Here is a 115,343-nt window from a genome sequence, read left to right as displayed (position 1 = left end):
CAAGCCTCCTGAGGTCATCCATTGATTTGGGTGCTCAAATCCCAAATATTGCGCCGCCCACATTTGATGCTGGCCAACTTCAGTGCAGATATAGCGATCTTGGCGATGCTTCGTCAGCGCTTCTAAACGCTTTAATGCATGTTGCGGTTTGATTGTGGATGTATTGGGCTTGAAATCGAGGCAGCGCACTTTTTGCCATTCATTAATTTGCGCCCACCATTTTGAAAGGGCCGCGGCGTTGGTCTTGCGGCCGCGCGATTTCCACAGCTTGAGAATATCCTCTAAGATATGGCCTACATCCCCGATGATCGGGATATCGGTTCTTATCACTTTATTTATTGAGGATGGATCAATATCGATATGCGCTTTGAGCGAGCCGGGGCTGAACGCATCCAAGCGCCCTGTGATCCGATCATCAAATCGCGCCCCTATATTGATCATTAAATCGCAATCATGCATGGCCAGATTGGCTTCATACAGACCATGCATGCCCAACATGCCAAGCCAGTTTTCACCCGAAGCGGGATATGCCCCTAGCCCCATCAAGGTTGACGTGATTGGAAACCCACTTGCTCCCACCAATTCGCGCAGCAAGCTGCTTGCAGCAGGGCCAGAATTAATCACGCCACCGCCCGAATAAATGATCGGCCGCTCGGCCGTTTCCAACGCTTCCACCAATTTGGTGATTTGGTCCATATCGCCTTTGACGCGTGGGTTGTAATGCTTTGAGGCCACTTTTGTTTTGGGCGTGTAGGTGGCTTCGGCAAATTGTACATCTTTGGGAATATCGATCAAAACCGGGCCAGGGCGGCCCGACGTTGCGATGTGAAAAGCCTCGTGGATGGTAGAAGATAAATTCGCCGTGTCCCGCACCAGCCAATTATGCTTGGTGCAGGGGCGGGTGATGCCCACCGTATCTGCCTCTTGGAACGCGTCAGAGCCGATCATAAAGGTTGGAACCTGCCCAGTTAAAACAACCAGCGGGATTGAATCCATCAACGCATCTGTCAGCCCGGTCACCGCATTTGTGGCGCCTGGCCCAGAGGTCACCAGCACAACGCCGGGCTTGCCGGTTGAGCGTGCATAACCTTCTGCGGCGTGTACAGCGCCTTGCTCATGCCGCACCAGAATATGCTTAATATCGTTTTGCAAAAATACTTCATCATATATCGGCAGCACCGCTCCACCGGGATATCCAAAGATAGTATCGACGCCCTGATCTTTTAGGGCTTGTACAACCATTTTTGCTCCACTCATTTGGCGCGTCATATTCATCTCCAGTTTAACCTTATCGCTGCAATGCAGCAGCCTTCCTAATATTCTGAATTCAAAAAAAAACCCCGATTATTCGGGGTGCGACGGACGAATGATCAAAAGGATCTTTACGCCTCGCTCTATCGCACCACCACAGAAATCAAAATTTTCATTGCTCCAGCCTCATTCTCTGAATTTTCCTTAAACTAAGCAGGCGTCTAAGGAAGGTCAATACGCAAACAAATAAAAAGCTGGCCAATTCTTTTCGAAAATTATCAAAGACGAAGTAATTTTTGAAACTTTCGAAAAAGGTGTTCTGTTTTTTGGGGCGTATGATCTTTTTTGCTTTTGACTGAGGGGTTTGCACCCCTCCTCAGCAATTCTAGGCATCTGGTAAAAAAAGGCGCCCCGACATCTATGCGGGGCGCCCTCTTATCGGGTTGCATATCGTTGAGGCGTGTTAGCCGTCTTGATTGCTGTCTTCTTCTGCAGCGGGAGCGGCCGGGGCCGCGCTGTCAAACTCATCGTCTGCGGCGGCACCGCCGATATCGTCAAACAGCTCTGCAATTTCAAATTCGGCAGCAGCTTCTTCTTCTGCGGCCAATTCTTGAATCGATTTGCCCGAGGCTTGCAGTTCGGCTTCTTCGACTGAGCGCGCCACGTTCAAAACGATCGTAGCAGAAACTTCTGGATGAAGACGCACGAGCATCTCATGCAGGCCCAGCTCTTTGATCGGACGGACCAAAGCGATCTGTTTGCGATCGACACTGAAGCCGCCGGCGGTTGCGACATCCATCGCATCGCGCGGCGTCACAGAACCATAGAGAGCCCCCGCGTCAGAGGCAGATCTAAGCACAACGAATTGTTGTCCATCCAGGCGCGCAGCCAGATCTTCCGCTTCTTTCTTGGTTTCCAAATTGCGCGCTTCTAACTGTGCCTTTTGCGCTTCGAAATTTGCGATATTTTCTTTTGACGCGCTGCGGGCTTTGCCTTGCGGCAATAAGAAGTTGCGCGCATAGCCTGGCTTTACGTCAACCACATCGCCCATTTGGCCCAATTTGGCCACGCGTTCCATAAGGATTACTTGCATGATCAGATCTCCCTATTTCACAGCATATGGCAAAAGAGCAAGAAACCGTGCGCGTTTGATTGCGCGGGCAAGCTCTCGTTGCTTTTTGGCTGATACAGCGGTGATCCGTGACGGAACAATCTTGCCACGCTCTGAGATATAGCGTTGCAGTAGTTTTGTGTCTTTGTAATCGATCGCCGGAGCTTTATCGCCAGAAAAAGGGCAGACTTTGCGGCGGCGGAAAAAAGGTTTGGTTGCCATGATCTATCGTCCTTTTCTACAAACTTAATCGCGACGTTCGCGACGTTCACCGCGGTCACCACGATCATCGCGGCGTTGCATCTGTGCAGATGGTCCTTCGGCGTGCTCTTCAACTTTGATCGTTAAAATCCGCATCACGTCTTCATGAAGACGCATCAGTCGTTCCATCTCTTGCACCGCAGGCGCAGGTGAGTCCGATTTTAGCATCGCATAATGGCCTTTGCGATTTTTATTGATCTTATAGGCCATCGTTTTAACACCCCAATATTCGCTTTCAACGACGTTTCCACCGTTATCTGCAAGGATTGTTGTGAAATGTTCAACCAGGCCTTCGGCCTGCGCGCTGGATAAATCCTGACGCGAAATAAAGACATGCTCATATAGGGGCATGCGCTCTCCAGTTCTCTTTTGGGCACGTTTCAAAGGGCGTCTATGAGGTTTTCGCGTCCACCCACGAGGGACTGTGCGATAAAAGTAAGTGCGAAAACAGACCTGCCTTCTACAGGAAAACCAGAGCGGTGCAAGGCTTTGAAGTGTAAAATGGCCAAGAATTTAGACAATTTGCCCTATAAGCCTTTAAGTTTCCGCTATAATGACAAAGTCTTGCCTTAAAGGCCGATTAACTTGTTATTTGAATAGGGGGTGTAATTTATTTTAGCACCAACTTATTTATATGTGGGGTTTTCCCGCCAGAGCTTGAGGTTTCGGTGAGCACATATCTATGCCTCGAGTGATAATCTCACCCCCTATTCTCAACACCTAATCAAAAACGCCGAAAGACCGGCGGATTCCCCAAGGTATGCCATAGCCCATGAGGGCGGCCCAAGCAGCGGCCTGCCAGAGATACCAACTGTCTAGAATGGCAGCCTTGATCCGTCAATTTGCGCTCCACAGGGCTGTGCAGATCGGATGCTCCAAGGCGGCTTTGGGCGTTTGCTTGGCCAAAGCAAGGCATAAGCCAAGTAGATCTTCATGCAGCTTTTCGATATCCTCGATGAGGTTTTCTTTCGCCGCTGCTGCCTGTCTGATTTCGAACCTTTCGGTTGGTTTGGAATAAAAATACCCGGTATCAAGGCCCGTTTGAAGGCAAGTTTGCGCGCGCTTTATCAGGGTATCATCCCGCAAACTTCGCCAATTTTTGATCTGAAGTGCCATAGATCGAATGGTCCCCTGATCATTGGTTTGAAGCGCTGTTTCGCAGATTGTTAGAACCGTCCTGTGCTGGGAATTAGCAAAAGCAGCCTGCATAGGCAGAAAGCAAGACAGCAGCAGCGCGATATAAAAAGGCTTTTTGGGGAAAAAGATCACTTGCGTTCCTTTACATTCAACCGATTAATACACTGATCCGCCCCTTGCTCCAAACGGAAACTATCGGTTCACACATCTTCAACAGGGCGGCCGTTGATTCAAACGATTGATCGGCCTTCACTGTTGTACATGCTTGCAACAGGTCTGAACTTGCTGGCGCCTACGGCGTGCACGCCGCCGGCAGACAGAGCAAGGCTTGTGGAGCGGATGTTTTCTTCTTAAACAGAGCGCGCGACTGTTTTTATTGCAAAGGACCTTTGATGCGCCTGTCCCGCTATTTTATCCCCGTTTTGAAAGAAAACCCTGCCGATGCACAAATCGTGAGCCATCGTTTAATGTTACGGGCCGGCATGATCAAGCAATCGAGCGCCGGCATTTATTCATGGTTGCCGCTCGGGTTCAAAGTGTTGCGCAAATTGGAAGATATTGTGCATGAAGAGCAAGTGCGCGCCGGCCATATTCCAATGCTCATGCCGACGCTGCAATCTGCGGATCTGTGGCGCGAAAGCGGCCGCTTTGATGATTACGGGCAAGAAATGTTGCGCATTCAGGATCGCCATGGGCGTGACATGCTTTATGGGCCAACCAATGAAGAGCTGATTACGGATATTTTTCGCAGCCATGTGGGCAGTTATAAAGACCTGCCGATGACGCTATATCATATTCAATGGAAGTTCCGCGACGAAATCCGGCCCCGGTTTGGTGTGATGCGGGGGCGTGAATTTTTCATGAAAGATGGCTATAATTTTGACATCGATAAGCCCAGCGCCATGCATGCCTATAACCGCCATATGGTCAGTTACCTGCGCACCTATGAGCGGATGGGGCTGAAGGCAATTCCGATGCGCGCCGATAGCGGCCCGATAGGAGGCGATGACACGCATGAATTTTTGGTACTGGCGGATACGGGCGAGTCTGAAGTGTTTTATGACAGCCAGATCCTAGACTTGAATTTGGGCAATCGCGCGGTGAATTATGATGACTGGGAGGAATGTGCCGGAATCGTACAGGAATGGACTACCCCCTATGCGCGCACCGATGAAACCCATGATGCCAGCCTCTTTGACGCTTTGCCCGAAGAGCGCCGACGCAGCAGTCGCGGTATAGAAGTCGGGCAGATTTTTTATTTTGGAACAAAATATTCTGAAGCGATGGGCGCCAATGTGGTGAATGATCAAGGCGCCCGCGTGCCGGTCCATATGGGCAGTCATGGGATCGGCGTGTCGCGTTTGATTGGTGCGATTATCGAGGCCAGCCATGATGAGAATGGAATCATTTGGCCGGAAGCCGTCACGCCTTATCACTGTGGAATTGTGAATTTGAAGCAGGGAGATGCGGCAACAGATGCAGCTTGCGAAGCGCTTTATGCCAGCCTCACCGCTTTGGGGCTTGAACCGCTTTACGATGATCGGCAAGAGCGGGCAGGCGGCAAATTTGCCACCATGGACTTGATTGGCCTGCCTTGGCGGATCACGGTTGGGCCGCGTGGTTTGAAAAATGGAGTGGTAGAGCTGACCGCGCGCAAAACTGGAGAAAGCCAAGAACTTCCACCCGAGCAGGCTGTGGAAGCGATTGCGCAGATTTACGCTGCGCTTTAGCCTGTCACTGAAGGTTTCATAGGATTAGAGTTGATTAGCTTGTAAAATCTCGAGTGAAACGATTTCTAAGGCGCGCGCATGCGTGGCAGAAAGATTAACCTTTGGCGCGCAACCTTCTTCATGGGCCTGCAAAAACCGGCCTGCGCAAAGGCACCAATGGTCGCCGGGTTTTAGGCCTACAAAGCCATATTCCGGCCGCGGCGTGCTAAGATCATTGCCAAAATATTTTGAATAGGCCAAGAACTCGGCCGTCATCACCGCGCAGACGGTGTGGCTACCTTGATCGGCTTCGCAGGTGTTGCAATGCCCGTCGCGAAAAAAACCGGTGACCGGATCCTGTGAACAGGCGGCCAGCGCAGCGCCAAGGACATTAATTTCTGGATCTTTTTGCATGATCATAGGCTCCTATTTCTGGAAAACCTAGCGATCAGCACGCTTAAGACAAGCCCTTAAACGGCCGATTTCCGGCCCATGCGATCCAGCGCCCGTGAAAATCTGCTCGACCCAGTTCAATTACTTGCTCGTCCGGCCATAACGTTAAGCGCAAAGCCGCCCCTAGGCCTTGGTCATCAGCTTCCATTGCAAAATGTGCCAGAGGGGTTGCGCTACTTGCCTGTTGTCCCGCTGTTTCTGGCGCTTGCATGCAGTTTTGTTGCGTTTGGAGAGAAAAATAGTGCCACGCGACTGTGTTGAAGAGCAAATGGAGATGCTTAGGATATCCTGATGCAAGGCGGAGGCGAAGCCAATCAGCTGCATCACCTTGCGCAATGGCAACGCGTTGCCTGGGGCATATACGCGCCAGTTGCTGCAGGCGTTCGGTTTGGTCCGGCCAAGTATAGGCACAAAGCCTCAAAAATCCTTCAGAGCTCCGAGGGTTTATCGGCGACAGATCAACGCCGGAGCGCCCGGCGATTTGAAATCTGCTCGGTGGGGGCGCTGGGCTGCGCCAATCGGGCGTGAGCGTCAGCGTGGCCTTATGGGGCTGATATGTGAACCCATGAGAGGATAGCGCAAACCGGTCAAATAAGAGGTTTAAACCGGCGCTTGCCCCCAGCTCTGACACAATCAGCGGCTGGTTGAAACGGCGTTCTAACATCAACGCGGTGGCAATCAACTCCGCGCTGCGCCCGATTTCATTGGTTCGCGGGATATAGTTTAGCCATTGCAAGATATGCGTTGCGTGATCGCGCAGCGCCGCTTGAACCGCCTTGCGCAGGTTTACCAGCGGCACGGTTTGTGGGGGGGGCTAATAACACGCCTTAAGCGCTGGGTTCTGGCCGCTCAGGAGCAACGCATGCAGCCCTGCAGCCAGTCTGAGCAGTTGTATTTATCAGGTGCAGGATCGCCAGACCAGCTGTTTAGCCGGTTGATAAGTGTAACGCGGTATAAATCGCCATCGGCAAGCAGATGCAACAGTCTGCGCATAAAGCATGAGCCTAAAGCGCTGCAGGCTTCGGCTTGCTGGTGAAAGTGATTGGAAATCGTTATTTGAATTTATCGATCAACCTTTGAAGCGGATTTCTTACGGGATCTTCCTTATCTGGCGATTGTGGTTTTTCAAGGGCGGCTTCGTTCCTGTGCGGCTGGGCCGCTTTTGGTTTTTGGGATTTTTGTGCCTGCGCTTTGAGCGCGACTTTATTCATAAAGCCTGCCGGATCTTTACCGGCTAATTTTACAGCGCCCTCGCCAATACCGCTGAGTAAATCATCTAACCAAGCATGATCGGCTTTGGCAAAATCATGAAGCACATATCCGGCCACGCGGTCTTTATGCCCCGGATGCCCGATGCCCAAGCGTACGCGATGATAGTCAGCCCCGATATGCTGGTGGATTGAGCGCAAGCCATTATGCCCCGCATGGCCGCCTGCTGTTTTCAGGCGGCATTTGCCCGGTGCTAAATCCAATTCATCATGAAACACAATGATCTCATCGGGCGTCAGCTTAAAAAACCGCATCGCCTCTCCGACCGATTGTCCGGATAGGTTCATAAAGGTTTCCGGTTTTAACAAAACCAGTTTTTCTGATCCCAAGCGGCCTTCGCTGATCACGCCGCTAAATTTTTTTTTCCAAGGTGAAAATCCATTTTCAGAGGCAATTTTATCAAGCGCCATAAATCCAATATTATGGCGGTTCTGGGCGTATTTTGAACCAGGATTCCCCAATCCGACGAATAATTGCATGTAAACGCTCCTGCTCAGCGATATGCTGTTAATAGCGCTGCCCGTTCGAAACGCAAAGCGCATAAAAAAAGCAGAGCGGTTGCTCTGCTTTTTAAATTTTTACTGACCGCCTGAGAAAAACGCCGCTGCCTTACTCCGCGGAGTCTTCTGCGGGTGCATCGCCTGTTCCGGCTACGGCTTCTTCTTCCTCTGATGCAGAAATACCACCCGGTGCCGATAAATTGGCGATTACAAAATCGCGATCAATCGTGGGGCGCGCCCCCTCTGGAAGACTGATTGCAGAAATCGTAATCACATCTCCGACGGCAACCTCCGCAAGGTCGACGGTAAGCTTTTCGGGAATATCGCCCGCGGTAACCACCAATTCAACTTCAGGGCGCACGACGTTCAAATAGCCGCCGCGCTTGATCCCCGGACAAACGTCTTCATTTAGAAACTCAACGGTGATGAATAGGTTGATTTTTGAGTTGCGGCGTAAGCGCATCAGATCCAGATGGGTTGGCAGATCTTTCACAACGTCACGCTGTACATCCCGGCAAATCACCCGAACATCCTCATGGCCTTCAACTTTTAAGTTAAACAGCGTTGATAAAAAACGCCCCGCTTTCAGACGCTTAAACAACACGTTGAATGGAATCTGAATGGGTAGCGGATCAACGCCGCCTCCATAGACAACACCCGGCACCATGCCATCGCGCCGCGCCTGACGAGCGGCGCCCTTGCCTGTCCCCGTGCGTGGCAAAACTTCAAGATTTGGAATCTCTCCAGCCATAATTCTCTCCATAATAAATGCAAGGGGCCCCTCCAAGGCTGTGACCCCAATGAAGCCGCGCGTATAAACCAGTTATTTAAGGTTTAAAAGGCCAAAATAAAGAATTATGCAGTCGCCCCAGCGGAGGGTTGGCGCTAAGAGGAAAAGCCGGTTCTATTCCCAATCCCCCGCAAACCCTTTCGGGATCAACAAGGTGTTGCGATTTAGATCCTGAACCCGTTTATGGCCGCATAGCGCCATTGAAATATCGAGCTCTTTGTGAATAAGCTCAAGGCTTTTGCGCACGCCTTCTTGGCCCATTGCCCCAAGCCCATAAATATGCGAGCGCCCGATATAGGTGCCTTTCGCCCCAAGCGCTAAGGCTTTCAGAACATCTTGGCCAGAGCGGATGCCACCATCCATATGCACTTCAATTTTATCGCCCACCGCTTCAACAATGCCCGGAAGCGCCTTGATCGAGCTTAGCGCGCCATCCAATTGCCGCCCGCCATGGTTGGAGACGATAATCGCATCCGCACCAACTTTCAGGGCCATCTTGGCATCTTCTTGATCTAAAATGCCTTTTAAAATGACTTTGCCGCCCCAGACATCCTTTAAACGGGCCACCTTGTTCCAATCAAGCGCCGGATCAAATTGTTCGGCTGTCCAAGAGGAGAGGCTGCTTGGATCGCTGACGCCTCTGGCATGGCCGACAATATTGCCAAAAAACCGCCGCTTTGTGCCCAGCATTTCTACGCCCCAGCCCCATTTTGTGGCCAAATTGGCAATCGATTTGGGTGTCAATTTGGGTGGGGCCGACAGCCCGTTGCGGATGTCTTTGTGACGCTGGCCCAAGATCTGTAAGTCCAGCGTCAGAACCAAGGCAGAGCAGTTTGCCGCGCGTGCCCGCTCGACCAAGCGATCATTAAAATCATTGTCCTTCAGCATGTAAAGTTGCATCCAAAAAGGCGCCTCAGTATGGGCTGCGACATCCTCGATTGAACAGATGGACATTGTGGATAAGGTGTAGGGCACGCCAAAGCTTTCGGCTGCCCGTGCGGCTTTTATTTCGCCATCGGCAGATTGCATTCCGGTCAAACCAACCGGGGCCAAAGCCACCGGCATGGCAACCTGCTGCCCCACCATGGTGCTGGCGGTGCTGCGCCCTGTCATATCAACTGCAACCCGTTGACGAAGTTTAAGCTGTTGAAAATCGGATACATTTTCACTAAACGTTTGCTCTGTCCAGCTGCCAGACTCCGTGTAATCATAAAACATGCGCGGCACGCGGCGCGCATAGATTTTTTTAAGATCGTAGATATTGGTGATTACAGGCATTTAAGCTTTACCTTACTGGGTTGTCGCGATCATATCTACAGGCGATATAACATCGTTAACCTATAAAACACCAGAGCAGGAGCGGGCGATGTATTTTGAAGATTTTGTGGTCGGGTTTCATTTTGAAGCCGAACCAAAACAGATTTCAAAAGCGCAAATTCTTGCCTTCGCGCAGGACTGGGATCCGCAGCCGTTTCATCTCGATGACGCGCAAGCCGAAGCGTCCCCCTATGGTGGGATCATCGCCAGCGGCTGGCAAACGGTTTTGATCGGATTCGAAGCGGTTTTTCGCACCAGGCTGTTTGAAAAATGCTCAATCGGGTCGCCAGGGGTGGATGAGGTGCGCTGGTTTATACCCGTCTATCCAGACGACATTTTAACCTGCGCGATTACAGTAGAAGAGGCGCGCCGCTCACGCAGCAAGCCCGATCGCGGATTTATCAAAACCCGGTTTGTTATCCGAAACCAAAGCCAAAAAATCGTAAGCAGCTTTTTGGCCACGCAAATGCTTCTTCTGGCCGCATAAGTGTCGCCAATAGAGGTTTAACCGCGATGTGCCCCATCTGAGAGGGTTTTGACAAACGCCAACACCTCTGCAACGGGTTTGCCCTTGGCCAATTCACTGACAATCGCCGATCCCACCACGGCGCCATCGGCAATTTCAGCGATGCTTTGCGCCGCTTCAGGGGTGTTGATGCCAAATCCAACGATCACCGGCAGATCCGTATTTGCTTTAATTTGTGCCACTTCAGGCCCCACGTTTTGGGCTTGCGCTTCGCCGGCGCCCGTGATGCCCGTGATCGACACATAATACACAAAGCCTGACGTATTCTGAAGAACCTTTGGCAACCGTTTGGCATCCGTTGTTGGCGTTGCGAGGCGAATAAAATTTAAGCCCGCGGCTTGCGCCGGAACGCAGAGCTCGTCATCCTCTTCGGGGGGCAAATCCACGATGATCAACCCGTCAATTCCAGCGGTTTTTGCATCCTGCAGAAATTGGTCAACACCATGATTGTAGATCGGGTTGTAATAACCCATCAAAACGATAGGTGTTACATTATCTTGCTTGCGAAATTCAGCGGCTAAATTCAGCGTTTTTTGCAAGGTCATGCCGGCTTCAAGCGCGCGCTGCCCCGCCAGCTGAATCGTGCTGCCATCTGCCATTGGATCGGTGAAAGGGAGCCCCAGTTCAATAATATCCACACCCGCTGCGGGAAGGCCTTTCACCAGCTCAAGCGCGGTGTGATAATCTGGATCTCCAGCCATGACATAGGAGACAAATGCCTTTTTCCCATCTGCTTTTAATGCGGCAAATTTATCGTCAATCCGAGTCATATTAGGCACCTTTCGCTTCGTCATGCTCTCCCATGCCCAATCGCATGCGAAAAATCAATGCCAAGCAAACATTTCACGAAAAAGCTTGTGCCGTAAAAGAAACCGTAAGTCGCAGAGCAGCGCTTTTGCATCTTCGCCGCTTGCCTCGGGGCGGATCTGCCACTAGAAGCCCTCAACAGCGCTAAAAGGAGCAGAGCCATGGGGTTTAAAATGGGTATTGTCGGGTTACCAAATGTTGGTAAATCCACCTTGTTTAACGCCTTAACCAAAACCGCGGCTGCGCAGGCGGCAAATTTTCCGTTCTGCACCATTGAACCGAATGTGGGCGATGTGGCCGTGCCCGATGCACGCCTTGATACTTTGGCTAAAATCGCCAGCTCAAAGCAAGTGATCCCAACGCGGATGACATTCGTTGACATTGCCGGGTTGGTCAAAGGGGCATCAAAAGGTGAAGGGCTTGGAAACCAATTTCTGGCAAATATCCGCGAGGTCGATGCCATCGCTCATGTGCTGCGCTGTTTCGAGGATTCTGATGTTACCCATGTTGATGGGCGCGTCGACCCGGTATCTGACGCCGAGACGATCGAAACCGAGCTGATGCTGGCCGATATTGAAAGCATTGAGAAGCGCCTGCAAGGCCTTAGCCGCAAAGTGCGCGGCGGTGATAAAGAGGCGGTGCAACAAGAGCGCTTGCTTAAAGCCGCTTTGGTGGTGCTTGAAGAAGGAAAACCAGCGCGCAGCGTTGAGGTTGAGCAAGAGGATCTGAAAGCTTGGAAAATGCTTCAGCTGTTAACCAGCAAGCCGATCCTGTTTGTGTGCAATGTGGATGAGGAGACCGCGTGCACAGGAAATACGTTTTCGCAACAGGTGCATGATATGGCGGCTGCACAGGGCGCTGGAACCGTTATTATCAGCGCCCAGATTGAAGAAGAGATCAGCCAATTAGAGCCTGAAGAAGCCGCCATGTTTCTGGATGAGATGGGCTTAGAAGAGGCTGGATTAGATCGCTTGATCCGCGCCGGCTATAAGCTCTTGGAATTGGAAACCTATTTCACCGTTGGCCCTAAAGAGGCGCGGGCCTGGACGATAAAAGGCGGCACCTACGCCCCCCAAGCCGCCGGGGTGATCCATGGTGATTTTGAGCGCGGTTTTATCCGGGCCGAGACCATAGCCTATGAGGATTATGTTGCCCTTGAGGGAGAACAGAAATCCAAGGAAGCCGGAAAGATGCGCGTTGAAGGTAAATCTTACATCGTGAAAGACGGTGATGTTTTGCATTTTCTATTCAACGCATAAGGCGCTGCGCGCAGGCCATTTGCTTTTGCTGAGGGGCTTGGCAAAATAAGGCTGCATGCTCGGCCAGATTTTAAGCGCTTCAAAGCCTTTGATTGAACTCGGGCGTTTCAATGTTGGATATAGTCAAACCGCTAAGAGAAGAAGCACTTGTCGGGCTGCGTATTTTGACAAAGACATGTCATTGGCGGTTTGGTAAATCGTCAAATGATGTTTGGATTGCGAAGGATGCAATCTTTCAACGCTGTAAGGCCAAACTATTGGGGGAGGGTTTATGTGCTTTGGAAGCAAAGCGGATGCGCAGCTAGCGCTATGCTGGGTTTTTATTTTTTTTGCCAACGGGCTTTCTCTCGCACAATGCGTTAAACCATTCGATTTATTTTCTCTGGCTGGGGTGGGTTGTTTGGATGAAATTTCTTATAAAATTTAAAGCAAGAGTGCGGGCGCTGCGCGCCAGCTGAGGGCGTAGGGACGGACAAATTTTAAAAAGTGAAGGTTTCTTATATTTTCCGCTTGTTTTGCCAGCAGATAAAATTGTAGACCCATCAGCGGAGACGTGGCCGAGTGGTCGAAGGCGCTCCCCTGCTAAGGGAGTAGGCCCGGAAGGGTCTCGAGGGTTCGAATCCCTTCGTCTCCGCCACAACCCCAGTATATCTCAATAAAGTATACAAATAAGGGGATTTGTGCATTCTGCAAAAGTGATTACCACACACGTTAACCACACACGTTAACCACACACAATATAACCCTCGAGACCCTTCCAGGCCTACCTCATCCTAATTAAACTGCACGACAGAGGCCCGTTTGTGAAATTACATAAAGCTAGTTACTTCTATTTTCACAACTAATAATAATCCCTGATATTCACCCCAAACTTGTACTGAGTATATCTGTTGCAGACCTTCGCTATGTTCGGTTTAGGGCTTCTAAGAAGGTCAGGGTTGCAGGTAATCTTCTTGGTTGTTGGGTTATCTATGTAATCCTGAAGCCAATTATCTCTCTCTAAGGCAGGGTGTTTAAGGTAAAGTTCATAAGCATAATTTACCCTATCCCAGTATTCTAGATTCTCACGGCGCTTGTATGGGCTTTCAGAGGCATTCTGAGTGCATCTATTGAAGTAGACTCTGCATGTGTCGCTACAGAACTTCTTAGTGCTTCTACGGGCTTCATATGGCCTCTCACAGTGAAGACAAACACCCATCAGCTATAATCCATAGCCACAGGTTCAGGTCGCTTACGGAATGGCCCCAGTTCTGTTTCTTGAAGATGGCTTAAGCATAGTGACCAATAAATCTGACCATCGTGATAGACTGGACTTTGACACATCAGGCAGTTGGTTCGCCAAGGAATATGCCAAGGGTGCTTTCTCGTTCTTTTCTTGGGGCTATTACCTATAGCACCACCAACGCCCTTAAGACGTTTGTCATTTTGTTTATTCATTTTTGGGGGTTCCTAGAGTTGCAAATGCTGCATAGCGGCAATTCAGATTTCACTACGTCTAAAGCGAAAAAGGTGACCTATCTAAGAGTTGTTGAAGCAAAGGAGAAAAGAATGCTTAGACAACTATTTAAATCAATGGTCGTGGCCCGTCAGGCTGCCGCTGCAATCGAAACTTTGAAGCACATGTCTGACCGTCAATTAGAAGATATTGGTTTCACCCGTGCAACGTATGTTGACCAAATTAAAGCAAGTGTTTTGGCTGAGTTAGACGCAGCGGATGAACAAAAAGCAGTGGTAGCGCCTGTAAATCCAAACTTGGTTGGTGCTGTTTAATTACTTCTTAAACTTAGTCACGCCGACATACTCCAGCTTACCATTCTTACGTATCCAACCTTTATTGGTAACTGGAGATGTGTCGTCTTTTGAAAGGCCTTTCTTCAGGTCTTCCAGTGCATAATCCATGACGAGTTTGTCCAGCCCCCTATATTCGTCCATTGATTTTTGGTTTCTCTAATAAGGTTTCTGGGACGGGTGGGCGCATGTTCAATGCATGGTGAGGTCTGAACTGGTTGTATTGCCTAAGCCAAACATTGATAGCGACCTGGGCTTGCCGTGTGGTGTGGAACCATTCTGCGTTGAGCACTTCTTTTCGCAAGGTGCCGTTAAAGCGTTCGTTATACCCATTTTCCCAAGGGCTGCCTGGATAGATTTGCATTGGTTTGATGCCGATCCTCTTCAGCCAGTCCTGTAGATGCGTGGCAATGAACTCGGGTCCGTTGTCAGAGCGAATAAACTCTGGCTTACCATGTTTAATCAGCAGCGGGTGCAATGTCTCCAAAACGTCGTTCGCATTCATTTTGGACCGCACTGCCACGCAGAGCGCTTCACGGGTATATTCATCTAGAACCGTGAACATTTTATAGCTGTGCCCATTGCTAAGCTTATCGTGCACAAAGTCGATCGCCCAAATATGGTTGGGATGTGTGGGCCGCAACCTGATGATGGAGCTGTCTTTATGATAAAGCCGTTTGCGCTTCTTGTGCCGGCGCGGCAGCTGTAAACCTTCTTCGTTCCATAAGCGCTCGACCTTCTTGTGGTTAACACGCCAGCCTTCCATGCGCAGCAGGGCGGTGACTTTTCTATAGCCATACCACCCATATTGCTTGGCCAGCCGGATCATCGCCAAGCGTAGTTCGGTATCATCTACTGATTTGGCTTGATAGCGCAGACTTGAGCGGGCTACATCCAGAACAGCGCAAGCACGCCGCTCAGAAATATCCAGCTTTTGACGCGTATGAATAATAGCCTGACGAAGCTGAGCCCGCGTCAGGCCCGCGGCTTTAGATGATCAAGGCTCTCCTTCAGGATCACCTTGTCTAACTGCAAGTCAGCGACGATCTTCTTCAAGCGCTCGTTTTCTTTCTTGAGCGATTTCATCTCAGAAACCTGCGAACGAGAAAGGCCTCCAAACTTCTTACGCCAGTAATAATAACTCTTATCAGAAATCCCAGCTTTGCGACACGCACTCACAACGTCCAAACCATCGTGCAAATGAACATCAATCTCGCGTAACAACTTCAACACATCTTCATCAGAATAACGCTTTCGAGCCATGTTTCCTTACTCCCTTTGCCAATATATACTGGCACAGTTCTAGGGGGCTAAGACACCACGAAGTAAGCATACCCTTCGATTTTCCACACACGACACAATTAGTCATCGCCTTGAACCTTCCTATAAAATCTCACCTTGATTGCAGCACTAATAATTCAGTGGGTCAACTGATTGATGAGGTCAGTGGTGCTTTGAATAATCCACTTTAGACATCGCTTCCTTTAGCCTCTCAAACATCAGACCATCAGAATAGCCCCCATAAGTCATGTCTGAGAGTTCATGGCCCATAAAGCCTAGCGGCTACGTTATGAGGCACTCCAGCGTTCTCTAATTGAGTAGCAAAGCCTTTTCTAAGGGAGTGGAATACATAATCAGGACCGTACCCAAGTCTGGTCTTTAGCCTACCAAATCTCTTACCGATAGCATTAGACCTGTCTCCGTATTTATTGAAGGAAAGCCCAGAGATTAAATATTGACCTGTAGCTGTATCTATTAGTCTAGCGATGACTTGTTTTATGTCGTTGTGAATTGGGATTGTACGCCATCCAGCCTCTGATTTAGCATCTAGGATTTCAAACCTATCGTCAGCTACATTCTGAATTTTAAGGCTACAAAGTTCTTCAATACGACAGCCAGTGTAAGCAGCAAGCCTGATTAAGTCAGCTAGGGTAGGGTCCCTATCACAACTAGCCAGCAGCTTATGGTAATCTTGCACTCTAAAGGCTTTACGCTGCTTCTCTATCTCAGCCTTTGTCTTCTTCTTAGGCTTTGGTGGAAGAACTTTGTGGAATGGGGCAGGGATGTCCAACTGTTTGTATTTCTCAAGGTAATCCCAATACCCTCTACAGTTAGAAATAACTCTTCCTCGTGTTCCAACTGATAACCCCATTTTATTGCCGAGGGTATTATTTACCCAATCTCTGACGGCTACTTTGTTTGCATCACTAGCCATTACAAAGGTTTGTGCGAAATGATTTAAATCTCTTCTTTTGCCGTCCAGAGTTTTGGCCTCAACATCTAAGGATTCAAGGTATTCATCGATATGTTCTGAAAGAAGCGTCTTCCCTTCATGCACTATCTGATAAGCATCAAATATTTTATTATCGTATGTATCGGTGGGGCTGTCTCGAGTTGATAGGGTCACAGCAAGGTCTTCATGTGCCATCTGAATTTCATGGTCAGGTACACCAGCGTTCTTTAATCTCTCAGCGTCTACCCTAAACTGACCAGTCAAAGCCTCAAGGTTACCATCATTGGACTTTGCTGCTTCTATCAACTGTTTCCAATTATGAACTACAGGAAGAACTCTCGTTTCAGCTATGGTCAGTGACTCTGTTTCTAAAGATTGTACAAACCGAGGCTTATTAAATGTGGGTCGCAGGGTTTTAGGAATCTCTAGGATTGCGTACCATTTACGTCTTCGTTTCTGAAGGTACTTTGGCATCTATTCCTCGTTGGGCAATCACACTTACCACACACGATTACCACACACGTTTATTGAGTCAAGAACCATATTTATATGATAATAAGGGAATTAAATACATATGTCATAGTTTCCCTTCGTCTCCGCCACCACATTCTGCTCATTCCTGTTGCTGTTATTTTTGGCACTATTCCTGCGCAAGATCAGGGATTTACAACAGCGCTTTGCGACTGATGCAGCACATCACCTCTCATTTCAGCGATAATTACCGCTAAACCTCAGCTGGTCATTCACCGAGGGTAGGTTTTCCCTGTTTTTCGCTATTAACAGGGAATTTAACAGGGAATTTTTCTTTTTTTGATGTTTTGAAACGCGAAAATGTAAGGAAAAACCCAATGTTTATTGGGGTTTTATAAAACTGACCTCAAAAAATAACAGGGAAATTAATTGGAAATAACAGGGAATTTAGCTCAAAAACAGGGTTTCTTGCTCAGACCACTTACGCGGTAGATCATGCCGGGTGAGCATCTTGATTGTGAGATCCCGATTGGTCTTGCCTTCTACAATGACTTGGAGAAGTTTGGGCGATAAAAAGGCAAGGCGTATGCGCTTCCAGATCATGCCCTCAGGAATATTATGGGCTTGCATAATATCAGACATGGACCGACCTGCCTTGATTTCTTCCACCCAAGCCTGAGCTGTTACAATAGCTCTTATAAGGGCATGATTGGGCTCTCCCTTATAGCCAACCCAGGTGAGCTTGGTCCCATTCGTGCGCTTTCTTAGGATCACGGGTTCCTCAACACGCAAGAACTCCAAATCTAGTTTATTTGGATCGACTTGAATGAGCGCAGCTACTTTCTCAACATCAAGCTGGATACTTGCCTTCGTCTCACAGAGATCAACCCGCGTTATCAGATCCAGCGTGCCTTTGATATCCAACTGCTCTAACCGCTCTTTAGCCCCAACCAACGCATGGGGCTTGATCTGCGGCGCCAACCTGAACTGATTGAGTGCTTCTGTTAACCTCGTTACTACTATCTCACTCAGCAGCCCCTCCAACATATCTGCCCGCAGGCGCCACCCGGTCGGATCAGCGCCGCCTGATATGAGACGGTTTGAGTAATAGTACCTGATAACTCTCCCAGATGATTTCTTGGACCGGGACGGTGTTAATCTGTCTCCTGTCTCATCATAGACTTTTCCAACCAGAAAGGCAGAGGGCCCCCGAGAGGGATGCTTGCCCCGCTTGATGACTGACCTCCTTTGCAGCTGGTCCTGAACCCGATCAAATTGGCCTTGGTCTATAATAGCTGCGTGGAGGCCTTCATAGACATCCCGTTTGTGTCTGATCTTTCCTATATAGATGGGATTGATCAGAATGTTGTGTATGCGCCCACGGCTCCAGTTTCTCTCAGGCCAGAGTGTATCTACAGAACGCTTTACTTTGCTCAGACATCCAAGCTGCTCATAGAGATCATAGACATGCCGGATATCAGAGGATCGCACCTCACATATTTCTAAAGACTGTATTTTAGGATCTGAGTGCACTTTATAGCCCCAGGGCACCATGCCGCCCATCCACATGCCTTTCTTCTTGGAGGCAGCGATCTTATCGCGAATGCGCTCTGCTGTGACCTCTCTCTCAAACTGGGCAAAAGACAAAAGCACATTAAGCGTCAGCCGTCCCATGGATGAGGAGGTATTAAAGGATTGCGTCACAGAGACAAAAGAACAGCCCTTGGCGTCCAAACAATCAATAAGCTTTGCAAAGTCAGACAAAGACCGTGTGAGCCTATCTATCTTATATACGACGATCATATCGATGAGACCGCTTTCTACATCAGCAAGCAAAGCCGATAGAGCAGGGCGCTCTAGCGTCCCGCCAGAAATACCACCATCATCAAAGCGCTTCCTTACCAACTTCCAGCCTTCATGGCGCTGTGAGGCAATATAGGCGCTGCAGGCTTCATGCTGTGCATCCAGAGAGTTGAACTCTTGATCAAGACCTTCATCAGAGCTTTTGCGAGTATAGACCGCTGCGCGCACCACAGGCTTTCCCAGCACTCTCATGGGCGCACCCCAAAGAACTGAAAGCCTGAGACATTATAGCCAGTAATAGCGCGTGCTGTATGAGAGAGGGACTTAAAGCTCTTATCCTTCCAAACAAAGCGCCCGTCATCTCCCACCTCAACCACATGGGTGATTCCATGATACTCGCGCACAAAGCGGCTTCCGGGTTTAAAGGCAGGCCGCACTATATCGCGCCGCGCTGCGCTCTTGAGGCGACTATCCAAACGCTTTGTATATCCGCCAACGGTATCCAGCTGATAGCTATGACTGAGGATCTGTACCATCAGGGGTTTGCTTAAGTGTTTTGGAGGAGGGCGGCCCACAACCGCTCGCCATTCTGACATTAACGCCTCGCGCGAGGCAGCTGCCAAACCATTCAAATCCAGTCTCATCATTTACTCCGTACAATCATCTCGTACCGAGCAGAGCCCGACACTCTTCGGGCACAGCTACACACAGGCTTGCGGATAACAAGAAGTCCAGTGGAAAGATCAAAGATGGCTGGTTGTTAAGACTAGTTAGTCTGAGAGAACCACTCCGGATGCTTAGGACCTTTTGCCTGAAAGCACCTTTATTGGAGAATACAAAAATTGGTGGTGCTGAGAAATGGGGTTAAACATATTCCTGCGCGCCGTTGTCTACAATCACGCAAAGCGGTTCCCAACTGCACCAATGCCGGCCAACCTGCCAAACACCGCGCCAGAGGTTAACCCTGATCCTCCAGGGTAGCCTCCTTGAAACACACCGCCAACCATTTCTCCGCAGGCAAACAAACCAGGTATTGCGTTACCAGATTGATCCAATACTGCGGCTCTTTCAGAGATTTTCACACCTCCGTAAGTGAATGTGATCCCCCCGGTGACTGGATAGGCCCGATAAGGTGGTGAATCGATGGCTTGTGCCCAATTAGATTTATACAACCCTGCAGAAATTGACGACTTACCATCTTTAATCGTTGGATCAAAATCAATTGACCCTTTCGTGTTGCTATTAAATTCTTGTAGCGTCGCTTCTGCTGCGACTGCATCTAATCCATTGCATTTACCTAAAAGCTCCGAGATATTATCAGCTTCTTCATATCTGGCATCGTAAAACTGATATTCTTCATACAGTAGATCAAAGACTTTGCTGTCAAAAATTTGCCACGCTTTTTGACCTGGTTGCTGCAAAACGGCCCGGCCAAATTGCGCATAGGTGTAGTTTCTAAAATCGATCCCCTCATCGACAAATCGCGCCCCATTTTCATTTAGCATCACACCCAGAAAGTAACTAATTTTGCGATAATTCTTCCGTTCGCTATGCGGAATGTTGAGGTTGCCAAAATCTTTCATAAAATAATCCATCGGCGTAGCATGGCATCCGCTAAACCGCCCATAGCGCTGCGCCCCCAGCGCCCATGCCGCCAAAAGCCCATCACCTGTATTATGCGGCGTGCCGCGCACTTTTGCACCGCGCCATTCCGCGCCAAGCAAATTTGCCCGTAAATCTGGGTTACTTTCAAAGCCGCCACAGGCCAAGATTACTGCATTGGCGTCGATTTCTTCGCCTGAGGTTAACGTTACTCCAATAACGGCTCCATCGTCTCGAGTTTTGAGTGATTGAAACGCGCAGTTATAGCGGATGACGCCTCCCAATTTTTCATAGGCGGTTAATTCCATGTCAAAAAGGCCAACCCCTTCATTTTCTGCGGCAAGTGTAAGCCCGCCCCAAAAAATAATTTTCCTCTCTTTTTCAAAGCTTTGCCGAGACCATATTGGATTAAAAGTCACGCCATGACCGGCAAGCCAAAGCAAAGTTTCATAGCTTTTTGAAACAAGAACCCGTTGTTCTTGGCTTAGCGGTGCACCATCATTGAAGCTGGAAAGATCAGCAGCAAATTTTTCTTGCGTATAACTTCCAAAATCTGCGCGCGCTATGCGCGGATCATCTAGCCTTGCCAAAAGGGGATGTAGATCCTCGCTGGTCTCATAAGAAAATCGCATAGCGCCGGCTGTATATTTTGTATTCCCACCGGCCATGTCGCGATCCGCTTTTTCGATCATTAACACATCTGCGCCCAGTTCGCAGGCTGCAATTCCTGCACAAAGGGCTGCATTTCCAGATCCAATGATAACGACATCCCAACGCTTGCCCATAACTCATTCCTTGTATAATTGCATCCAAGCGTATACAATATGCTGATTAACATTCAAGAGTGCCCATGTCGACTCCCACCCCAATCTATCAAAAATTATTGGCAGCCATCGAAAACGGTGAGCTGCGCCCAGGCGACCGGCTTTTGGAAACGGATCTAGCGCAACGCTTTGGCGTTAGCCGGACACCCATCCGAGAGGCGATCCGTCGATTGGAAACCGATGGGCTTGTGGCGCATAAACCGCGGGTCGGAGCGATGATACGTGTCTTAGCCCAGCAAGAAATTGTTGAGCTTTATGAAATGCGGATTGTTTTGGAAGCAACCGCCGCGCAAATGGCAGCCAAGCACGCCTCAAAGGCGGAAATCCATACCCTTAAAACTTTGAATGCGCAGATGATGCAGGTGGCAACGGATCCCTATAAAGTGGCCATGCTTAATCGTAAATTTCATGGCTGTATCCTCAGCGCGGCGCGCAACCGATTTCTATCGCAAAGCCATAATTCGTTATCGCATGCGCTGGTTCTGTTGGGAAAAACAACTTTGGAAAGCTCTGAGCGTGTCAAAGACGTGGTTTCGCAGCATGATGCCATTGTCGAGGCCCTAAAATCGGGTCAGCCGGAAACAGCTGCTAAACTAATGCGCAAACATATGGAGGCATCACTTGAACATCGCTTGAAGGCGTTACAACTCGATGGGTAAACATTTGGCAACCCACGGGATCGGCCTTATTGGCGCATTGATTTTTATATGGTTGGATTTCCCCTTGCCTTGGCTGTTTGGACCCTTGTGCAGCTGTTTGATAGCCGCAGTTTTTGGCGCACAATTAACAACGGTGAAAATTATAAACGATGGGATGCGTACGATCTTGGGCGTGGCTGCCGGTGCAACTGTAACAATAGGCTTTGTGATAAGTCTACCGGGGCTGTGGGATACATTAATCTTTATCCCGATAATCGTTTTTGTCAGCGGCGTGGTTGGGGTCTGGTATTTTAAAAACCTCTGTGGCTATGATTTTCCCACTGCATATTATGGCTCAATGCCCGGCGGCTTGCAGGATATGTTGGTTTTCGGTGAGGAGGCTGGGGGCAACGTCCGGGCTATGTCTTTAATTCATGCCACGCGCGTCTTGGTTATCGTGGTCTTATTGCCTATTCTCTTAACCTCTGTTTGGCAGGTGACGCTTGATCAAGCGCCGGGCAAGCCCGTGCATAGCTTTGCATTGGATCAACTGCTTATCCTTGGGTTTTGCGCCATAGCGGGATGGAAAATCGCCGCCTATTTCAATATGTTTGGAGCCACAATTCTTGGTCCGCTGCTTTTGACCGCTTTTGCCAGTATGACAGAAGTTTTACAGACCCGTCCGCCGGCCGAAGCTATTTGGGCGGCGCAATATTTTATTGCGCTTGGAATTGGCGTTAAATATGTTGGGATTTCTATAGAGGAAATCCGCAAGGATATCCTGGCCGGTTTGGGGTTTTGCGTATTCTTATTGCTGCTCACCCTGGTGATTGTAAGTTTTATTGTACTTTATGACCGTGCTCCAGCGATTGAGGCAGTTCTGTCGCTTATGCCAGGTGGGCAGGCCGAACTTGTCGTCATGGCGTTGATTGTCGGTGCCGATATGGGATTTGTTGTAGCGCATCACCTGTTTCGTATATTCATTGTTATATTAGGGGCCCCGATCCTTGCTAAGATTATGCGCGCCAAATCTGGCCATTGATCATATTGATCGGCGCGCCCGCTTGAAAGGCAATCACCTGATCAAAAATATCTGAAAATTGCAGTTCAAATTCATCTTCGGTGACAAATCCGATATGCGGCGTGCAGATAAGATTTGGATGCGTGGCCAGGGGATCAGCGGGCCAGGTGATCGGTTCTTGATCAAATACATCTATGGCCGCACGCCCTGGTCTTCCGGCATTTAACGCCTCCAAAAGAGCGCCTGGTTCGATAAGCGCCGCACGGGATGTATTTACGAAAAGCGCATCGGGGCGCATTGATGCAAAATCCGTTGTGGTAATCAATCCACGCGTTTCTGGTTTTAGACGCACATGTACAGAAATCACATCGGCGCTTGCAAAAAACTCTGAACGCGTGGGCGCCACTTTTTGGCCGTTCAACTTGGCGCGTTTGCGCCCTGTCTCAGAGCCCCACCAAACCACGTCCATCCCAAAAGCCTCTGCGTAGCCGGCGACTGTTTTACCAATGCGTCCATACCCATAAAGGCCCAAACGACGACCATGCAAAGTTTTCCCAACTCCCATCTGCCAATGACCCGCTTGTAGGCTAGCCATCTGCTGAGGAATTTGCCGCATACTGGCCATGATCAGCGCCCATGTATGTTCTGCTGCAGCAAAAGAGGGCGTACCAGAATGCATATTAGAACACAGCAATACACCGTTTCGCGAACAAGCCTCGACATCCACATGCGGATAAACACTGCGCTGCGAGATTAATTTTAAGTTTGGTAATTGATCCAGCAATTCGGCTGTAATCGCCGTACGCTCTCGAAAAAGAACCAACGCATCAAATGGCCGAAGGCGCATCGCCAATTTTGAGATATCTGTTTCGTGATCGGTAAAGACCGTCACCTCTATCCCATTCAGTTTTGAAAAACAGGTCAAGCCACGCAGTGTGTTGAACCAATCGTCTAAGATTGCCAGTTTCATCGACCCGTATGTCCATCCCAAATCTCAGCTGGCACATAAACCTGTCCGTCTGCAAGTTTTCGACAGGTACGGATCAACCCCGCCGATTTATGTTCAAATGCACCATCCTTCAGACGGTAATCAACCAACACCTCCATGGAGCCCATCGGATGTTCTAAAGTTATTTTAGCAGGTATTTCCATAGGCCTTTCCAGCAACCCATCCGCCACGGTTCCCGGGGTTAACGCACAAGAGGCCAAACATTGACTGCCGGTTACAGCCATTGTGGGGTGCGTTTTCCAAGGCATGAAATAACGCGTTGTTAAACTTCCACCATGCGTAGCTGGTGCTATTAGACCAAATTTCGGCGTCACAGATCTACGCACATCGCCCATGCCCATGGCGGCGCCCGCTTTAATGCGCAGCGCCTCCATACATTGAAAAAACACTGTATTTTTATCGAGTTCATCTCGTGTTTCATACCCGCTCAAGCCAAAATCAGCTGCGCGCGCAATCACCATAGGCATCGCCACATCCATGCAAGTGACCGGGATGCCATCAATTTCATCGGTTAAATTGCCAGTTGGCAAAAAGGCCCCTGTTGAAGAACCCGCAACTTTCATAAAATTCAGCTCAACCGGCGCGGCCGTTCCGGGCACTCCGTCAATTGCCGCCTGGCCGGCATAGCTTATCTGCCCTCTTGGCGTTTGTACTTTAGCGATGATTTCAGCGCCTGTATTCACTGCATGTATAGCGACCGAGGTTTCCCCCTCCGAGGAGGGGTGTAAACCCATTTCAATCGCTGCCGATGCCACGCCTGAGAGAATATTACCGCAGGTTGGTTTAAAATCGACCAAACCATCTTCCACGCTGACCTGTGCGAAAAAATAGTCAATATCTGCCCCGGGTAGATTTGATCTGGAAAGCATTGCCACCTTGGTCGTGACGGCATTGCCCCCGCCGATCCCATCTATGTTCAGGGCATGACCAGAGCCAAGAGCTGAAATGAGTACGTTGGCCAATTGATCCAAATTTTGCGGTAGGTCTGCTCGATTGAAATAAGGGCCGCGTGAAGTACCGCCGCGCATAAAGATAAAAGGGATTGGCGTCTGGCTCATCGCTTTTCTTTCCTAATTAGGTTGGCCAAATGTGCCGCAAATTCCTGCGTGCCTAACCGGCCACCCAAATCACGGGTCCGGCTGGTTGGGTCAGAAAGCACCGATTGTAGGCACTCTGTCAATAAGGCGGCGGGATCTATTGCCCCAAGATGCAGGAGAAGCATTGCGGTTGAACGAATGAGCGAGGTTGGGTTTGCCTGATTTAACCCTGCAATATCCGGAGCTGATCCATGCTGCGCTTGCGCCACTGCGTGCTCCGTCCCGAGGTTTAAAGATCCGGCTAAACCTAAGCCTCCAGACAGCTCTGAGGCAAGATCTGATAAGATATCGCCAAACATATTGGTGGTCACGATAACATCAAAGCGGCCCGGATCTCGTACCAACAGGGCAGCCGCTGCATCAACCAGTATTTCATCATATACCACATCCGGATAATGCGCCGCCATTTTACGCACTTCTTTTAGAAAAAGCCCATCAGTCAAACGCATTACATTGGCTTTATGGACAGCCGTGACATGTCTGGCCGGCCGTTGCATTGCACCCTCAAAAGCTGCGCGTGCAATACGTTTTGAACCTTGCGCCGTAATCTTGCGCATGGCCAAGGCCACGCCCTCTACCGCAATGAATTCTGATCCGCCCGAGGCCATGTTACGATCCGCATAAAAACCTTCCAGATTTTCACGATATATGACCAGATCGATAGGTTTTGAGATTGGGTTTGGTAACGCCTCTAACGACAATGCCGGACGAATATTTGCAAATAGTTCTAATTCGCGCCGCAACACTCCAGAGGGGTTTAGCCCCCCTTTAGAAACAGGTGGATAAACATTATGGGACACCGGACCGAGCAGCACGCCATCAACTTCTTTTGCGGCTGTGATCACTGTATCTGGAATAGTGCTGCCGCTTGCTTTTAGAGCAGAAAGCCCGATCTCCATATCTTCCCAAGCGATCTGCAGCCCGCATGATTGTGTCAAAGCAGTCAAAACTGTCTTTGTGGCTTGCACGATCTCGGGGCCGATACCATCGCCGCTAAGCGATAAAAGCTTTAATGTGCTTGCTGCCATCCCTATGGCGCCACTATCATGTAAAGGGCCATGGTAGGTCAAAATAAGATTGTAATAGACCTGGCGGAAAATCTCTGTTGAGCAACCATGCCATAAATAACATGAAACTAATGCCCAAGATTGAATATACCCAAGTCATTGGCCAACCCAATTGTGCTCGGTACCTCATAAAACTAGCCAAGAAAACAGCCAGCGCGATTATGAAACCGGTCAGCGCGGTCAAGATCAACAAAAAGGCAAACCAAGCTAATGTAGGCCAGAGACGATATTGTGCGGTTTGCTCTTCGCCGCTGTTTTCACGATCCGCGAACAATCCATGCGTTTCAGGTACGAGCATCATTTGTATTAACAATACTAATGCACCTATAAGAGAAATGGAGGCCACAAAAACTGGAAATACACGATCGGTGGCCGCATAATCAGGAATGCTAAGGGCATCCCAAAGCGCGTATGAGATAAACCCGATCACACAGATTAAAAAGACTAAAGGGGCGCGTTTTGTTCCTGACGGAACTTCGCCTTCGGATAAAATATTTTTCGCCTGACGCAATCCGATCACAACTGATAAAAGCGTGATTATAATTAAAACAATAACGATGGGAGACAGAATGTAATTCATGCCGGCCTCCCAACTTTGCCGGAAACGGATACCGGCGATTTGGTTTGCATTATTGGAATAGTTTTCAACCGCATTAGCCAAAACAAAACCGATCAAAAAAGCCGGGCGAGACCAGTCAAATCGGCGCATCATTATCCCCAAGAAGCCGATCGCAAAAAGTGCCACAAGATCCATCAGGTTCTGCCCGCTTTGAAAGGCGGCAAAAGAAATTATCATAAAGATAAAAGGGGCCAGCAATGCAAAGCGGATATTGGTTAATTTTGCGATCCCACCAGACAGCGCAATGCAAAAAATCGTGCCCACCACATTGGCCAAGGCTAAGAGCCAAACGATCGAATACGTGAAACCAAGATTGTTTTCTAGCAAGCTGGGACCAACATCAATGCCATTTCCCAAAAGCGCCAGCGCTCCAATAAAAACTGCCATTGAGCCTGAGCCCGGAATCCCAAAAAGTAAAGTGGGCACGAGCCCGCCTCCCTCTTTGGCATTATTCGAGCTTTCAGGCCCGATCACGCCGCGCACATCGCCTTTGCCAAATTCGGATTTTTCTTTGCTGGTTTGAATCGTATGTCCGTACGCGATCCAATCCACCACCGAGCCGCCAAGCCCGGGGATAACACCAACGATGACGCCAATGATTGAGCATCTTGCCGATAGCCATTTGTTGCGCCACCAATCTTTAATGCCTAAAAGCCATCCTCCGCCAAGTGCTTGTCGGTCAGAAATAGCTTTATCTTGCCTTAACAAAGCGATGATTTCAGGAACGGCAAAAACACCCAAACCCACGATCACCAACTTAAGACCGTCCGTTAGATACGGATAGTCATAACTGGACATGCGCAGTTCACCATTAAATGGGCCCTCGCCAATTGATCCGATCAGTAAGCCGAGACCGGCCGCCACGACCCCCTTAATTGCTATGCGTCCCGCCAGAATTCCAACCATAGACAGACCAAAAATTGAAACCATTAGCAGCTCGGGCGATTTAAACAGAAGCACAACCGGCCGTGCCACAAGAATAAAAATGGTCAAAAAAGCAGCCCCGACCAAGCCTCCAAAAAGGGAAGACGCAAACGCCGCTGAAAGCGCGCGGGCCGCTTGCCCGCGTTTGGCCATTGGAAACCCATCAAGGACAGTGGCCTGTGAGGCTGAAGAGCCAGGAATTCCCATCAGTATAGAGGCAAACGTATCAGATGTCGGCACCACAGCGATCATTCCGATCATCAGTGCAAGACCAAGAGTGGGATCCATCCCAAACATGAAAGGCAGTAACAGCGACAAGCCGGCAATCCCGCCAAGGCCAGGAAACACTCCAATTACCAAGCCCATACAGACACCTAAAACCAGATACCCGATCACAATCGGTTGCAAAATTTGTGCCCAAGCTGACCCAAGAGCGGGCAGCGCATCTATAAAAATGTCCATAAAGGCTCCGTCGCACTGTTTTGAAAAACGCCCCCTCACTGCGAGGGGGCGCATCTAAAACAATCAGCTTATTTCAACTCAACGCCGAATTGATCCTTCAACCAATCAACAACAAAGCCTTTAGCTTCAGCATTCACGGTTATTGCATTGCCCAAGGCCGCTTTGGCGTCAGCGCCTGTGTACATCGGATATTTACCCAAACGTTTTGCTGAGATTTCAGCAAAATCTGGGCGCGCTTTGATTTCTGCAAAGGCATTTGCGAAAGTATCAACAATCTCTTGGTCCGTACCCGCAGGTAGGAATGCGATCTTTTGTGATGGAAATCCGGCAACAAAGAAAGCCTTCCAAGCATCCCATTTGGGGCCAGATGTTTCGCACCCATCGGTTGCATCACAAACTTCTTTGAACGTAGGCAGTTCTGGGAATGTTGGATCGCGCACGATATCGCCATTTGCGCTTAATGATCCCCAAGTCATCATCGGAACTGCTTTGCCCGCGTCGACCAATGCAGCGGATCCCTTTAAATAGCCGGATGATGTTTGATAATCGATAGTTGCCTCGCCTGACTCGAACATTTTGCGCCCATCGCCGCGTCCTTTAATGCCAAGTACATGTTCAACATTCATGCCCAACATTTCCCATGCCAAAGCAGGGATCAGGTCAAGGCGGGTTGCACCTTGGTTGCCATAGATAAACGTGGTGTCTTTAAGATTATTTGCTGTGCCGTCAAATTTTGCTCCGTCTTCAGCGTTCAAATAGGCCACACCGCCGGTGCCTGAAGCCATTACGGGGTTCCAGTCATTATATTCATAGCGAACACGCGGATCCCCAAGCAAATATGGAAATTGAGTTGAGCCCGAAGAGCCAAACATCACAGTGCCGTCGCCATTTGTTTGCTCTTGAAACCAGTTGGCACCTTTCGTAGAGCCCGCGCCGGGCATAAATTTAACCACAACAGAGGGGTTGCCAGGCAGTGCTTCGGACAAAAGTGGGGCAAAGAAATTTGCCCATTTGGCCGAGCCCCCTGTTTCTGAGAACGGGATTGTCCATTCGATGGTTTTTCCAGACATATCCACATCAGCCTGTGCAGGCAGTGCGAAAGCTGCGGCTGCGGCCGTTGCCATAACGGCGCGGCGGGTAAAGTTTGATAGTTTCATAGTTCCTCCCAATAACGCTCATATTGCGTAAAATTTATGAAATCAGGGCAAGCTTTTCGCCCTTGATTCTCGCACCATGCTTGGTCAACCTTGCACGAAACTATCATGGGGCAGATTAATGCGCATTGCCATCGTTGAAGATAATCTTGCTCTTGCTCAGGGGATCGCGCATCACTTGCGCGACCAAGGGCATTCAGTCAATTTGCTGCATGATGGTCAAACAGCTCTTGAGTTTTTGCAACAAGAAAGCGCGGATATCGTTGTAATGGATGTGAATCTGCCACGCCTCGATGGGTTTAGCATTCTGAAAGCGCTACGCAAGTCATCCAATCAACTTCCGGTTTTACTTCTGACAGCGCGAGGTGACTTGCATGATCGTGTTACCGGACTTGATGCGGGGGCCGATGATTATTTGGTGAAACCCTTTGATATGGAAGAGTTAGATGCGCGCCTGCGTGCGCTTATTCGACGCAAACCGTTGGTTGATCAAAAAAGCATTTGTTTCGGAGCGCTGTCTTTTGATCGTGCCGGTCGCAAACTGTTTGCACAGGCTCAAGAACTGCCGCTGCCGCGCCGAGAGTTGGCCGTTTTTGAATGCCTGTTCGAACGGCAAAATCAAATCGTTTCAAAAACTCAAATCGCTGACCATATTTATGGCATCGGAGCAGATATCGAAGAGCGCGTGGTTGAGATCTATGTGTCCCGTTTGCGTAAAAAGTTGGCTGCTTTTCAAGTTCGGATTAAGGTGGCGCGGGGCCTTGGCTATATGATGCAAATTGAAAAATGAGTATCTTATCTACCTCACTTCGGCTGCGTCTATTAATTTTAATTCTGCTGCCGCTTTTAATTGTTGCTTTTGCTGCGATCTATTGGCGCTTTGTCGAAGCGCGAAAAACCGCAGAAGATATTTTCGACCGTCAGCTGGTTATGCTGTGCTTGGCCGTCTCGCGCGATGTCGCTTATTCGGGTGGCGACTCGCTTTCCGTGACGACGCAGAACCTTTTCGAAGATGCTGCAGCCGGGTCGATATATTATCATGTTTACGGGCCAGATGGCAGTTTTGTTACCGGTTATTCTTCCCCGCCGGTACGTGATAGAACAGCAAGTTTAGAGCGTAATATTCCATTCTTGTTCAATGCCCGACATCTGGGTCGAGATGTGCGGGCGGTAAGCCTCGCCGAGCCTGTCGTGATCGGAGGTATCTCGGGTGTTTCAGTGGTTACAGTCTGGCAAGACCTTGAGCCAAGGTTCAAATTTGCCCGTAATCTGGCGCTACAAGCTGCGTTTATCACCGCATTGCTGGTGTTAACGGCTGCCAGTGTGGTCATTTTTGGTGTGCGTTTAGGATTGCGTCCATTGGGCCAGCTAGAGGCCGCCATCCAAAGGCGTAGCCCATCAGATATCCGCCCCATTGAGAGACAAGTTCCTATAGAGGCACGCGGAATTGTGAGCCGGTTGAACGCTCTTTTTTCACAATTAACCGAAGCCCAAGTGGCGCGTGATCGCCTGATCTCGAATGCTGCCCACCAATTGCGCAATCCGGTGGCGGCCATTCATGCGATGGCCCAGGCCACGCTTGCTGCGAAAACTTTTTCCGCTAGCACGGATCGAGCAGCACAATTGGTCGCTGAAACTCGCAGGACGGTGCGATTGACCAATCAAATGTTGTCGCTAGAGCGGTTGCGTGGCGTTCAACCCGCTTTGGGGTTGAACGAGGTCAATGCCGCTGTAACCGAGCTCACAACGCGCCTTGCGCCAAAAGTGTTGGCTCAGGATATAGAATTTACGGTGAATACTGCCACTCCAGCTGCTAAAGCTAGGTTTGATCCAACTTTGTTGAATGAAGCGATCACAAATTTAATTGAAAATGCGCTGCAACATGGTGGAAACACCCTGTCTGAAATAATTGTTACTGTCAGCGCCAATTCCGACGCTGTTACTATACAAGTTGAAAATGACGGCCTTAAGATTGAGGATAGCGAAATTCAATCTTGTTTTGATCGGTTTTCGCAAATCGGAGAGAATTCAGGATCTGGCTTGGGATTAGCGATTGTCTATGAAATTGCTAAAATCCATCAAGGCGAAGTCATGGTCACTACGAAACCTCGGATGCGCTTCACATTTTCAATTCCAACTAAAGTTTCCCAAGACTTTTGATGCTTGTGCCGTTTTGTCTGACGGCACCGCCATACCTATATTTTAATGTATTGATAAATATACATTTTATATTAAATTAAGATGTTCGCCCCCCAATTTGCCCCCCTTTAAATTCCAGATGTCTTTGGAACGTTATGGATTCCAAATATTTCTGCATCGCGTTATTTTCAGGCAAATGATTGAAGTTGAGCGTGTCTCTGGAGCAATTTTAAGGTGAATTCCGCGGCAGTGCCGAATATGCTCTGTTGCACACTCCAAACTAGTCGTTGGTGACAACTGGCCCGGCCCGAAAATCACCGTCCATCACCGAGGCCAAGTTGGACCTACAAGGCGAGGCCTCTTGTATCACGCCGCAATACGCGCGGTCACAGAGGCAACTGGTGCGGTTCCGTCTGCAAGAAGCCATCGTGGCTGGACAAAATGCTCCAACATAAACTGCTGGTCACTGATCTGATAAACGATGTTGCGGCCATAGCTGACGGGCACCCGTAAACCGCGATCAATCTCGGTCATGGGAACGGTGGCATCTCTGCCGGCCTTTATTGCGTGGGCAATATCCCATTCCCGATATCCACTTTCTGTTTGTGTCGCGACCCAGCAATGCATGCCATCTGCAGCTTCCTGAAGACCGGTGTCCATCGACGAAATTATTGTCGGTTGTGGTGCGAAGCAGCTCCTCTACAACGCTATGGTCGCATCGCTTGACGAGACAGATGAAGTCGTTTTCCCAACGCCATGCTGGGTGTCCTACCCGGAAATAGTCAAACTGGCAGGTGGCACCCCTGTACCGGCTAAGACCAGTGCTGAGAATGGGTTTATTTTACAACCCGAAGAACTCCGCGCCGTTCTGACCCACAAAACAAAATGGCTGATGCTGAACTCGCCATCTAACCCTACCGGAGCAGTATATTCGAGGAAAAATCTCGAAGACCTGGCTGAAGTTTTACGAGACTATCCGAACGTCTGGATTCTGTCGGACGATATCTACGAACACCTCGTGTACGGAGACGTGAGTTTCGCAACAATAGCCAAAATCGCTCCGGACCTCGCAGCGCGGACGCTCACCGTCAATGGTGTTTCCAAAGCCTATGCTATGACAGGATGGCGTGTCGGCTATGCCGCTGGTCCGATCGAACTTATCAAGGCGATGAAAACAGTACAGGGCCAATCCACCTCCCACACATGTTCTATCGCACAGCATGCGGCCGTAGAAGCGCTCACCGGCGATCAGACATTCATTCAGGAATTCAAAAAGACGTATAAGGCTCGGCGCGACCTCATTGTCGACATGCTTAACAAGATCCCTGGCTTGTCCTGCGACCTGCCAAACGGCGCGTTTTATGTCTTTATTAAATGCAGTGATCTAATTGGTAGGCAAAGTACGGAAGGCAAGATCATTAAGAATGATATGGATTTTGCGATGTATCTCATGGAAGAGGCGGGTGTCGCAGGTGTTCCTGGTTCTGGTTTTCTTGTGGATGGCTTCATCCGTATTTCTTACGCCTCATCCGAGGATAATTTAAAAGATGCCTGCAGTAGAATTAATCAAGCGGTAATGAAATTATCAGGTCCACCAAACGATTAATCGCCTATCAGCTCTCGAATCAGGCTCAGGACCCGTTGCTTAACATGCTTGGTGTCAAAAACGGTCGTTTATGCCGGTCTCCCCTGCCCCACGCTAGATCAACCGCTTAGGCTGGACAAAAACCTACGGCAAAACCTTTACAGTTTTGGCAGGTTTTTGTCATCGGGCATTTCCCGACCGGCACACCAATTCTGGCCGCCGCGCGCCAGTTGGGTGTTGATTTGGATTCGGTCTGCGGTGGGCGCGGCATTTGTTCAAAGTGCCAGATCACGCCAAGCTACGGCGAGTTCTCCAAACATGGGGTCACCGTTCAGGAGGATGCCCTGTCCGAATGGAATGCCGTCGAGCAGCGCTATCAGGACAAGCGCGGGCTGATTTCTGGGCGGCGGTTGGGCTGTCAGGCCACGGTCCAAGGGGACATCGTCATCGACGTACCGCCGGAAAGCCAGGTCCACAAACAAGTCGTGCGCAAACGCGCAGAGGCCCGCGACATTGTGTTGAATCCTTCAACCAAGCTGTTTTACGTCGCGGTTGCCGAACCTGATATGCATGATCCGTCAGGCGATCTGGAAAGGCTGAGTATTGGCTTTGTCATAATAAACCACCTTGCCTGAGGTTGATGCAGGACTCAGCTACTCAGCTATGAGTAATTCGGTATCCTTTCGCTATTTTAAAACTAGCCCCGAGATCATCCAACTTGCAGTCATGCTGTATGTGAGGTTTCCGCTTTCACTAAGAAATGTAGAAGACCTGCTTCATTAGCGTGGAGTAGATGTAAGCTATGAATCTGTTCGGTATTGGTGGCACTGGTTTGGCTTTAAGTTCGCAACCGAGATCAAAAAGCGAAGAGCAGGGGACATGCAGTCGAGCAACTGGAAGTGGCACCTTGATGAAATTTTTGTAAAGATAAATGGAGAAAGACATGACCTATGGCGCGCAGTCGATCATTAGGGCGAAGTTTTAGAAAGCTACGTCACCAAAAAGAGAGACCAAAAAGCCGCATTAAAGTTCATGAAAAAAGCTATGCGGCGGTATGGATCGCCCAATGAGATCGTCACAGATAGGCTTCGATCTACAGTGCAGCAGCAAAAGAGCTGGGCAGTGCAGATAAGCAAGTTACAGAGTGGTGGGAAAATAACAGAGTTGAGAATTCACATCTGCCGTTTCGACAACGAGAAAGGGCAATGCTGCGGTTCAGGCGTATGCACAGCCTCCAAAAGTTCGCCTCAATCCACGCCTCATTTCACAATCACTTCAATTTACAAGGGTCAATCTCAAAACGTAGCACTTTCAAGCTAAACCGCGACGCTGCTCTTCTGTGGTTGCCGCCCGTAATGCAAGAAGTTTTCTACCTTTCTAGCGCGTGATCGAGTGCGGTCTTCTGTAAGGCCTTGAGATGTGGGCTTTTCAAAAGCCGCAGGCCGGTATGGTGATCTGCGGATCGGGTCCAAATCTTACCGTCGTGCTTGTTGCACTGAGAGCAGCCCTGGTTTTCCCACTCCGGATCTGTTCGATCGTTTTGCCCATTCAGGTCGTCGTCTTCTCACACCCCCTTGGCACCGCCGCTAGCGTCTAGACATACATATCATGCCACAACTGCCAGCGCCGGATCCCTGTAATTCTCGTTCTTCGTCAGCATCGCCCAGATCTGTCGGGCCATCTTGTTGGCCAACGCTATGGCGACCAGCATTTTGGGCTTGCGTGCCAACATCCGCGACAGCCAGCTGCCTGCCGGAATCGTTCGTCGTCCAAGCCAGGTCAATCGCGACATTGCCCCAATGATCAGAAGGCGTCGGATATCTGCCTGGCCTGCCTTGGTCATCCGCCCTAAACGCTCCTTGCCGCCAGAGGAATGCTGCTTGGGGACGAGCCCCAGCCAAGCTGCAAAGTCACGACCGGTTTTGAACTGCGCCATGTCGGGGCCGAACGCTTCCACCGCGACGGCCGTGAGCGGTCCAACACCAGGCATGGTCTGAAGCCGGCGCGCCTTGTCTGACTGCGCGGCTAATGTTTTCAGTTTCGCGGTACGCTCGATGATACGTGCTGTTTTCTCTGCAATCTGCGCCAGTAGGTCCTTGCACTCCTCTCGAATGAGCATTGGCAGGCCAGAGATCTCGTCCTCAATAAGCGCTGTCATGCGATTGAGGTGACGTATCCCAGCAGGAAAAACATGGCCGTGCTCATACAAAAGTGCGCGCAGCGCGTTCACATCAGCGGTCCGCTGATGCACCAGGCGTTCCCGGCCGCGGAACACCGCTGCGCGAGATTGCTGCTCGATGGTCTTGGGTTCAACAAAACGCATCTCGGGCTGGCGTGCCGCGATCACGATCGCCTCGGCGTCGGCCGCATCATTTTTCTGGCGCTTCACAAACGGGCGTACATATTGCGGTGCGATCAGCCTCACCTCGTGGTCAAGCGCTTCCATTTCACGCGCCCAATAGTGAGCGCTCCCACAGGCTTCAAAGATGACCAAGCTTGGCTCTTGCAGCGCCATAAACGCACTGAATTGCTTTCGGCTCAGTTTCTTTCGGTAGAGCACTTCGCCTGTTTGCGAAGCTCCGTGAACCTGGAAAACATTCTTTGCCAGATCGACCCCAATCATCATATTCTGCATCTTGCCGTCCTCCTCTTCGTGTGGCGTTCAACACCACAATATTGGCACATTGCGATGCCGTCTGGGGAGGGCGGCAACCATCCCATCTTACAGAGTGGCACTCTCTTATTGCCTCATAGAATCCACGCTCCCAAGGCTTGTGATGCTTGAGCCGATTTGGCTGACACCACCCAACGATTGCTTTGAAATGCGGGTTGAAGATAGTGGCCTGATGGAGCCTCTTGCGACTTTAATCGAGAGTGTTGAAAACAGATAACCTATCTTTTGTAAGCATTGAATTGAATGCCATTGGCTCTAACTCTAGCCTGTAGCCAACAAACTGGTCACCAGTGGGGTACCGTATAGGCCAGATACGAAGTATGTACCCACGATAGGTAGGCTAACCGAACTGGCCTTTTAGCATATTTAAAAGTTCTTCATGGTTTGGGTTTGTGCTGCCACGGCTTATCGAGACTTCCACTCCATCTTTATGCTTCTTGTCACGACGTAAACGACCCGACTGCTTGGGCTCCAACACGTTGTTCGCTTTTGAATACACGCTCGTAACAGCAAGATTGGTTGCCATAGTGTGAGTGTATAAATTCATATTACCACCTCACTTCTAATTTGCTTTGTTCACGAAAATACGGTGGAAAATAAAATTGTTTAACTAAAGTGTTAATGAAATACGTTCTCGGGCGATAGTTTAAGCGCCCACTTTATATAAATCTACGCCATCAGCATTCACTTAAAACCTAATCACTCAGAAATATAAAAATAAGAAATAAGTTTGACCTTTGGTTAATGTCCCGTAGTTTTAATATGTGGTCAAAAACTAATGCGGTTAATTGAACTATGAACTCTCGATGGGAATATACGAACACAAAGATTTCTCGAGAGTTTAACCCACAAAATTATTCCAGCCACCTTAATGATATGGGGTCTCAAGGCTGGGAGCTAGTAACAGTAGATACCTATGCCGACCAAGGTTTCAATTTACTGTACTGGAAAAGACACTCAGTTTCTAAAAATGTCCCGAAAATAGAGGGGTATTCCGTCGGGAAAGATGAGACGATTGATAACGACCTCAAGGTGAAAGAAGAGACATCTAATGTTGAAAGAGTATACAACTCGTCACCCATCCTAGCGCCCAATGCCCCTAAACCAGTCTTCGCCTCTATAGTAAGATATGTCGTACGAGACGGTTTTATGGACGAAATGATAGAAGAATTGTGTAAAGATCCACCGCCCGAAGCCATCGCTCGATACACTCTTCAAATCTCAGCATCTGAAATAGTCAATGTAACAATGGTACCCGAATTAGATGATATGATTACGAAAGAAGAAACGGGGGTAAATTGGTTAGACACTGTCGAACATATGTTAGTTAAGTTCTCTAATGGCAGTAGGACCGATGCATGTTCAGGATCAATATTGTTTGATTGGTACAATGACCAAAATGAATTGCAGTTGCAAAACAAAACTAAGGTACTGTCGGCTGTAAAGTATCGGGTCAAAGAAGACTGTGTAGATGAGTTTCTAAACGCTGTGATGACCCCATCAGAAATTCCTATGAAAATACGCAAAACAATTATTCAAACTGATGAACAAGAGTTTTACGAATTAGGTATCGCAGGTCTAGAAGAGAAAATTGAAATGGAAGGCGAAGAAGTTAAGTGGCTTGATACCGTAGAGCATTTACTTGAATTTTTCGGCGATAGCCGGACTGACGCTTGCTCTGGAGTGGTCAACATATGGAACAACCCGAAGTTTCTAGAAGGTTGATTATGGTCAATGCCACAAAAGCATGACCCCTCCTAAAGTCGTGACTAAAAATATAATTGCTTTAATGTACTACATATTGTGAAAAAAGATTGGAAAGTCATTATGAAGAAATTAGTCCTGGTTGTTTTATACATTTCGGTTGCAGGTTCTGTATCAGCAGCGGGAGTTGAAAGCATGGTTTTAGAAGCAGAACCGTTAGTTGAGCAAACGAATGTATCTGGTGACCAAGAAAGCATGTTGGTTCAGATTATCCTTATTTTAGCAACATTATTTATACTGCTTTGAGTAATCCACTTTAGCTATCTCTTTCTTTAGCTTTTCAAACATTAGGCCATCAGAATAGCCGGCAAAAGTCATGTCTTGGAGTTGATGGCCCATTAAAGCCTAGCAGCTACATTATGAGGCACTCCAGCGTTCTCTACTTGAGTGGCAAAGCCTTTTCTAAGGGAGTGGAATACATAGGGTTAGGAAGATTTAATTGAGTAATCTGGTCATAACTCTTTCCAGCCCACTACCGAGGCGCCGCTATTTATAAAAAGGTTATCAGTAGGTTATCTACAGGTAGATTGCTTAAGCCTGATGACATCTGGAGCGGGTAGCGGGAATCGAACCCGCACCTTAAGCTTGGAAGGCTCTTATGATACCATTTCACCATACCCGCGCTCCGGTAGGGCGTGATAGAACATGCTCCATGGGGCGTCAAGCGCGAAGATAGGTCTTTCGATGGCGAATATTACAATTCATATGCACGGGTCTGAAAGCGCTGATCGAGAAAGCAGGTTTAACGCCGTATTCATCACGAAAGCTTGCTTGGGCGTTGGGTTGGCCTTTGCGCTGAACCCCGCCCGGGATTGTCAACACGCGGGTTAACCTCTGGTCAATATGATCGCGCTCGGCTAGGACGCTCTTATGTTAAATTGCCTAACCTATCCCTGCGCGCAAAGCGCGGCCTCGTTGCTTATCGTGCATGGGTTATACGGATCTGCGCGCAATTGGGGCGTGATCAGCAAGCGGCTTTCGGATCAATTTAACGTTTATGCCGTTGACCTACGCAACCACGGCGATAGCCCTTGGTATGACAGCCACTCTTATCGTGATATGGCGCAGGACTTGGCCCAGATTATTCAGCATATTGGCCACCCGATGCATGTTATTGGCCATTCAATGGGCGGTAAAGCGGCAATGGTTTTGGGCCTAACGGAGCCTAATCTGGTTGATAGATTGCTGATCGCAGATATCGCCCCTGTCGCCTATGGCCATGACCAAAGCCAGTATATTGAAGCGATGCAGCAGCTGGATCTTTCACAAATAAGCACCCGCGCCGAGGCGCTTCAAGCTTTGGCCGCCGATGTTCCTGATCTCGCTTTGCGAAATTTCTTTTTGAGATCGTTGGATTTGAAAGAAAAGCGCTGGAAACTGAACCTGAAAATTTTGCAGCGAGAAATGCCCCAAATTCTGGGCTTTCCCGAGCTTACCGAAAGTTATAAAAACCCGTGTTTGATGTTGGCGGGCGCGGATAGCACCTATGTTACAAATGAGATGCGCCCGCGCATCAAGGATCTGTTTCCAAATGCAAAATTTGCTAAAATACCCAGAGCTGGCCATTGGCTACACGCGGATCGCCCGCGCGCTTTTGAGGCAGCAGCGCGGTTGTTCTTTGCCTGACAGTCTGCCGTTGCTATCATTGAAAAAGTCAGCGACCGTTTCACACCTTGACCAATCTCTCATTTCAACTCATATCCTCAAATATGGTAGAGATTAACAAAATTCGAAATTTTTCCATTGTGGCGCATATCGACCATGGAAAGTCCACTTTGGCAGACCGGTTGATTCAAGAAACTGGAACCGTCAAAGACCGCGATATGAAAGAGCAGCTGCTTGACGCGATGGATATCGAACGCGAGCGCGGCATCACCATCAAAGCCAATACGGTGCGCATCGATTATCAGGCAAATGATGGCGAAACTTACGTGCTCAATTTGATTGATACCCCCGGCCATGTTGACTTTGCTTATGAGGTCAGCCGGTCTATGCGCGCGGTTGAAGGGTCGTTATTGGTGGTTGACAGCACGCAAGGCGTTGAAGCGCAGACCTTGGCCAATGTGTATCAAGCGCTTGATGCAGATCACGAGATTGTGCCCGTTTTGAACAAAATTGACCTGCCGGCAAGCGATTGTGATCGGGTGGCCGAACAGATTGAGGATGTGATTGGGATTGACGCCTCCGAGGCGATCCAAGTCAGCGCCAAAACGGGGGTAGGAATTAAAGAGACATTAGAGGTGATCGTAAGACATCTACCCGCGCCGACCGGTGAGCAGGAGGCACCTTTAAAAGCGATGCTGGTCGATAGTTGGTATGACAGCTATTTGGGCGTTGTGGTGCTTGTGCGCGTGATGGATGGCACGCTGAAAAAAGGCGAGCGGATTAAAATGTTATCCAACGGGTCAACGCATCATGTTGATCGTATTGGGGTTTTTCGGCCCCAAATGGAGCAGGTCGACGCGTTGGGGCCAGGTGAAATTGGCTTTATCACGGCATCGATCAAACAGGTGCGGGATACCCGCGTGGGTGATACGATCACGCATGAGAAAAAAGGTACAGAAGACGCGTTGCCCGGCTTTAAGCCCAGCCAACCCGTGGTGTTTTGCGGGCTGTTTCCGGTCGATAGCTCAGAATTTGAAGATTTGCGCGATGCCATCGAAAAGCTTGCGCTGAATGATGCCTCTTTTAGCTCAGAAATGGAAACATCTGCGGCTTTGGGCTTCGGGTTTCGCTGCGGGTTTCTAGGCCTGCTGCATCTGGAAGTAATCCGCGATCGCATCGAACGCGAGTATAATATTGAGCTTATCACTACGGCACCTTCGGTGATTTATCACGTATATATGCGCGATGAGACGATGGTTGAACTGCACAATCCGGCCGATATGCCCGATCTGAGCAAGGTTGATCACCTAGAAGAACCCCGTATAAAAGCCACTATTTTGGTGCCGGATGAGTATCTGGGAGATGTGCTGAAACTCTGCCAAGATCGTCGCGGCATTCAAGAAGATCTGACCTATGCTGGAAGCCGCGCAATGGTTGTATATGACCTGCCGCTGAATGAGGTGGTGTTTGATTTTTATGATAGGCTTAAATCTGTATCTAAAGGCTATGCGAGCTTTGATTATAATCTGACGGGCTACCGCGAAGACAGTTTGGTTAAAATGTCAATTTTGGTGAATGACGAGCCCGTCGATGCGCTGTCGATTATGGTGCATCGTGACCGCGCTGAAACCCGTGGGCGGGCCATGTGCGAGAAGCTGAAAGATCTTATCCCGCGCCATATGTTCAAAATACCGATACAAGCTGCAATTGGTGGTAAAGTAATCGCGCGTGAAACGCTTGCGGCACTGCGCAAAGACGTTACGGCCAAATGCTATGGCGGAGATGCCACGCGAAAGCGCAAACTTTTGGATAAACAAAAAGCGGGTAAGAAAAAGATGCGTCAGTTTGGAAGGGTTGATATCCCTCAAGAGGCCTTTATCTCAGCGCTCAAAATGGATGGTTAACCCTGTTTTAGGCCGTCCAAATTTCACATTGAAAGCAACCTGAAATCGGGCAGATGGCTGCGCGGTGCCAAACAGCCGTTTCGCAACCGAGAAAAGGTTGACACAAAATTCCACTTGCGTTGGTCTGATCTGGGCGACACTCTGTAAATTGTATATAGTTTTGCGATAAACAGGTTGGCTTGCATGGTGAAAAAATATCTCCCCGCTCAAATCCTGCTGCATTGGTTGGTTCTGGGCTTTGTGGCGCTGCAATATCTATTGCATGAGCCAATTTCAGAAAGCTTTGAGAAACGCCTCGAAGGCGCTGAGGGGGCCACTTCGGGCCTCGTAGCATTACATATTTTTGGAGGAACCTTGATTTTGGTGTTGATGATGGTGCGTTTGCTGCTGCGCTTATCAAACGAGTTGCCAGCTTATCCGAAAGAAAACGCGCCTCTTCAAAAGTTGCTATCCCAAATCGTCCATTGGTCATTTTACGGGCTTTTATTCTTATTGCCGCTGACCGGGGCCGTTGCTTGGTTTCGGCTGTCTGAGACCGCGGGTGATCTGCACGAGGCGCTGCGGGGGATACTTCTGTTCATGATTGCGCTGCATGTTGGGGCCGCGCTGTTCCATCAATACCTTCAAAAGGCACCGATATTACAACGCATGTGGTGGGGTTAACAGGGCAGGCTTGCAACTTATAGCAGGGTGCCGCCTGAGCGCCTGTGTTTAAAGCAAGGATCTGGATGGTACCGTCTCCCCGGTTTGAACGGGGGACCTCTGGATCCACAATCCAGCGCTCTAACCAACTGAGCTAAGACGGCACGTGCAGGCGATGTAACTTTGCTGATGCGCAAATGCAAGCTTTAATCCGATCTCGAAACGGCAAAAGTCAAAAAATCCAACCGCGATCGGCTTGCATAAAATAAGGAGCGCAGGTAAAAAATGATCCGCAAATAGGGAGAGGCCACATGGGCATCAATAAGCAATCTGATCTCGAAACCAATTTGCAGATCGGGCCCACGGATCGCGGTATGGTTCGCATTTATGTTGTTGGCGACGGCATCGAGATGCCCATGGATTTTGACCCCAGCGATGCAGAAGAAATCGCTGAGGAAATTATGGTGGCGGCAAAGGCCGCGCGCGGGCTTTCTGGTTCATCAAACTGACATCTCAATATTGCGCCGTAGGATCGCGAAGAACTGCCAGGCGGCGCGCCGCGCGGCGCGCAAACCGATGAATGATAGATTTTCTGCGCGCCGGGCTTAAGGTGCTGATAGTCGCGTCACGCATCAGCTCAGCATCATAGCCATCTGCCCAAAATACGCCTGTCTGCTCAGGCAAAATATCCACCGGAAAATCCGTTGGTACCGCCCAAAAATACTGGTCACACCAAGGCAAGTAATTCTGCCATTTCTCGTCAGACATAAAATCTTCTCGGCTCGATTTACACTCAATAATCCAAATTTCGCTTTTGCGGCCCAAAGCCAGAAGATCCACGCGCAAGCCCTTTATTGGGGGGAACTCTTCAAGGCTTACAAAGCCAAGCCCGGCTAAATGCCGCGCCATTCCCCTTGCAAGCAATTGACCCATTTTTAATGTTTTTTGAGGTTGTAAATCCATCTTGTGAAAGTGCGGTATCGGGTTTGACTAAGCAAGGTCTGATCAGTTCTATGGGGTAAAAATTCACCAAATGATCTGAAAGCCTTGCCAATTTAAAGCGCAAGCACTACGTGACAGCTAGGCGGGTTCTGTTCTTCGCGTCTATGGTTGCATTCCGGTGGCCTTAAGCAATTCCGAGGGAACTGGCTCTGTTTGAACCCTGGTTCATTTATCTGGTGCCCACCTGTACATACAGGTCCTCGGGAATGAGAGAACCCCACGGTTGCTACGGGCCCGCCACCTATCTTCCTTGCTGCAGCGCAAATCTGCAACCGCATCGGGTCAAATAAGCACCGCCTTTACTGACCTTTCTACGGCCTCGAACTGAGGCCGAGCGGAAAATTAAGATGTTTGGACGAAAGCTCAAAAATTTCTGTGATACCTGTCTAATTTCGCCCTTTTCGTAACCCGCAGGTTAGGCATAGCATGCGCTCATGCGCTATAAATCCAAGGCTAAAGTAGCGTTGCGCAGATAACTGATGAAAACGCTCCATTAGGCGCTTAACCTTATGGGGTATTCAGAGTTCTGAATGCGCGTTCCCTCTGTTTTTTTGAGCGACTATTACTGGCTTAATAGTTTTCAGAGCCCTAAATTGTGCTTTGGATAGGTTGTTAAATTCTATGAGCGGCGCTGGGCAGATTATGTGCTTTATCTTTTGCGTATATCTCAATTACCTAAAGGAATGCGCGCTTGCGGTTCCGGCACTAAAGAAATGAAAAACGAGCATATTTCTGCTTCACATTCGTGAAAGACTTGTCTATTTCACGTACCAATAAGTGCGGTCGTGGCGGAATTGGTAGACGCGCAGCGTTGAGGTCGCTGTTCTTTAACCGGAGTGGAAGTTCGAGTCTTCTCGACCGCACCAAATCAGAATTTTAAGTCAAAACCTTTATTAAGCGTTTGATAAATTAAATAAATTCTGGGTTCTCGTTCAACTTTTTCAACTTTCAAGAAAGTAGGATTTATAAAGAGAAATAGGCACCACAACCTAGTCTAAAAATCTTGCCTTTCTAAAATGATTTCAATGGCTTGTAAGTCATAAATAATTGAGTTCTAGTTTGTGTTTAAAAATATGGTTTTTAATGCTATTTTTTGCACAAAAGCAATACAAGCGAAGTTCATGTTCTCTCTTTCTAGCCATCCAGAAATTCCTGATACATCAATTGAGAAAGTATTGTTAATGCAGGATATGCTGATCGCCGTGGCACAAAATGAAAGCCTAGATAAAAGTGTATATTCTTTAATTAGAAGAGAATTCATGAACTCAGATGCCAAATCTTTGCTGCCTGAAATAATTAAAACATGCCGAGATCAGGAGAATGTTTGGCGTTACTTAAAAAAAGTATCGTCAGAAAACGGTACATGGGCTTATAGACGCGACCATATATATGACAGCTTTCAACCTTTTTTGGATCATCTAGAGAAGGGGAATCAATCACCATCAGATGAAAACATTTCAGAAGCCATATCTTCATTTGATGCTAACGAAGTTCATAACTTATGGTAAAAAGCCGTACAAAGGCGACAAGACGACCCTGAAGGCGCAATTACATTAGCCCGAACATTATTAGAAGCCGTTTGCAAGAATATCTTAGATAAAAAAGGAGTAGAATATTCGAAAGACGATCTACCCAAATTATATGGGAAAGCCGCTGAGGCGTTAGATTTAGCGCCATCTCAACATACAGAGGAGGCGTTTAAAGCAATTCTTGGTGGCTGCTATACTATTGTACAAAATTTGGGATCATTGAGAAATAAAGTAAGTGACGCCCATGGGCAGGGTAAACATCCTGTTAAGCCGTTACCCAGACATGCGACATTAGCTGTAAATTTAGCGGGTTCCATGTCTGCTTTTTTAATCGAAACATGGAATGCAAAAAACAATTGATACGCCTTGATAATTTTTCGATTTTTTTAATTTGGTCGGGCTAGCAGGACTTGAACCTGCGACCTTCCGTCCCCCAGACGGACGCGCTACCAGACTGCGCCATAGCCCGCCAATAGATTTCTTCTTAGTGATTTTCTTCGGCAGGGCAAGCGAAAAAGAGCAGATTTAAGGTGTGTTGTGCCTTTTACTATAGGCGCCCCATATAGCCGCCATACGCTGCATCAATGGTTCTAAATCTGTTTTCTGTGCTCTGCTTAAAGGGGGCATCTGGCGGATGTGATGTTTGATAGCGCCAAAATTGGGCGCGATATTAAACGGCGTTGCAAATGGTTCAGCTCGCGGTGGATTATCGGCTTCTGTATCAGCCCAAAAGTTTGAGCTTGGTTCATAATCATCAAAAAGCGAAGCCTGTCTGGCATCGCCGCTTTGGGCGGGGGATGTTTTGCGCCCCGCAGATTTCTTTTGGGGTGGGGAGAGCGGCGCAGGAACGGTTTTCGGCAAGGGCTCAGTTTTTGGCAAGTGCAATGGGATCACTTTTGTACTGGTATCGATCAAACGTTCGGCAGAGACGTTCACATCTTCAATCGCTGCGATATTCGGCGCGTCATCGCTTGGAGGGGCAGCCGCCTGATCGCCTCGATCTTTCATAAAATTGGGGGTCTCGGATAATGCGGCAACATATTTCACCCCGCGTTTGTTTAGAATTTTTTTTGCCGCTTTGATGCTTTCGCCATCTTCATGCAGCAGCTTTTTTATACCGCCGATCAGCAGCATATCTTTGGGGCGATAATACCTGCGCCCGCCTGCGCGTTTAACGGGTTTGATTTGGCTGAACTGGCTTTCCCAAAACCGCAACACATGCGTTGGTAGTTCAAGCCAATTGGCAACTTCGCTAATCGTCCTGAACGCTTCGGCGGTTTTTTCCATTGCCTAGAGCCGCCTTAACTTTTATTTCCCAATGCTACTTTTTCTTTCATCAGATGCGACGGACGGAAGGTGAGCACGCGTCTTGGTGTTATCGGAACTTCTTCCCCGGTTTTCGGGTTGCGCCCAACCCGCGCCGTTTTATCGCGCACGCTGAACGTTCCAAAAGATGAGATTTTGACCTGTTCGCCTTTTGTCAAAGCGTCGGAGATATGGTTGAGCAAGCTTTCAACCAGCTCAGCGCTCTCATTTCTGGATAGGCCCACCTCTTTAAAAACAGCTTCGCTCAGATCCATCCTGGTCAATGTTTTGTAGCTCATTTTCACTCCCAGTTTTTTAGCGAGTTTAAGGGCGAGTGAATTTGCGAGTCAATATCACAGCTTCAACAGATCATCGATTTACGCGGTTTTTTAATGTTTTGAGGCTCAGATGCTTAACCCTACCACCTTAAGACGACTGCACCCCAAGCCAGTCCACCTCCGATGGCTTCGGTTACGATCACGTCATTCTTTTTGATTTGACCGCGTTCTTTGGCAACAGAGAGCGCCAAGGGAATCGATGCTGCGGAAGTATTGCCATGGTCTTGAACGGTTGTGACAACGCGCTCGGGGCCAATCCCCATTTTCTTGGCGGTTCCTTGAATAATGCGAATGTTGGCCTGATGTGGAACGACCCAGTCGATTTCATCGGGAACAACATGGGCTTTTTTCATGGCCGCTTCGGCGGTTTGGGCAAGCTTTTCCACAGCGTGCCGGAACACTTCTTTGCCGTGCATTCTCAAATGTCCTGTCGTTTGATGCGAAACACCGCCATCGACGTAAAGAATATCGCGGTAAGAGCCATCAGAGTTCAAATCCACAGCAAGCACGCCGCGATCGCCTTTATCGCCTTTGCCGTCTTCGGCTTCAAGAACCAACGCGCCTGCGCCATCGCCAAATAAGACGCAAGTCCCGCGATCCGTCCAATCCATCAATTTGCTGAAACTTTCGGCGCCAACCACCAAGATGCGGTTTGCCTGTCCGGCGATGATTTGCGCATTGGCATTTGCCAATGCATAAATAAACCCGGCGCATACCGCTTGCACATCATAGGCAAAGCCGGTTTTCATTCCGAGACCGGCTTGCACCATGGTTGCGACGGAAGGAAAGGTGAGGTCTGCGGTTGAGGTTGCCACGATTACCGCGTCGATATCATCGCTATGCAAATCGCTGTCTTTCAGGGCGGCCTTGGCGGCTTCAATCGCCATATCAGATGTGGTTTGTCCTTCTGCCACGAAATGCCGCTGCTTGATCCCAGAGCGCGCCTGTATCCAAGCGTCGCTGGTGTCCAGTTGCGATTCAAATTCTGAGTTCGGTACCACTCTTTCTGGCAGGTAATGGCCAACGCCCCGCACAACGGCTCTTACTGTCATTCTTATTCCGTTTCTTGCTCTGTGGTTGGGGCATCGTGGGGTATCGCGTCAATAGATGCAAGCCGCGCGGCGAGATTTTGAGAAAACTGCGATTGCGCGAGATCTACGGCCAGTTTCACAGCGGCAGATATCCCCAGCGCATCGGCGGATCCATGCGATTTTACAACCGTGCCGTTCAGCCCAAGAAACACGCCGCCATTTACCCGCCTTGGATCAATGCGTTTTCGAAGCCGCTGCAGAGAAGTGATGGCCAATACTTGCGCCAGACGAGACAGGGGTGAAAACTTAAACGCCTCGCGCAGCAACAAACCGATCAGGCTGGCCGTGCCTTCGCCAGTTTTCAAGGCGACATTGCCGGTGAACCCGTCGGTTATAATCACATCCGCTTTGGTGCCAGGAATATCCCCACCTTCGACAAAACCCACGAAGGTAAAATCATGATCTTCGGCATTTTGGCTGATGAGCGCATGCGCTTCGCGCAGCTCTGGGCGGCCTTTATTATCTTCGGTGCCAACGTTTAAAAGGCCAACGCGCGGGCGCGCAAGAGCCAAACCGGTTCGCGCGTAAGAGGCCCCCATAAGCGCGTATTGTAAAAGATCCTGAGCATCGGCCCGGATATCGGCGCCAACATCCAGCATAACATTAAATCCTTGCCGGTTGTTGGAGGGCCATAGGATTGCTATCGCGGGGCGGTTAACGCCTGGCAGCTTGCGCAAGCGGATCACGCTTAGCGCCATTAACGCGCCCGTATTGCCACAGGAAACACAGACCTCTGCTTCACCGTTGCGGACCGAATCGATGGCAGACCACATCGAGGTATTTTTCCCCGATCGTAACACCTGACTAGGTTTATCATCCATTGAAACAACATCGCTGGTGTCGCGTATGTCAACGCGGCCCCACAGCGCCCGGCGCTTGGCCACTTGCAGATCCAGCGCCGATTTTTTGCCATGTAGGATGAAATGCAGATGCTCATTCTGTTTTGCGGCACGGGCAATCCCTGCCACAACCGCGGCCGGGCCACGATCTCCACCCATCGCATCAATGCTGAGTACAATTTTGCCGGACGCCACCTTCGTATTTTCAATCGAAGTGGTCATTTGCGCCCGCCTTCGGCCGTTTAGGCCGCGTCTTCGTCCAGATCGATCTCATCTACCAGAGCAATGACTTCACGCTCTGCGTAATGCCCACATGATGCGCAGACGTGATGTGGCCGCTTGAGTTCGCCGCAATTTGGGCACTCATTTGGATTGGCCGCAGAAAGGGCGTCATGGGCGCGACGGTTGTTCCGGCGCGATTTGGATACTTTATTCTGTTGGACGGCCATGCCTGAACCTCGTTTGCTCGGAACCCAGTCCCGCGTTAGTGTAAAATTATCCGCCGCGCATACATCTAATTGTGGGTGCGTTACAACCTTCTTTTTGCAACTATCGACAAAAAACCCGGCTATTTCCCAGTTTATCCGGCTTGGATATCCATAATTATTGCTCTTTGGCCATTTTAGCACGCAAACCAGCCAGCCCTGCGAAAGGTTTAGGAGGGTCTTCTGGAAAAGCTGTTGTGCCGGCGGGGGAAGATTTCACGCTGCCCAATTCAGCGCCCGCAGCGCGTGGATATTCCGGAATCTCCAAAGCCAAAGCTTCTTGCAATATCTCCATCAGCTCAAAGCTTTCTGGCAGCGGCTCAAGCGAATCGTCTGGATTAGAGATCAGCTCGGCTTCCTCGCTGTCTTCCCAAGGTATAAGTTGATCTTGTGGCACAAAGCGGCGCAAAATTTTTGTATCGATACGGGTGACTACAGGGGCAAGCGTCACGACGCAGTCTTGCTGTACGGTTGCCCCCAGAGCTCCCTGGAGCACCCATTCAAGCGCTCCGGTTGCGCTAAGCGTGCCCGTTAGCCGTAGTTTTCTGAGGCCGTTAACCGATAAGGCCGCGGCCATGAGCGCGCAATCTGTTTCATTCGGGCGTAGATCGAAGGGCTGTGGTTTTTGACCATTCAGATCGCTTCGGCGGATTATCGCATCTTGTGTGGTAAATTCCGGCATGTTTACAAGAACATCCTTTAGAGAAACATTTACTTGCGCTAAGGTTTGGGCATAAAGATCAAATCACAGCGAAGCAAGAGGCGAGATAGCATTCGATGCGTAGGGCAGGGTTTCAGATCATATCCGCATTGGTTTTGGTGACGTTGAGCGCCTGCGCCGGACAAATCCGCAATCACGGTTACATGCCGGCACCTGATCAAGTGGCCGATATTTTGGTTGGCGTCGACACACGGGCCAGCGTGGCAGAGCAATTGGGGCTGCCCACCACGGAGGGTTTGATCGAACAAGACGCATATTTTTACGTGCGCAGTCGATTACAAAATAAAGGCTTGCGGGGCGCTGAAGAAATTGAACGGAATATTTTGGTGGTCAGCTTTGACAAAAATGATGTGGTGAAAAACATCCAACGGTTCAGCCTGTCGGATGGTCAAATCGTGGCGTTGCAACCGCGCGTCACGCTGCCTCCAAGGGAAGAGAAGGGGATGTTCAGCCGTATTCTTTCATCGATAGGATCCCCGGATGCCGCTTCGGTCATCAACCAATAAACTGGTCTCTAAGGACAAGGCCCGCACTGTGGCAGAGAGCGAGCGGTTTTTGCCGTGCCCTGCGGGCGCGGATGATCCACGATCTGTCAGGGATGTGGCCAGGTTATTATGTTAAAAAAAGCTAAATATGCCGCCAGGCTTGCCGAAAATCTTCAAGATGTTCAGTCTGCACAAACGTTGCGGTGTCTGGCGTTCAATATGCGGTCTGAAAATGGCCTTGATCAAGACCGGTTCGATGATATATGCGCGCATATGCTGATCGAAGAGGTCGCAACAGGCGCGCTTGTATGTTGTTTCAGGCTGCTTCATCTAAATGGCGGCAGCGATATCGAAAAAAGCTATTCTGCGCAGTTTTACGAGTTATCAGCTTTGCAAAGCTTTGATGGAAAACTGGTTGAAATGGGGCGCTTTTGCATCCATCCGCAAAATCAAGATCCTGATATTCTGCGGGTGGCTTGGGGCGCGTTAACCCAGTTTGTCGATGCCCAAAAGGTAGATTTTCTGTTTGGATGCACGTCGTTTCGCGGCACTGACACGAAAGCCTATTTGGATGCGTTTGCGATGCTGCGCGACAAGCATCTGGCGCCAAAGCGGTGGTTGCCGCGGGTGAAGGCCCCCAATGTGTTTAAATTTGCGTCGCGCTTGCGGCGACAGCCTGATGTTCGTTTGGCGATGCGTCATATGCCGCCTTTGCTGCGCAGCTATTTGTTAATGGGCGGTTGGGTCAGTGATCATGCGGTTGTAGACAAACATATGAACACGCTGCATGTATTTACCGGGGTTGAGGTTGGCCAAATTCCGCCCGCGCGCAAACGGCTTTTGCGGGCGCTCTCTTGACCTTTTAGAGCAAGCCGAATAGCTGGCGGATTATGGCACGTACTCCGCTTTTGCAGTTAAAAGATATTTCTCTGACCTTTGGGGGCAATCCGATTTTTGACGGAATGGACCTGATCGTTCAACCGGGCGACCGTGTGGCGCTTGTGGGGCGCAATGGCTCTGGAAAATCGACCTTGATGAAAGTGATGAGCGGTCTGGTCGATGCGGATCGAGGCAGCCGTGTTTTGGCGCCGGCAAGCTCAGTGGGATATATGGAGCAGGATCCACAGATGCACGGGTTTGACACGTTGGGCGATTTCGCGATAAGCGGTTTGGAGCCCAGTGATTATTATCGCGTGGAGCGCGCCGCAGAGGGGCTTAAGTTTCAACCAGACCGCCCGGTGACAACGGCGTCAGGGGGCGAGCGTCGGCGCGCAGCTCTGGCCAAGCTGATGGCAGAAGCGCCTGAATTGATGCTGCTCGATGAGCCGACCAACCATTTGGATATTCAGGCGATATCATGGCTTGAAGAAGAATTGCGTAGCACCCGCGCGGCCTTTGTTTTGATCAGCCATGACCGGCGGTTTCTCGAGCGTCTGACGCGGGCAATCCTGTGGATTGACCGTGGCGCGGTGCGCCGCAATGAAGTTGGTTTTTCTGAGTTTGAGGCCTGGCGCGATAAGTTGTGGGAAGAAGAAGATATCCAACGCCATAAATTGGACCGGAAGATTAAATCGGAAGCGCGCTGGGCTGTTGAGGGCATCAGCGCGCGGCGTAAGCGCAACCAGGGCAGAGTGCGCGCCCTGCAAGATTTGCGCAGAGAACGCTCTTCAATGATCAAACGGCAGGATCGCGCGGCGATGGCGCTGGAAGCGGGGCATAAATCGGGCCGCAAAGTGATCGAAGCCGAAGCAATCGGCAAGCGTTTCGGGGATCAAGAGCTGTTCAAGAATTTTTCTATCAAAATTCAACGGGGCGATCGTGTGGCTTTTGTCGGCCCCAATGGGGTGGGGAAAACGACGCTTCTGAAAATTTTATTGGGTGAATTGCCTGCTGATACGGGCAGAGTTGTCTTGGGAACCAATCTGCTGGTCTCTGTGTTCGATCAAAGCCGCGCGCAATTAGACCCTGAAATGAGCCTTTGGGATAGTCTGACCGGCGATCCAGAGATGCGTGTCTCAGGAAAAGCCGACCAAATTCTGGTGCGCGGCCAACCCAAACATGTGGTGGGATATCTCAAGGAATTCTTATTTGATGAAGCGCGCGCGCGCGCGCCCGTGAAATCGCTTTCAGGGGGCGAAAAGGCCCGCTTGCTCTTGGCTAAAATCATGGCGCGGCAAAGCAATCTTTTGGTGCTGGATGAGCCAACCAATGATTTGGATGTGGAAACGTTGGATTTGTTGCAAGAGCTTTTGGCGGATTATGATGGCACCGTCTTGCTCGTCAGTCACGATCGCGACTTTTTGGATCGCACGGTCAATATGACGGTTGCGCTGGAAGGGGATGGCCAGGCCACACTCTATGCAGGGGGCTGGTCGGATTATCAATCACAGCGAAAGCCGCAAATTGACCCTCTCGAGCCCGTTGAAAAGAAAAAGATTAAAGCCACATCACAAAATATTGATAAGAATGACGAAAATACCTTATCTTTTGTAGAACAGCACCGCTTGAAAAAGCTTCCGGACGTGATCGCCCGGCTTGAGGCTGAGATTGCAAAGCTTGAAACTTATCTATCAGAGCCAGATCTTTATTCTACTGCACCGTTGAAATTTGAAAAGGCAACGCAAGCATTGCTCGAGCGACAAAGCGCTCTTTCTGAGGCTGAAGAAGACTGGCTAATGCTCGAAGAGCGTTCAGAGGGGTGAGCATGCGGCCTCCGCATTAACCTGAGAAGGCGCGCGGCGCCCAACGGGTGTGTTTGAGCTTGACCTTTATCGCCTTGCCGCTGCAGAACAAGCCATCCAAGCGCGGATATCACGGATGATACGAAGAATTTGCAAGGAGCCTGCAATGGTGAATATGCCCGCCCCCAAAGGCCAATTGACGGCCAATCGACCATTGGCCGACTTAACTTGGATGCGCGTTGGTGGCCCTGCTGATTTCTTTTTTCTTCCAAAAAATAAAGAAGATTTATTATATTTTATGAATAACTTATGCGATAATATTGATGTATTTCCAATAGGGGTTGGAAGCAATGTGATTGTGCGTGATGGTGGGGTACGCGCTGTTGTCATACGGTTGGGGCGCGCGTTTAATCACATTGAAATTTCGGGCAATCAAATCAGGGTTGGCGCGGCCGTTCTGGATGCGCATCTTGCCAAGCAGGCGGCACAAGCTGGGCTGGATCTGACATTCTTGCGCACCATTCCCGGTGCGATTGGCGGCGCTGTGAAAATGAACGCGGGCTGTTATGGGACCTATGTGGCGGATGTTTTGGAGACGGTTGAGGTGGTGTTGCGCTCTGGTGTCTGTAAAACCTTATCCGCTAAAAATCTAAATTTGCGGTATCGCGCCAGCGATCTTCCTGAGGGTTGCGTTATTACGGCCGCCACGTTTCGCGCCAAGGCGGGCGATCCGAAAGAGCTGGCCGCGCGCATGCAAGAACAGCTGCTGAGGCGGGATCAATCGCAGCCGACAAAGTTGCGCAGCGCGGGCAGCACGTTTCGTAATCCGGCCGGGTTTTCCAGCACGGGGCGGCCAGATGATGATCACAGCTTAAAGGCATGGAAAGTGATTGATGAGGCTGGTTTGCGCGGCGCGCGCATCGGCGGTGCGCAAATCAGCCCGCAGCACGCAAACTTTATGATCAATACCGGAGATGCCAGCGCCAAAGATTTAGAAGATTTGGGCGAAATGGTGCGAAAAAAGGTTTTCCAATCCAGCGGAATACAGCTAGAGTGGGAGATTATGCGGGTTGGGGATCACCAACCGGAATGACGCCTGAAAACAGGCGCGAATAAAACGGCCCATAAGGCCGGGCAAAGGCGAAGCGGGTATGTCGAGCAGGGCAACCCAAAGAGTGGCAATGTTAATGGGGGGGCTTTCCGCTGAGCGCGAAGTCTCTCTTGTCAGCGGGCGCGAATGCGCTGCCGCTTTGCGGGGCGAAGGATTTGAGGTGATTGAGCTGGACGCTGGCGCAGATCTTGCGCAACGGCTAGATGATCTGCGCCCCGAGGTTGCGTTCAATGCGCTGCACGGTCGCTGGGGTGAGGATGGCGCGGTTCAAGGCCTTCTTGAGTGGTTGAAAATCCCCTACACGCATTCGGGTGTTTTGGCCTCTGCCTTGGGGATGGATAAGCAGCGCTCAAAAAAAGCGTTTGTCGAGGCGGGGTTACCCGTGGCCGACAGTAAAATCGTTGCAAAATCAGAGGCCGCCAGCCAGTTTTTGCTGCCCGCTCCTTATGTGATCAAGCCCAATAACGAAGGCTCGTCTGTCGGGATATATTTTGTTGAAGAGGGGGCTAACTCTTTGCCCCATCTAGGCGAAGACTTGCCCGATATGGTTATGATCGAGCGCTTCGTGCCGGGGCGTGAATTAACCACCACCGTGCTGGATGATCAAGCCTTGGCTGTCACGGATATTATCACCGAAAAATGGTATGATTATGCCGCCAAATATCATCCGGGCGGGTCCCGCCATGTGGTGCCAGCGGATGTGCCGGCTGAAATCACTGCAGCCTGTTTGGATTACGCGCTGCGCGCGCATCAAGCGTTAGGGTGCCGCGGTTTAAGCCGAACCGATTTTCGCTGGGATGAAACGAAAGGGCTAGAGGGGTTGATCTTGCTAGAAACAAATACGCAACCGGGCATGACCCCCACCTCGCTGAGCCCCGAACAGGCTGCCAGCGTTGGCATTGGCTTTGGCGCGCTGTGTCGACGTATCGTGGAGGATGCTGGATGCGATCGCTGATTGGCAGGCCGAGGCGGCAAGAGGATCCCGCACCCTCGCGGCTGGCCTATCGTCTGAATAGAATTATGCTGCGACCGGTCTTAAGGTTCACCGTGATTTACGGGCTGCCCATCGGTCTGGTGCTGGCTGCGCTTGGGGTTTATTTTGGCGATCAGCAACGTCGGGATGCGGTGCGTTTGATTTACAATCAGGCGGCAACGCTGTTTGTCGAGCGACCCGAATTCATGATTGATTTAATGTCAATCAGCGGCGCTAGCGATGATGTGGCGCAAGATATTCGCGAGGTTTTGAATATTGATTTCCCGATCAGTTCTTTTGATTTGGATTCTGCGCAGATGCGCGAAACGATCTTGGGGCTAGATCCCGTAAAAGAAGCAAGGGTGAATGTGCACTGGGGCGAGATGGTCCAGATCGAGATTGAAGAGCGGCGTCCGGCGATTATTTGGCGCCGCCGCGATGCACTTGAATTGCTGGATGAAACCGGCACCTATGTGCGCACCGCGTCTTCGCGGCTGGATTACCCGCATTTGAATTTGATCGCGGGCGCTGGAGCGGATCAACATGTGGCGCAAGCCTTGGCACTTTACGCTGCGGCGCGCCCGCTAGCCGAGCGGTTGCGGGGCATGGTTTACGTGGGGCAGAGACGCTGGGATGTTGCCTTGGATCGCGATCAACGCTTGATGTTGCCCGAACGCGATCCTGTGCAAGCCTTAGAGCGCATCATCGGTTTGGATCAGGCGCAGGATCTTTTGGCCCGCGATATTGAAGTGGTGGATATGCGCCTTGAGAGCCGAATAACCTTGCGCCTTGGAGAGGAGGCGCTTTTGGGATCTCGGGATGTGATACAGATGAAAACTGGAGACTAAAGATGGCTGGGCTGTATGAATCTCAACGTGCTATGCGGGCGATGCGCAAAGCAGCATTGCAGCGCGGAGTGATCGCTGTTTTGGATATGGGCACTGCGAAAATCGGATGTTTTATCCTGCGCTTTGAAGGGAGCGGCGCCTCAGAGGGCGTTGATGGGGTCGGCTCTTTGGCGGGGCAATCCGAGTTTCGGGTGGTGGGCGCGGCAACTACCCAATCTCGCGGCGTAGAATTCGGCGAGATTATATCGATGCCGCAAGCCGAGCGCGCCATTCGCACGGTTTTACAATCTGCGCAGAAAATGGCGCGGTTGCATGTGGATCACGTGATTGCCTGTTTTTCAGGCGGCGCCCCGCGGTCTTATGGCGTGACCGGCGAGGTCAACGTGGAAAGTCAAATCGTTCAAGATCAGGATGTGGCGCGCGTTTTAGCAGCGTGTGATATCCCCGAATTTGGAGAGGGGCGCGAGGTTTTGCACGCGCAGCCGGTAAATTTTGTTTTGGATCAACGCAGCGGCCTATCGGATCCGCGCGATCAAATTGGCAACGTGTTGGGGGCGGATATGCATATGCTGACCGTTTCTGAAAAAGCCATTCATGATCTGGCCTATTGCGTGAAGCGCTGCGACCTTGAATTGGCGGGCGTGGCCTCTTCTGCTTATATGTCTGGGGTTTCGTCCCTGGTCGAAGATGAACAAGAGCTTGGCGCGGCCTGTATCGATATTGGCGGCGGCACGTCAAGCGTATCGATTTTTATGAAAAAGCACATGATTTACGCCGATACGGTCAGGCTAGGCGGTGACCATATTACGCGGGATATCTCGATGGGCTTGCAAGTTCCTATGGCGCTGGCAGAGCGGATTAAAACCATGCATGGAGGGTTGATTGCCACCGGTATGGATGACCGGGATATGATCGAAATGGGCGGCGATACCGGCGATTGGGAACGGGATCGACGGATGGTCAGCCGCGCCGAGTTGATCGGTATTATACGGCCAAGAATGGAAGAAATTTTTGAAGATATAAGATCTTGCTTGGATGCTGCCGGGTTTGATCATCTGCCCGCGCAGCAAATCGTGCTGACGGGTGGCGGCAGCCAGATCCCGGGCATAGATGATTTAGCCAGTCGGTTGCTGGGCCAACAAGTGCGCTTGGGCAGACCGTTGCGCATCCACGGATTGCCGCCAGCTTACGCGGGCGCTAATTGCGCCGGTTTGGTCGGTTTAAGCCTTTTTGCCGCCCATCCGCAAGATGAATGGTGGGATTTTGAGATGACACCGGCGCGCTATCCGACTCGTTCTTTGAAGCGTGCAATGCGCTGGTTTAAAGATAATTGGTAGAGCTTAGGGGAAGGCTGGTGTCTAGATCGGGTGTTATGGGCACAAAATCGCCCATATTTAGCGGGTAGATCGTAATTTTGCGTGACCTTTTGAATTTATTTAGCTACCATTCACTTAATAATTAAAAATGTTCCCAAAATGGGACAAATCACAGGCGGATCAACCATGACATTGAAACTTTCAGTGCCCCAATATGACGAATTAAAACCCAGAATTACCGTTTTTGGCGTTGGTGGCGCTGGCGGTAATGCGGTGAATAACATGATCAGCAAAGAGCTGGATGGCGTTGAGTTTGTCGTTGCGAACACCGATGCACAGGCGCTGCAGCAAAGCCAATCAAGCACCCGTATCCAGTTGGGTGTGAAAGTGACCGAGGGTTTGGGCGCGGGCGCACGGGCGTCGGTTGGATCTGCCGCTGCTGAAGAAAGCATCGAACAAATCGTCGATAATTTGGCGGGCGCGCATATGTGTTTTATCACCGCCGGAATGGGGGGCGGAACAGGCACAGGCGCGGCACCGATCATCGCGCAAGCCGCGCGCGAACTTGGGGTGCTTACGGTTGGGGTTGTTACCAAGCCGTTTCAGTTCGAAGGTGCCAAGCGGATGCGTCAGGCTGAAGAGGGCGTCGAGGCACTGCAAAAGATGGTTGATACGCTGATCATCATCCCGAACCAGAATTTATTCCGTCTGGCGAATGAAAAAACCACCTTTACAGATGCGTTCAGCATGGCGGATGACGTCTTGTATCAGGGTGTCAAAGGCGTCACAGATCTGATGGTGCGCCCCGGCTTGATCAATTTGGACTTTGCCGATGTCCGCGCCGTAATGGATGAAATGGGCAAGGCGATGATGGGCACAGGCGAAGCTGAGGGCGAAGACCGCGCTATTCAGGCGGCTGAAAAAGCAATTGCCAATCCATTGCTTGATGAAATCAGTCTTAACGGCGCACGCGGCGTTTTGATCAACATCACCGGTGGCCAAGATTTAACCTTGTTTGAATTGGATGAGGCGGCCAATCGGGTGCGCGAGGAAGTGGATGCGGATGCCAATATCATCGTCGGCTCAACGCTGGACATAGAGATGGCGGGTAAAATGCGGGTTTCAGTCGTTGCCACTGGTATTGACGTGAGCGAAAGCAGCAATGAAATTCCCCAACCACGCCGGCGCATGGCTGAGCCCTTGGTCGCTGCTGAGCAGGCTGCCGAGCTGACTTTGGCGCAGGAGCGCGAGCCAGAACTGACGGTGCCGGCTGCACCTGAGGCAGATTTGTTCGCAGATGCCCAAAGCGCGCATGTTTTGGATGAGGCGCTTGCGCCGCATGACGAGAGATTGGGGGGCCAGGATGACAGCCTGCCGCCTCCTGCCTATCAAGGGCAACCGGCCGCGCCGCTGCAATTGGGCGAAGATACGGCAGTGCGCGTCTCGGCGGCGGGTGTGCCAACTGATGAAGCGATGGCGCGCCTTCGGGCTGCAGTGAAAACCACCCCCGCCTCGGCGCAACCTCAAAGTCAGGTTGAAGAAGAGCCTGCGGCTTCCGAGCGTCCGCGGTTTGGAATTGGATCTCTTATCAACCGCATGTCGGGTGCAGAAAGTAATCGTACGAGCGTGGCCACAGCCCCTGCAGCGCCGCAAGAAACACCCGTTTCGCGCGCTCTTACAGCAGAAGCGGCCGACGAGCCGCCTTTGGAGCAAGAGCGGATCGAAGTGCCCGCCTTTTTGCGCCGTCAGGCGAACTAAATCCACCGATATGTCAAGCATTGCATCCCCTCTTTTGATGGGGATGCGCTCGCGCAATAAATAATTGGGCAAATTCGTGCTGATTTTGAGTAACCATGTTTCAGTGCGTAACAAAGTTTGAATTGTGATTGTTGGCCCAATTAAGGTACATGTTTAGCATCAAAAAGAGAGAGTTGGGGTTAACTTGCAAACCACTGTTTCTAAGGTTCTGGTCTTTCGCGGCATTGGGTTGCATTCTGGTGAGGAGGTCGAGCTTAAACTTTGCCCGGCACCCGCAAATTCCGGCATATGCTTTTTCCGCAGCGATGTAGACATTGGGGATACTGCTATTCCGGCCCGCTGGGACAGGGTTGAACAATCTCCATTATGCACAAAGCTGGTGAATGAAGCGGGTATATCTGTTTCAACCGTCGAGCATCTGCTCTCGGCTCTGGCGGGCTGCGGTGTGCATAACGCACGGATTGAAATTAACGGCCCTGAAGTGCCCATTCTTGATGGCAGTGCGGTTCCGTTTGTGCGCCAGATATTGGCAGACCCGCTGAAGCAATTGGATCAGCCCGTCGAGGCGATCCGGATTTTGAAAGATATTGAATTTAAAACCGATCAGGGTTGGGCGCGTTTGGTTCCAAGTGATACCCCCAAGATGAGCTTTCATATCGATTTTAAAGACGCTGCGATCGGCGTGCAGAGCAAAACGATTAATATGTCAAACGGCTCTTTTGTGCGCGAATTATGCGACAGCCGCACCTTTTGCCGCAGCGTGGATGTTGATAGGATGCGTGCGAACGGGTTGGCGCGGGGCGGCAGTTTGGAAAATGCCGTGGTGGTTGACGGCGCAAAAGTGCTAAGCCCGGGTGGTTTACGGCACGCAGATGAAGCGGTGCGGCATAAAATGCTTGATGCTTTGGGCGATTTAACCCTAAGCGGCGCTCCGATCATCGGACATTATATCGGCCATCGCGCCGGGCACGCGATCACCAATAACCTCTTATGCGTTTTATTCGCCACGCCAGGAAGTTTTGAACGCGTCTCTTGTTGCGATGATGTGTTGCAAATATTGCCCGGTATCGGGGCTTCTTTAGAAGAATATCGCGCAGCGTCTTAAAGATCGCTCTTTTTGATCCCTTTGTTTTTATGTTACAACTGCGCCATGAGGCCGGAGAGAATGCGGCTTTGTGACATGTACAAAAGGAATGTTCGCGAATGAAGGCATATGGGTTTCGCCACGGGGTCGCCGCAGCGCTGTTGAGCGTTTTTTTATTGGCCGGGTGTGAGGATGCTTTTAAAAGCCAAGAGCCTGAAAATCTTGAAAATTTCAGCCCTGAAGAGATTTTTAAGAAAGCTGAAATAGAACTGAACAAGAAACGCTATGATCAAGGTGCGCAATATTTCAGTGAAATAGAGCGGCTCTATCCCTATTCTGAATGGGCAAAACGCGGCTTGATCATGCAAGCATTCGTTTATCATCAAGGCAAGAAATATGATGAAAGCCGCGCCGCAGCTCAGCGATATGTCGATTTTTTCCCAGCAGATGAAGATGCTGCATATGCGCAATATCTTTTGGCGTTAAGCTATTACGATCAAATTTCGGATATTGGCCGCGATCAGGGTCTAACATTGCAGGCGCTTGAAGCGTTTCGCGTTGTGATTGAGCAATATCCCGAAAGCGAGTATGCACAACCCTCAAAATTGAAATTTGATCTGGCGTTCAGCCATTTGGCCGCCAAGGAAATGGAAGTTGGACGCTATTATCTGAAATCTGGGCATTATGGCGCGGCGGTGAATAGGTTTAGAGTGGTTGTTGAAGATTTCCAAACCACATCACAAACCCCAGAGGCGTTGCATCGATTGGTTGAGGCCTATCTCTCGCTTGGTTTGGTTGATGAGGCCCAATCGGCGGCGGCGATTTTAGGGCATAATTATCAGTCAAGCGAATGGTATCGCGCCAGTTTCGCGCTGCTTAAATCGAAGGGGTATTCTCCAAAAGTATCGGGTACGGGATGGCTGAGCAAAGTCTACCGACAGGTTGTAAAAGGCGAATGGCTGTGACGAAGCAGATGGGCTAAGGCGATGCTCAAAGGGTTAGATATTCGCGATATCTTGATTATTGATCATCTTGAGCTCTCGCTGAGGGCCGGCTTGAACGTGATGACGGGAGAAACCGGCGCAGGCAAATCTATTTTGCTTGATAGTTTGGGCTTCGTACTTGGCTGGCGTGGACCATCTGATCTGGTGCGCCAAGGGGCCGAGCAAGGCGAAGTAAGCGCGTGGTTTGATTTGCCCGATGACCACCCTGTTTTGGATTTACTCGAACAGCATGGATTGCCTGTTTCGCAAGAGTTGATATTGCGGCGTGTCAACGGGCGAGATGGTCGTAAAACGGCCTGGATTAATGACCGTAGGGTATCAGGTGAATTGCTGCGCAAACTGTCCGAACATTTGGTCGAGCTGCATGGCCAGCATGATGATCGCGGCTTGTTAAACGCCAAAGGGCATCGCAATTTATTAGACGATTATGGCCAATATGGCGCTTTGAAAGCGGCGGTTGCCAAAGCTTGGAGCGAGAAAGAGCGCGCCCGCAAAGCGGTTGAACTGGAAAACGAAGCAGTGACAGAGTTGCGCCGCGAAGAAGAGTTTTTGCGCCATGCAGTGGCTGAATTAAGCGCGCTGGATCCAAAACCTGGCGAGGCGGATGCGTTGGATGCGAAGCGGCGGCTGATGCAGGCTTCGACGCGGGTGCGCGCAGATGTGTCCAAAGCCCATCACGCATTGGGGCGCGAGGGCGCCGAAGCTTTGCTGTATGATGCCCAACGCTGGCTGCAAGAGGCCGCTGCACAGGTAAACGATGAATTAGATGCGCCGCTCGACAGTTTGGCACGCATGATGAATGAATTGCAAGATACGCTGAATGAGGTGGAAGCGTGTTTAGACGCAATCGGGTTCAACCCGCATGAGCTTGAAACGCTTGAAGAACGGTTGTTTGCGATGCGCGGCTTGGCGCGTAAGCATGATGTCCATGTTGATGCATTGGCTGACTTAGCAGGCGTTTTAGACGCGCGTTTGCTGCGTTTGGACGCTGGTGCAGATAATTTGAAAGCCTTGCGGGCAGCGCAAGCCGAAGCCGAAAATGTCTATGGTGCGCGGGCAGCAGAGTTGCAGCTTGCGCGCCGCGCTGCCGCCGAAAAGCTGGATCAAGCGATGGCCTTAGAATTGGCACCGCTGAAAATGGAGCGGGCAATGTTCGAAACCAGAATGACCGCGGCCGCCGCAGGCCCTGAGGGGATTGATCAGGTCGATTTTTGCGTGGCTACCAATCCAGGCGCGCCGGCGGGGCCTTTGGGAAAAATTGCCTCTGGTGGTGAATTAAGCCGGTTTTTATTGGCGCTAAAAGTGTGCCTCAATGCAGATAATTCGCACGCAACTTTGATTTTCGACGAAATTGACCGCGGGGTCGGGGGAGCTACAGCAGATGCGGTGGGCCGACGTTTGGCAGAGCTGGCCCAATCTGGACAAGTGCTGGTGGTCACCCATTCTGCGCAGGTTGCCGCATTAGGTGATGCACAGTTCCAAGTCAGCAAACATCAAACAGATAGCCATACTGTTTCGCGGATCAAACAACTTGATCGCGAAGAGCGCGTGGATGAGATCGCGCGTATGATTTCGGGAACGCAGGTTACGGATGCGGCGCGCGTTGCGGCTCAGACTCTTCTTGCAGGGCGTTGATCTTCAATCCGAGGCCTTAATTTTGCCGTAATAATTTACCTGGGTTTAAGATGTTCAAGGGATCCATTTGGCGTTTCAAGCCGCGCATAACCTCCCAGGCTAAACCATGCTCTTGCTCCATAAATTTCAGCTTGCCCATGCCAATGCCATGCTCGCCGGTACAGGTGCCGCCTAAGGCCAGTGCGCGCTCGGCCATACGGTCGGAAATCTGCATTGCAGCTCTGTATTCGGATGCATTGTTAGGATCAATAAGCAGAATGGCGTGGAAATTCCCATCCCCCATATGCCCTAAAATAGGCCCGCTGATCGCGCTTCGGGCAATATCTGCGTGGGTTTCTTCTACGGCTTGCGCCAGTGCGGAGATTGGCACACAAATGTCAGTTACGATCGCACGCGCGCCGGGGCGGCTTGCAAGAACCGCGTAATAGCCATTATGGCGCATCGTCCAAAGCTTGTTTCTTTCTTCGGGCAGCGCGGACCATTGGAACCCGGCGCCGCCATATTCTTGACAGATATCACAGAATAATTCGGCATTTTCAGCAACGCTGGCATCGCTGCCATGCAGCTCGAACAACAGATGTGGTTGAATGCGCATGTCAGCGCCCGCATAATCGTTAAAGGCTTGTGCGGTTGCACCATCAACGAATTCTATCCGTGCCATGGGCAAGCCCATTTGAATTGTTGCGATCACTGCGTTTACCGCTTGCTCCATGCTGTCAAAAGCTACGATGCCGGCGCTAATGGCTTCTGGCTGCGGATGCAGCTGCAAGGTAAGTTTAGTGATCAGCCCCAAAGTGCCTTCGGATCCCACCAAAAGCGACGTGAGATCGTAGCCGGCAGAAGATTTACGCGCCCGGTTGCCCGTTTGTATCACTTGGCCATCCGCAAGAACAACTTCTAATGCTTTTACATTTTCCCGCATGCCACCATAGCGCACGGTGGTTGTGCCGCTGGCGCGCGTTGCGGCCATGCCGCCCAATGAAGCATTGGCCCCGGGGTCAACCGGGAAGAACAGCCCGCTTGCGCGCAATTCGATATTCAGCGCTTCACGGGTGAGCCCGGGCTGCACAAGAACATCCATATCTTCAGCATTGAGTTGTAGTATTTTGTTCATCCGCGAGAAATCGACGCTGATCCCACCGCGTGGAGCCGAGGTATGCCCCTCGAGCGATGTGCCGGTGCCCCACCCAATCACCGGGCATTCAAATTGCGAACAGATCTCGAGCAGGTTTTGAACCTCTCGCGTGGTTTCGACATAAGCCACCGCGTCGGGCGGCATAAGATCAAAATAACTTTCTGACTGGCCATGAAGGTCGCGATCCGATTTTGATGTGCTCAGGCGGCCGGGCAAAAGCTGCGAAAGAGCTTTTAGGGTTTTGGCATGGCGCATAGTGCTGCCTCCTTACTGGGTTCGCCTGAGCTTAGCCCAAAGATCCATTCACCGAAAAGACTGCCTGCGATCAAAGTTAACAAAATTTCAAGTCGCAGCGGTCTGGCCTCACAGCTGGTAGTTTTAGAAAAACATATTTACGGTTAGGGAAATCACATCATCATCAGCGATGCCCGAGAAAGCCAAACCGTTTTTTTTGGCGTCATAGAATTGGCTGCGTAATTCCAAACTGGACCAGTCGTTCAGCCGCCGCGATGCTTCAAAGGCAATCAAAGACTGCTCTTGCTTTTGGTCCTGCGATATCAATGCCAAGAAGCTTGTATCTTTGACATCATTCAGAACTAGGCGTAAGCCTGCGCTGTAAAAGCGTTCGGCCGCCGCTTGTGGACGGGTGTCATATTGACCTTCAGCGATAAGCCCAAGATCCCAGACCTGCCCGAAAGCGCCATAAAGCGTATATTCTAAACCGGCAACCGCGGCGTCAAAGCCAGCCCCTGATTGTGTTCCATGCAGGCTTTCCCATTTCAAAAGCGTTGGATCACCGGTAAATTGTGCCTCAAACCCGATTGTTTCCTGCAGCATATAGGTTGCGTTTAGCGCGCTACTGTCTTGGTTTGGTGTAATAAGTGGCTCGCGGGCTGTGCCTTTGAAACCACTAACAGCGAAGTCCCAATCGCCCGAAAAGGTTGAAAGCCGCGCCGCAATATCATCTGCCTCTTTGCCTTCAGAGCGTTCATACAGGCTTGTGGTCACATTTAAGCCACTGCTGGGATGGCCATTGTTGTCGTTGAATGTGCGCTCGCGAAACCGTGAAATATACCATAATTGTAGATCACCGAAATCAAAATAGCCATCAAGCGATAGCGAGGGGGCACCTAATTTTGCCTCGCTCCCCTGATTTGCAGCCGCGTCACTTTGATTGATAACATCAACAACGTTTCTGCTTTCTGCTTTGCCCCAAAAGGTTTGGCGTTGCCCGATATAAAGATCGAAATTGCTGAAGGATCGGCGCAGATAGGCTTGGCGTGCCTCAACCAATCTGCGGCCCTTGTCATCGGCATCTGCGCGCGCGATCAATTCAAGCTCTGCACGATAGGCGTCAAAATCATGATATGCATCGAGCTTTAGTTCAACCGATTTACCATATTCAATGGTTCCCTCAGCATGGCTTGGGAAATAGCTGACCTGGGGGATATGGTCAGGTTGACTTCACCCGAGATGGCGGGCCCACAGGTCAGTAATATGACTGCGGGCCAAGAGAAACGAAGCGGCTTCATTTGATACGTTTAAGCGCGTTTTTTTGAAAATCTTTTTCGGTCAAGCCGGTTTGAAAGGCCCAGTCCGTAAATTGCAATTGGGTTTTCTTGCCCGTCTGATGATTTTCCATGCTCAGGGTATCTGCCCGCCAGTATTTTCCGAGAAATTTATTATAATTTGCATAGGAGAGTGTCTTTAGTAGGCTGTTTTTGCGGTCGTAAAATTCGATTTTTTGCAGCCGGTACTCCTTTTTATCGATCCATACCAATTGGCGGGAATAGCCGCTTTTCCGGTCAACCGGATCATACTCCACCAAAAAGCAATCGAGCCCATTTACCTTTTCATCGCGCAGATAATTATAGGTGTATTTCTCGACTTCTTGGCTCGCAATATCCTCATAGGCAAATTCGCTGCCCATGAAAGGCCCGGCTTTGTTCGATGAGGCGATGCGTTTCACGCGTTTTAACGCAGGCAAAAACAGCCATTGATCATCAGAGCCTGCCTTTTTTGTATGCGATAAAAACGCGGTTCCGCGCACGTCACCGGGCGAGTCAAATATAACCAGCGATAAATCGCCCTCGCTTGAGCCTTCCAAGGTACGGTTTCTGATCGCGCGTTGGGTGGATTGGCCATGTTGGTCAGATAGAACCATAATCATTGTAGAGGTTGAATCTTTGAAACCCGTGTCACGTTTGTCAAGTTCTGTGGCAATCTCCAATCCCTTTTCAGGAGAGGCGGCCGCGGTTGAGGGAAGGCTAAGGCCTGTTAGGCCTGCAATCAAAATCAGGGGTAAAAATTTCATCTCTTTCTCCTTAAGATGTTGGCTGCATTGCCGGTGTTTCTGGGCCATCATGGGCTGCGTGCTCTGCAGCTTCTGAAGGTGTGTCTTTATCTAAAGCAATCAACAGCGCCGGCAGTAAAGTCAAGTCTGCGATCAGCGCCATGATCAACGCGATGGCGGTGAGACTGGCCATATAGCTGTTTAAGCCAAAGCTGGATTGCGCCAGAATAAAAAAGCCCGCCGCTAAAATGATGGTCGTAACCAAAAGCGCGGTTCCAACCCCCGTAAACGCAAAGATAACCGCATCTTTAGGTGAAAGCTTTTCATCGCGCCGCGCAATTTGATATTTGCTTAAAAAATGCACGCTATCATCGACCACAACGCCCAAAGCCATTCCCGCAACCACGGCAACAGCCATGTTGACCTGCCCGACAAGCAAGCCCCAAAGGCCGAAGGCGAGCCCCGCGGGCAAGAGATTTGGCACGAGGCTGATTACGCCGAGGCGCACGTTTTTAAGCGCAATCAAAATCACACCGCTGATCAGCAATACTGCAAAGAAAGTACCCGATAGCATGCTTTTGATATTGCGCTCGGCGATATAGGCAAACATCACCGTGGGACCGACCGCATAGGTGTTGATGCCCAGATCATTGGCGAGGAAATTTTCAGCGCGTTGCAACCAGGCCCTGACTTCATTCGTGGTCATATCTTCAATTGTAATCACAATCTGCGTTGACGATTTATTGATGTCCAATTGGTTGTTCAAATCCAGCCCATAGGGCAGGGACAGTTCATATAGTAGCAAATATTGCGCGGCCAATTCGCGGCTTTCGGGTACTTTGTAAAAAGCCGGATCGCCGCCGTTTAGATCACGGTTCAAACGTTTGAACGTGTCAGAGATCGATTGCACATGGGTGACGGGCTCTTCATTCATTGCCCAATCGGTAAAGGCCGCGATCTTCTTGATGAAATCGGGCGAACTGATACCGTTTGGTTCACCAGAACTGAGATCAAACTGAATTTGGTTGATGCCGGTTAAATTCTGCCCAATCCATTCCGAATCTTCGCGGAACTGGATTGATTCATCAAAATATTTCAAGAAGTCATCATTGATTTCATTCAAGGGGATCAAGGCTAACAATCCAAGCGACGCCGAGATGCTGAGCGTCATCACGGTTTTGTAGCGATCGGCGATGAACACGCCCAATTTACCCATAACACCGTCGAGCTTTTCGATCGTGGCCTTGGGTTTTAATGTTACAAAACTGATCAAAATTGGCAGCAAGGTGACTGCGTAGATCCAAGCCGCAACCACGCCAACCGCCGTGATATTGCCCAAATCGTGAAAGGGGGGCGAATCTGAAAAGTTAAGAGACAGGAACCCTAAAGCAGTGGTTACGCTGGTCAGGAAAATGGGCTTTCCGTTTACTTTCAAACTGTAGATGATGCTGTCACGTTGGCTATGCCCGGCGCGCATTCGATTCATCAATGTGACCAAAAAGTGAATCGAATCTGCCACCGCCAAGGTGGTGATGATGGTCGGCGCGCTTGCTGAGGGCGGCGTTAATCCAACCCCCATCCAGCCACCAATACCCATCGCAACCAGAATACTTGGGACGATGATCACCAAAACCATTGCCGTAGCATAGAGCGAACGAAGCAATATGTAAGACACCGCTAGAATGACCAAATACATCGCCGGGATCAGCGAGGCCATATCATTCATCGAGGCTTCTAGAAACGCATTATTGAAGAAAATAATGCCACCCGTACGAATTTTGACATCATGCTTTGCTTCTATTTCGGCAACTATTTCACGCGCAACAACGGCAACTTCGGCCACTTCATCGGCGTTTTTGCTGGGCAATTGGATCGTAACGTTTACGGATGTGCTGCGATGCTGTGCATCGTGAATTTTACCCGCCAGCGTTGGCTCGGTTGAGCTGATTTGATCAACGAGTTTCTGTTCATCAGCGCTCATATTCGCCGCGTCAAAATACAAATCTCTCACGATCAGATCATCGCCTTCGACTTCGGTGTGCTGATAGTTCGAAAGGCTGTCAACGCGGATGGAATAGGGAATTTGCCATGACATATCCGTCAGCTCTTCAATGGCGGCCAACACTTTGGGAGAGTTCGCTTTCCCCGATTGAGGATCAATCGCGAATTGAACGTTGTCAATTTTTGTATAGGTGCGTTGGAGTTTTTCAAAGGCTTCCAATTGGGGATTGGTTTCACCAAAAAAACTGCGGTAATCATTGTCAAAATACAGGTTTTTTGCGCCAAAAGTGCCGGCTAACGTAAGGATCAACAAGGCAACCAGAACGATGAGCCGATTGTTCAGGAGAAGCTCTCCATAGGATGTTTTTTGGGGTGCCATTTTGAATATTCCTTTGGTATCGTAAGCAAGGTTACTGCACAAAATTATGTTTTTTTTGCAAGACTCGTTAATTCACTTGCAAATTGCAAGCTATATGATCAAAAATAGATGTGCAATGCTTTCAAATCCAATATCATACAATTTCACGAGAATATAAATTTTTGAGCGTGTTTAGGCCATGAAGCGAAAAAACTGCTGTCCAATTGCACAAGCTTTAGGCGTTTTAGGGGATAAATGGTCCTTAATCGTGTTGCGGGATGTAATCTTTGGCAAAAAGCGGCATTTTAATGACCTGCTCGCCTCTCCAGAAAAAATTTCGACCAATATATTGGCAAACCGCTTGAAAACACTGCAAGAAGAAAGCCTGCTTTGTTGTTGCGTTGACCCTGAGAATAGGCGGTCAAAAATTTATACACCTACAGAAAAAGCTCAAGATTTAGTGCCGGTTCTGGTTGAATTGTATAAATGGGGCGAAAAATACAATGATAATGTCGATAGGGTAGACAACCCGAATCAGGCCGGGCTATTTTAAGCATCCACGCTGGCCTTTTGGCTTGGCAAAGACTTATATCGCTGCAAAACTGTTGTGGTAAAATTGCAAAAGTGATGACTTCATGACCTACCAGCCAATCCCGCTGCCAGACCGAAGCCATTTGACGGCGCAAGAGGCCGAAGAGGTCTCAGCTGCATATTTGACTCAAATGCGCCGGCGGCATTCTGTACGGCATTTTGACACCGCCCCTATCTCAGACGTTTTACTGACTAACGCGATTTCTGTTGCCGCATCTGCGCCCTCTGGGGCCAATCAACAACCCTGGCATTTCGTGATCGTCAAAAACCCAGATATGAAAATGAAAATCCGCTTGGCCGCGGAAGAAGAAGAACAAAAATTCTATGCTGGAATGGCAGGAGATGCTTGGATTTCTGCCTTAGAACCGATTGGCACGCATTCTGTGAAGGCGCATTTATCCGACGCCCCTGCGCTGATTATTGTGTTCGCGCAACGCTATGGGCTGACCGAGGATGGCGCGCGTTTCAAGCACTATTATGTGACTGAGAGCGTTGGTATCGCTATTGGATTTTTAATTTCAGCGCTGCATCAAAGCGGGTTGGTCTGTTTGGAACATACCCCAAATCCAATGACATTTTTAAACCAGCTCTGTAATCGCCCGGCGAATGAAAAACCAATGATGATCTTACCGGTTGGCTATCCTGCGAAAAACGCTGAAATTCCCGCCGCGGCCAAGGTTAAAAAGCCCCTTAGCGCGGTGTTATCAGTTTTTTAAAATCGCAAAAAAGCTAAATTTCACGCTCCGGCATTTTTAACGGCGGCCAGCGCGCAGCACATCCCATGCTGATGTTTGATTTTATATCCACGGATCGATGCTATTTAGGTGCAATTCAATAACTCGGTCTTTCTACAGCCAGCGCAGCCTGTGCCGATTGTCTTGAAGGCTTGCGCTCAAAGGCCCCTTTTGTACAGCTCTGCTTGCTTAAACAAATTGCAAAATGCGCCGTACTCATTTGTGACTCGATCAGCGAACCGAAGGGCAGAATGCAGGTTACAAATCCATCTTCCACCTTTCAATGGGCGACCTATCAAGCTGCTATTGCGCGGCCAACGCCGCTTAAAACGGGCCGCATTTCAAAACACAGCCGCGATGCGCAGAAAAAAACACCCGCTCGGATGGGAAATGCGGATTGCCAACGCTCGGGCAAAGATTTTTCGATATCCTTAAATCAAAAACTGTCTAGCGAAACCTTCTAGGTTTTAAAAACTCAGGTTGGTTGGCGTGGCGCTGGAAAATTTGGGCGAAGTGCTCCAGCATCCTTATGCTGGGTTTTGATCCTTAAAAGCGAGCTTTCGTAGGGCAACGCCGGCCCTTTGGTGGCTGGTATTCGGCGTTTTGGTTGTTATTCTGGCGCCGGAGAAAGCACATCGCGCATGAATTCAACCTTCGAAAACAAACTCAGTCAGATCTATTGGAACCGCTTTGAGCAATTTGGATCCACGCCGCAAGGCAGCTTTTGGGCGACAGAGGCGCGGCAAACCCGGCGATTTGAAATCATTCTGTGCGAAATTGACAAGCTGTCGGGGGCAGCTGGGTTTAGCTTGGCGGATATTGGCTGCGGTTACGGTGCCTTGGTTGACTATCTGCTTAAGCGGCCAGCTAGCTCGGTCACATCATATATCGGCTATGATATTTCAGAGCAATTGATTGCGGCCTGTAAGCGCAAGTTTGAACAGCCTTGGGCGCGCTTCATATGCAGCTCCGCGCCGGATCAAGAACAAGACTTCTCTGTCATGTCCGGACCTTTTAATTTGGCCGCCACCCGCGATCTCGTGCTATGGCAAAACTATGTATTTGACACTTTGCAGGGCTGTTGGTCGCACACCAAGGTGGCAATGATTTTCAATCTTCAAGTGGCCTCAAGCGCGCGAATTTCGCCCCAGAGCCATATTTATTATGCAAATTCAGATCAGGTTTTAGAGCATTGCGTGGCGCGGTTTGGCCCGACGAAAAGGCTTGTACACCCCGATTTGCCGCGGGATGCAACTTTCGTGGTTTTGAAACCGGTCTGATCCGAAATCTACCACCAGTGTTTGGGCGCTGCGCGGCGTTGATGTCGGGGAAAGACCTGCCTTTTATGCAGCGCTGCGCAGATATTTACCGGCCGGATGGTTTTTGTTTTTAGGGCTGGCTTGGCTGAACGGGGAAGATAGCAGCCGCAGGGTTTGTCTGATCACTTTTTGCGGTAGATTGCCAAAGACACTGCAGGGGTCGTTACGCTTGACTATGCTGGGCAAGGATTGCCCCCGAATAGGCGCGGCAGACATTTTCCTCATCATATCGCAGGCAGAGATGTTCAATCAATTCAATCATATTATGCGGCCCATTCACGTAATCCATGAATGCATCCAGCGAGGCCCATTGATTTACAATAACCAATTCGTCGTCTCGGGTGTGCACAATGCTATAGACCTCTAAACCGGCCACGCCGTCTTTGCGGCTTTCGGTGATCAGCTCTGCAATTTCATCTATCGCGTCTTCCTTGGGTGTAACCGCGACGATGCTCATCATTTTCATTCAAGTGACCCTTTGGGCTTTGTTCTGATGTCTTAGGCCTAATTTTCCCAGATAAAACAATCAAGCTTTATTTCACCCCGGTGTGATTTTGGGTCCACAATGCGCAATCGGCGGCGCGCGCTTTGCGCAAGCTGCACAGTGTTTGTGCGGTACTAAAAAACCTGGCAGGTTCATTACCTCACCCTCGGCCCTAGTGCTGAGGCCGGTTTTTGGTTGCAATTGCGCGCAAACTAGAGGATGCAACCACACCCATGCAGCATTTTACCGTCTAGATGCTGAAAGCAGCGCTACTGAGTAAGAATATCATGAACAGCAAACACGCCTATTCCGATTCCTTTCTGCGTAAGGTTTTGGTGCGCAACAAGGTCATCGTCTCTGTTGGCGTCAGTCTTAATGCCATTCGTCCCAGTTATTTTGTGGCCCGGTATTTGAGCCGGCGTGGTTACACGATTATCCCGGTCAACCCGGCATATGAGGGCGAGTTGCTGTTTGGGCAGAGGGTGTATGCGCGCATGGATCAAATTGAGCAACCGATCGATATGGTACAGGTTTTCCGAAAATCGGATGCGGTGCCCGCGATTTATGAAGATGCGTTGGCCTGCTGGCCCGCGTTAAAAACCATTTGGATGCAAATTGGCGTCAAGCATGAAGCAACGGCCCGCAAAGCGCAGGCCCGCGGGATTGACGTGGTACAGGATCTTTGCCCCAAAATGGAGCACCAAAGGTTGAGCGGCGAATTGGGCAAATATGGCGTCAATACGGGGCTGGTGCGTGCGCGTTTGGCGGATGTGATTTAAGCCTCAAAAGAACGCCTGATGGGCGTTAAGAAAACGATGGCACGGATAGAGCAGGAAAATCGGGTAGCGTCTATTTTGCTGCAGCATTGGGCGCTCTGATCCGCCTGTGCAGGGCGCCGGCTGAGCGGATGTGAAAAGGCGCAACTTGGGCTTGCTCTGATTTTGGAACAATCGCAATATGGGTTGGAAACAATCGCGGTAGCTGTGATGCCTTTACACGATCCAAATATTCTGCTTCCCGCTGATCCCACCCGTCGCGCCATTGCCCGCGGGCTTTATGAGGGTGTGCGTGATCTGCCGATTATTAGCCCGCATGGCCATGTTGATCCTGCCTGGTTTGCACAGAATGAACATTTCAAAAATCCAACGGATCTTTTTGTAAGCCCGGATCACTATGTGCTGCGGATGCTGGTCTCGCAAGGGGCTACGCTGGCGGAGTTAGGGCTTGTCGATCAGGACGGGCATCAACACGCGGATAAGCGGGCGATTTGGCGTCGGTTTTGCGCCGGCTATCACTTGTTTCGCGCGACGCCAAGCCGCGTATGGTTAGAATATGCATTTGAAAAACTATTCGGCCTAACCGAACGCCCATCGGTTGAAAATGCCGATGCGCTTTACGATGCAATTTCTCAAAAACTGGCTGAGCCGGCGTTTTTGCCGCGGGCGTTGTTTGATCGCTTTAACATTGAGGTTTTGGCCACCACAGAGGATCCGCTGGATGATCTGTCGCATCATCAGAGCATTCGGAGCAGCGGTTGGACGGGCCGCGTTATCACCACCTACCGCCCCGATAATGTGATCGATCCAGAATATACGGGATTTACACAAAATGTAGAGCATCTGGGTATTTTAACCAAATGTGACACCCGGAATTGGCAGGGATATTTGCAAGCCCATCGCCTGCGCCGGGCGTATTTCCGCAGCTTTGGGGCAACGGCAACCGATCATGGGCATCCGACTGCACGCACCGAAAATCTTTCTTGTGAGGACGCTGCGGCTTTGTTTGATAAAGTTGTGCGGGGCCAGGCTTCATCGCAAGAGGCCGAGCGCTTCCGTGGGCAAATGCTGACGGAGATGGCGCGAATGAGCCTGGAAGATGGTATGGTGATGCAATTGCACCCGGGATCATGGCGCAACCATTCTCCGATTATTTTCAGCGCTTACGGGCGTGACAAAGGGTTTGATATTCCCAAATCAGCTGATTTTGTGGGGGGGCTAAAGCCTTTGCTGGATCGCTTTGGCCATGAAAAGAACTTTACGCTTATCCTTTTCACTTTGGATGAAACCACGCTATCGCGCGAACTGGCGCCTTTGGCTGGGGCCTATCCATGCTTAAAATTGGGGCCGGCTTGGTGGTTTTATGACAGCCCGGAAGGAATGCGGCGCTATCGCGAACTGGTCACGGAAACAGCGGGGTTTTACAATACGGTTGGATTTAATGATGATACCCGGGCTTTATGCACGATCCCGGCGCGCCATGATATGGCGCGTCGGATCGATTGCGGTTTCCTTGCCGGCCTGGTTGCCACGCATATGCTAGAGGAAGCCGAAGCGCATCAGGTGGCCTATGAGCTGGCCTATTCTTTGGCCAAGAAAGCCTATCGTTTATGAGTGATTTTGCCGAGTATTTTGATCGCGTTGGCGTTGTTCATCTTGGGCTGGGCGCGTTTTTTCGCGCCTTTGGGCTGCCGCAACTGCAAAGAATGCAGGCGCAACTTGGCGCAGATCACGCGATGGGCTGGGATGTGATTGGTATCAGTTTGCGCAGCGCAGGGGTGCGTGATCGCTTGGCGCAAAACGGGTTTCGATACCACGCGGTTGAGATGGATGCAGAGCGCCGTTCGGTTGAAGAAATCACCATTTTAAAAGCTGTCTATTTTCTTGAAGATGAGCGCCGCGAGGTGCTGAACGCGCTGCTGCTGCCGCATTTGAATATGGTGACGCTGACGATTACGGAAAAAGGCTATTGTTATTCGCCCGCGCTAAGCGGGCTTGACTGGGAGCACCCTCAAATCCGGCAGGATTTGATCACGCCTGAAACGCCGTCTTCTGCCCCTGGTTTGTTGGTTCAGGCATTGCGACATAGGCGCGAATTAGGGCTCAGCGCTTTTACCTGTCTGAGCTGCGATAACCTGTCTGAAAATGGCCGCGTTTTGCAAACAGTTGTGCTGGAATTTGCGCAAAAAATTGACCCGGATCTTGCGCAATGGATCAAAGAAAACGCACGATTTCCCGCCACGATGGTGGATCGCATCGTTCCAGCTGTAACGGCGCAGGATGTTGAAGATATTGCCGCATTGACGCGGTGGCCCGATCCCGCACCGGTTTTGCATGAACCGTTTTGGCAATGGGTGATTGAAGAGGATTTTGCCGACCTGCCGCGCCCGCCTCTTGATCTGGTGGGGGTTGAGTTTACCAGCTCGGTTCGCTCCTTTGAAGAAATGAAGCTGCGTTTGCTAAATGCCACCCATTCTTCCCTTGCGTATCTTGGTGTTTTGACAGGGCATAAAACCGTTTTTGATGCGATGCAAAACACGACATTGGCGGCGTTTATCACGCGCTTATGGGAGCATGAATTGCGGCCCAGTTTCACGCCCCCCCCGGGCCAAGATTTAAAAGCCTATACGCAGGCGCTCGAACAACGGTATCGCAATTCAGCTATCGCGCATGCGACGATACAAATTGCCATGGATGGATCTCAAAAGCTGCCGCAACGGGTGCTGGCGCCGCTGCGCGCTAATCTGGCCGCCAACCGGCCGGTTGACGGGCTTTGCTTGGTTGTTGCGGCTTGGATATTGTTTTTAAATGGGCAAAGCGAGACGGGGGCGCGTTATCCGATAAATGATCCTTTGCAGCCCCGCCTGACCAGCGCCTGCGTGCAGAGGCAGGATCCTGTCGGGGCGGTTCTATCAATTGCAGAAATATTTGGCTCGGATTTGAAGCAAAATCCCCGATTTGAAGCGGCGGTGCGTCAGGCCTATGATCAGCTGCGCGCAATGGGTGTGCTGGCAAGCGTTGAGCTAGCCTGCCAGCACGCGGGCAAAGCCAATTGAGAGGGGCTGAGGAAACACAAAAATATGCCGGCGCGCTCGGTGAAAACGATATTAAACGTACTCAAGAAAGGCAGACGCGCCTTCTGCACTGGGCTTTTATCCCCCTAAAAACGCGCTGTGCGATATGATGGCGCGGCCTTTGAAATATTACTTGCCGGTTTGCGGCTTGGGCCTCACGCAGATTATGGGTTATGGCACGCTGCTTTATTCTTACGCTGTGCTCTTGCCCCTAATGGCAGATGAGCTTGGCCTTGGCCTGTCGGATGTGTTCGGGCTGCTCTCGATAGGCTTTTTTTTTGGTGGCTTGAGCGCGATAGTTGCCGGGTTTGCGGTAGATCGCATCGGCGGACGTTGGGTGATGAGCCTTGGCTCGGTAGCGTCGGCTGGCGGGCTTTGGGGGTTAAGCCAAGTGACAGGGCCGATTGGATTAACTGTTGCGATATTGCTCACCCAAATGGCGGCAATGTTTGTGCTTTACGATGTGGCTTTTGCATCAATCGCAAAACTTCGCCCCGGGCAGGCGGCCCAATCGGCGATTTCGGGGATCACGCTGTTTGGCGGCGTGGCATCAACCATCTACTGGCCGCTGACCTTGGCGCTTTCAAATCTTTATGGGTGGCAAGTGACATGGCAAATCCATGCTGCCAGCGTATTGCTTATTTGCGTGCCCGCGCATTGGTTCAGCCTAAGCGCGGAAAATGGGATCTCCGCACCCCTTGATATAGGTAAAAGAGAGACTGCGACTTGGCCGCCATTACAAGGCCCCACCCGCCGCCATGCCATGATTTGGATGGTGCTGTCTTTTACCTTTTCGGGATATAGTATGGGGGCCTTGATGTCGCTTTGGGTGAGCAATGTGGAAGCATTGGGGCACAGCGCTGCCGTCGCCGTGACCGCGGGCGCGTTGATTGGACCGGCCAAAACGGCGGGGCGGTTTTTTGAATTGATCTTTGGCCGCGCGCTACATCCCTTGATCACAAGTTTTATTTCTTTGGGTTTGATGACACTTGGGTTTTCTATCTTATTGGGCTTTGGCGCGACCTTTGCCGGCTTGATAGTTTTTGCTGTGCTGTACGGGATGGGCGATGGGATTAAAACGATCACCATGGGCACTTTGCCTTTGGCTTTGTTTGGCCCAGAAGGGTTCGGGGCAAGATTGGGCTGGATCGCGTTCATCCGTATGTCCGTGAATTCCTCAAGCCCTTTTCTCTTCGCTTGGATCACTGAGTCCTATGGCGGTTGGACATCATTTTTGGTCATGGCATTGTTTATATTCATGGGGCTTGCTGCGCTGTTCTTTGTAAAGCGGCATGCTCGGTAACTAAGCCTCTGGCAATTAGATTACCTAGGTTTACAATTCTTTAAGATTTGTCGGAATTTCTTTTTTTTAAAAAATATTAAATTAAAGCAAACTCTCGTTTAGGAGTGAGGCCCCAAATCCAGAAGCAAATTGTTTAATTTTCTGATCACCGTTGGGTCGGATCTTCCGCATTACGATTCATATACTAAAGTTTCGTCAGGTGGTTGCTTGATGCGTTGCAACAAATTTGACCTAAATTCCTTATTTTCATTGAACTGGCGCTTATTCTAGTACTCGCTGAAAATTACGGTCGGGACGCTACCGATTAGCGCGGCACCCATTTCAAACACAAGATCACTCGCGACATTGACAAGGAATTGGTAAAATTCATTATCGAATTTTACTGCGATGATTTTTGATCCAGCAACAAATGCGACAGCGACCCAAAGAATCCGTCATAAGATGTGGAGCCCAAGAGCCTCGCGATCTTCGATAAATTCAACCAGATTTGGGTTATCTTTGAAGTAGCGGACTTGATCTTCGGTCAAATCAGCAGCGTCCGTCGTCATCAACAACCAGGCAACAAAGTCTTGGGCCATAGGATATCACCTTTCGTTAATCGTGTTTTCAACCTTCAAGCTGCCAATCACGAATTCTTTTGGGTGCGCCACTTGGGTTAGCAAGCCGATCGTGCTGATTGCCTGTCCTTACGTCGCGCATTTATTCGTGTCAGGGATAAATTGGGCGGTGAGAAATCTACCCCCCGAAGGTCTCCAACTAATTGTGTTACCCCTCTCGAAAAGACGACGGGCTAAGAGTGAGGTTATCGTGTATCAGGGGGTTAATCCGAACAATATTAAGCAAAACTGCAATCTCATTGTGGCATATAATTTGCTGTATACCCTCCAGCACTAAGATATTTGCGAGGAAGATTATGAAGCAAGACGTCGAAATTGTACGCCCCAAAGAGTGGTTGGAAGAGGCTTTGATCACGCTTGAAAAGATCAAAGCAGGCGCAAAATCTTCGGAAGAAGCTATAACCTTCAATAAGTTTGTGTTCACACATTATGTTGTTGAGGCGTTTGAAGCTATTTTGGCTGCAAAAGCAATCACGACCGAGCAGGCCGAATTGGTCCATAAAGTTGTAACAGGGTATTTAAGCGATGAATTGCTTGCTGCCCTGAGCGATTATGATCAAGAAGTCATTCAAAACCTTCTTGTGCCGTTTTCTCAAACTGAGGCTGCGCCTCAGGAAGATCCGACAGAAGCCGTTACATTGGTCAATCCTGTTGAATGGATGCATGAGGCGATTGAAACGCTTTATCGCGTAGACCGCAGCTGTAAAGACCCCTTGAAAGCCGCGAAATTGAAACATTTCACCTTTTCCACTTATGTCGCGGAAGCCTTTCTGGCGATTGTTTACCGCAAGGCAATTTTTGAATCTGAAGTCGTTTTGGTTAATGAGATTATGAGTAAATATTTTGATCAAAACGTATATGATCTTATGTCCGAGCAAGAGAAGCTGATTTTAGAACATCTGATGATGCCATTTGCAACCGAGCACGGCGTCGACGAAACATTCTATAAGCTCGTCGCTTAAAGGAGCATGAAATGGCATTAAATATCGCAACCGATACAGCTTTTCTACTGGCGTCTAAAAGTTCTGATAGAAATACCGTTACGCTCAATCAGTCTATGGAGCGTTTGACCTCCGGATTGCGCATCAATTCAGCCTCTGATGATGCGGCTGGCGTGGCTGTGGCAACAAGAATTAATTCTGACGTTCAAGGTATGCGTATGGCCATTCGTAACGCCACGGATGGGCAGTCGATGATCAATACGGCTGAGGGGGCTATGGTTGAAATTACCAATATCCTTCAGCGCATGCGCGAATTGGCAATTCAAGCGGCGAATGGCACCAATAGTCCAACTGACAGAGAAATGATTCAGTTGGAAATTGATCAATTGACGATGGAAGTCGACCGGATTGCCCAAAGTACACAATGGGCAGGGCAAAGCATTTTCAACGGCGCTCGGGGTGCCAATGAATTGGCGACATCGCATACAGAGGCGTATACAACCAACTTTCAGATTGGCTCGACGCCAAATGATGGCGATAACATCACGGTGAATTTCTATGCGATCACCTCGGAGGCTTTGGATATTGAGGGCACTGGAACGGTGCCAACAATCGCAACCACATATGCTACAGGTGGCAGTGGCGCCATTGCGATAAATCCAACCGATGGAAAAGTAACTTTAAGTGGTGCTTTTGCCGCGGATGATAAAATCACCATGACGATTAATGGTCAGTCGATTCAAACAACGCTTACAGATACCAATATTATTGATACGGGGGCGACTGCGGTTAACGGCACATCTGCGCTAAGCGCGGGTGAATATTATATCACGTCGATGGGCACGACTGATTTTACAACCTCAAATTCCGGTATCAGCGCGTCGGTTACGTCTCCGATCGCGGATTCTAACGATGGGGCCAATGGCCTTGGCTCGATAATCACGGTAGCGGCGAATACAACATCTTTGACAGGCACGGGCCGCGTCAAGGCGATCAAAACCGATGCAGATGTTAATGCGGCCGCGGATGGTACGCAATTTAAGGTGGTCAATGACTCCTCCGTTTTTTATGACGCTAGCCTGACTGAGACATCTGTCGCGGATGCAACTTCTATTAATATTGATGTTGGATCTACTTATTTGGTTACAGAGGGTTCACTAACCTATGGGGCAACAACATATACAGCAGGCCAATCGATTTTAGGTGTCGGGACGAGTTCTGTATCTCTTGAGGACACAGCTACGAGCGCAATTGTCGATGGAACAAGATATTATGTCAATTCAGGTTCGGTGACGTACAATACCCAAGTTTACTCTGCAGGTTCATACTTTGATGGTGTCAATAATGGGGGTACGGCTGCAAATACTACAACTGGTGGTGGTTTGAATGACAGCGTATTTGTTGTCGCTGAAACCTCGACAGCTACCGGAGCTAGTGCTCTGGTAGAGGTTACCGCAGTTTCTAATACGGATGAAACTTCGCCTACCGACAGCCGTATCAATAATATTACCAGTGGTGATGATGTTGCGATAACAAGCGGAAAGTCATACTTAGTTACAGCGGGTTCCTTGACCTATGGATCAACCACTTACACTGCTGGCCAATCATTTGTAGGTTCTTCAACTGCAATGGCAACAGCTTCTGGGGCCACTGCCGTCTTCAGCACAGCTTTGGATTTTGAAGCAGGTTCGGTAATTGAAAAAGCAAGTGGCTTGTACATCTCCACAAACGCTAAGCTCGTAACCTATGATTCTCCTGCCGCGGCTGCTGAGCAGATTGTAGCGAAGCTACAAGCAGAAGGGATCACCGGCTTAAATTTGACTGACAATATCGATGGTACTTTTGATATTGTTTTGGGCGGTAATTTAAGCGTCGCTTCCGCAACAGACTCCCATAAAGCGATCAATTCGATTGACTTGGCGCTTCAAAATATCAGTGCTGATCGCGCGATGTTCGGCGCCTTAAGCAATCGATTTGATATGTCGATTTCGAACCTATCAAATGTGGCGGCTAATTCAGAAATGAGTCTTGGGCGCTTGCAGGATGCTGATTTTGCAGCGGAAACGTCAAGAATGACCACAAGCAGAATTTTGGAACAAGCTTCGATCGCGATGATGGCGCAGGCCAATGCGGCGAAACAAAACGTGCTGCAATTGCTCGGTTAAAACCACGTCATAAAACCAGAAAAAGCGCGCCGGCGGTTAAACCCGGCGCGCTTTTTTTATTAAAAAAAACGATCTTCGCCGGTTTTTATTGCGAAGCCTTATAAGATTGCACCGGCTGTTGGGCTTTCTGCCAGCCTGTGATGCCTTTTGACAGATGGCTGACATTGGCAAAGCCCAATTGATCCACCAAAGCCTTGCCCAAATTCGAGGTCCGGTTGCCGGTGCGGCAATAGAGCATGATCGGGGTATCGCGATCGGTGATCACCGACATGAATTTCTGTTGAAACTCTGGGTGAAGCTGGCCCGATTTTGTAAATGCTGTGATCAATTCGGCCCCTTCGATAATACCCGTTTTCGCCCATTCCTCGGGGCGGCGAATATCGATGATCAGCGTGCCATTTTTCTGAGCCTCTTGCAGATCTTGATTGCTGGCTTGCTGTAATTTTGGCGGCCAAGCTGTTTTCAGCAGTTCCACTTCAAAGCGCAACGTGGCGTTTGGCGGAATTTTCGCGCCAGCACCGCGCGCGCCATATCCCAATTGTGGCGGAATGGTTAATATTCGGCGCTCGCCCTCTTTCATTCCCAAAATGCCCTGCTCCCACCCTTGAATGACCTGTCCGGCGCCAAGCACAAAGCGAAAAGCTTGCCCGCGTGGACGCGAGGCATCAAACACGGTGCCATCGCTCAGGCGCCCTTCATAATGCACGCTGACTTGCATACCGTTTTGCGCGGTTGCTCCATTGCCTTTCTGCGTGATGTCTATGCCCAGTTCGGCCGCAGACAGCGGCGCGCTTACACCGAGAGCCAGAAAAAGATAAAAAAACCTGCGCATACCTGCGATGATACGGGTGATTTGGGGCATAATGATCCTTTCTATGACCAACAGGGGTAAGCCTAGAGCGGTTTTTGGATTTGTCTATTGCCAAGCGCCAGATATCACAGCGTGTTGACCTGCGCGGTGTAGCCAGGATTTTGTAATTTTCTAACGATTGGCGCTGTTCAGCCGGGCGTGATTTGATAAGCTGTGGTCAAACGCATAATTAGAAAAGGATGCTCAAGATGGCAAAGGTTTTACAGGTGGTTATTTACACCGCGATTTCAGATGACGCGAAATTGGCGGCTTATGCCAAGCTTGCCGGGCCTGCGATGCAAGCCGCCGGTGGGGTATTTTTGGCGCGCGGGGTGCCGGTTGCGGTGGCAGAAGACGGTCAGATGACGCGGACAGTGGTGGTTGAATGGGCAAGCCTTGAAGCGGCGCAAGCCGGCTATAACAGCCCCGCCTATCAAGAGGCGCTTGCCGCGTTGGGCGATGGGGCAACGCGCGAATTTAGATATGTTGAGGCGGTGTAGCGCGCATTTATTGTACAAGGTGTGAAGGGTAAGTGGCCGGAGCGTTTGCGCCCAGAAAGGCGCATAACTTGCCTTTGCTTTCAGCCAATGCGTGCCTTAGAGCAAACTTTTTATGCACCGCTCTCGGCGCTGTAAGGCAGGGCGTAAATCAGGCGTGATCTTTATTTGGATAAAACGCGTCTGGCGCTTTCATCAAAGCGGTCATTGCGGGGCTTAAAGATCATCGAATAGCCCAGCAATCCAACCAAGAAAACGAAGATAATTGCCGGAACAATAATGTTTTTACCCAATGTTTCGCCCTCGCTTTCCTGTGGGGCATTTGCTGTGCATGACCCAAAATAGCTGCGCAGATAGTACAGCTTTTCGCCATATCTGGCAAGTTTGGCGGTGAGTCGCAAATTTAAAGCCGCGCACCTTAAGGTATTCAGGGGCGGATTGCCCCTTTAGGCGCCTTAAACGCGCCCTGTCGCGGCGCTTGTTAGAGCGCTTTTGTGGCGTGGCCCAGCCATTGCGCGGCGCTGCTGCTCAGCTGATCCTGATGCAGATTCCAACATTTTTGATGATAGGCGTTTATCCAAGCTTTTTCTGACGGGTCCAGCCAATCAGAGATGACCATGCGAAGATCAATCGGCACATGGGTAAGCGTTTCAAATTCCAAAAGTCGCGTTAAATTTGCGGCCTCGGGCAGATCTGCCACACCAACGCTGAGCAGATTTTCAATCCGAATTCCAAACGCACCTTCTTTGTAAAAGCCGGGCTCGTTCGATAGGATCATCCCTGGTTCCAACACCACGGTAGAGGCACGCGATAATCGCTGCGGGCCTTCATGCACGCTTAAAAAATGCCCAACGCCATGGCCTGTGCCATGATTGAAATCTTGCCCGGCAGCCCAAAGCGGCGCGCGAGCAAACGCATCCAGATCGCGCCCGGAAATGCCATATGGGAATTTAAGGCGAGAAATCGCAATCATCCCTTGCAAAACCCGCGTGAAGGCAGCGCAAACCTCGTGCTGTTGCGTGCCAATCGCGATGGTTCGTGTAATATCGGTGGTGCCATCCAGATATTGGCCACCGCTATCCACCAGCATGACCTCTCCGGGTTGAAGCAGCCGGTTTGACGCTTCATTCACCCGATAATGGGGCAGGGCGGCGTTCGGGCCGCTGGCTGAAATCGTATCAAAGCTGATGTCCAAGAGCTCTGAATTGGCGCGCCGAAAGCTCTCAAGCGCAATAACCACGTCAATTTCTGTTATGGTGCCAATCGGCGCGTTATCAAGCCAGGCCAAAAACTCGCACATTGCCGCGCCGTCGCGTTGATGCGACACGCGGGCGTGTTGTAATTCTATAAGGTTTTTGCAGGCTTTTGGAAGGATAGCCGGGTCTGTCTCGAACGCGATTTCAACCTGCGCTTTTTGAAGAATATCGACAACGGCATAGGGAATATGCCCGGCATCAACGCGCACCCTGCCTTGTAATTGCGACAGTTGCGCGTCGAATTGATCTTGTGAGAAGAGGCGTATCCCGGCGCCAAAATGCCCCGATAGGTGTTCGGCTTTTCCAGGCGCAATGAACAGATCCACTGAAGCATCGGCGTGCAAAAATGCAAAGCTATGAACCAAGGGCACATGGGTGACATCGCTGCCGCGCATATTCAGCAGCCAAACGATGCTGTCTGGCAGCGTTAGGATCGCTGTGTCTTGCGCGTTGTCGCGCAGCATTTTGGCAAGGCGTTTGCGCTTATCACTATGGGTTTCACCGGCATAATCATCGGGGTAGGCATAGGCCTGCGCGTTGGGTGGATCTGGCCTATCGGTCCAGATTTGATCGATAAGATTGGCATTTGGCCGCAGCTGAATGCCGTTTTCGCCCAGCGCTTCGCGATGGGCTTTTATCTCGCCCCAACTATGCAACCACGGGTCAAAACCGATCGTACCCGTTTGCAGGTTTTTCTGCAGCCAATCGGGCAGGCTCGTTTCGGGCCAGTCAACGGGTGTGAAGGTGGCGTTTGTTTGCACTTTCACTTGAACCCGGTAGCGCCCGTCTACGAATACACCCGCGACATCAGGTAAAACGGCGCAAAACCCGGCCGAACCTGTAAATCCGGTTAACCAAGCCAAGCGCTCATCGCGTTTGGCAACGTATTCCCCTTGATGCACATCGCTGCGCGGGACCAAAAAGCCGCTCAGCTGTGCGCCAGAGATGGCCTTGCGAAGCGCGCTCAGGCGCGCAGGGCCCGCATCGGGTTCAGAGTCGTCGATAAAGCTTTGGAAATGGGCTGTTTTCATCGGGCTCAATTCACTTTTCTCATACCGGCCGCGCGCGCGCGCGCGCGCGGATCATTGTCAAATAACGCAGCCAATTGTTCGGTCATGGCGCCCGCAAGCTGCTCGATATCCGTGATCGTGACGGCGCGTTCATAATAACGGGTGACATCATGACCAATGCCAATTGCCAGTAATTCTACCGCTTTGCGCTTTTCAACCATCGCAATCACATCCCGCAGATGCTTTTCAAGATAATTGGCTTGGTTCACCGATAAAGTGCTGTCATCAACCGGTGCGCCGTCTGATATCACCATAAGAATTTTACGCGCCTCGGGGCGCCCAGCCATGCGACGATGCGCCCATTCCAACGCTTCACCATCAATATTTTCTTTCAGCAAACCCTCTTTCATCATCAAGCCCAAATTGGATCTTGCGCGCCGCCAAGGCGCATCGGCGCCCTTATAGATGATATGGCGTAAATCGTTCAGCCGCCCAGGCTGTTGCGGACGTCCTTCATTCAGCCAATCTTCCCGGCTTTGCCCGCCTTTCCACGCGCGGGTGGTGAACCCAAGAATTTCCACTTTGACGTTACACCGCTCTAATGTGCGCGCCAAAACATCCGCACAAATCGCCGCGATGGAAATGGGCCGTCCGCGCATAGAGCCGGAATTGTCAAGCAAGAGCGTGACCACGGTATCGCGAAATTCGGTGTCTTTTTCTCTTTTAAAGCTTAGCGGGGTGGTGGGGTTCGCGACGATGCGCGCCAAACGACCTGCGTCTAAAATGCCTTCTTCTAAATCGAACAGCCAAGAACGGTTTTGCTGGGCTTGCAGGCGGCGTTGTAGCTTATTGGCCAGCCGGCTTACCGCCCCCTTTAATGGTTCTAATTGCTGATCCAAATAGGCCCGCAGACGCTCTAGCTCAACGGCATCGGCAAGCTCTTCTGCCTTGATCTCTTCATCATATTTGGTTTCATAAACGCTGTAATTCGGATCAGCATCCGAAATTGGTTGCGGAGCAGGGGGCTCCATTGGAGCACCGCCATCGGGCAGTTCAGTCTCTTCCGACATCTCATCTTCAGCGCTTTCATCGCTGCTGACCTGCGCCGCTGAAGGATCTTGCTGTTCTTCTTGGCTTTGTTCAGGCGTGCTTTCCGTATCATCTTCATTGCTGTCATCTTGGCCCGTACTGTCGGGATCTTGATCTTCTTCCGTCCCTTCATCCTGATCTTCGTCAGACTGATCTTCAAGATCATCAGGATCGTCGCCCAGCTGGTCACCATAGCCTAGATCGGAAATGATTTGGCGGGCAAATTTTGCAAAGGCGCTTTGATCTTTCAATTTGCTTTGAAGATCTGCCAAAGTGCCACCGGCTTGCTCTTCGATGAACCCCTGCCAAAGCTGCATAATGTTTTGCGCGGCGGGCGGCATATCGCGCCCCGTGGCCAAATGCCGGATGAGGTATCCAGCGGCGGTCGATAAAGGTGCATCAGAGCGGTCGGTAATATTCAGATAGCCAAGCCGGGCTGCATCCGCGCCAATTTTCGCATCAATATTTCCCGCCGTACCCGGCATATCTTGTGCGCCAACGGCTTCGCAGCGGGCCACTTCCATCGCCTCATAAAGTTCGCGTGCCATATTGCCTTGGGGGGCGTATTTTATATGCGTTCCATCATCGTGATATTTGCGGTGCAGGGCCAAAGCATCCGCTGTGCCTCTTGCCACCAAAACTTCATCACGGGTCATTCTACGGCTGATTTGGGGCAAGCGCATGACATCGCCCGATACGCCAGCCGGATCCACGGAATAGGTGATCGACAGATCGGCATCATTGGCCATCACTTTGGTGGCTTCGGCCAAAGCTTTTTTAAAGGGATCGGCCGGGTTATCTGAATTTGGTCCCATAGCGCAAGTCTCGCTGAACGTTTGAATATTGCAAGCTCTGTTTACAGTGCCGCAACCTGAATTTTAGCGCGCGCTTTCCCGTTGGGTTGGAAAATTCAAAAAGCCGCGCGCGCTGCGGCTTAAAACTTTAGCCCAAGCTGACGCTGGCAGCGCTTTCTGGCAGTTCTTCGTCAAAACAGCGCTGGTAGAATTCTGCCACGGTCTGACGCTCAAGCTCATCGCATTTGTTCAGGAAAGACAAACGAAACGCGTAGCCTATATTGCCGAAAATTTCCGCGTTTTGCGCCCAATTGATCACGGTGCGCGGGCTCATCACGGTGGATAGATCACCATTCATAAACGCGGTACGGGTTAGATCTGCAACCGCTACCATTTGCTTTACCGTTTTGCGCCCTTTTTCCGTATTATAATGCGGTGCTTTTGCCAGAATAATTGCGGTTTCGGCATCGATGGATAGATAATTCAAAGTGGCTACAAGCGACCAACGGTCCATTTGGGCTTGGTTTATTTGTTGGGTGCCATGATAGAGGCCGGTGGTATCGCCCAGACCAACGGTATTGGCGGTTGCAAACAGCCGGAACTGCGGATGGGGGGTGATAATTTCGTTTTGATCCATCAAGGTAAGTTTGCCATCATGTTCGAGCACGCGCTGGATCACAAACATCACATCGGCGCGACCGGCATCATATTCATCAAATACGATCGCCACCGGATTGCGCAGCGCCCAAGGCAAGATGCCTTCGTGGAATTCGGTGACCTGAACGCCATCGCGCAATTTGATCGCATCTTTTCCGATTAAATCGATACGGCTGATATGGCTGTCCAGATTAACGCGCACGGCGGGCCAGTTCAGGCGGGCTGCCACTTGCTCAATATGCGTTGATTTGCCCGTGCCATGATAACCTTGGAGCATAACCCGGCGATTATGCGAGAACCCCGCAAGAATGGCCATGGTTGTGTCGGGGTCAAATTTATAGGTCATGTCAATTTCGGGAACCCGCTCAGAACGATCCGCAAAGCCTTTCACAACCATATCTGTGTCTAGCCCGAACATTTCACGCGCTGAAATATCCTCAGTCGGTTTTACATCCATGGTATTGCCGCCGTCAGCCATACTTGCGTTTCCTCTATTTGCCATTTTCAATCAGTGCTCTGGTGCAACATAAAGCGGTTAAGGGCAAGGGGAAGGGCAAAAATAGTCAAAACAGCGCTCTATCCGCTCTTTCACCGCAGCGGCGTATTTCGATCTTGAGGTCACGAAAAAAAGCCAGACTTTTTGCTTTCTTAAACAAAAAACTCTGCTGGATCAGGTATATCCTTCGAGTTGAACCTATAGGGTTCTTCAAAATCGCGAAAAACTGCGCTTTCGATCGCGTCTTTACTGGATTTTTTTACCGATAGGTGCTGTCTGATACGCTGCATATAAGGGGCTGTATCTTCTGAAACAGGCAGTTTGTAAGTCTGAATACGTCTGATAATAGTCGCGTAAAACGCATCTAAAGCGCTGAATTCTCCAGCCAAGAACGGACCTTTAGAAAGTTTTAGAATATTGCGCCATGCAGTCTCGATACGGTGTATGTCTTTGCGAACCAAAAATTTGTCGCGCCAGAGCAATCGGCCAATCTGGGGCAGATCGGCTTTAATATTCATTGGGCACTGTCTGCGCAGCGCAAAAAGCCACTATGCATTTCAGCACAAAGGCTGCGCGCTTGTGCGCGCAGGCCCTCGTTTCGGGTCCAATTCTCAAGTTGAGGGTTTTGTTCTACAAGATATTCTATGATCGCCAGCGTTTCCCATATGGTCAAAGGATCAGCTTGCAGGGGCGCATCGTTTAAACCTTGCAGAAAGGGACCCTACCCGCTGGCGAATATTTGGCAACGCTTTGTTTGAAGTGCGAGCGTTCAGAAAATCCGTCAGAGGGAATGGGCTTTTCGGTGAATTTAATGCCGAAAACGTGCAACACCAACCAAGGCCGCATTGACCAGCTTGAATAATTCTTATCGCCAATAACCAGCGTGCTTGCCACCGTTTAGCCCGCTTCTATGAGTTTCAAAGAGTAGTCAGCCATAACATTACTTAGATTTTAGGGTGCAGATCCGATTATTTGAAGTTCCGGCTGTCTTTTAATTGATCCCAAGCCCAAACCACTTCTTGTAGCTGTTCTTCTTGGCTACGATCGCCGCCATTCATATCTGGGTGTAAGACTTTGATCAGCGCTTTATACGCGCCGCGTATTTCTGCTTTGCTCCAATTGTCCTTGCCTTCTAAGATTTCCAAAGCGCGGCGCTCGGTTGGCGGCAGACGCCGGCCACTGCCCGCAGAGCCTCCGGATTTGCCTGGGTTCTTAGTGGCATTTTCGCCCAAAACCTGATGCGGATCCTCAATCCCCAGCCGTGCCCAAGCGCGCGCTTCTGTGTCGCGGAAATCTTTGGTTTCTCTTTCCCAAACTTTGTCTTTTGAACGCTGGGCATTGATTTCGGCTTCTGTGGTGCCGTTAAAGAAATTCCATTTCAGATTATATTCGCGCACGTGATCTTTGCAGAACCAGAAAAAATCATCCAGCACATCGGGGGCTTTGGGCGCGCGGAATTTTCCAGCCTCTTGGCAGCCTTCATGTTCGCACAGTCGGGTCGAGGTGTCAGAGGCTCCAGACATGCTGCGCCGCCCGCGCGGATTTTTCTTCTTTGAAGAAGACACAGAGATATCAAAACCAAATGGGTCGGAGGCAGCCATAAAATCACCTTTTCTATCCAAGGCACATAGCATAGGCTTTCCTCAGGTAATTTGAAGAGGCGAAAACAAAAAATATGACCCGAGTGGAACAAATTCGCAAAAATCTTGAGAATTCTTTTCAACCAAGCTTTTTGGAGGTCTTAGATGAGAGCGATCAGCACCGTGGACATGCCGGCGCGCCAGAAGGCGGACAAAGCCATTTTCGTGTCCGCCTGAAATCTGAGCAGTTTAAAGGGCAATCGCGAATCGCGCGGCATCGCGCGGTGCATGCGGCGCTGGGGCCAGAGTTAATCGGCGCGATTCACGCCTTGGCTTTAGAACTTGATACCCCTTAAGCCTTAACCTTTAACCGCTTGAAAGGGCCCGCACCTGTTGCTTAAACCCAACTGGTGCCACGCGCTGGGCCTTACCATCGCATTTATTGGGCCAATTTTGTGGCAACCATTTCATTCACCACTTTTGGATTGGCTTTGCCGCCTGTGGCTTTCATCACTTGTCCGACGAACCAGCCTGCCAGCTTGGGGTTGGCCTTGGCTTTTTCAACTTGTGCTGGATTATCTGCGATCACTTGATCCACCGACGCTTCGATCGCTCCTGTATCCGTTACTTGTTTTAAGCCGCGCGCTTCCACGATCTGCGCCGGCTCACCGCCCTCGCTATAAACAATTTCAAACACATCCTTAGCGATTTTTCCGCTGATCTCGCCTTTGGAAATAAGATCGATAATACTGCCCAGTTGCGCCGGGCTGACCGGGCTTTCACTGATATCACAATCATCTTTTTTGAGGCGCCCAAAAAGTTCGTTAATCACCCAGTTTGCGGCCAATTTGCCATCACGCCCCTTGGCCAAAGCTTCAAAATACGCCGCCGAGTCAAGCTCTGCGGTTAGGACATTGGCATCATATTCCGATAAGCCAAAATCTGTAACGAAACGGGCTTTTTTCTGATCGGGCAGCTCTGGCAGATTCGCTGCAATCTCATCCACCCAGTCTTGTTCGATTTCCAAAGGTAAAAGATCCGGATCGGGGAAATAGCGATAATCATGCGCCTCTTCTTTGGAGCGCATAGAGCGCGTTTCGCCTTTGTCGGGATCATAAAGCCGGGTTTCTTGATCGACGCTTCCGCCGCTTTCTACGATCGCAATTTGCCGCCGCGCCTCCACGTCAATAGCTTGCTGGATAAACCGCATTGAGTTCATATTCTTGATTTCGCAGCGGGTGCCAAGATGCGAAAAATCTCCACTTTCGAGATATTTTTCATATTGTCCTGGCCGGCAAATCGAGACGTTGACATCGGCGCGCAGGTTCCCGTTTTGCATATTCCCGTCACAGGTGCCCAAATAGCGCAGGATCTGACGCAATTTTACGATATAGGCGGCGGCTTCTTCTGGGCTGCGAATATCGGGGCGGCTGACGATTTCCATCAGCGCCACTCCGGTGCGATTCAGATCAACAAATGACATATTTGGATCCATGTCATGGATCGATTTTCCGGCATCTTGTTCGATATGAATGCGCTCAACGCGGACCCGGCGCGCAACGCCCGGCGCCATATCAACGACCACTTCACCCTCGCCAACGATCGGATGATAGAGCTGGCTGATCTGATACCCTTGAGGAAGGTCTGGATAGAAATAATTCTTTCGATCAAAGGCAGAGACTAAATTGATTTCAGCCTGCAAACCCAGCCCGGTTTTGACCGCTTGCTCTACGCAAAATTCATTTATTACCGGCAGCATGCCTGGCATTGCGGCATCCACGAAGGCAACATTGGAATTTGGTTCATTACCAAATTGCGTGGATGCCCCTGAAAATAACTTTGCTTTTGAGGCAATTTGGGCGTGCACTTCCATGCCGATCACCAATTCCCAGTCATACTTAGCACCGGCGATGGTCTTGATCTTAGGCGGTTCAAATGTCAGATCGAGCATGGTGCATGTCCTTTTAAGGCGTGGTTTCTTTGCGCCGGTTTAGCCAATGCGGCTGCGGGTTTCAATCTCTTTGCGCTCCACTCGCTTTCTCTTTGCGGGGGTGGTGCTGTGTGCGCCTGCAGGGCGTCTGCTTAGCCGTTTGCGCAGCGCGTCAGTCGTTTACAATTCTTGAAAGCATCTCGCGCGAATCTCTGCTGAGCCCATCCATCTCTAACATGTTTTGCAACAGCGGTTTCAACATGGCTTGCCGGCCTGTATCAAATTGGCGCCAGGTTTTGAACGCTCCACACATGCGGGCGGTGGTTTGCGGATTGATTTTATCAAGCCGCGAAAGACACTGTACCATTAATTCATAGCCTTGGCCCGACAGGTGATGGAAGCCTGCCATATTGCCCGCCAGTGATCCAAAAACCGCTCGAAAACGGTTGGGGTTTTTCCAATTAAAATCTTCATGTTGTGTAAGTGATTTTGCAATAATCGCAGCTTTTTCTGGCGGTGCGAAAGCCACCTGCAAGGCAAACCACTTATCGATTACCAGCCGATCTTCTTTCCATTGATCATAAAATGCCTGCGCCTGCTCGGCGCCCTTTTCAACTGATAAAAGCGCGCTGAGCGCGGCTTGCTGTTGGGTCATATTATTGGCGGTGTCGAATTGTTTTTTAGCGGCGTCGCCGGCATCAATCCGCGTTAGGTAAACCAAAGCCCTATTGGCGAGCGCGCGGGCATTAGATTGCTGCGCGTTTGGCGCATAAGGCTCTTGTATTTGATGCGCGGCATACAAGTGCGGCCAGATATCTTGCAAATGCTGGGCAAGCGTTTGATGCAGGGTTTCAAGCGCATCGAAAATGCGCTGTGGATCGGGGGTTAGGCCATCTGCGTAGAGCGAGCGTGCTATTTCATCTTGTGATGGCAAGCCAAGCACCAAGGCGCGCAACGCTGGATCAAGCGCGTCATCGCTTGCCACAGCCTGCAGCGCATCCAGAAACTCAAGCGCGGGGGCCTGGTTGTGTTGTACCAATTCTTTCAAACTTTCAACGGCCAGCGTTCGGCCTGCCTGCCATTTGTTAAAAGGATCAGTGTCATGCGCAAGCAGAAAAGTTTTGGTAGCGTCGTTCTGTGTGTGTTTCAGTAGGATAGGGGCTGAAAATTCGCGTAAAATCGAGGCGATGGGGCGTTCAGCGCTCGCAAATGTAAAGCTTTGTTGGGCTTGGCTAAGCTCTAAAATCTGCGTTGGCAAAAGCTCTTGTCCGCAAGGCGATAATAAGCCAACGGCAATTGGTATGACTTTGGGATCTTTTTCTATTTGTCCTGGCGTTGCAGGGGTTTTTTGCGAAAAAGTGAGTTGGAATTTACCCTTTTCATAATTTTCTGTCACGCTTACTTGGGGGGTGCCGGCTTGCGTGTACCAGTTTTTGAATTGGCTCAAATCGCGCCCGGTGCTGTCTTCAAAAACCTGTAGCCAATCTTCGATGGTGGCGGCATCGCCATCATGACGCTGAAAATAAAGCGCCAAAGCTTTGTAATAGGCCTGATCGCCGACAAGCGTTTTCAGCATGCCAATCAATTCAGCGCCTTTTTCATAAACCGTTGCCGTGTAAAAATTATTAATCTCGATAAAGCTGTCAGGGCGCACGGGATGAGCAAGCGGGCCACCATCCTCGCTAAATTGGATTGCACGGAGCTGGATCACATCTTCGATCCGCTTTACCGCGGCGCTGCGCAGGTCTGACGTGAATTGGGCGTCGCGAAAAACGGTTAGCCCCTCTTTCAGACAAAGTTGAAACCAATCGCGGCAGGTAATGCGGTTGCCGGTCCAATTGTGAAAATACTCATGCGCGATGATCGCCTCGATGCGTTCAAAATCTTTATCTGTGCTGGTGGTTGGGCTGGCCAAGACGCAGGCACTGTTAAAGATATTTAAGCCTTTATTTTCCATTGCGCCCATGTTGAAATCATCAACGGCCACGATGTTGAAGACATCTAGATCATATTCGCGCTGATAGATTTTCTCATCCCAGCGCATCGAGGCTTTTAACGCCTCCATGCCGAAGCCGCATTTGTGTTCGTCGCCAGGGCGCACCCAAATATTTAGCGCAACATGATTTCCAGATGCGGTGGTGAAAGTATCGCGATGGGCAACCAACCTGCCGGCCACCAGCGCGAATAAATAGGCAGGTTTGGGCCAAGGGTCTTGCCATTCAGCCCAGTTTTCACCCTGCGACTTTGGATTGCCGTTTGACAGTAAAATGGGCAAATCGCCTTCAATCCGAACGTGAAACTGCGCCATCACATCGGGACGATCAGGATAATAGGTTATCTTTCGAAAGCCTTCCGCCTCGCATTGCGTGCAATACATGCCGTTTGACATATATAGCCCCTCCAGCGATGTGTTGTTTTGAGGGGCAATCTCGACCTCACATTCCCAAACAAAGCTTGCGCTGGGAACCTGAACGGATAAGCCGTCTTTCGCGATCTGTGGCGATACGGTCGTGCCATCAATTTTTGCCCAAATAAGGCGTAGATCTTCACCATGCAGGAACAATTCATTTTGAACCGCGCTGGAAATAGGTTCGAATTCAACCAAAGAAATGACTCTGGTTTTGAGTGGGTCTAATTGAAACGTCAGATGCACATTTTTGACGCGAAACGGAAAAGGCGCGTAATCTTCGAGATAATTGGTGGTGGGGCTGGCATCTTTCACGGCATATCCTTACAGCGTCATTCCTTGCGCTTTAGGTCTAAACCACGGCTTGCAAAGTGCAAGGGCGCTTTGCTTTTTTGGGGGGGATAAACCGCTGATAGATTTTTTTAGATTTTTTGTGCGGGCTGGCGATCTGCTGCTGTGCGTCTAAATCAAATCCAGCGTCCGGTTGTGCCTCTTAAAAAGCACAAAAGAGTTGCATAAGTTTGCAACGGTTTAGGTCAGGGCTTGAAAATGAAAATGCGAAGAAAAAGCGATTTGCCGCAAAAGCTCTGCAAAACCTGTGGACGTCCCTTTGTCTGGCGCAAAAAATGGGCAAAAGACTGGGATCATGTTCAACATTGCAGCGAAAAATGCCGGCGGAATAGGAATAATGCGCAGGATCTTGCCAGTAGACTTTAGTTTTGGTAAAATATCTTTACCAAAATAATTGCATATAGGAAACTTTTTCCCTAAAGCAGGTGATAACTGAGTTGGAATCAAGGTAAGGGGTGTTCTGTGTCGGAGCGGGTATCACGAGAAGGTTTAAGCGTCGCGCATCAATTGGCGGCATTCATCGAAACAGATGCCTTGCCGGGCACCGGCATAACGCCGACGCAATTTTGGGCAGGGCTCGCGGCGCTTGTTGCGGAACTAGGGCCTAAAAACCGCGAACTTTTACAGAAGCGCGAGAATATCCAGACGCAGCTAGACAATTGGTATATCTCGCATCGGGGCGTTGATTTTAGCTTTGAAACCTATCAGGACTTCCTGAAAGAAATCGGCTATTTGGTCGATGAAGGGTCAGATTTTAAGATTGAGACGCAGGGGATTGATCCCGAAATCGCGCAGATTGCAGGGCCGCAGCTTGTGGTTCCAGTCATGAATGCACGCTTTGCGTTAAACGCAGCCAATGCGCGCTGGGGCAGCTTATATGATGCATTATACGGCACTGACGCGATGGGAGATTTGCCGCCAGCAGGGGCGTATAACCAAGCGCGTGGAAACCGGGTCGTCGCGTGGGGGCGGGCATTTTTGGACGACAGCCTGCCTTTGGCGAAGGGTTCTTGGTCGGACGTGTCTTGTATGTCTCAAACCAAAGACGGCTTCTGCGCGGATGATATCGGGTTGACGTATCCAGAGCAATTCATCGGGCGGGTTGACGACGGTGATAGTTTAGGTGGGTATATATTTAAGAACAATGACTTGCATATCATTATTGATGTCGATTCTGCGAGTTTGATTGGGGCTGCGGATCGGGCCGGAATTTCTGATATTCGGATGGAGTCGGCGATTTCAACCATTATGGATTGCGAAGACAGCGTGGCCGCGGTGGATGGCGCAGATAAAACTCTTGCTTATCGCAATTGGCTAGGTTTGATGAAACGGGATTTGAGCGAAGAAATCGTAAAGGGCTCTGAGACCTTCACCCGCAGGTTGAACCCTGACATCGCCTATACCACTGCGCAAGGTGCGCCAGCATATTTAAAGGGGCGCAGCTTAATGCTGGTGCGCAATGTGGGGCATTTGATGACTACACCGGCGGTGCTAGATCAAGACGGAGCTGAGATCGGAGAAGGTTTACTTGACGCGCTATGCACCACGATGATTGCGATGCATGACCTCAAATCAGACAAGGGCAATGCGATGCATGGCTCGGTCTATGTGGTGAAGCCGAAGATGCATGGCCCCGAAGAAGTGGCTTTTGCGGATGAAATCTTCAACCGCGTAGAGGATATTCTGGGCCTGCCGCATCATACGGTGAAATTGGGCATTATGGATGAAGAACGCCGAACCTCTGCCAATCTAAAAGAATGCATTCGCGCTGCAAAAAACCGTGTGGCCTTTATAAACACGGGGTTTTTAGACCGCACGGGGGATGAAATTCATGCGAGTATGGAAATGGGCGCATTCCTTCCCAAAGGCGATATGAAAACCACGCCTTGGATAAAATCTTACGAAGATCGTAATGTTGATATTGGGTTGACTTGTGGCTTACAGGGAAAGGCCCAGATTGGAAAAGGCATGTGGGCTATGCCAGACCGTATGGGCGATATGCTTGAGGCGAAAATGGGCCATCCAGAGGCCGGAGCCAATTGTGCTTGGGTCCCCTCTCCCACAGCGGCCACCCTGCACGCCACGCATTATCATAAGCTGAACGTGAAGCAGCGCCAAAACGAGCTCGCCGCAGCAGGTCCCCGTGGGACATTGAAGGATTTATTGACGGTGCCAGTTCTGCGCGGCCGCAATCTCTCGGATCAAGAAATACAAACTGAGATTGAGAATAACGCACAGGGCATTTTAGGCTATGTGGTGCGCTGGGTCGATCAAGGTGTGGGATGCTCAAAAGTGCCCGATATCAATGATGTTGGATTGATGGAAGATCGGGCAACCTGCCGGATTTCTTCGCAAGCCTTGGCAAATTGGCTGCATCATGGGGTTGTAAGCCACGCCCAGGTAATGGCCGCATTGCAAAAAATGGCAGCTGTTGTGGATCGCCAGAATGCAGCGGATGTTTCCTACAGGCCAATGGCGCCCGATTTTACGGGGTCGGCGTTTCAAGCCGCGTGCGATTTGGTGTTTAAAGGGCGGATACAGCCCTCGGGCTATACAGAGCCTGTGCTGCATGCGCGGCGCCTTGCAGTGAAAGCGGCGCAAGCTGTCTCACCAGTTGACGCAGCCTCTGCCGCATAGGCGAAAAAAAACCAAAGAAATTAGACAGTTTGGGATCAAAAAATGAACGATTTAACCTTGCGTAAGGCCAAGATAATCATCCGCAAATCCTTGGAAAAAGGCAAAGAGCTTGGTCTCAAGCCTTTGAGCGTGGCCGTGTTGGACGCGGGCGGGCATTTGATCGCCTTTGAGCGCAGCGATGGTGCCGCGCCAGGGCGGGTTGCGATTGCGACAGGCAAGGCCCATGGCGCGGTTATGCTGGGAATGGCGGGGCGCGCACAGATGGCGCGCGCTGAGCAGCAGGCTTATTTCATGCAGGCGGTGAATGGCGCCTTCCAAGGGCAGGTCGTGCCGGTTCCAGGTGGCGTTTTAATCCGCGATGCGAGACAAAACATAGTTGGCGCTGTTGGGGTGACGGGTGATTTATCTGATAATGATGAAATTTGTGCCATCGCCGGTGTAGAAGCGACCAACCTGACTGCAGAACCATAAGCGCTTATTGTCAATCTTTGAGTTTCGTCTCTATACTGTGCTTATCAATCACGGGGTAAGCGATGGCACGTCCAATAGTTGGGGTGATCTGTAATCACTATATGATTAATGATGAATATCCGTCTCACGCATCGGGTGTCATCAATGGCCAGGCGATATCGCAAGTTGCTCGATGTCTTCCTATGCTTATTCCGGCAGACCCGCGGCAGGTGTCGGTGCAAGAGCTGCAGGCCTGTTGCGATGGGTTTTTATTCACTGGAGGCCGGCCTAATATCCACCCTGAAGAATATGGCCATGCTGAAACCCCCGCGCATGGCAGTTTTGATCGGGCGCGCGATGCCGTGGTGCTGCCGCTGATTAGGGCCTGTATTGCCTCGGGTCAGCCAATTTTTGGCATTTGTCGGGGCTTTCAAGAGGTGGCGGTTGCGATGGGAAGCACGCTGCACCCCGAAATACGCGATTTGCCGGGTCGGATGAATCATAGAATGCCCCCAGAGGGATCGCTCGATGAAAAATTTGCCCATCGGCATAGCGTGAAACTGACCTCAAATGGCCCGTTCCACCGCCTTTTAGGGGCGCGCGAGGTCTTGACCAATACGCTGCACGGGCAGGGGATTGACCAAGCGGGGCCGCGCGTTGTGATCGATGGAGTCGCCAAAGATGGTACGCCCGAAGCGCTTTATATTAAAGATGCCCCGGGGTTCACTTTATCCGTGCAGTGGCATCCTGAATGGCACGCCGCTCAAGATGATGTCTCGCGCCCCCTATTTCAGGCCTTCGGTCAGGCGGTCTATCACTGGGCGGGTCGGTCTTTGCAGGTTGAGCGTGCAGGATAAGGGCGGCGCGACATGTAGGTCTAAGCGCTCAAAGGTATTTGCCTATCAATTGATGTCAACGTTGCTTTCGTTTGCCGGCGTGGTTCTTTGAGAAAGAGCTTGCGCTTTCGAATCGTTTTTAGGTTCCCAATTGACGAGATCAGGCGTCGGTTTGATTTGCGGGCGGCTCGGCTTGCCCAACCCTGATAATTTTTTCGATGCCCTCAGCTTTGCGCTTGCAAAGCCTTGACGCAGCGTGGGCTGCCTGCGACGTAGGGATGTGGCGCAACGGGTCGCACTGTTTAAGACAGATAAGGATTACTTTGAAAGGTGCCTTAGAAAATGGCTGTTTCAGCAACCGATGAGGCAAAGATATCAACCGTATCCAAATCTGCGTGGCTAAGGGATATATTCTGGGTTTTTGTCAAAATCGGCTTGTTATCCTTTGGTGGACCAGCTGGCCAAATTGCATTGATGCATCGCATTCTTGTTGATGAAAAAGAATGGCTGGATGAGCAGTCTTTTCTGAATGCACTGAATTTTTGTATGTTGCTTCCCGGCCCCGAGGCGATGCAACTGGCAACCTTTGCCGGCTGGCGCCTGCGCGGCATTTCCGGTGGTTTAATCGCCGGCGGCTTGTTCGTACTGCCCGGCGCCGTGGTGATGCTGATTTTATCGATCAGTTATGTGGCCTTTTCTGGAACGTCAATGTTATCTGGAATTTTTTTGGGGGTTAAAGCCGCGATCTTAGTGGTGGTGGTGCAAGCCTTAATAACTTTATCGCGACGTGCTTTGACGCAGACCCAGCATTATGTGATTTCCGGGGCTGCGTTTGTCGGTTTGTTTTTTTTCAATCTGTCTTATCCGGTTATTGTGATTGCCTCTGGGGTGTATGGCGCGTTTTTCCTAAGCGCATATCACAAAGGCCCGCAAATTCTATCGCCAGAAGGTGCTCAGATTCCCCAGTTGTCTGCGTTCTCTTTCCGGCGATTTGCCATAACGCTTGGGGTGGGGCTTTGCCTCTGGCTATGCCCGCTGGTCATCGTGTTTTGGGGCATTGGCGTTCCATTTCTGGCTGAGCTTGGTTGGTTTTTCAGCAAACTTGCCCTGGTTACCTTTGGCGGGGCCTATGCCGTTTTGGCTTATATGGCGCAGGATGTGGTAGGGGCTTATGGATGGCTCAACCCGGCGCAAGTTCTAGATGGTTTGGGACTGGCCGAAACCACGCCCGGGCCGCTTATTCTGGTCACGCAATTCGTGGCCTTTGTCGCGGGTTTCCAACAGGGTGGCTACGCGTTGGCTTTGATAGCCGTCTCGCTCGGGCTTTGGGTGACCTTTGTGCCTTGCTTTTTATGGGTTTTTCTTGGCGCGCCATATGTTCAACGCCTGTCAAGCCAGCCAAGGTTATGGGGCGCGCTGGGTGCGGTGACGGCGGCGGTTGTTGGGGTCATCTTAAACCTGTCGGTTTGGTTTGCGCTTCAGGTAAGCTTCGAAACGGTTTTAGAGTTGCGCATGGGGCTTTTAACCTTTTGGGTGCCGCAACTCGCCTCGGTCGATTTAAGAGTGATCATTATCGCAACGCTTAGTGCCATTTTAATCTGGCGCTTTAAGCTTGCGCTGGGCTGGGTACTGATGGGCGCTGCCGGCGTCGGCTTGCTGTTTGACTTACTGTTTTGAAATCTAGATCGGCCACGCTCGTCAACATAATTGCTCGCTTCAGGTTACCGCGGCGCGAATTTTATAGGCGTCATTGTCCCACAGGCGGTTTTGCATTACACCGGCAATGATATCGGTGGCCGCTCTTACGTCTTGTTGATCGATGTAAAGCGGTGTGAATCCAAAGCGCATTGTGTCAGGCGCACGAAAATCCCCAATCACACCGCGCTCGATCAGAGCTTGCATTGCAGCATAGCCTTCTTGAAAATGAAACGCCACTTGAGAGCCGCGTTTATTTGGATCCCGCGGAGAGCCCAATGTTAACATCGGGCATTTTTTTTCAACTTCAGCGATGAACAATTCGCTGAGCGCAATTGATTGCGCCCGCAACTCGCCCATATCAACCATATCCCAAATATCAAGCGCGGCTTCGAGGCTGGCCAGCGCCAGAACCGGCGGCGTTCCCACCCGCATGCGGTCGATGCCGTTTCCCGGCGCATAGCCTTGCGCGAAGGCAAATGGCGCGGCATGGCCCAGCCAACCTGATAAGGTTGGTTCAATATTATCAATAAGATGGGGCGCTACATAGATAAAACCGGGCGATCCTGGCCCGCCATTGAGATATTTATAGGTACAGCCGACGGCAAAATCTGCTTTGGCTTTGGCAAGCTCCACTTCTATGGCGCCTACGGAATGGGCAAGGTCCCAGATGCATAAGGCCCCGTTCTTATGCGCCTTTTCGGTAAGACTGTACATATCATGCAGGCGACCGGTGCGATAATCGACTTGCGTGACCAGCGTCACGGCGATTTCTTCGGTGATATGATTGTGCAGATCTTCGGGGGCGACAAGGCGCAACTCATGGCCTTGATTAAGCGCTTGGATCAACCCTTGCGCGATATAAAGATCGGATGGGAAATTTCCGCTATCAGACAGGATCACTTTTCGATCCGGGCGCAATTGCAGCGCCGCGTCGAGCGCTTGAAAGACTTTGATCGATAACGTGTCTCCGACAACAACATGCCCGCTTTGCGCCCCGATCAGGCGCGCCAAACGGTCGCCAACCGCATTGGGTTGCGCCATCCACCCGGCTTTGTTCCAACCGGTGATTAACATCTGGCCCCATTCGGCCTTCATCACGGCTTCAACCCGCGCCGCCGCTGCTTTGGGCAGGGGCCCGAGGGAATTGCCATCAAGATATAGAATGCCGTCGGGCAGGTCGAAGAGAGATTTTGTTTTTTGAAAAATATCGCTCACTTTTAGCCGCCTGAAATTTCGATTGCCTGTCCGTTTACACTTCCTGAGGCAGAATTACAGAGCCAAAGAGCCGTTTCTGCGATTTCATCAACCTCGATCAGCCGTTTATGGGGGTTGGCGCTGACCATCATTTCAAGCGCCTGCTCTTGGGTGAATCCGCGTTTTTGGATGGCTTCTAGGTTTTGATCGATAATCGGCGTTTGCACATAGCCGGGGCAAATCGCATTAAAGGTAATCGGCCCGCCCAGATGTTCAGCCGCATAAGAGCGGATCAAACCGATCACACCATGTTTGCTTGCCGCATAAGCGCCGCCCCCCTTCAAGCCGCGCAAGCCTGCGATTGAAGAAATCGCGATCACCCGCCCCCAATCCGTGCTTGTCATTGAAGACATCGCTTCGCGAATGGTTATGAAGGCGCCGTCAAGGTTGGTTGCCATTATTTTGCGCCACAACTCCATTTGTGTTTTTTGCAAGGCCCGCCCTTCTGCTATACCGGCATTCGCCACGCATATTTGTAGGGGACCACGTTGTTTTACAGCGTTTGCGATCACCTCTTTTTGCGCGGCTTCATCTGTCACATCCATTTCTGCTGGAAATATGCCTTTGCCTGCAGCGGCCTGCAGCACAGATTTGCGTCGCCCGGTGATCGTGACCTGCGCCCCCTGCGCGGCTAGCTTTTGCGCGATCGCCAGCCCGATGCCGCTGCCCCCGCCGGTGATCAATGCGTGCTTTCCCTGCAAATTCATCGCAATTATCCCCCCTGCTTTGGCCGTATTCTTTGCCAATCTAGGCAGTATTGCCGGTTAAGCCAAGCTGAGTGTGCATTTTTAATTCTGCTGCAAACCGAACATAGATCCGCTCTGTTCCGCCGCAGCTGGACCTGGGAATTTGGGTTTGTGCTCACCGCAGAATATCCGATATGCAACGATTATTTTTGCGCGATGAAACGGATTTTTATCGCTCGTCCCTTCGCGTTATTTTCGCCTTTTGGTTCGTTTTATCGAAGAGAAGTGGCCAAAAACCTTGTTTTCAGTGCCGTAATTGCTTTCAAAAGGAAGTTTTTAGACGGCTTAGCGCAGAAATGCGCATTTTAGGGTAGACGTCAGGGAAACAGGCGGTAAACCGATGGCATCGCTTTCACGTGTTTCTGCTTTGGCTACTGGACGGTGCTTTTTAGGGCGCTACTATTTCAGAGCCTGTCAAAATGTTTTTTGGCTTCACCGTGAAGGGCGCATCCTATGCTCGAAATTTTTTCGGGCTTCAAAATAAAGAGTTAGAGGAGTGTGAGACGTGAAAATCGGAACACCCAAAGAGGTAAGCGCGGGCGAGGCCCGTGTTGCAATGACACCAGACAGCGCTTTGCAATTGCAAAAGCTTGGTTATGAATGCGTTGTTGAAAGCGGCGCCGGAGTGGCGGCGGGTTTTGCGGATGCGCTGTATCGAGAGGCCGGCGTTGAGGTTGTGAAAACGGCGGCAGCTTTATGGAAAGCTGCGGATATTATCACCAAAGTCCGCCCGCCCAATGCAACCGAAGCGAAACGCTTGACCGATGGGAAGCTTTTGATTTCGTTTTTCTATCCAGCGCAAAATACCGAGCAGATGGAATTACTGGCCGGAAAAGGCGCCAGCGTGATTGCGATGGATATGGTGCCGCGCATCAGCCGGGCGCAAAAGATGGATGCGCTCAGCTCGATGGCGAATATCGCGGGATATCGCGCGGTGATCGAAGCGGGCAATAATTTCGGGCGCTTTTTTACAGGCCAGATCACGGCGGCCGGTAAAGTTCCGCCGGCGAAAGTGCTGGTGGTTGGGGCCGGGGTGGCCGGACTTGCCGCCATTGGCACAGCGACATCGTTGGGCGCGATAACCTATGCCTTTGACGTGCGCCCCGAAGTCGCAGAGCAGATCGAATCTATGGGTGCGGAATTTGTGTATCTTGATTTTGAAGAGGCCCAACAAGATGGCGCTGCAACGGGTGGCTATGCTGCGCCGTCAAGCCCAGAGTTCCGCGAAAAGCAGCTGGCTAAGTTTCGTGAATTGGCCCCGGATGTGGATATCGTGATCACCACCGCTTTAATTCCGGGCCGCGATGCACCAAAATTATGGCTTGCCGATATGGTCGCCGCGATGAAACCGGGCTCTGTTGTGGTGGATCTGGCCGCTGAACGCGGTGGCAATTGTGATTTAACCGTTCCAGACGAAAAAATAGTGAGCGAGAACGGTGTGACGGTCGTGGGATATTCAGATTTCCCAAGCCGGATGGCGGCGCAATCTTCAACGCTTTATGCAACGAATATCCGCCATATGATGACCGATCTGACGCCGGAGAAAAACGGTCAGGTCCATCATGATATGGAAGATGATGTGATCCGTGGTGCCACGGTTGCGCATGAGGGCGCGGTAACCTTCCCGCCGCCACCGCCAAAAGTGCAGGCGATCGCGGCGAAGCCAAAAGAAACGGTTCCGGAAAAAACACCCGAAGAACGCCGCGCCGAAGAAGCGGCTGCCTTTCAGCAGCAGACGAAAAACCAAGTCACTTTGCTGGCTGTTGGTGGCGCATTGATGTTGCTTGTCGGCGCCTATGCACCGGCCAGTTTCATGCAGCATTTTATCGTGTTTGTGCTTTCGGTGTTTGTGGGCTTCCAGGTGATTTGGAATGTCAGCCATTCGCTGCACACGCCTTTGATGGCGGTGACCAATGCCATTTCGTCGATTATTATTCTGGGGGCGGTGCTGCAGATTGGCTCTGGCAGTTTTCTGGTTATCCTCTTGGCTGCGATTTCGGTGTTCTTTGCCGGAATTAATATCTTTGGCGGCTTTCTTGTAACGCGGCGCATGCTTGCCATGTTCCAGAAATCTTAAGGAGGTCGTGATCATGGAATTGGGTTTTACGACTGCTGTTTATGTTGTTGCGGCTGTGCTTTTCATTCTGTCACTTGGCGGTTTATCCGGGCAGGAAAGCGCAAAGCGCGCCGTTTGGTATGGGATCGTGGGGATGGGCCTTGCCGTTCTTGCCACGCTGATTGGGCCCGGTGCTGGGCTCTGGTGGCTCTCAGCGGTGTTGATTGCCGCGGGCGGTTTGATCGGGTATCAACTGGCGTCCAAGGTTGAAATGACGCAGATGCCCGAGCTGGTGGCCGGGATGCATGCTCTGGTTGGGCTTGCGGCCGTGTTCGTGGGCTTTAACGCGCATTTCGAGCTGGGCAACGTGATGGCGATGGATGACGCAGCCAAGAAAACGCTCGACGGCTTTGCGGCGCTGCTAGCGAAGAAATCAGGCGTTGAAATTAATATCTTGCGCGTTGAAGCGTCTTTAGGGATCTGGATCGGGGCCGTTACCTTCACCGGATCGGTGATCGCTTATGGAAAATTGGCTGGCAAAGTTACCTCGGCGGCGACCAAACTTCCCGGGGGTCACGCGCTGAATGTCGGCGCTGCCTTGGCCTCGGTGATTTGTTTGATTTGGTATCTGAATTCCGGCGGGTTGCTGCCGCTTTTGATCCTAACGCTGATGGCGCTGTTTATCGGTTATCATTTGATTATGGGGATTGGCGGCGCGGATATGCCCGTGGTGGTATCAATGCTGAATTCCTATTCAGGATGGGCGGCCGCAGCGATCGGGTTTAGCCTCGGCAATGATTTGCTGATCGTGGTCGGTGCGTTGGTCGGCTCATCCGGTGCGATCCTATCTTATATCATGTGTAAGGCGATGAACCGCTCATTCGTCAGCGTTATTTTGGGCGGCTTTGGTGGTACATCTGGTCCCCAGATGGAAGTTGAGGGTGAGCAAGTGGCGATCGATGCAGATGGCGTGGCCGCTGCTTTGGAAGAAGCCGATAGCGTCATTATCATTCCGGGCTACGGAATGGCTGTTGCGCAAGCCCAACAGGCGGTGAGCGAGCTGACAAAGCGGCTGATCGCAAAAGGCAAAACGGTGCGGTTCGCGATTCATCCCGTTGCGGGACGGCTTCCTGGCCATATGAACGTTTTGCTCGCCGAGGCCAAAGTGCCCTATGACATCGTTCTGGAAATGGATGAGATCAACGAAGATTTTCCGGAAACAGATGTGTCTATCGTGATCGGTTCAAATGATATTGTGAACCCGGCGGCGCAGGATGATCCAAACAGCCCGATCGCCGGTATGCCGGTGCTGGAATGTTGGAAGTCAAAGCAGGTTTTCGTGTCTAAGCGTGGCCAAGGTACGGGCTATTCGGGCATTGAAAACCCGCTCTTCTTTAAAGAAAATACGCGGATGTTCTATGGCGATGCAAAACAATCTCTCGATAAACTTCTCGGGATGATCGATTAACCCGCCTTGGCAGTGATTTTGCAAAAGGCCCCTGCCTTAGTGGCAGGGGCCTTTTTTGTTCTGCGCCTGTGCTAACCAAGGCGCTTTGATGCCGCCTTAGGCTTTGCCTTCTTTGTAAACTGATATACATCCCGCCTGGAACATCGTTTCACCTATTTATGAGGGCTGCATGTCTGCTATTCAAGATCACCCCTTGCGCTATGAGCTGGCCAATGAACTGCACGCGCGCCCGTTTCCATCTTTAGACGCGCCGGCGCGAGTGGCCTATCTTGCCTTCACGCAAAACACCGAGGGTGGGCACTCTACCCGCTTAAATGCCCGCGATCAATTGATCGCCTTATTAGACCGCTTTGGTGAAACCCATCCGCAACCCGATGCAACGCATTATTTTGGCGCCTTGGGCCGGCATCAGTTGAAATGGGAGCAACATACTGAGTTTGTGACCTATAGTTTGTTCAGCAAAGGCGGTGCCGAACGCCCGTTTGATCCCGCTGAATTTGAGGCTTTCCCGGAGGATTGGCTGCAATCTGTAAGTGCCGAACGTATCACCTCGATCAATTTACGCGTTGAAACGCGGATTTCGGATGATGAAATCAGTAAATCACTAGCCGAGTGGTTCGTGCCCGAAAGCCTGACGGTCAGCGAAGTTTTAGATAAATCGGCCGTGGTGGCGGGTGATTTCCGCGTCGATGCATCTGGTCATCAGCGCTTTGCGTTATTTGTCGCAGCCGAAACGGGGCCCAGGCGCATTGGCCGCGTTATTCAGCGGATTTGCGAGATTGAAACCTATAAAAGCATGTCGATGTTGGGGTTCTCGACGGCGCACAGCATATCGCCGCGGATGGCGCAGATTGATGCAGAGCTCAGCGAATTGATGGCCGATATGACACAGGCGCAAAAATCCCCCGAGCGCACATTGGACGCGTTGTTGAAAATTTCCGCTGAATTGGAAAATCTATCAGCGCAAGTTGCGTTTCGTTTTGGCGCCACAGGCGCTTATGAGGCGATTGTCAATCAACGTATCCAAGTGTTGCGCGAAGAGCGATTTAAGGGCCGGCAGACGTTTGGCGAATTTATGATGCGGCGATATGATCCGGCGATGCGCACAGTTAAAGCTTCTGAGCGCCGCCTGTCAGCGATGGCGGATCGCGCGATGCGGGCGGGCAATTTGTTGCGGACCCGCGTGGATGTCGAACGGTCGGCTCAAAACCAATCGCTTTTGGAAAGCATGAATGCGCGCGCCGATCTTCAGTTGCGTTTGCAAAAAACGGTTGAGGGTTTATCGGTGGTGGCGATCAGCTATTATGCCGTGTCTTTGGCCGGATATTTGATGTCACCTTTGGCAGGCCCACTTGAAATCAGCGCAAATTCATTGAAGGCCGCCGTCACGCTGCCCGTGGTGCTGCTCGTTTGGTGGGCCATCCGGCGCATCCGCAAGCGCATTGAGTAGATAAGACATTTGGCCTTTTTAAACTGTGAGAGGTCTGCCCTCTGTTGTAAGGGGCAGGGATGCGGTTATCTTTCACGGCTTCTGGGATCTAATGCATCGCGCAAGCCATCGCCCAGGTAATTGACGCTCAAAACGGTTAGCGAGATCGCCAAGCCGGGCCATATTGCGCGGCCGGGATATAGCTGTAAATATTCGACCCCGTCATTCAAAAGGCGGCCCCATGTGGGGAAATCGGGGGGAAACCCTAGTCCAAGAAAAGAAAGCGCGCTTTCGGTGATGATCGCGTTGGCGATGCCCAGCGTGGCAGATACCATTATTGGTGAAAAAACATTCGGCAGAATATGGCGTAGAATCAAGGCGGCATCGCCCAACCCGACCGAGCGCGCTGCCAAAATAAATTCGCGCTCTTTGATGGCCAACACATCGGCCCTGACAATGCGCGCGGTTGGCATCCAACTGGTTATACCGATTGCAAAAACGATCAAAATAAACATGCCACGTTCCGGCCCAAAGCTTTGGCTCAGCAGATCGCGAAACAGCAGCATCATAACCAGCAATAAGGGCAGCAATGGCAGTGAGAGAAACATATCGGTCATGCGCATCAATAGCCCATCAAGCCGTTTGTAAAACCCTGCCAAAACGCCAATGAAACTGCCCAAAAAAAGGGATAAAATCATGGCGGTTAAGCCCACAGAAATAGATGTCTGCCCCCCGCAATCAGCCGTGCAAACGTATCACGGCCCAATTGGTCTGTGCCCAATGGATGCGCCCAGCTGGCGCCTTGATTGCGCGCGCGAATATCGATCGTGTTGGCTTCAAGATGCCAAAATAATGGGCCAAGCATAACGATTGCAACGATCAAGATGAATAAGACACCGCCGAACAAAGCGCCTTTGTGATGCCTAAACTGCGCCCATATATCGGCCCATTTGCCATGGGATTGGATTGAGGCTGTTTGCTCTATGGGCTCAGTCATAGCGAATCCTCGGGTCTAAAACCCCGTAAATCAAATCTGCAAGCAGATTGAAAAAAATGATCAGAATGGTAAAAATAAATACCAGCGTCTGCACGGTTGGAAGATCATTGGCGTAAATCGCAAGAATAAGCTGTTGGCCGATTCCGTTCACTTTAAAAACCTGTTCGGTGATAATCGCACCGCCGAAAATTGAGGGCACGTTCAAAGCGATCACCGTAACGACCGGGATCATTGAATTGCGCAGCACATGCACCATCACCACGGTCCATTCATTCAAGCCTTTCGCCCGCGCGGTGCGTACATAATCTTGATTTAAGTTATCCAAAACTGAGGCCCGCATAAAGCGGCTGAGCTGGGCAGTTGTTTGCAAGGCCAGCACCATAACTGGCAAGACCATTTGTTTAAGCTGAATAATAAAGCTGTCCCAACTGACCACCTCATGCAACGTGTTATAGGTCGAGGGCAACCAGCCCAATTGCACGGCGAATAAAACGATCACCGCGACGCCGCTGAAAAATGGCGGAACTGAATAACCGATCATCGCGACGAAGGTGCCAACTTGATCAAAAACGGAATATTGGCGATAGGCAGAATAAATGCCGATTGGCAGCGCGATCAAAATACCCACCAGATAGGCCATACCTACCACCCAAAGCGTTTGCGGAAGCCGCTGAACCACCACATCCATTACGGGGCTGCGGGTTTGCCAGCTAATGACGCGTAGATCGTCTTTTGAAAATTGTGTGTTGAACAGATGGTCGATGAGCACTTGCGGTTCAATCCAGAAAAACTGCACCAACCATTTGAAATATTGAACATGGAGAGGTTGCCCCAAGCCAAGCGCTTCGCGCATTTTCTGTTTCACTTCTGGAGGCACCGTTAAGGGCACCTGCGCCATCGGGTCATTGGGCGCCAAGTTCAGCAACAAAAACACGATCAGTGAAATGAACAAAAGCGTCGGTATGGCGATTGCCAGCCGCCGCATCGCAAAAGTAAACATTTAAAAACCTTTTACTTCGGTAAATTATACCGTGATCTGCGCCGCGATGACCCCGGCGCAGACCTTTGCTGTTATCACTTAGTGCGATACCAATCGGCAATATTCCAAAGCTCGGAATCCCAGGTGTTTAGGATCACCCCACCTAAAGAATTCGCATGTGCAGACACGCGGCCACGATGGACCAAGGGCACGATCGTATAGCTGTCTTTGGTGAGCATATTGTTCAATGCGATCCCGATTTCTCCGCGCCGGGCCAAATCACCGGTTTTGGTCAATTCGGCGTAAAGCGCGTCATAGGCTGGATCGCAAAAGCGGTTGATATTCTCACCTTGCCATTGCGATTCTGGGCGTGGCTCTGTGCCACACAGATATTGCGCCAGATAGGATTGTGGGTCTGTGCCGCTAAAGGTATTCGCGTACATTTCCACATCCGCATAGAATTTCTGGAACGTATCCGGTGAGCCGGGATCACCGCCGAAAAACACCGAGGCATTCAAATTGCGCAATTCGGTTTTAACGCCGATTTGGCCCCACCATTCTTTGATTAAGGCTTGGAAATCTTGGCGCACCGCATTGGTTGAGGTTTGATAGAGAATGGATAAACGCATGCCGTCTTTGCTGCGGATCCCGTCGCCACCTGTAACCCAACCGCTTGCGTCAAGCAGCGCATTGGCGCCTGCGATATCTTGTGCCACGCAATAATCATTTTTGGCTGCATATAGATCTGGCGCGGGCACCAGATCACAGGTTACTTTGCCGGCCTTGCCATAACCGATTTCCACCAATAACGGGCGGTCAATCGCCATGGAAAGGGCTTTGCGCACGTTGATATCTGATAAAAATGGATGGGGCGCTTTGCGGGTTGAGCGCGTATCGGCATCCAGTTCGGGCGAAGGATCGGTAAGGTTCATTTCGATCCGTTCGACCAAAGGCCCAAAGCCAGCAATCGCTTTGCCTTTACCGGCGCTTTCCATATTCGCGATCACTTCGGGCGCCAGTTGCAGGTTCCAAGCGTAATCAAATTCGCCGGTTTCCAGCACGGAGCGTCCGGCGGCGCTGGCATCTCCGCCACCTTTAAATGTAACGGTTGCAAAAGCGGGCTTAGCGGGATCACGATAGTGATCATTCGCCTTCATTTGAATCACATCATTAGGTCGAAAATCGGTTACAACAAAGGGCCCGGTACCAATGGGATAGAAATTTTGATCGGTGCATTCGGGGGCTTTGGCGCCCACACAATCTTCAAATTGGGCTTTTTGAATGATCGGGGCGGTATAGCCCATAAAAGGCCCGTAAGGGTTGGGTTTCGGCGCATCAAAATTTACCTGGACCGTAAGATCATCTACAATATCTACACTAGTAACGCCCGCAAAATAGGAGAGCGAGGCGCAGCCCATATCTGGGTGCAAGCAATAATCAGCTGAAAATTTAACATCTTCGGAGGTCACAGGGCTGCCATCAGACCATAACAGCCCGGATTTTAGTTTCCATGTGATCGAGGTTAGATCGGCGCTGACACCGCCATTGCCAACCGACGGAATCTCTTCGGCGAGATAGGGCACCAAAGCGCCCGTATTGTCATAGCGGCCTAAAGGTTCAACGACCAATGAAGAAGATTCCAAATCTTTTGTGCCGCCAGTCAGGTAGGGGTTTAAGATCGAGGGGGCTTGCCAATAAATTATGCTGACATTGCCATCGCCTCCGCGATCAGCAAAGCTTGGCGAAGACAGTCCAAGCGCCGACAAGGCCAGTATTACCAGTGAATGTGTTTGCATTTTACTATTCCTTAATGGTTGGTGGGGAGCAAAAGTCCCCTCTCTTAATTCACACGGAAACGCAGTTTCGTTTACGCGTTTTGCATTGGGTCTACTCAGATAAACGGCTTACTCAAACGAAAGACCCAAATGGTATTGGTCATCAAGTTTCGTATACACATGGAAACATAGTTTTCGCGAAAAGCAATGTTTTTTAGAAATTTGACCGGTTTATTATGATTGATTTGACAAGCGGCAAAGGCTGCCGCTAGCGTGGACCAGCCGTAAAAGAGTGTTTTTAATGTTAGATGATGCCGTGCAGCCGATTGCTGAGTTTCAGAACTTAAGGGTGACTTTTCAGACCAAAGCTGGCGAAGTTATTGGGGTTGAGGACCTATCTTTTCAAATCAATCCAGGTGAAACCGTCTGCGTGGTTGGAGAATCTGGTTCGGGGAAATCAGTTTCCGCGCTCTCTATGATGCGGCTGGTGGAATTTGGAGGCGGAGCGCTTGCTGGTGGCCAATTGCGGCTGAGGCCTGAAAAAGGCGGGCAGCTCGATGTGGTGAACGCTCAGCCTGCCACAATGCGCAAAGTGCGCGGCAACGATATAGGCATGATTTTTCAAGAGCCAATGACGGCGCTGAACCCTGTGTTCACGATTGAGCGGCAATTGGTAGAAGGGTTGAAGCTGCATCTTCAGTTGGGGCAGGGGGCTGCCCGCGCGCGCGCGCTCGAGTTGATGAAGCAAGTGCGTATTCCCGAACCCGAGCGGCGCTTAAAACAATATCCGCATGAACTTTCCGGTGGAATGCGCCAGCGCGTGGTGATTGCCATGGCGCTTGCCTGTCGGCCGCGCTTGTTGATTGCGGATGAACCGACAACGGCGCTGGATGTCACCATTCAAGCAGAAATTTTATCGCTGATTAATCGACTGAACCAGGAAACCGGCGCGGCGGTTATGTTTATCACGCATGATATGGCGGTGGTGGCGCAGATGGCAGACCGGGTCGTGGTGATGTATCGCGGGCGCAAAGTGGAAGAAGGTCCGGTTGATCAAATTTTTCAAGCGCCCCAGCATGAGTATACCAAAGCGCTGCTTGCAGCGGTGCCAAGGTTGGGGGATATGCGCGGCACATCTTATCCGCAGCCGTTGCCGCTTTTGGGTGCGAAAGCCCCAGCGATAGAGCCAATCATTGGCAGCGATGCACCTCTTTTAAAGGTAAAAAACTTGGTGACGCGGTTCGATGTGGCGAGTGGATTTTTTCGCCGCACGGTGGCGAGGGTTCACGCCGTAGAAGATGTGTCATTCACGCTGCAAAAAGGTCGTACCTTGTCTCTGGTGGGCGAATCAGGGTGCGGCAAATCAACCGTTGGGCGTTCTTTGTTGCGCTTGGTTGAGCCGCATTCTGGGGAAGTTGAGATTGATGGTGAGATTTTAGGCGATATGAGCGCTGCCGATTTGCGCCGCGCGCGCGCCAAAATGCAAATGGTGTTTCAGGATCCCTTTGCCTCGCTCAATCCGCAAATGACGCTGATGGCGCAGGTTGCAGAGCCTTTACGCAGTTTTGGCACGCATAAAGGGGCGGCGCTTCAAAACCGGGTGTCCGAGCTGTTCGATCAGGTTGAATTGCCCCGCAGCTTTTTAGGCCGCTATCCGCATGAGCTATCTGGGGGGCAACGTCAACGCGTGGCGATTGCCCGCGCCTTAGCGTTGAATCCACAGCTGATTGTGGCGGATGAAGCCGTCAGCGCGTTGGATGTGTCTGTGCAAGCGCAGGTTTTAAATTTAATGATGGGGCTGCAGGCTGATCTAGGCCTTTCGTTTCTATTCATCAGCCATGATATGGCGGTTGTCGAACGGGTAAGCCATGATGTGGCGGTGATGTATTTGGGGCGCATAGTTGAAATCGGCCCGCGCCAAAAAGTATTTGAAACCCCGCAACATCCTTATACGATAGCCTTGATGAAAGCAGTTCCGATCGCAGATCCTACTAAAAAACAACTTGATCGTGATCTGAAATTCAAGGCAATTCCTTCGCCTATTCACCCCTTAGACTACATCCCTGAACCCTCGGTTTACACAGAAATTACGCGCGATCATTTCGTGCTGCAAACCCATTGTGGATATTAAAAATGACGTCTCAAAGATTATCGCCTTTTGATATTATGTGCCATTTGGTTGCCTTTCCGACAATAAGCAAAGACAGTAATCTGCCCCTGATTGACTGGGTTGAAACCTATTTAAGAAGCCATCACATCACCCCCCATCGATGCTATAATGACGAAAAGGACAAAGCTGCCATTTTTGCGCATGTCGGGCCTGAAGCTGCTGGTGGCGTTGTTTTATCAGGACATAGCGATGTGGTGCCCGTTGCGGGGCAGCTTTGGGAACAAGATCCTTGGACGGTGCTGCAAAAAGACAACCGATATTACGGGCGTGGCACCTGCGATATGAAAGGGTTTGTGGCCTTGGCGATTTGGGCGCTTGTCGAGGCGCGCTATACAGATTTGCAAAATCCCTTGCAGCTTGCGCTCAGCTATGATGAGGAAGTTGGCTGTCTGGGCGCCCCTTCAATGATCGAGGCGATGCGCGAAAGCTTACCCTTTGCCGAGCGCGTGATCGTTGGCGAACCTTCTATGATGCAAACGGTCACGGGACATAAGGGCGGGATCGGGTTTGAAACGCATGTAAGCGGTTTTGAAGTACATTCTTCTTTGATTGATCAAGGCGTCAGCGCAATTATGTCGGGGGCGAAGCTGATCGATTGGGCCAATGATGTGAATGCGGAAAATAGGGCTAAATCTGCAAGTGAAATCGCCCTGATGTTTGATCCCCCCTATACCACAGCCCATGTGGGAATGATTTCGGGGGGAACCGCGCATAATATTACCGCGAAAGATTGCTGGTTCAGCATGGATTTTCGGGTTGTTGCAGATGAAAAGGAAGCGGATTGGACGGAAAAATACAAAGCCGCTGCGCGCGCGCTTGAAGCCGAAATGCAGGCGACACGCCCCGAAGCAGCGATCCGTTTAACGCAACGGTTTTATGTGCCGGCGCTTCGCCCTGAACCGACGGCTTTGGCTGAAACCTTGGCGCGTCAACTCACGGGCGATAATGAAACGCATGTTGTTTCCTATGGCACCGAGGCGGGGCAGTTCCAGCAAGCAGGGTATTCTGCTGTTATTTGCGGACCGGGCGATATTGCCCAAGCCCATCAGCCCAACGAATATATTGAAATTGCGCAATTTGACAAAGGTCATCAGTTCATGCGGGACCTTTTGAATATGCTGAAAAAAGGATAGAACATGGCCTTTAAAAATGCTGTCGCTGAGTTGCAGCCAGAAATCGCGACTTGGCGCCAAGCGCTTCATTCTGACCCCGAATTGCTGTTTGAAACCCACCGAACTGCGGCGTTTGTGGCGCAAAAACTGCGCGGGTTTGGGGTTGATGAGGTTGTCACGGGTTTGGGGCGCACTGGGGTGGTTGGTGTGATTCGCGGTGTCAGACAAACCTCAGGCCGGGTGATCGGGTTGCGCGCGGATATGGACGCGCTGCCCATTCAAGAAGAGACGGGCCTTGACTATGCGAGCAAAACCGCAGGCGCTATGCATGCCTGCGGGCATGATGGGCATACGGCGATGTTGCTAGGGGCGGCAAAATACCTGGCCGAGACTCGGAATTTTGACGGCACTGCAGTGGTGATTTTTCAGCCGGCAGAAGAAGGCGGCGGTGGTGGCCGTGAAATGTGTGAAGATGGTTTGATGGAGCGTTTTGGGATCCAACAGGTCTATGGCATGCATAATTGGCCACAAATGCCGACCGGAGAATTCGCCATTCGCTCTGGTGCCTTTTTTGCAGCCACGGATATGTTCGAGCTGACCATTAAAGGCCGCGGCGGGCACGCGGCCAAGCCCAATATCACGGTGGATCCCACTTTGGTGGCCAGCCATGTCGTTTTGGCGCTGCAATCTATTGTCAGCCGCAATGCGGATCCGGTCGGGCAACTGGTTGTGTCGGTCACCTCTTTTGAAACATCCTCGACGGCGTTTAACGTTATTCCACAAGAGGTGCGGTTGCGCGGCACTGTTCGAAGCTTGGCAGCCCCGCTGCAAGATTTGGCTGAAGAGCGGATTGGCGATCTTGCAAGGGGAACCGCGGCCGCTTATGGCGCCGAGGCAGAATTGCAATATAAACGCAGCTATCCCGTGATGGCCAATCATGAGGTTGAAACCGAATTTGCAGCCGATATGGCGCGGCGCGTATCCGGGGCTTGCGCTCAGGCTGATTTGGTCATGGGAGGCGAGGATTTTTCTTTCATGTTGAATGAGAGGCCAGGAGCCTATATCTTGATTGGCAATGGTGACAGCGCGCCGGTGCATCATCCTGAATATAACTTCAATGATGAGGCGATTACAGCTGGATGCAGCTGGTGGGTTGAGCTGATCGAGCAGGGCATGCCTGCGGTATAAGTTTAATTCAGCCTTTTCTTCAAAGACCAAAGCCGCTACCAGCACGGAAGCGCAAAAAAGGATAACGGATGGCCGTTGCAAATATTGTTTGTATTAAATGGGGAACGCTCTTCGGCCCGGAATATGTGAACCGGCTCTATTCTGGCGTCAGGCGCAACCTTGATGCGGATATTCGTTTTTTGTGCATGACAGAAAACAGCGTTGGGTTTCATCCTGATATCGAAGTTTTAGACCTGCCCATTGAGCCGTTTTTAGAGCCGATGAATGCGGCATTGGCCGTTGCCAACCGGCAAGGGGCGATGCGCAAAACCTCTTTGTTCAAGCCGGGGTTAATCCCTGATCTTGAGGGCCCCATTTTGGGTTTCGATCTTGATGTTGTTGTCACCGGGTCCTTGAATGAAATTTGGCAAATGCCGGGTGATAAAATTGCCATGCGCCATGATTGGATCGAAGCGCGCAAAGGCCGCCCCACCGGGCATGGCTCGGTTTTTCGATTTGATCCTGCCCAACATGGATATTTATATGAGGATTTGGCGAAAAACCCCTATGCAGAGGTTGAAAAAGCGCGAGGTTCTGAACAGCGCTATACCTCTCATAAGGCGATGGATAATGATGATTTCGCCTATATCCCGAACGAGCTTGTTCTTAGCTTCAAACATGATTGTTTGGATCTGCCGCCGATGAATTACTTGCGCCAGCCCCGCTTGCCGCCAAATGCCCGCGTTGTCTGCTTTCATGGCCGCCCGAAAATGCCCGAAGTTTTGGCGGGATATCGCGGATCACTGCTGCGCTGGTCTTTGGCGTGTGACTGGTTGCAAGAGCATTGGGTTGAGCGCTCTAGAAAAGATTTAGGCGCAGAATTTGGTTGAAATTATTCTGCGCCATCCGGTGAAACCGACCAGTTTCATCACGCATTAATAAATCACCTTCCGCATTGCGGAAAAACGTTAGAATGTTGTTTTTAATGCTTTAAGTATAATTTTTATCCACCTGTATGGCTCATGTGACGGGTCATCTGCCCGGTGATTTCTTGGCGTGAATAATCAAAGTCATGGCCCTTTGGCTTGCGCCCTATGGCAGAGTGAATGGCGCGAATTAAAGGGCCATTATCGCTAGGATCAGCGCGCAATGGCGTTCTTAGATCCGCGTTATCCTCTTGACCCAAGCACATGAAAAGCTCGCCTGTGCAGGTCAGCCTGACGCGGTTGCAACTTTCACAAAAGTTATGCGTTAACGGTGTGATGAATCCAATTCTTTGCCCTGTCTGGCGCAATTCAACATAGCGGGCTGGTCCTCCGGTGCGCTCGGGCAAGTCGATCAAATCATAGCTTTGCGACAGCTCTTGGCGCAATTCACTGAGCGCCCAATACTGGCCAACTCTGTCGGTTTCCCCCAAATCTCCCATGGGCATAACTTCGATCCATGTTAGGTCGATATCGTGCTGCGCGCACCAATCCGTGATGCTGAATAATTCTTCCTGATTAAAGCCTTTCAGCGCCACTGCGTTGATCTTAACGCGCATCCCGACGCGCTGGGCTGCATCAATTCCGCGCAACACTTGCGGCAACCGCCCCCAACGGGTGACCTTCGCAAATTTTTCGTCGTTTAACGTATCGAGTGAAACGTTTACGCGCCTGACGCCAGCGCCATAGAGATCTTGTGCAAAGCGCTCTAATTGCGAGCCATTGGTTGTAAGCGTCAGCTCTTTTAACGCCCCGCTGTCCAGATGGCGGGACATGGCGTTGAAGAAAGACATGATATTTCTTCGCACCAAAGGTTCCCCGCCGGTGATGCGCAATTTCTCGACGCCGAGCGCCACAAATGTTGAGCATAAGCGATCCAGCTCTTCCAAGGTAAGCAGCTTTGCCTTGGGCAGGAATTTCATATTTTCGGACATGCAATAGACGCAGCGAAAATCGCAGCGATCGGTCACCGACACCCGCAGGTAATTTATGGCGCGGGCAAAAGGGTCAATTAAGGGCTCTAACATAGGCCAACGTTACGCAGTTCGTGTGAAGGCCGCAAGTGCGTGAGACTGACGCAAGCTTGCTACTGCGCTTGTCGTATGTTTGTTCACCCGGCAAAGCGCGCATTCATCTGCGCTTGGGGGCGCATAAATCTCCGACATAAATCTCCGACTATGCTGCGCTCAGCCATTTCAAATTGTCGATAGATCGAACGCTGCTGACGATATGCGCGGATGAGAAGGCGCGCAAAGTT

At 50.6% G+C, this 115,343-nt stretch carries 100 protein-coding genes, 5 tRNA genes and 6 pseudogenes (2 of these 111 cut by a window edge); 56 read left to right on the top strand and 55 right to left on the bottom strand.

Annotated features, from left to right (window positions below; translation table 11 throughout):
• The 5 genes from GN241_12110 to GN241_12090 all read right to left on the bottom strand — a co-directional run.
• Positions 1–1,269 carry the 5' portion of an acetolactate synthase 3 large subunit gene (locus GN241_12110; GenBank protein ID XAT58031.1) on the bottom strand. The gene continues 489 nt to the left of window position 1, outside the view, so only the first 1,269 of its 1,758 coding nucleotides appear in the window; it begins with the start codon at positions 1,267–1,269; the stop codon falls past the left edge of the window.
• A 445-nt stretch (positions 1,270–1,714) separates the two neighbouring features.
• Positions 1,715–2,344, bottom strand: a complete 630-nt coding sequence (gene rplI, locus GN241_12105) for a 50S ribosomal protein L9 (GenBank protein ID XAT58030.1) — start codon at positions 2,342–2,344, stop codon at positions 1,715–1,717.
• Between the two features lie 12 nt (positions 2,345–2,356).
• Positions 2,357–2,584, bottom strand: a complete 228-nt coding sequence (rpsR, locus tag GN241_12100) for a 30S ribosomal protein S18 (GenBank protein XAT58029.1) — start codon at positions 2,582–2,584, stop codon at positions 2,357–2,359.
• Positions 2,585–2,608: 24 nt separating this feature from the next.
• Positions 2,609–2,974, bottom strand: coding sequence for a 30S ribosomal protein S6 (gene rpsF, locus GN241_12095; GenBank protein ID XAT58028.1), 366 nt, complete (start codon positions 2,972–2,974; stop codon positions 2,609–2,611).
• Positions 2,975–3,460: 486 nt separating this feature from the next.
• The gene (locus tag GN241_12090; protein ID XAT58027.1) at positions 3,461–3,739 is read right to left on the bottom strand and encodes a hypothetical protein; all 279 of its coding nucleotides are present in this window, start codon (positions 3,737–3,739) and stop codon (positions 3,461–3,463) included.
• Between the two features lie 413 nt (positions 3,740–4,152).
• Here GN241_12090 and GN241_12085 point away from each other — a divergent pair, with 413 nt between their 5' ends.
• Positions 4,153–5,490: a proline--tRNA ligase gene (locus tag GN241_12085; GenBank protein ID XAT58026.1), complete on the top strand. Its 1,338-nt coding sequence runs from the start codon at positions 4,153–4,155 to the stop codon at positions 5,488–5,490.
• 24 nt (positions 5,491–5,514) lie between these two features.
• Here GN241_12085 and GN241_12080 read toward each other — a convergent pair whose 3' ends face one another.
• The 5 genes from GN241_12080 to GN241_12060 form a co-directional block, all read right to left on the bottom strand.
• On the bottom strand, positions 5,515–5,883 hold the full coding sequence (locus tag GN241_12080; GenBank protein XAT58025.1) for a DUF2237 family protein: 369 nt from the start codon (positions 5,881–5,883) through the stop codon (positions 5,515–5,517).
• 43 nt (positions 5,884–5,926) lie between these two features.
• On the bottom strand, positions 5,927–6,721 hold the full coding sequence (locus GN241_12075; protein XAT58024.1) for a DUF2332 family protein: 795 nt from the start codon (positions 6,719–6,721) through the stop codon (positions 5,927–5,929).
• Between the two features lie 253 nt (positions 6,722–6,974).
• The gene (locus GN241_12070) at positions 6,975–7,670 is read right to left on the bottom strand and encodes an aminoacyl-tRNA hydrolase (GenBank protein XAT58023.1); all 696 of its coding nucleotides are present in this window, start codon (positions 7,668–7,670) and stop codon (positions 6,975–6,977) included.
• 130 nt (positions 7,671–7,800) lie between these two features.
• Positions 7,801–8,442 carry a 50S ribosomal protein L25/general stress protein Ctc gene (locus GN241_12065; protein ID XAT58022.1) on the bottom strand — a complete coding sequence of 214 codons (642 nt, stop codon included), beginning with the start codon at positions 8,440–8,442 and terminating at the stop codon, positions 7,801–7,803.
• Between the two features lie 153 nt (positions 8,443–8,595).
• Positions 8,596–9,759, bottom strand: coding sequence for an L-lactate dehydrogenase (locus tag GN241_12060; GenBank protein ID XAT58021.1), 1,164 nt, complete (start codon positions 9,757–9,759; stop codon positions 8,596–8,598).
• 88 nt (positions 9,760–9,847) lie between these two features.
• On the opposite strand from GN241_12060, the gene GN241_12055 reads away from it, so the two are divergent.
• On the top strand, positions 9,848–10,285 hold the full coding sequence (locus tag GN241_12055; GenBank protein ID XAT58020.1) for an acyl dehydratase: 438 nt from the start codon (positions 9,848–9,850) through the stop codon (positions 10,283–10,285).
• 17 nt (positions 10,286–10,302) lie between these two features.
• Here the strand turns inward: GN241_12055 and GN241_12050 are convergent, their stop codons facing one another.
• The gene (locus GN241_12050) at positions 10,303–11,094 is read right to left on the bottom strand and encodes a tryptophan synthase subunit alpha (GenBank protein ID XAT58019.1); all 792 of its coding nucleotides are present in this window, start codon (positions 11,092–11,094) and stop codon (positions 10,303–10,305) included.
• Positions 11,095–11,292: 198 nt separating this feature from the next.
• On the opposite strand from GN241_12050, the gene ychF reads away from it, so the two are divergent.
• The 3 genes from ychF (at position 11,293) to GN241_12035 (ending at position 14,160) form a co-directional block, all read left to right on the top strand.
• Positions 11,293–12,390, top strand: a complete 1,098-nt coding sequence (gene ychF / locus GN241_12045; GenBank protein ID XAT58018.1) for a redox-regulated ATPase YchF — start codon at positions 11,293–11,295, stop codon at positions 12,388–12,390.
• A gap of 547 nt (positions 12,391–12,937) precedes the next feature.
• Positions 12,938–13,027 (top strand) — tRNA-Ser (locus GN241_12040).
• A gap of 677 nt (positions 13,028–13,704) precedes the next feature.
• A complete protein-coding gene (locus GN241_12035; protein XAT58017.1) occupies positions 13,705–14,160 on the top strand; it encodes a DUF1127 domain-containing protein in 456 nt (151 codons plus the stop codon).
• A gap of 148 nt (positions 14,161–14,308) precedes the next feature.
• On the opposite strand, the gene GN241_12030 is transcribed toward GN241_12035, so the two are convergent.
• The 6 genes from GN241_12030 to GN241_12005 all read right to left on the bottom strand — a co-directional run bounded on the left by GN241_12030 (position 14,309) and on the right by GN241_12005 (position 21,072).
• The gene (locus tag GN241_12030) at positions 14,309–15,157 is read right to left on the bottom strand and encodes an IS3 family transposase (protein XAT58016.1); all 849 of its coding nucleotides are present in this window, start codon (positions 15,155–15,157) and stop codon (positions 14,309–14,311) included.
• On the bottom strand, positions 15,154–15,441 hold the full coding sequence (locus tag GN241_12025) for a transposase (GenBank protein XAT58015.1): 288 nt from the start codon (positions 15,439–15,441) through the stop codon (positions 15,154–15,156). The genes GN241_12030 and GN241_12025 overlap by 4 nt, the downstream gene beginning before the upstream one ends.
• Positions 15,442–15,718: 277 nt before the next feature.
• Positions 15,719–16,885, bottom strand: coding sequence for a tyrosine-type recombinase/integrase (locus GN241_12020; GenBank protein ID XAT58014.1), 1,167 nt, complete (start codon positions 16,883–16,885; stop codon positions 15,719–15,721).
• Positions 16,886–17,329: 444 nt separating this feature from the next.
• Positions 17,330–18,937: a recombinase family protein gene (locus GN241_12015; GenBank protein XAT58013.1), complete on the bottom strand. Its 1,608-nt coding sequence runs from the start codon at positions 18,935–18,937 to the stop codon at positions 17,330–17,332.
• Positions 18,934–19,332, bottom strand: coding sequence for a DUF2924 domain-containing protein (locus GN241_12010; protein XAT58012.1), 399 nt, complete (start codon positions 19,330–19,332; stop codon positions 18,934–18,936). The genes GN241_12015 and GN241_12010 overlap by 4 nt, the downstream gene beginning before the upstream one ends.
• Positions 19,333–19,581: 249 nt before the next feature.
• A complete protein-coding gene (locus tag GN241_12005) occupies positions 19,582–21,072 on the bottom strand; it encodes an FAD-dependent oxidoreductase (GenBank protein ID XAT58011.1) in 1,491 nt (496 codons plus the stop codon).
• Between the two features lie 65 nt (positions 21,073–21,137).
• Between GN241_12005 and GN241_12000 the strand changes: the two genes are divergently transcribed.
• Together GN241_12000 and GN241_11995 are read left to right on the top strand one after the other, a co-directional pair.
• Positions 21,138–21,770 carry an FCD domain-containing protein gene (locus tag GN241_12000; protein XAT58010.1) on the top strand — a complete coding sequence of 211 codons (633 nt, stop codon included), beginning with the start codon at positions 21,138–21,140 and terminating at the stop codon, positions 21,768–21,770.
• On the top strand, positions 21,763–22,791 hold the full coding sequence (locus GN241_11995) for an AbrB family transcriptional regulator (GenBank protein XAT58009.1): 1,029 nt from the start codon (positions 21,763–21,765) through the stop codon (positions 22,789–22,791). The genes GN241_12000 and GN241_11995 overlap by 8 nt, the downstream gene beginning before the upstream one ends.
• Here GN241_11995 and GN241_11990 read toward each other — a convergent pair.
• From GN241_11990 to GN241_11970, 5 genes are all read right to left on the bottom strand, one after another.
• Positions 22,766–23,740 carry a D-2-hydroxyacid dehydrogenase family protein gene (locus GN241_11990; GenBank protein ID XAT58008.1) on the bottom strand — a complete coding sequence of 325 codons (975 nt, stop codon included), beginning with the start codon at positions 23,738–23,740 and terminating at the stop codon, positions 22,766–22,768. The two genes, GN241_11995 and GN241_11990, sit on opposite strands and share 26 nt — an antisense overlap.
• Positions 23,737–24,837 carry a 4-oxalomesaconate tautomerase gene (locus tag GN241_11985; GenBank protein XAT58007.1) on the bottom strand — a complete coding sequence of 367 codons (1,101 nt, stop codon included), beginning with the start codon at positions 24,835–24,837 and terminating at the stop codon, positions 23,737–23,739. The genes GN241_11990 and GN241_11985 overlap by 4 nt, the downstream gene beginning before the upstream one ends.
• A complete protein-coding gene (locus tag GN241_11980; GenBank protein ID XAT58006.1) occupies positions 24,834–25,904 on the bottom strand; it encodes an isocitrate/isopropylmalate dehydrogenase family protein in 1,071 nt (356 codons plus the stop codon). Before GN241_11980 ends, GN241_11985 begins: the two co-directional genes overlap by 4 nt.
• A gap of 16 nt (positions 25,905–25,920) precedes the next feature.
• Entirely contained in the window at positions 25,921–27,948 is a 2,028-nt protein-coding gene (locus tag GN241_11975) for a tricarboxylate transporter (protein ID XAT58005.1), read from the bottom strand.
• Between the two features lie 68 nt (positions 27,949–28,016).
• Complete coding sequence (locus GN241_11970) at positions 28,017–29,072, bottom strand: tricarboxylate transporter (GenBank protein ID XAT59272.1); 1,056 nt, start codon at positions 29,070–29,072, stop codon at positions 28,017–28,019.
• A 151-nt stretch (positions 29,073–29,223) separates the two neighbouring features.
• Here GN241_11970 and GN241_11965 point away from each other — a divergent pair, with 151 nt between their 5' ends.
• Both GN241_11965 and GN241_11960 read left to right on the top strand, forming a co-directional pair.
• Entirely contained in the window at positions 29,224–29,892 is a 669-nt protein-coding gene (locus GN241_11965) for a response regulator (protein XAT58004.1), read from the top strand.
• The gene (locus GN241_11960; protein XAT58003.1) at positions 29,889–31,262 is read left to right on the top strand and encodes a GHKL domain-containing protein; all 1,374 of its coding nucleotides are present in this window, start codon (positions 29,889–29,891) and stop codon (positions 31,260–31,262) included. The genes GN241_11965 and GN241_11960 overlap by 4 nt, the downstream gene beginning before the upstream one ends.
• 345 nt (positions 31,263–31,607) lie before the next feature.
• Here the strand turns inward: GN241_11960 and GN241_11955 are convergent, their stop codons facing one another.
• Entirely contained in the window at positions 31,608–31,901 is a 294-nt protein-coding gene (locus GN241_11955) for a hypothetical protein (protein ID XAT58002.1), read from the bottom strand.
• Here GN241_11955 and GN241_11950 point away from each other — a divergent pair.
• From GN241_11950 to GN241_11940, 3 genes and pseudogenes are all read left to right on the top strand, one after another.
• Positions 31,894–32,847: an aminotransferase class I/II-fold pyridoxal phosphate-dependent enzyme gene (locus tag GN241_11950; GenBank protein XAT58001.1), complete on the top strand. Its 954-nt coding sequence runs from the start codon at positions 31,894–31,896 to the stop codon at positions 32,845–32,847. The genes GN241_11955 and GN241_11950 overlap by 8 nt on opposite strands.
• A 161-nt stretch (positions 32,848–33,008) precedes the next feature.
• Positions 33,009–33,425: pseudogene (locus GN241_11945) on the top strand (2Fe-2S iron-sulfur cluster binding domain-containing protein).
• 64 nt (positions 33,426–33,489) lie between these two features.
• Positions 33,490–34,214: pseudogene (locus tag GN241_11940) on the top strand (IS6 family transposase).
• Between the two features lie 218 nt (positions 34,215–34,432).
• Here the strand turns inward: GN241_11940 and GN241_11935 are convergent.
• Positions 34,433–35,461: an IS110 family transposase gene (locus GN241_11935; protein XAT58000.1), complete on the bottom strand. Its 1,029-nt coding sequence runs from the start codon at positions 35,459–35,461 to the stop codon at positions 34,433–34,435.
• 834 nt (positions 35,462–36,295) lie between these two features.
• On the opposite strand from GN241_11935, the gene GN241_11930 reads away from it, so the two are divergent.
• On the top strand, positions 36,296–37,225 hold the full coding sequence (locus GN241_11930; protein XAT57999.1) for a hypothetical protein: 930 nt from the start codon (positions 36,296–36,298) through the stop codon (positions 37,223–37,225).
• Positions 37,226–37,327: 102 nt separating this feature from the next.
• On the top strand, positions 37,328–37,510 hold the full coding sequence (locus GN241_11925; GenBank protein ID XAT57998.1) for a hypothetical protein: 183 nt from the start codon (positions 37,328–37,330) through the stop codon (positions 37,508–37,510).
• A 302-nt stretch (positions 37,511–37,812) separates the two neighbouring features.
• Here the strand turns inward: GN241_11925 and GN241_11920 are convergent.
• A tRNA-Gly gene (locus GN241_11920) sits at positions 37,813–37,886 on the bottom strand.
• Between the two features lie 62 nt (positions 37,887–37,948).
• On the opposite strand from GN241_11920, the gene GN241_11915 reads away from it, so the two are divergent.
• From GN241_11915 to GN241_11900, 4 genes are all read left to right on the top strand, one after another.
• Complete coding sequence (locus tag GN241_11915; GenBank protein ID XAT57997.1) at positions 37,949–38,095, top strand: hypothetical protein; 147 nt, start codon at positions 37,949–37,951, stop codon at positions 38,093–38,095.
• A gap of 39 nt (positions 38,096–38,134) precedes the next feature.
• Positions 38,135–38,890: an alpha/beta fold hydrolase gene (locus tag GN241_11910; protein ID XAT57996.1), complete on the top strand. Its 756-nt coding sequence runs from the start codon at positions 38,135–38,137 to the stop codon at positions 38,888–38,890.
• An 83-nt stretch (positions 38,891–38,973) separates the two neighbouring features.
• The gene (gene lepA / locus GN241_11905; protein ID XAT57995.1) at positions 38,974–40,773 is read left to right on the top strand and encodes an elongation factor 4; all 1,800 of its coding nucleotides are present in this window, start codon (positions 38,974–38,976) and stop codon (positions 40,771–40,773) included.
• Positions 40,774–40,956: 183 nt separating this feature from the next.
• The gene (locus tag GN241_11900) at positions 40,957–41,436 is read left to right on the top strand and encodes a hypothetical protein (protein XAT57994.1); all 480 of its coding nucleotides are present in this window, start codon (positions 40,957–40,959) and stop codon (positions 41,434–41,436) included.
• A gap of 66 nt (positions 41,437–41,502) precedes the next feature.
• Here the strand turns inward: GN241_11900 and GN241_11895 are convergent.
• Positions 41,503–41,579, bottom strand: a tRNA-His gene (locus GN241_11895).
• 147 nt (positions 41,580–41,726) lie between these two features.
• Here GN241_11895 and GN241_11890 point away from each other — a divergent pair.
• Positions 41,727–41,924 carry a hypothetical protein gene (locus tag GN241_11890; protein ID XAT57993.1) on the top strand — a complete coding sequence of 66 codons (198 nt, stop codon included), beginning with the start codon at positions 41,727–41,729 and terminating at the stop codon, positions 41,922–41,924.
• 4 nt (positions 41,925–41,928) lie between these two features.
• On the opposite strand, the gene GN241_11885 is transcribed toward GN241_11890, so the two are convergent.
• Positions 41,929–42,378, bottom strand: coding sequence for an MmcB family DNA repair protein (locus GN241_11885; GenBank protein XAT57992.1), 450 nt, complete (start codon positions 42,376–42,378; stop codon positions 41,929–41,931).
• A gap of 818 nt (positions 42,379–43,196) precedes the next feature.
• On the opposite strand from GN241_11885, the gene GN241_11880 reads away from it, so the two are divergent.
• Both GN241_11880 and GN241_11875 read left to right on the top strand, forming a co-directional pair.
• A tRNA-Leu gene (locus GN241_11880) sits at positions 43,197–43,283 on the top strand.
• 255 nt (positions 43,284–43,538) lie between these two features.
• Positions 43,539–44,306, top strand: a pseudogene (locus GN241_11875) (abortive phage resistance protein).
• Positions 44,307–44,338: 32 nt separating this feature from the next.
• On the opposite strand, the gene GN241_11870 reads toward GN241_11875, so the two are convergent.
• The 7 genes from GN241_11870 to GN241_11840 form a co-directional block, all read right to left on the bottom strand.
• Positions 44,339–44,415: transfer RNA gene (locus tag GN241_11870), tRNA-Pro, on the bottom strand.
• Between the two features lie 56 nt (positions 44,416–44,471).
• Positions 44,472–45,233: a MerR family transcriptional regulator gene (locus tag GN241_11865; GenBank protein ID XAT57991.1), complete on the bottom strand. Its 762-nt coding sequence runs from the start codon at positions 45,231–45,233 to the stop codon at positions 44,472–44,474.
• A 14-nt stretch (positions 45,234–45,247) separates the two neighbouring features.
• Complete coding sequence (gene ihfA, locus GN241_11860; protein ID XAT57990.1) at positions 45,248–45,550, bottom strand: integration host factor subunit alpha; 303 nt, start codon at positions 45,548–45,550, stop codon at positions 45,248–45,250.
• 119 nt (positions 45,551–45,669) lie between these two features.
• A complete protein-coding gene (gene fabH / locus GN241_11855; protein XAT57989.1) occupies positions 45,670–46,641 on the bottom strand; it encodes a beta-ketoacyl-ACP synthase III in 972 nt (323 codons plus the stop codon).
• Positions 46,642–46,643: 2 nt separating this feature from the next.
• Positions 46,644–47,741, bottom strand: coding sequence for a phosphate acyltransferase PlsX (gene plsX / locus GN241_11850; protein XAT57988.1), 1,098 nt, complete (start codon positions 47,739–47,741; stop codon positions 46,644–46,646).
• Between the two features lie 20 nt (positions 47,742–47,761).
• The gene (rpmF, locus tag GN241_11845) at positions 47,762–47,968 is read right to left on the bottom strand and encodes a 50S ribosomal protein L32 (GenBank protein ID XAT57987.1); all 207 of its coding nucleotides are present in this window, start codon (positions 47,966–47,968) and stop codon (positions 47,762–47,764) included.
• 154 nt (positions 47,969–48,122) lie between these two features.
• A complete protein-coding gene (locus GN241_11840) occupies positions 48,123–48,686 on the bottom strand; it encodes a DUF177 domain-containing protein (protein ID XAT57986.1) in 564 nt (187 codons plus the stop codon).
• A 95-nt stretch (positions 48,687–48,781) separates the two neighbouring features.
• Between GN241_11840 and bamE the strand changes: the two genes are divergently transcribed.
• From bamE to recN, 11 genes are all read left to right on the top strand, one after another.
• Complete coding sequence (gene bamE / locus GN241_11835; protein ID XAT57985.1) at positions 48,782–49,231, top strand: outer membrane protein assembly factor BamE; 450 nt, start codon at positions 48,782–48,784, stop codon at positions 49,229–49,231.
• 108 nt (positions 49,232–49,339) lie between these two features.
• On the top strand, positions 49,340–50,068 hold the full coding sequence (locus GN241_11830; GenBank protein XAT57984.1) for a GNAT family N-acetyltransferase: 729 nt from the start codon (positions 49,340–49,342) through the stop codon (positions 50,066–50,068).
• Positions 50,069–50,100: 32 nt separating this feature from the next.
• A complete protein-coding gene (locus GN241_11825) occupies positions 50,101–51,912 on the top strand; it encodes an ATP-binding cassette domain-containing protein (GenBank protein XAT57983.1) in 1,812 nt (603 codons plus the stop codon).
• A 145-nt stretch (positions 51,913–52,057) separates the two neighbouring features.
• Complete coding sequence (murB, locus tag GN241_11820; protein ID XAT57982.1) at positions 52,058–52,984, top strand: UDP-N-acetylmuramate dehydrogenase; 927 nt, start codon at positions 52,058–52,060, stop codon at positions 52,982–52,984.
• Between the two features lie 58 nt (positions 52,985–53,042).
• Positions 53,043–53,957, top strand: coding sequence for a D-alanine--D-alanine ligase (locus GN241_11815; GenBank protein ID XAT57981.1), 915 nt, complete (start codon positions 53,043–53,045; stop codon positions 53,955–53,957).
• Positions 53,945–54,823: an FtsQ-type POTRA domain-containing protein gene (locus GN241_11810; GenBank protein ID XAT57980.1), complete on the top strand. Its 879-nt coding sequence runs from the start codon at positions 53,945–53,947 to the stop codon at positions 54,821–54,823. Before GN241_11815 ends, GN241_11810 begins: the two co-directional genes overlap by 13 nt.
• Before the next feature lie 2 nt (positions 54,824–54,825).
• Positions 54,826–56,160: a cell division protein FtsA gene (ftsA, locus tag GN241_11805; GenBank protein ID XAT57979.1), complete on the top strand. Its 1,335-nt coding sequence runs from the start codon at positions 54,826–54,828 to the stop codon at positions 56,158–56,160.
• A 165-nt stretch (positions 56,161–56,325) separates the two neighbouring features.
• A complete protein-coding gene (gene ftsZ / locus GN241_11800; GenBank protein ID XAT57978.1) occupies positions 56,326–57,897 on the top strand; it encodes a cell division protein FtsZ in 1,572 nt (523 codons plus the stop codon).
• A gap of 184 nt (positions 57,898–58,081) precedes the next feature.
• The gene (locus GN241_11795) at positions 58,082–59,002 is read left to right on the top strand and encodes a UDP-3-O-acyl-N-acetylglucosamine deacetylase (protein XAT57977.1); all 921 of its coding nucleotides are present in this window, start codon (positions 58,082–58,084) and stop codon (positions 59,000–59,002) included.
• A 98-nt stretch (positions 59,003–59,100) separates the two neighbouring features.
• Positions 59,101–59,946 carry an outer membrane protein assembly factor BamD gene (gene bamD / locus GN241_11790; GenBank protein ID XAT57976.1) on the top strand — a complete coding sequence of 282 codons (846 nt, stop codon included), beginning with the start codon at positions 59,101–59,103 and terminating at the stop codon, positions 59,944–59,946.
• 21 nt (positions 59,947–59,967) lie between these two features.
• Positions 59,968–61,620, top strand: a complete 1,653-nt coding sequence (gene recN / locus GN241_11785; GenBank protein ID XAT57975.1) for a DNA repair protein RecN — start codon at positions 59,968–59,970, stop codon at positions 61,618–61,620.
• A gap of 16 nt (positions 61,621–61,636) precedes the next feature.
• Here the strand turns inward: recN and GN241_11780 are convergent, their stop codons facing one another.
• The 4 genes and pseudogenes from GN241_11780 to GN241_11765 all read right to left on the bottom strand — a co-directional run bounded on the left by GN241_11780 (position 61,637) and on the right by GN241_11765 (position 67,428).
• Positions 61,637–63,010: an FAD-binding protein gene (locus tag GN241_11780; GenBank protein XAT57974.1), complete on the bottom strand. Its 1,374-nt coding sequence runs from the start codon at positions 63,008–63,010 to the stop codon at positions 61,637–61,639.
• Between the two features lie 123 nt (positions 63,011–63,133).
• Positions 63,134–64,287: pseudogene (locus GN241_11775) on the bottom strand (hypothetical protein).
• A complete protein-coding gene (locus GN241_11770; protein ID XAT57973.1) occupies positions 64,284–65,069 on the bottom strand; it encodes an outer membrane lipoprotein-sorting protein in 786 nt (261 codons plus the stop codon). The pseudogene GN241_11775 and the gene GN241_11770 overlap by 4 nt, the downstream one beginning before the upstream one ends.
• A gap of 10 nt (positions 65,070–65,079) precedes the next feature.
• Complete coding sequence (locus GN241_11765) at positions 65,080–67,428, bottom strand: MMPL family transporter (GenBank protein ID XAT57972.1); 2,349 nt, start codon at positions 67,426–67,428, stop codon at positions 65,080–65,082.
• Between the two features lie 178 nt (positions 67,429–67,606).
• Here GN241_11765 and GN241_11760 point away from each other — a divergent pair, with 178 nt between their 5' ends.
• The 4 genes from GN241_11760 (at position 67,607) to GN241_11745 (ending at position 70,012) form a co-directional block, all read left to right on the top strand.
• Positions 67,607–67,960: a transcriptional regulator gene (locus tag GN241_11760; protein ID XAT57971.1), complete on the top strand. Its 354-nt coding sequence runs from the start codon at positions 67,607–67,609 to the stop codon at positions 67,958–67,960.
• Positions 67,961–68,042: 82 nt separating this feature from the next.
• The gene (locus GN241_11755; protein XAT57970.1) at positions 68,043–68,714 is read left to right on the top strand and encodes a nitroreductase family protein; all 672 of its coding nucleotides are present in this window, start codon (positions 68,043–68,045) and stop codon (positions 68,712–68,714) included.
• Positions 68,715–68,983: 269 nt separating this feature from the next.
• The gene (locus GN241_11750; GenBank protein ID XAT57969.1) at positions 68,984–69,196 is read left to right on the top strand and encodes a hypothetical protein; all 213 of its coding nucleotides are present in this window, start codon (positions 68,984–68,986) and stop codon (positions 69,194–69,196) included.
• Positions 69,197–69,373: 177 nt separating this feature from the next.
• Complete coding sequence (locus GN241_11745; protein XAT57968.1) at positions 69,374–70,012, top strand: methyltransferase domain-containing protein; 639 nt, start codon at positions 69,374–69,376, stop codon at positions 70,010–70,012.
• 202 nt (positions 70,013–70,214) lie between these two features.
• On the opposite strand, the gene GN241_11740 is transcribed toward GN241_11745, so the two are convergent.
• Positions 70,215–70,517 carry a hypothetical protein gene (locus tag GN241_11740; GenBank protein ID XAT57967.1) on the bottom strand — a complete coding sequence of 101 codons (303 nt, stop codon included), beginning with the start codon at positions 70,515–70,517 and terminating at the stop codon, positions 70,215–70,217.
• Positions 70,518–70,822: 305 nt separating this feature from the next.
• On the opposite strand from GN241_11740, the gene GN241_11735 reads away from it, so the two are divergent.
• The 4 genes from GN241_11735 to GN241_11720 all read left to right on the top strand — a co-directional run bounded on the left by GN241_11735 (position 70,823) and on the right by GN241_11720 (position 75,688).
• Entirely contained in the window at positions 70,823–71,314 is a 492-nt protein-coding gene (locus GN241_11735; protein ID XAT57966.1) for a CoA-binding protein, read from the top strand.
• A gap of 207 nt (positions 71,315–71,521) precedes the next feature.
• A complete protein-coding gene (gene uxaC / locus GN241_11730) occupies positions 71,522–72,925 on the top strand; it encodes a glucuronate isomerase (protein XAT59271.1) in 1,404 nt (467 codons plus the stop codon).
• Complete coding sequence (locus GN241_11725; GenBank protein ID XAT57965.1) at positions 72,922–74,367, top strand: mannitol dehydrogenase family protein; 1,446 nt, start codon at positions 72,922–72,924, stop codon at positions 74,365–74,367. The genes uxaC and GN241_11725 overlap by 4 nt, the downstream gene beginning before the upstream one ends.
• A gap of 124 nt (positions 74,368–74,491) precedes the next feature.
• Positions 74,492–75,688, top strand: coding sequence for an MFS transporter (locus tag GN241_11720; protein XAT57964.1), 1,197 nt, complete (start codon positions 74,492–74,494; stop codon positions 75,686–75,688).
• 434 nt (positions 75,689–76,122) lie between these two features.
• Here GN241_11720 and GN241_11715 read toward each other — a convergent pair whose 3' ends face one another.
• A complete protein-coding gene (locus tag GN241_11715; protein XAT57963.1) occupies positions 76,123–76,266 on the bottom strand; it encodes a hypothetical protein in 144 nt (47 codons plus the stop codon).
• A 335-nt stretch (positions 76,267–76,601) separates the two neighbouring features.
• Between GN241_11715 and GN241_11710 the strand changes: the two genes are divergently transcribed.
• Both GN241_11710 and GN241_11705 read left to right on the top strand, forming a co-directional pair.
• On the top strand, positions 76,602–77,267 hold the full coding sequence (locus GN241_11710) for a hypothetical protein (protein XAT57962.1): 666 nt from the start codon (positions 76,602–76,604) through the stop codon (positions 77,265–77,267).
• Between the two features lie 11 nt (positions 77,268–77,278).
• Positions 77,279–79,411, top strand: a complete 2,133-nt coding sequence (locus tag GN241_11705) for a hypothetical protein (GenBank protein ID XAT57961.1) — start codon at positions 77,279–77,281, stop codon at positions 79,409–79,411.
• 85 nt (positions 79,412–79,496) lie between these two features.
• Here GN241_11705 and GN241_11700 read toward each other — a convergent pair whose 3' ends face one another.
• On the bottom strand, positions 79,497–80,243 hold the full coding sequence (locus GN241_11700; GenBank protein ID XAT59270.1) for a peptidylprolyl isomerase: 747 nt from the start codon (positions 80,241–80,243) through the stop codon (positions 79,497–79,499).
• Positions 80,244–80,470: 227 nt separating this feature from the next.
• On the opposite strand from GN241_11700, the gene GN241_11695 reads away from it, so the two are divergent.
• Positions 80,471–80,761, top strand: a complete 291-nt coding sequence (locus GN241_11695; GenBank protein XAT57960.1) for a DUF1330 domain-containing protein — start codon at positions 80,471–80,473, stop codon at positions 80,759–80,761.
• A 478-nt stretch (positions 80,762–81,239) separates the two neighbouring features.
• Here the strand turns inward: GN241_11695 and GN241_11690 are convergent, their stop codons facing one another.
• The 5 genes and pseudogenes from GN241_11690 to GN241_11670 all read right to left on the bottom strand — a co-directional run bounded on the left by GN241_11690 (position 81,240) and on the right by GN241_11670 (position 87,661).
• Complete coding sequence (locus tag GN241_11690; protein XAT57959.1) at positions 81,240–83,045, bottom strand: M24 family metallopeptidase; 1,806 nt, start codon at positions 83,043–83,045, stop codon at positions 81,240–81,242.
• A 5-nt stretch (positions 83,046–83,050) separates the two neighbouring features.
• Positions 83,051–84,928, bottom strand: coding sequence for a cobaltochelatase subunit CobT (cobT, locus tag GN241_11685; GenBank protein XAT57958.1), 1,878 nt, complete (start codon positions 84,926–84,928; stop codon positions 83,051–83,053).
• A gap of 127 nt (positions 84,929–85,055) precedes the next feature.
• Positions 85,056–86,042, bottom strand: a complete 987-nt coding sequence (cobS, locus tag GN241_11680; protein ID XAT57957.1) for a cobaltochelatase subunit CobS — start codon at positions 86,040–86,042, stop codon at positions 85,056–85,058.
• Between the two features lie 170 nt (positions 86,043–86,212).
• Positions 86,213–86,906 (bottom strand): annotated as a pseudogene (locus tag GN241_11675) (glutathione S-transferase).
• 122 nt (positions 86,907–87,028) lie between these two features.
• Positions 87,029–87,661 carry a DnaJ domain-containing protein gene (locus GN241_11670; protein XAT57956.1) on the bottom strand — a complete coding sequence of 211 codons (633 nt, stop codon included), beginning with the start codon at positions 87,659–87,661 and terminating at the stop codon, positions 87,029–87,031.
• A 74-nt stretch (positions 87,662–87,735) separates the two neighbouring features.
• Between GN241_11670 and GN241_11665 the strand changes: the two genes are divergently transcribed.
• Positions 87,736–87,996 (top strand): BolA/IbaG family iron-sulfur metabolism protein, encoded by a 261-nt coding sequence (locus tag GN241_11665; protein ID XAT57955.1) that lies wholly within the window; start codon positions 87,736–87,738, stop codon positions 87,994–87,996.
• An 83-nt stretch (positions 87,997–88,079) separates the two neighbouring features.
• On the opposite strand, the gene gatB is transcribed toward GN241_11665, so the two are convergent.
• Together gatB and pepN are read right to left on the bottom strand one after the other, a co-directional pair.
• Positions 88,080–89,591, bottom strand: coding sequence for an Asp-tRNA(Asn)/Glu-tRNA(Gln) amidotransferase subunit GatB (gene gatB, locus GN241_11660; GenBank protein XAT57954.1), 1,512 nt, complete (start codon positions 89,589–89,591; stop codon positions 88,080–88,082).
• A 151-nt stretch (positions 89,592–89,742) separates the two neighbouring features.
• Positions 89,743–92,292: an aminopeptidase N gene (pepN, locus tag GN241_11655; GenBank protein ID XAT57953.1), complete on the bottom strand. Its 2,550-nt coding sequence runs from the start codon at positions 92,290–92,292 to the stop codon at positions 89,743–89,745.
• 234 nt (positions 92,293–92,526) lie between these two features.
• Between pepN and GN241_11650 the strand changes: the two genes are divergently transcribed.
• From GN241_11650 to chrA, 5 genes are all read left to right on the top strand, one after another.
• Entirely contained in the window at positions 92,527–92,694 is a 168-nt protein-coding gene (locus GN241_11650) for a DUF2256 domain-containing protein (protein XAT57952.1), read from the top strand.
• A 96-nt stretch (positions 92,695–92,790) separates the two neighbouring features.
• The gene (locus tag GN241_11645; protein XAT57951.1) at positions 92,791–94,965 is read left to right on the top strand and encodes a malate synthase G; all 2,175 of its coding nucleotides are present in this window, start codon (positions 92,791–92,793) and stop codon (positions 94,963–94,965) included.
• 42 nt (positions 94,966–95,007) lie between these two features.
• Positions 95,008–95,436: a heme-binding protein gene (locus GN241_11640; protein ID XAT57950.1), complete on the top strand. Its 429-nt coding sequence runs from the start codon at positions 95,008–95,010 to the stop codon at positions 95,434–95,436.
• Positions 95,437–95,498: 62 nt separating this feature from the next.
• On the top strand, positions 95,499–96,272 hold the full coding sequence (locus GN241_11635) for a gamma-glutamyl-gamma-aminobutyrate hydrolase family protein (protein XAT57949.1): 774 nt from the start codon (positions 95,499–95,501) through the stop codon (positions 96,270–96,272).
• Positions 96,273–96,593: 321 nt separating this feature from the next.
• Positions 96,594–97,928 carry a chromate efflux transporter gene (gene chrA / locus GN241_11630; protein XAT57948.1) on the top strand — a complete coding sequence of 445 codons (1,335 nt, stop codon included), beginning with the start codon at positions 96,594–96,596 and terminating at the stop codon, positions 97,926–97,928.
• 39 nt (positions 97,929–97,967) lie between these two features.
• On the opposite strand, the gene kynU is transcribed toward chrA, so the two are convergent.
• A complete protein-coding gene (kynU, locus tag GN241_11625) occupies positions 97,968–99,164 on the bottom strand; it encodes a kynureninase (protein ID XAT57947.1) in 1,197 nt (398 codons plus the stop codon).
• A gap of 2 nt (positions 99,165–99,166) precedes the next feature.
• On the bottom strand, positions 99,167–99,910 hold the full coding sequence (locus tag GN241_11620) for an SDR family oxidoreductase (GenBank protein XAT57946.1): 744 nt from the start codon (positions 99,908–99,910) through the stop codon (positions 99,167–99,169).
• Positions 99,911–100,454: 544 nt separating this feature from the next.
• Here GN241_11620 and GN241_11615 point away from each other — a divergent pair.
• From GN241_11615 to GN241_11605, 3 genes are all read left to right on the top strand, one after another.
• Positions 100,455–102,026 carry a Re/Si-specific NAD(P)(+) transhydrogenase subunit alpha gene (locus GN241_11615; protein ID XAT57945.1) on the top strand — a complete coding sequence of 524 codons (1,572 nt, stop codon included), beginning with the start codon at positions 100,455–100,457 and terminating at the stop codon, positions 102,024–102,026.
• A gap of 13 nt (positions 102,027–102,039) precedes the next feature.
• Complete coding sequence (gene pntB / locus GN241_11610; protein XAT57944.1) at positions 102,040–103,473, top strand: Re/Si-specific NAD(P)(+) transhydrogenase subunit beta; 1,434 nt, start codon at positions 102,040–102,042, stop codon at positions 103,471–103,473.
• A 169-nt stretch (positions 103,474–103,642) separates the two neighbouring features.
• The gene (locus GN241_11605; GenBank protein XAT57943.1) at positions 103,643–104,923 is read left to right on the top strand and encodes a DUF3422 family protein; all 1,281 of its coding nucleotides are present in this window, start codon (positions 103,643–103,645) and stop codon (positions 104,921–104,923) included.
• 65 nt (positions 104,924–104,988) lie between these two features.
• Here the strand turns inward: GN241_11605 and GN241_11600 are convergent.
• The 3 genes and pseudogenes from GN241_11600 to GN241_11590 all read right to left on the bottom strand — a co-directional run bounded on the left by GN241_11600 (position 104,989) and on the right by GN241_11590 (position 108,674).
• Positions 104,989–105,899, bottom strand: a pseudogene (locus GN241_11600) (ABC transporter permease subunit).
• Entirely contained in the window at positions 105,892–106,899 is a 1,008-nt protein-coding gene (locus GN241_11595) for an ABC transporter permease subunit (protein ID XAT57942.1), read from the bottom strand. The pseudogene GN241_11600 and the gene GN241_11595 overlap by 8 nt, the downstream one beginning before the upstream one ends.
• Before the next feature lie 74 nt (positions 106,900–106,973).
• Positions 106,974–108,674 (bottom strand): peptide ABC transporter substrate-binding protein, encoded by a 1,701-nt coding sequence (locus GN241_11590; GenBank protein ID XAT57941.1) that lies wholly within the window; start codon positions 108,672–108,674, stop codon positions 106,974–106,976.
• Between the two features lie 280 nt (positions 108,675–108,954).
• On the opposite strand from GN241_11590, the gene GN241_11585 reads away from it, so the two are divergent.
• From GN241_11585 to GN241_11570, 4 genes are all read left to right on the top strand, one after another.
• Positions 108,955–110,784: a dipeptide ABC transporter ATP-binding protein gene (locus tag GN241_11585; GenBank protein XAT57940.1), complete on the top strand. Its 1,830-nt coding sequence runs from the start codon at positions 108,955–108,957 to the stop codon at positions 110,782–110,784.
• A gap of 2 nt (positions 110,785–110,786) precedes the next feature.
• Complete coding sequence (gene argE / locus GN241_11580) at positions 110,787–111,956, top strand: acetylornithine deacetylase (GenBank protein ID XAT57939.1); 1,170 nt, start codon at positions 110,787–110,789, stop codon at positions 111,954–111,956.
• 3 nt (positions 111,957–111,959) lie between these two features.
• Positions 111,960–113,123: an amidohydrolase gene (locus GN241_11575; protein XAT57938.1), complete on the top strand. Its 1,164-nt coding sequence runs from the start codon at positions 111,960–111,962 to the stop codon at positions 113,121–113,123.
• Positions 113,124–113,191: 68 nt separating this feature from the next.
• On the top strand, positions 113,192–113,992 hold the full coding sequence (locus tag GN241_11570; protein XAT57937.1) for a glycosyl transferase: 801 nt from the start codon (positions 113,192–113,194) through the stop codon (positions 113,990–113,992).
• A 113-nt stretch (positions 113,993–114,105) separates the two neighbouring features.
• Here GN241_11570 and moaA read toward each other — a convergent pair whose 3' ends face one another.
• Positions 114,106–115,113: a GTP 3',8-cyclase MoaA gene (gene moaA, locus GN241_11565; GenBank protein XAT57936.1), complete on the bottom strand. Its 1,008-nt coding sequence runs from the start codon at positions 115,111–115,113 to the stop codon at positions 114,106–114,108.
• Positions 115,114–115,261: 148 nt separating this feature from the next.
• Positions 115,262–115,343 carry the 3' portion of a hypothetical protein gene (locus tag GN241_11560; GenBank protein ID XAT57935.1) on the bottom strand. It continues 104 nt past the right edge of the window, so only the last 82 of its 186 coding nucleotides appear in the window; its start codon lies off the right edge, out of view; its stop codon occupies positions 115,262–115,264.

The organism is Rhodobacteraceae bacterium IMCC1335, assembly GCA_039640495.1.
Taxonomy (GTDB): Bacteria; Pseudomonadota; Alphaproteobacteria; order Rhodobacterales; family Rhodobacteraceae; genus Thalassovivens.
Note: the sequence above shows the minus strand (reverse complement) of the source record. Positions and strands in the feature narration are given on the sequence as shown.

Bases quoted from the DNA above. Each gene is read 5' to 3' on its own strand.
- GN241_11890 (XAT57993.1), top strand. From the start codon at position 41,727: ATGGGCATCAATAAGCAATCTGATCTCGAAACCAATTTGCAGATCGGG.
- GN241_12050 (XAT58019.1), bottom strand. From the start codon at position 11,094: ATGACTCGGATTGACGATAAATTTGCCGCATTAAAAGCAGATGGGAAA.
- GN241_11865 (XAT57991.1), bottom strand. From the start codon at position 45,233: ATGGAAAAAACCGCCGAAGCGTTCAGGACGATTAGCGAAGTTGCCAAT.
- GN241_11840 (XAT57986.1), bottom strand. From the start codon at position 48,686: ATGCCGGAATTTACCACACAAGATGCGATAATCCGCCGAAGCGATCTG.
- GN241_11620 (XAT57946.1), bottom strand. From the start codon at position 99,910: ATGAATTTGCAGGGAAAGCACGCATTGATCACCGGCGGGGGCAGCGGC.
- GN241_11970 (XAT59272.1), bottom strand. From the start codon at position 29,072: ATGGCAACGGCCGCAGCCGCAGCTTTCGCACTGCCTGCACAGGCTGAT.
- argE (XAT57939.1), top strand. From the start codon at position 110,787: ATGACGTCTCAAAGATTATCGCCTTTTGATATTATGTGCCATTTGGTT.
- GN241_11690 (XAT57959.1), bottom strand. From the start codon at position 83,045: ATGAAAACAGCCCATTTCCAAAGCTTTATCGACGACTCTGAACCCGAT.
- GN241_11985 (XAT58007.1), bottom strand. From the start codon at position 24,837: ATGAGCCAGACGCCAATCCCTTTTATCTTTATGCGCGGCGGTACTTCA.
- GN241_11975 (XAT58005.1), bottom strand. From the start codon at position 27,948: ATGGACATTTTTATAGATGCGCTGCCCGCTCTTGGGTCAGCTTGGGCA.
- chrA (XAT57948.1), top strand. From the start codon at position 96,594: ATGGCTGTTTCAGCAACCGATGAGGCAAAGATATCAACCGTATCCAAA.
- GN241_12000 (XAT58010.1), top strand. From the start codon at position 21,138: ATGTCGACTCCCACCCCAATCTATCAAAAATTATTGGCAGCCATCGAA.
- uxaC (XAT59271.1), top strand. From the start codon at position 71,522: ATGCCTTTACACGATCCAAATATTCTGCTTCCCGCTGATCCCACCCGT.
- GN241_11910 (XAT57996.1), top strand. From the start codon at position 38,135: ATGTTAAATTGCCTAACCTATCCCTGCGCGCAAAGCGCGGCCTCGTTG.
- GN241_11915 (XAT57997.1), top strand. From the start codon at position 37,949: ATGGCGAATATTACAATTCATATGCACGGGTCTGAAAGCGCTGATCGA.
- murB (XAT57982.1), top strand. From the start codon at position 52,058: ATGGTGAATATGCCCGCCCCCAAAGGCCAATTGACGGCCAATCGACCA.
- GN241_11765 (XAT57972.1), bottom strand. From the start codon at position 67,428: ATGGCACCCCAAAAAACATCCTATGGAGAGCTTCTCCTGAACAATCGG.
- GN241_11810 (XAT57980.1), top strand. From the start codon at position 53,945: ATGCGATCGCTGATTGGCAGGCCGAGGCGGCAAGAGGATCCCGCACCC.
- GN241_12010 (XAT58012.1), bottom strand. From the start codon at position 19,332: ATGATGAGACTGGATTTGAATGGTTTGGCAGCTGCCTCGCGCGAGGCG.
- GN241_11995 (XAT58009.1), top strand. From the start codon at position 21,763: ATGGGTAAACATTTGGCAACCCACGGGATCGGCCTTATTGGCGCATTG.
- GN241_11755 (XAT57970.1), top strand. From the start codon at position 68,043: ATGACCTACCAGCCAATCCCGCTGCCAGACCGAAGCCATTTGACGGCG.
- GN241_12020 (XAT58014.1), bottom strand. From the start codon at position 16,885: ATGCCAAAGTACCTTCAGAAACGAAGACGTAAATGGTACGCAATCCTA.
- GN241_11710 (XAT57962.1), top strand. From the start codon at position 76,602: ATGAAGCAAGACGTCGAAATTGTACGCCCCAAAGAGTGGTTGGAAGAG.
- GN241_11815 (XAT57981.1), top strand. From the start codon at position 53,043: ATGTCGAGCAGGGCAACCCAAAGAGTGGCAATGTTAATGGGGGGGCTT.
- GN241_11925 (XAT57998.1), top strand. From the start codon at position 37,328: ATGAAGAAATTAGTCCTGGTTGTTTTATACATTTCGGTTGCAGGTTCT.
- gatB (XAT57954.1), bottom strand. From the start codon at position 89,591: ATGCTCGATCTGACATTTGAACCGCCTAAGATCAAGACCATCGCCGGT.
- GN241_12080 (XAT58025.1), bottom strand. From the start codon at position 5,883: ATGCAAAAAGATCCAGAAATTAATGTCCTTGGCGCTGCGCTGGCCGCC.
- fabH (XAT57989.1), bottom strand. From the start codon at position 46,641: ATGACAGTAAGAGCCGTTGTGCGGGGCGTTGGCCATTACCTGCCAGAA.
- GN241_11575 (XAT57938.1), top strand. From the start codon at position 111,960: ATGGCCTTTAAAAATGCTGTCGCTGAGTTGCAGCCAGAAATCGCGACT.
- GN241_11705 (XAT57961.1), top strand. From the start codon at position 77,279: ATGGCATTAAATATCGCAACCGATACAGCTTTTCTACTGGCGTCTAAA.
- moaA (XAT57936.1), bottom strand. From the start codon at position 115,113: ATGTTAGAGCCCTTAATTGACCCTTTTGCCCGCGCCATAAATTACCTG.
- GN241_11990 (XAT58008.1), bottom strand. From the start codon at position 23,740: ATGAAACTGGCAATCTTAGACGATTGGTTCAACACACTGCGTGGCTTG.
- ychF (XAT58018.1), top strand. From the start codon at position 11,293: ATGGGGTTTAAAATGGGTATTGTCGGGTTACCAAATGTTGGTAAATCC.
- bamD (XAT57976.1), top strand. From the start codon at position 59,101: ATGAAGGCATATGGGTTTCGCCACGGGGTCGCCGCAGCGCTGTTGAGC.
- GN241_11935 (XAT58000.1), bottom strand. From the start codon at position 35,461: ATGCAGAATATGATGATTGGGGTCGATCTGGCAAAGAATGTTTTCCAG.
- GN241_11715 (XAT57963.1), bottom strand. From the start codon at position 76,266: ATGGCCCAAGACTTTGTTGCCTGGTTGTTGATGACGACGGACGCTGCT.
- GN241_11965 (XAT58004.1), top strand. From the start codon at position 29,224: ATGCGCATTGCCATCGTTGAAGATAATCTTGCTCTTGCTCAGGGGATC.
- GN241_11745 (XAT57968.1), top strand. From the start codon at position 69,374: ATGAATTCAACCTTCGAAAACAAACTCAGTCAGATCTATTGGAACCGC.
- GN241_12015 (XAT58013.1), bottom strand. From the start codon at position 18,937: ATGAGAGTGCTGGGAAAGCCTGTGGTGCGCGCAGCGGTCTATACTCGC.
- GN241_12065 (XAT58022.1), bottom strand. From the start codon at position 8,442: ATGGCTGGAGAGATTCCAAATCTTGAAGTTTTGCCACGCACGGGGACA.
- ftsZ (XAT57978.1), top strand. From the start codon at position 56,326: ATGACATTGAAACTTTCAGTGCCCCAATATGACGAATTAAAACCCAGA.
- GN241_11885 (XAT57992.1), bottom strand. From the start codon at position 42,378: ATGGATTTACAACCTCAAAAAACATTAAAAATGGGTCAATTGCTTGCA.
- recN (XAT57975.1), top strand. From the start codon at position 59,968: ATGCTCAAAGGGTTAGATATTCGCGATATCTTGATTATTGATCATCTT.
- cobS (XAT57957.1), bottom strand. From the start codon at position 86,042: ATGGCTGACGGCGGCAATACCATGGATGTAAAACCGACTGAGGATATT.
- cobT (XAT57958.1), bottom strand. From the start codon at position 84,928: ATGGGACCAAATTCAGATAACCCGGCCGATCCCTTTAAAAAAGCTTTG.
- GN241_11590 (XAT57941.1), bottom strand. From the start codon at position 108,674: ATGCAAACACATTCACTGGTAATACTGGCCTTGTCGGCGCTTGGACTG.
- GN241_11665 (XAT57955.1), top strand. From the start codon at position 87,736: ATGACCCGAGTGGAACAAATTCGCAAAAATCTTGAGAATTCTTTTCAA.
- GN241_12025 (XAT58015.1), bottom strand. From the start codon at position 15,441: ATGGCTCGAAAGCGTTATTCTGATGAAGATGTGTTGAAGTTGTTACGC.
- rplI (XAT58030.1), bottom strand. From the start codon at position 2,344: ATGCAAGTAATCCTTATGGAACGCGTGGCCAAATTGGGCCAAATGGGC.
- GN241_11670 (XAT57956.1), bottom strand. From the start codon at position 87,661: ATGGCTGCCTCCGACCCATTTGGTTTTGATATCTCTGTGTCTTCTTCA.
- GN241_11955 (XAT58002.1), bottom strand. From the start codon at position 31,901: ATGGACACCGGTCTTCAGGAAGCTGCAGATGGCATGCATTGCTGGGTC.
- GN241_11930 (XAT57999.1), top strand. From the start codon at position 36,296: ATGAACTCTCGATGGGAATATACGAACACAAAGATTTCTCGAGAGTTT.
- GN241_11640 (XAT57950.1), top strand. From the start codon at position 95,008: ATGAACGATTTAACCTTGCGTAAGGCCAAGATAATCATCCGCAAATCC.
- GN241_11635 (XAT57949.1), top strand. From the start codon at position 95,499: ATGGCACGTCCAATAGTTGGGGTGATCTGTAATCACTATATGATTAAT.
- GN241_11980 (XAT58006.1), bottom strand. From the start codon at position 25,904: ATGGCAGCAAGCACATTAAAGCTTTTATCGCTTAGCGGCGATGGTATC.
- rpsR (XAT58029.1), bottom strand. From the start codon at position 2,584: ATGGCAACCAAACCTTTTTTCCGCCGCCGCAAAGTCTGCCCTTTTTCT.
- GN241_12070 (XAT58023.1), bottom strand. From the start codon at position 7,670: ATGCAATTATTCGTCGGATTGGGGAATCCTGGTTCAAAATACGCCCAG.
- GN241_11735 (XAT57966.1), top strand. From the start codon at position 70,823: ATGAACAGCAAACACGCCTATTCCGATTCCTTTCTGCGTAAGGTTTTG.
- ftsA (XAT57979.1), top strand. From the start codon at position 54,826: ATGGCTGGGCTGTATGAATCTCAACGTGCTATGCGGGCGATGCGCAAA.
- GN241_12005 (XAT58011.1), bottom strand. From the start codon at position 21,072: ATGGGCAAGCGTTGGGATGTCGTTATCATTGGATCTGGAAATGCAGCC.
- GN241_11595 (XAT57942.1), bottom strand. From the start codon at position 106,899: ATGTTTACTTTTGCGATGCGGCGGCTGGCAATCGCCATACCGACGCTT.
- GN241_11770 (XAT57973.1), bottom strand. From the start codon at position 65,069: ATGAAATTTTTACCCCTGATTTTGATTGCAGGCCTAACAGGCCTTAGC.
- GN241_11750 (XAT57969.1), top strand. From the start codon at position 68,984: ATGCAGGTTACAAATCCATCTTCCACCTTTCAATGGGCGACCTATCAA.
- ihfA (XAT57990.1), bottom strand. From the start codon at position 45,550: ATGAGCTACAAAACATTGACCAGGATGGATCTGAGCGAAGCTGTTTTT.
- GN241_11700 (XAT59270.1), bottom strand. From the start codon at position 80,243: ATGCGCAGGTTTTTTTATCTTTTTCTGGCTCTCGGTGTAAGCGCGCCG.
- GN241_11650 (XAT57952.1), top strand. From the start codon at position 92,527: ATGAAAATGCGAAGAAAAAGCGATTTGCCGCAAAAGCTCTGCAAAACC.
- GN241_11760 (XAT57971.1), top strand. From the start codon at position 67,607: ATGAAGCGAAAAAACTGCTGTCCAATTGCACAAGCTTTAGGCGTTTTA.
- GN241_12060 (XAT58021.1), bottom strand. From the start codon at position 9,759: ATGCCTGTAATCACCAATATCTACGATCTTAAAAAAATCTATGCGCGC.
- GN241_11960 (XAT58003.1), top strand. From the start codon at position 29,889: ATGAGTATCTTATCTACCTCACTTCGGCTGCGTCTATTAATTTTAATT.
- GN241_11725 (XAT57965.1), top strand. From the start codon at position 72,922: ATGAGTGATTTTGCCGAGTATTTTGATCGCGTTGGCGTTGTTCATCTT.
- rpmF (XAT57987.1), bottom strand. From the start codon at position 47,968: ATGGCCGTCCAACAGAATAAAGTATCCAAATCGCGCCGGAACAACCGT.
- GN241_11825 (XAT57983.1), top strand. From the start codon at position 50,101: ATGGCACGTACTCCGCTTTTGCAGTTAAAAGATATTTCTCTGACCTTT.
- GN241_11605 (XAT57943.1), top strand. From the start codon at position 103,643: ATGTCTGCTATTCAAGATCACCCCTTGCGCTATGAGCTGGCCAATGAA.
- GN241_11740 (XAT57967.1), bottom strand. From the start codon at position 70,517: ATGAAAATGATGAGCATCGTCGCGGTTACACCCAAGGAAGACGCGATA.
- GN241_11900 (XAT57994.1), top strand. From the start codon at position 40,957: ATGGTGAAAAAATATCTCCCCGCTCAAATCCTGCTGCATTGGTTGGTT.
- GN241_12055 (XAT58020.1), top strand. From the start codon at position 9,848: ATGTATTTTGAAGATTTTGTGGTCGGGTTTCATTTTGAAGCCGAACCA.
- rpsF (XAT58028.1), bottom strand. From the start codon at position 2,974: ATGCCCCTATATGAGCATGTCTTTATTTCGCGTCAGGATTTATCCAGC.
- lepA (XAT57995.1), top strand. From the start codon at position 38,974: ATGGTAGAGATTAACAAAATTCGAAATTTTTCCATTGTGGCGCATATC.
- GN241_12090 (XAT58027.1), bottom strand. From the start codon at position 3,739: ATGGCACTTCAGATCAAAAATTGGCGAAGTTTGCGGGATGATACCCTG.
- bamE (XAT57985.1), top strand. From the start codon at position 48,782: ATGCGTAGGGCAGGGTTTCAGATCATATCCGCATTGGTTTTGGTGACG.
- GN241_11720 (XAT57964.1), top strand. From the start codon at position 74,492: ATGATGGCGCGGCCTTTGAAATATTACTTGCCGGTTTGCGGCTTGGGC.
- plsX (XAT57988.1), bottom strand. From the start codon at position 47,741: ATGACCACTTCGATTGAAAATACGAAGGTGGCGTCCGGCAAAATTGTA.
- GN241_12085 (XAT58026.1), top strand. From the start codon at position 4,153: ATGCGCCTGTCCCGCTATTTTATCCCCGTTTTGAAAGAAAACCCTGCC.
- GN241_11570 (XAT57937.1), top strand. From the start codon at position 113,192: ATGGCCGTTGCAAATATTGTTTGTATTAAATGGGGAACGCTCTTCGGC.
- GN241_11830 (XAT57984.1), top strand. From the start codon at position 49,340: ATGTTAAAAAAAGCTAAATATGCCGCCAGGCTTGCCGAAAATCTTCAA.
- GN241_11585 (XAT57940.1), top strand. From the start codon at position 108,955: ATGTTAGATGATGCCGTGCAGCCGATTGCTGAGTTTCAGAACTTAAGG.
- GN241_11780 (XAT57974.1), bottom strand. From the start codon at position 63,010: ATGCGCCATGCCAAAACCCTAAAAGCTCTTTCGCAGCTTTTGCCCGGC.
- pntB (XAT57944.1), top strand. From the start codon at position 102,040: ATGGAATTGGGTTTTACGACTGCTGTTTATGTTGTTGCGGCTGTGCTT.
- GN241_11695 (XAT57960.1), top strand. From the start codon at position 80,471: ATGGCAAAGGTTTTACAGGTGGTTATTTACACCGCGATTTCAGATGAC.